This window comes from Paenibacillus medicaginis, from assembly GCF_042138635.1.
GTDB lineage: Bacteria > Bacillota > Bacilli > Paenibacillales > Paenibacillaceae > Paenibacillus > Paenibacillus medicaginis.
This window is the reverse complement of the sequence record NZ_JBHIRY010000002.1, coordinates 230687-330275: the sequence shown is the minus strand read 5'-3', so window position 1 is coordinate 330275 and position 99589 is coordinate 230687. Positions and strand designations below refer to the sequence as shown.

General features: G+C 52.3%; 100 protein-coding genes and 1 pseudogene. 18 read left to right on the top strand and 83 right to left on the bottom strand.

All coding sequences use genetic code 11. The features are described 5' to 3' along the window. Positions 1-599 precede the first annotated feature (599 nt). The 3 genes from ACE5LO_RS04110 (at position 600) to ACE5LO_RS04100 (ending at position 1840) form a co-directional block, all read left to right on the top strand. Positions 600-1274: a tyrosine-type recombinase/integrase gene (locus ACE5LO_RS04110; RefSeq protein ID WP_375518775.1), complete on the top strand. Its 675-nt coding sequence runs from the start codon at positions 600-602 to the stop codon at positions 1272-1274. Positions 1275-1328: 54 nt separating this feature from the next. Continuing rightward, entirely contained in the window at positions 1329-1598 is a 270-nt protein-coding gene (locus ACE5LO_RS04105) for an ArdC-like ssDNA-binding domain-containing protein (protein ID WP_375518774.1), read from the top strand. A 116-nt stretch (positions 1599-1714) separates the two neighbouring features. After that, positions 1715-1840 carry a winged helix-turn-helix domain-containing protein gene (locus ACE5LO_RS04100; protein ID WP_375518795.1) on the top strand — a complete coding sequence of 42 codons (126 nt, stop codon included), beginning with the start codon at positions 1715-1717 and terminating at the stop codon, positions 1838-1840. Positions 1841-1926: 86 nt separating this feature from the next. Here the strand turns inward: ACE5LO_RS04100 and ACE5LO_RS04095 are convergent, their stop codons facing one another. The 6 genes from ACE5LO_RS04095 to ACE5LO_RS04070 form a co-directional block, all read right to left on the bottom strand. Continuing rightward, a complete protein-coding gene (locus ACE5LO_RS04095; RefSeq protein ID WP_375518794.1) occupies positions 1927-2112 on the bottom strand; it encodes a Spo0E family sporulation regulatory protein-aspartic acid phosphatase in 186 nt (61 codons plus the stop codon). A 378-nt stretch (positions 2113-2490) separates the two neighbouring features. Then, a complete protein-coding gene (locus ACE5LO_RS04090; protein ID WP_375518773.1) occupies positions 2491-3867 on the bottom strand; it encodes a transcriptional regulator in 1377 nt (458 codons plus the stop codon). Between the two features lie 225 nt (positions 3868-4092). Continuing rightward, positions 4093-4848, bottom strand: a complete 756-nt coding sequence (gene sigF, locus ACE5LO_RS04085) for an RNA polymerase sporulation sigma factor SigF (protein WP_375518772.1) — start codon at positions 4846-4848, stop codon at positions 4093-4095. Positions 4849-4863: 15 nt separating this feature from the next. Further along, a complete protein-coding gene (gene spoIIAB / locus ACE5LO_RS04080; RefSeq protein WP_375518771.1) occupies positions 4864-5319 on the bottom strand; it encodes an anti-sigma F factor in 456 nt (151 codons plus the stop codon). Beyond that, the gene (gene spoIIAA / locus ACE5LO_RS04075; RefSeq protein ID WP_375518770.1) at positions 5316-5669 is read right to left on the bottom strand and encodes an anti-sigma F factor antagonist; all 354 of its coding nucleotides are present in this window, start codon (positions 5667-5669) and stop codon (positions 5316-5318) included. The genes spoIIAB and spoIIAA overlap by 4 nt, the downstream gene beginning before the upstream one ends. A 128-nt stretch (positions 5670-5797) precedes the next feature. Beyond that, positions 5798-6973: a D-alanyl-D-alanine carboxypeptidase family protein gene (locus tag ACE5LO_RS04070; RefSeq protein ID WP_375518769.1), complete on the bottom strand. Its 1176-nt coding sequence runs from the start codon at positions 6971-6973 to the stop codon at positions 5798-5800. 413 nt (positions 6974-7386) lie between these two features. Between ACE5LO_RS04070 and ACE5LO_RS04065 the strand changes: the two genes are divergently transcribed. Next, positions 7387-11277 (top strand): alpha-helical endospore appendage domain-containing protein, encoded by a 3891-nt coding sequence (locus ACE5LO_RS04065; protein ID WP_375518768.1) that lies wholly within the window; start codon positions 7387-7389, stop codon positions 11275-11277. A 303-nt stretch (positions 11278-11580) separates the two neighbouring features. Here ACE5LO_RS04065 and gmd read toward each other — a convergent pair whose 3' ends face one another. From gmd to ACE5LO_RS04020, 9 genes are all read right to left on the bottom strand, one after another. Beyond that, entirely contained in the window at positions 11581-12603 is a 1023-nt protein-coding gene (gene gmd, locus ACE5LO_RS04060) for a GDP-mannose 4,6-dehydratase (protein WP_375518767.1), read from the bottom strand. A 301-nt stretch (positions 12604-12904) separates the two neighbouring features. Beyond that, positions 12905-13729, bottom strand: a complete 825-nt coding sequence (locus tag ACE5LO_RS04055; RefSeq protein ID WP_375518766.1) for a purine-nucleoside phosphorylase — start codon at positions 13727-13729, stop codon at positions 12905-12907. A gap of 22 nt (positions 13730-13751) precedes the next feature. After that, the gene (gene deoB, locus ACE5LO_RS04050; protein ID WP_375518765.1) at positions 13752-14945 is read right to left on the bottom strand and encodes a phosphopentomutase; all 1194 of its coding nucleotides are present in this window, start codon (positions 14943-14945) and stop codon (positions 13752-13754) included. Beyond that, positions 14938-15900, bottom strand: a complete 963-nt coding sequence (gene xerD / locus ACE5LO_RS04045; RefSeq protein WP_375518764.1) for a site-specific tyrosine recombinase XerD — start codon at positions 15898-15900, stop codon at positions 14938-14940. The genes deoB and xerD overlap by 8 nt, the downstream gene beginning before the upstream one ends. An 89-nt stretch (positions 15901-15989) precedes the next feature. Continuing rightward, the gene (locus ACE5LO_RS04040) at positions 15990-16226 is read right to left on the bottom strand and encodes a DUF4227 family protein (protein ID WP_375518763.1); all 237 of its coding nucleotides are present in this window, start codon (positions 16224-16226) and stop codon (positions 15990-15992) included. Between the two features lie 165 nt (positions 16227-16391). Beyond that, positions 16392-16856, bottom strand: a complete 465-nt coding sequence (fur, locus tag ACE5LO_RS04035) for a ferric iron uptake transcriptional regulator (protein WP_375356524.1) — start codon at positions 16854-16856, stop codon at positions 16392-16394. 99 nt (positions 16857-16955) lie between these two features. Continuing rightward, positions 16956-17603, bottom strand: coding sequence for a stage II sporulation protein M (spoIIM, locus tag ACE5LO_RS04030; protein ID WP_375518762.1), 648 nt, complete (start codon positions 17601-17603; stop codon positions 16956-16958). An 83-nt stretch (positions 17604-17686) separates the two neighbouring features. Continuing rightward, positions 17687-18919, bottom strand: coding sequence for an endonuclease Q family protein (locus ACE5LO_RS04025; protein WP_375518761.1), 1233 nt, complete (start codon positions 18917-18919; stop codon positions 17687-17689). Beyond that, positions 18919-19488 carry an NUDIX domain-containing protein gene (locus ACE5LO_RS04020; protein WP_375518760.1) on the bottom strand — a complete coding sequence of 190 codons (570 nt, stop codon included), beginning with the start codon at positions 19486-19488 and terminating at the stop codon, positions 18919-18921. Before ACE5LO_RS04020 ends, ACE5LO_RS04025 begins: the two co-directional genes overlap by 1 nt. Before the next feature lie 108 nt (positions 19489-19596). On the opposite strand from ACE5LO_RS04020, the gene ACE5LO_RS04015 reads away from it, so the two are divergent. Beyond that, entirely contained in the window at positions 19597-19740 is a 144-nt protein-coding gene (locus ACE5LO_RS04015) for a Z-ring formation inhibitor MciZ (RefSeq protein WP_375518759.1), read from the top strand. A 92-nt stretch (positions 19741-19832) separates the two neighbouring features. Here ACE5LO_RS04015 and ACE5LO_RS04010 read toward each other — a convergent pair whose 3' ends face one another. Further along, positions 19833-20969 (bottom strand): tripeptidase T, encoded by a 1137-nt coding sequence (locus ACE5LO_RS04010; protein ID WP_375518793.1) that lies wholly within the window; start codon positions 20967-20969, stop codon positions 19833-19835. Positions 20970-21058: 89 nt separating this feature from the next. Between ACE5LO_RS04010 and prli42 the strand changes: the two genes are divergently transcribed. Next, positions 21059-21163, top strand: coding sequence for a stressosome-associated protein Prli42 (gene prli42, locus ACE5LO_RS04005; protein WP_375518758.1), 105 nt, complete (start codon positions 21059-21061; stop codon positions 21161-21163). 52 nt (positions 21164-21215) lie between these two features. Here the strand turns inward: prli42 and lipB are convergent, their stop codons facing one another. The 6 genes from lipB to ACE5LO_RS03975 all read right to left on the bottom strand — a co-directional run bounded on the left by lipB (position 21216) and on the right by ACE5LO_RS03975 (position 27241). Then, positions 21216-21902: a lipoyl(octanoyl) transferase LipB gene (gene lipB / locus ACE5LO_RS04000; protein WP_375518757.1), complete on the bottom strand. Its 687-nt coding sequence runs from the start codon at positions 21900-21902 to the stop codon at positions 21216-21218. 44 nt (positions 21903-21946) lie between these two features. After that, a complete protein-coding gene (locus ACE5LO_RS03995; protein WP_375518756.1) occupies positions 21947-23320 on the bottom strand; it encodes a dihydrolipoamide acetyltransferase family protein in 1374 nt (457 codons plus the stop codon). Between the two features lie 25 nt (positions 23321-23345). Beyond that, entirely contained in the window at positions 23346-24332 is a 987-nt protein-coding gene (locus ACE5LO_RS03990; protein ID WP_375518755.1) for an alpha-ketoacid dehydrogenase subunit beta, read from the bottom strand. A gap of 3 nt (positions 24333-24335) precedes the next feature. Then, positions 24336-25364, bottom strand: coding sequence for a thiamine pyrophosphate-dependent dehydrogenase E1 component subunit alpha (locus tag ACE5LO_RS03985; RefSeq protein WP_375518754.1), 1029 nt, complete (start codon positions 25362-25364; stop codon positions 24336-24338). Between the two features lie 118 nt (positions 25365-25482). Beyond that, positions 25483-26904 carry a dihydrolipoyl dehydrogenase gene (lpdA, locus tag ACE5LO_RS03980; protein WP_375518753.1) on the bottom strand — a complete coding sequence of 474 codons (1422 nt, stop codon included), beginning with the start codon at positions 26902-26904 and terminating at the stop codon, positions 25483-25485. Between the two features lie 127 nt (positions 26905-27031). Further along, on the bottom strand, positions 27032-27241 hold the full coding sequence (locus ACE5LO_RS03975) for a hypothetical protein (RefSeq protein WP_375356543.1): 210 nt from the start codon (positions 27239-27241) through the stop codon (positions 27032-27034). A 176-nt stretch (positions 27242-27417) separates the two neighbouring features. Here ACE5LO_RS03975 and ACE5LO_RS03970 point away from each other — a divergent pair, with 176 nt between their 5' ends. Both ACE5LO_RS03970 and ACE5LO_RS03965 read left to right on the top strand, forming a co-directional pair. Next, positions 27418-28014: a thymidine kinase gene (locus tag ACE5LO_RS03970; protein WP_375518752.1), complete on the top strand. Its 597-nt coding sequence runs from the start codon at positions 27418-27420 to the stop codon at positions 28012-28014. 394 nt (positions 28015-28408) lie between these two features. Next, on the top strand, positions 28409-29185 hold the full coding sequence (locus ACE5LO_RS03965) for a sporulation protein (RefSeq protein ID WP_375518751.1): 777 nt from the start codon (positions 28409-28411) through the stop codon (positions 29183-29185). 42 nt (positions 29186-29227) lie between these two features. Here ACE5LO_RS03965 and ACE5LO_RS03960 read toward each other — a convergent pair whose 3' ends face one another. The 27 genes from ACE5LO_RS03960 to ACE5LO_RS03830 all read right to left on the bottom strand — a co-directional run bounded on the left by ACE5LO_RS03960 (position 29228) and on the right by ACE5LO_RS03830 (position 51380). Further along, on the bottom strand, positions 29228-29518 hold the full coding sequence (locus ACE5LO_RS03960; RefSeq protein ID WP_375518750.1) for a hypothetical protein: 291 nt from the start codon (positions 29516-29518) through the stop codon (positions 29228-29230). Positions 29519-29609: 91 nt separating this feature from the next. Beyond that, positions 29610-30413, bottom strand: coding sequence for a sporulation transcription factor Spo0A (spo0A, locus tag ACE5LO_RS03955; protein WP_375518749.1), 804 nt, complete (start codon positions 30411-30413; stop codon positions 29610-29612). A gap of 257 nt (positions 30414-30670) precedes the next feature. Beyond that, positions 30671-31888 carry a SpoIVB peptidase gene (gene spoIVB, locus ACE5LO_RS03950; protein WP_375518748.1) on the bottom strand — a complete coding sequence of 406 codons (1218 nt, stop codon included), beginning with the start codon at positions 31886-31888 and terminating at the stop codon, positions 30671-30673. Between the two features lie 105 nt (positions 31889-31993). Next, a complete protein-coding gene (gene recN, locus ACE5LO_RS03945) occupies positions 31994-33730 on the bottom strand; it encodes a DNA repair protein RecN (protein ID WP_375518747.1) in 1737 nt (578 codons plus the stop codon). Positions 33731-33764: 34 nt separating this feature from the next. After that, the gene (gene ahrC, locus ACE5LO_RS03940) at positions 33765-34214 is read right to left on the bottom strand and encodes a transcriptional regulator AhrC/ArgR (protein WP_375356553.1); all 450 of its coding nucleotides are present in this window, start codon (positions 34212-34214) and stop codon (positions 33765-33767) included. Positions 34215-34234: 20 nt separating this feature from the next. Further along, positions 34235-34702 (bottom strand): hypothetical protein, encoded by a 468-nt coding sequence (locus ACE5LO_RS03935; protein WP_375518746.1) that lies wholly within the window; start codon positions 34700-34702, stop codon positions 34235-34237. 181 nt (positions 34703-34883) lie between these two features. After that, positions 34884-35720, bottom strand: coding sequence for a TlyA family RNA methyltransferase (locus ACE5LO_RS03930; protein WP_375518745.1), 837 nt, complete (start codon positions 35718-35720; stop codon positions 34884-34886). 15 nt (positions 35721-35735) lie between these two features. Beyond that, positions 35736-37634: a 1-deoxy-D-xylulose-5-phosphate synthase gene (dxs, locus tag ACE5LO_RS03925; protein WP_375518792.1), complete on the bottom strand. Its 1899-nt coding sequence runs from the start codon at positions 37632-37634 to the stop codon at positions 35736-35738. A 129-nt stretch (positions 37635-37763) separates the two neighbouring features. After that, entirely contained in the window at positions 37764-38639 is an 876-nt protein-coding gene (locus ACE5LO_RS03920) for a polyprenyl synthetase family protein (protein ID WP_375518791.1), read from the bottom strand. Between the two features lie 26 nt (positions 38640-38665). Next, positions 38666-38923, bottom strand: a complete 258-nt coding sequence (gene xseB / locus ACE5LO_RS03915) for an exodeoxyribonuclease VII small subunit (RefSeq protein ID WP_375518744.1) — start codon at positions 38921-38923, stop codon at positions 38666-38668. Then, positions 38913-40277, bottom strand: a complete 1365-nt coding sequence (gene xseA / locus ACE5LO_RS03910; protein ID WP_375518743.1) for an exodeoxyribonuclease VII large subunit — start codon at positions 40275-40277, stop codon at positions 38913-38915. The genes xseB and xseA overlap by 11 nt, the downstream gene beginning before the upstream one ends. 11 nt (positions 40278-40288) lie before the next feature. Continuing rightward, positions 40289-41146, bottom strand: a complete 858-nt coding sequence (gene folD / locus ACE5LO_RS03905) for a bifunctional methylenetetrahydrofolate dehydrogenase/methenyltetrahydrofolate cyclohydrolase FolD (RefSeq protein WP_375356559.1) — start codon at positions 41144-41146, stop codon at positions 40289-40291. 44 nt (positions 41147-41190) lie between these two features. After that, positions 41191-41643, bottom strand: a complete 453-nt coding sequence (gene nusB, locus ACE5LO_RS03900; protein ID WP_375518742.1) for a transcription antitermination factor NusB — start codon at positions 41641-41643, stop codon at positions 41191-41193. A 163-nt stretch (positions 41644-41806) separates the two neighbouring features. Then, positions 41807-42043: a DUF2273 domain-containing protein gene (locus tag ACE5LO_RS03895; protein ID WP_375356562.1), complete on the bottom strand. Its 237-nt coding sequence runs from the start codon at positions 42041-42043 to the stop codon at positions 41807-41809. 14 nt (positions 42044-42057) lie between these two features. Beyond that, complete coding sequence (gene amaP, locus ACE5LO_RS03890) at positions 42058-42597, bottom strand: alkaline shock response membrane anchor protein AmaP (RefSeq protein ID WP_375518741.1); 540 nt, start codon at positions 42595-42597, stop codon at positions 42058-42060. 71 nt (positions 42598-42668) lie between these two features. After that, positions 42669-43079, bottom strand: coding sequence for an Asp23/Gls24 family envelope stress response protein (locus tag ACE5LO_RS03885; protein ID WP_375518740.1), 411 nt, complete (start codon positions 43077-43079; stop codon positions 42669-42671). Between the two features lie 113 nt (positions 43080-43192). Next, complete coding sequence (gene accC / locus ACE5LO_RS03880; RefSeq protein WP_375518739.1) at positions 43193-44536, bottom strand: acetyl-CoA carboxylase biotin carboxylase subunit; 1344 nt, start codon at positions 44534-44536, stop codon at positions 43193-43195. Between the two features lie 50 nt (positions 44537-44586). Continuing rightward, the gene (accB, locus tag ACE5LO_RS03875) at positions 44587-45078 is read right to left on the bottom strand and encodes an acetyl-CoA carboxylase biotin carboxyl carrier protein (RefSeq protein WP_375518738.1); all 492 of its coding nucleotides are present in this window, start codon (positions 45076-45078) and stop codon (positions 44587-44589) included. A 259-nt stretch (positions 45079-45337) separates the two neighbouring features. Continuing rightward, positions 45338-46195, bottom strand: coding sequence for a SpoIIIAH-like family protein (locus tag ACE5LO_RS03870; protein WP_375518737.1), 858 nt, complete (start codon positions 46193-46195; stop codon positions 45338-45340). A gap of 28 nt (positions 46196-46223) precedes the next feature. Beyond that, positions 46224-46859 (bottom strand): stage III sporulation protein AG, encoded by a 636-nt coding sequence (gene spoIIIAG / locus ACE5LO_RS03865; RefSeq protein ID WP_375518736.1) that lies wholly within the window; start codon positions 46857-46859, stop codon positions 46224-46226. 25 nt (positions 46860-46884) lie between these two features. Then, entirely contained in the window at positions 46885-47616 is a 732-nt protein-coding gene (gene spoIIIAF, locus ACE5LO_RS03860) for a stage III sporulation protein AF (protein WP_375518735.1), read from the bottom strand. Between the two features lie 96 nt (positions 47617-47712). Next, on the bottom strand, positions 47713-48894 hold the full coding sequence (gene spoIIIAE / locus ACE5LO_RS03855) for a stage III sporulation protein AE (protein ID WP_375518734.1): 1182 nt from the start codon (positions 48892-48894) through the stop codon (positions 47713-47715). Positions 48895-48906: 12 nt separating this feature from the next. Continuing rightward, positions 48907-49296, bottom strand: coding sequence for a stage III sporulation protein AD (gene spoIIIAD, locus ACE5LO_RS03850; protein WP_375518733.1), 390 nt, complete (start codon positions 49294-49296; stop codon positions 48907-48909). Positions 49297-49305: 9 nt separating this feature from the next. Then, positions 49306-49509, bottom strand: coding sequence for a stage III sporulation protein AC (gene spoIIIAC, locus ACE5LO_RS03845; RefSeq protein WP_375356573.1), 204 nt, complete (start codon positions 49507-49509; stop codon positions 49306-49308). 12 nt (positions 49510-49521) lie between these two features. Further along, positions 49522-50040 (bottom strand): stage III sporulation protein SpoIIIAB, encoded by a 519-nt coding sequence (spoIIIAB, locus tag ACE5LO_RS03840; protein WP_375518732.1) that lies wholly within the window; start codon positions 50038-50040, stop codon positions 49522-49524. Beyond that, positions 50034-51020: a stage III sporulation protein AA gene (gene spoIIIAA, locus ACE5LO_RS03835; RefSeq protein ID WP_375518790.1), complete on the bottom strand. Its 987-nt coding sequence runs from the start codon at positions 51018-51020 to the stop codon at positions 50034-50036. The genes spoIIIAB and spoIIIAA overlap by 7 nt, the downstream gene beginning before the upstream one ends. A gap of 96 nt (positions 51021-51116) precedes the next feature. Then, a complete protein-coding gene (locus ACE5LO_RS03830) occupies positions 51117-51380 on the bottom strand; it encodes a YqhV family protein (RefSeq protein WP_375356577.1) in 264 nt (87 codons plus the stop codon). A 154-nt stretch (positions 51381-51534) separates the two neighbouring features. Here ACE5LO_RS03830 and comA point away from each other — a divergent pair, with 154 nt between their 5' ends. From comA to ACE5LO_RS03815, 3 genes are all read left to right on the top strand, one after another. Next, on the top strand, positions 51535-52365 hold the full coding sequence (gene comA, locus ACE5LO_RS03825; RefSeq protein ID WP_375518731.1) for a phosphosulfolactate synthase: 831 nt from the start codon (positions 51535-51537) through the stop codon (positions 52363-52365). Between the two features lie 17 nt (positions 52366-52382). Next, positions 52383-53117 carry a 2-phosphosulfolactate phosphatase gene (locus ACE5LO_RS03820; RefSeq protein WP_375518730.1) on the top strand — a complete coding sequence of 245 codons (735 nt, stop codon included), beginning with the start codon at positions 52383-52385 and terminating at the stop codon, positions 53115-53117. Positions 53118-53189: 72 nt separating this feature from the next. After that, positions 53190-53654, top strand: a complete 465-nt coding sequence (locus tag ACE5LO_RS03815; protein ID WP_375518729.1) for a DUF441 domain-containing protein — start codon at positions 53190-53192, stop codon at positions 53652-53654. Between the two features lie 4 nt (positions 53655-53658). On the opposite strand, the gene ACE5LO_RS03810 is transcribed toward ACE5LO_RS03815, so the two are convergent. From ACE5LO_RS03810 to ACE5LO_RS03795, 4 genes are all read right to left on the bottom strand, one after another. Beyond that, entirely contained in the window at positions 53659-54912 is a 1254-nt protein-coding gene (locus ACE5LO_RS03810) for an aspartate kinase (protein WP_375518728.1), read from the bottom strand. 191 nt (positions 54913-55103) lie between these two features. Then, positions 55104-55661 carry an elongation factor P gene (gene efp / locus ACE5LO_RS03805; RefSeq protein WP_375356582.1) on the bottom strand — a complete coding sequence of 186 codons (558 nt, stop codon included), beginning with the start codon at positions 55659-55661 and terminating at the stop codon, positions 55104-55106. Positions 55662-55729: 68 nt separating this feature from the next. Next, positions 55730-56794, bottom strand: a complete 1065-nt coding sequence (locus ACE5LO_RS03800; RefSeq protein WP_375518727.1) for a M24 family metallopeptidase — start codon at positions 56792-56794, stop codon at positions 55730-55732. Between the two features lie 94 nt (positions 56795-56888). Beyond that, on the bottom strand, positions 56889-57395 hold the full coding sequence (locus ACE5LO_RS03795; RefSeq protein ID WP_375518726.1) for a YqhR family membrane protein: 507 nt from the start codon (positions 57393-57395) through the stop codon (positions 56889-56891). A gap of 253 nt (positions 57396-57648) precedes the next feature. Here ACE5LO_RS03795 and ACE5LO_RS03790 point away from each other — a divergent pair, with 253 nt between their 5' ends. Continuing rightward, the gene (locus ACE5LO_RS03790; protein WP_375518725.1) at positions 57649-58641 is read left to right on the top strand and encodes a DUF1385 domain-containing protein; all 993 of its coding nucleotides are present in this window, start codon (positions 57649-57651) and stop codon (positions 58639-58641) included. 7 nt (positions 58642-58648) lie between these two features. After that, on the top strand, positions 58649-58969 hold the full coding sequence (locus ACE5LO_RS03785; protein WP_375518724.1) for a hypothetical protein: 321 nt from the start codon (positions 58649-58651) through the stop codon (positions 58967-58969). Between the two features lie 85 nt (positions 58970-59054). On the opposite strand, the gene ACE5LO_RS03780 is transcribed toward ACE5LO_RS03785, so the two are convergent. From ACE5LO_RS03780 to adhE, 15 genes are all read right to left on the bottom strand, one after another. After that, on the bottom strand, positions 59055-60011 hold the full coding sequence (locus tag ACE5LO_RS03780) for a patatin-like phospholipase family protein (protein ID WP_375518723.1): 957 nt from the start codon (positions 60009-60011) through the stop codon (positions 59055-59057). Positions 60012-60091: 80 nt separating this feature from the next. Continuing rightward, complete coding sequence (locus tag ACE5LO_RS03775) at positions 60092-61681, bottom strand: family 10 glycosylhydrolase (RefSeq protein ID WP_375518722.1); 1590 nt, start codon at positions 61679-61681, stop codon at positions 60092-60094. A 151-nt stretch (positions 61682-61832) separates the two neighbouring features. After that, positions 61833-62258, bottom strand: coding sequence for a transcriptional regulator MntR (gene mntR / locus ACE5LO_RS03770; RefSeq protein WP_375518721.1), 426 nt, complete (start codon positions 62256-62258; stop codon positions 61833-61835). Between the two features lie 219 nt (positions 62259-62477). Beyond that, positions 62478-63185 (bottom strand): cytochrome c biogenesis CcdA family protein, encoded by a 708-nt coding sequence (locus tag ACE5LO_RS03765; protein WP_375518789.1) that lies wholly within the window; start codon positions 63183-63185, stop codon positions 62478-62480. Positions 63186-63251: 66 nt separating this feature from the next. Next, positions 63252-65261: a methionine--tRNA ligase gene (metG, locus tag ACE5LO_RS03760; RefSeq protein ID WP_375518720.1), complete on the bottom strand. Its 2010-nt coding sequence runs from the start codon at positions 65259-65261 to the stop codon at positions 63252-63254. Positions 65262-65839: 578 nt separating this feature from the next. After that, entirely contained in the window at positions 65840-66133 is a 294-nt protein-coding gene (gene yidD, locus ACE5LO_RS03755) for a membrane protein insertion efficiency factor YidD (protein WP_375518719.1), read from the bottom strand. A gap of 127 nt (positions 66134-66260) precedes the next feature. Further along, positions 66261-68501: a copper amine oxidase N-terminal domain-containing protein gene (locus tag ACE5LO_RS03750; RefSeq protein ID WP_375518718.1), complete on the bottom strand. Its 2241-nt coding sequence runs from the start codon at positions 68499-68501 to the stop codon at positions 66261-66263. 169 nt (positions 68502-68670) lie between these two features. Beyond that, the gene (locus ACE5LO_RS03745; RefSeq protein WP_375518717.1) at positions 68671-69945 is read right to left on the bottom strand and encodes a response regulator transcription factor; all 1275 of its coding nucleotides are present in this window, start codon (positions 69943-69945) and stop codon (positions 68671-68673) included. A 15-nt stretch (positions 69946-69960) separates the two neighbouring features. Continuing rightward, the gene (locus ACE5LO_RS03740; protein ID WP_375518716.1) at positions 69961-71769 is read right to left on the bottom strand and encodes a cache domain-containing sensor histidine kinase; all 1809 of its coding nucleotides are present in this window, start codon (positions 71767-71769) and stop codon (positions 69961-69963) included. A gap of 38 nt (positions 71770-71807) precedes the next feature. Continuing rightward, positions 71808-72638 carry a carbohydrate ABC transporter permease gene (locus tag ACE5LO_RS03735; RefSeq protein WP_375518715.1) on the bottom strand — a complete coding sequence of 277 codons (831 nt, stop codon included), beginning with the start codon at positions 72636-72638 and terminating at the stop codon, positions 71808-71810. Beyond that, the gene (locus tag ACE5LO_RS03730) at positions 72638-73522 is read right to left on the bottom strand and encodes a carbohydrate ABC transporter permease (protein ID WP_375518714.1); all 885 of its coding nucleotides are present in this window, start codon (positions 73520-73522) and stop codon (positions 72638-72640) included. The genes ACE5LO_RS03735 and ACE5LO_RS03730 overlap by 1 nt, the downstream gene beginning before the upstream one ends. Positions 73523-73536: 14 nt before the next feature. Beyond that, entirely contained in the window at positions 73537-74895 is a 1359-nt protein-coding gene (locus ACE5LO_RS03725; RefSeq protein ID WP_375518713.1) for an extracellular solute-binding protein, read from the bottom strand. A 303-nt stretch (positions 74896-75198) separates the two neighbouring features. Continuing rightward, positions 75199-75954, bottom strand: a complete 756-nt coding sequence (gene pflA, locus ACE5LO_RS03720) for a pyruvate formate-lyase-activating protein (RefSeq protein WP_375518712.1) — start codon at positions 75952-75954, stop codon at positions 75199-75201. Positions 75955-76015: 61 nt separating this feature from the next. Further along, the gene (gene pflB / locus ACE5LO_RS03715) at positions 76016-78277 is read right to left on the bottom strand and encodes a formate C-acetyltransferase (RefSeq protein WP_375518711.1); all 2262 of its coding nucleotides are present in this window, start codon (positions 78275-78277) and stop codon (positions 76016-76018) included. Positions 78278-78458: 181 nt separating this feature from the next. Next, positions 78459-81080 carry a bifunctional acetaldehyde-CoA/alcohol dehydrogenase gene (gene adhE, locus ACE5LO_RS03710; protein WP_375518710.1) on the bottom strand — a complete coding sequence of 874 codons (2622 nt, stop codon included), beginning with the start codon at positions 81078-81080 and terminating at the stop codon, positions 78459-78461. A 270-nt stretch (positions 81081-81350) separates the two neighbouring features. Between adhE and ACE5LO_RS03705 the strand changes: the two genes are divergently transcribed. Together ACE5LO_RS03705 and ACE5LO_RS03700 are read left to right on the top strand one after the other, a co-directional pair. Continuing rightward, positions 81351-82067: a Crp/Fnr family transcriptional regulator gene (locus ACE5LO_RS03705; RefSeq protein WP_375518709.1), complete on the top strand. Its 717-nt coding sequence runs from the start codon at positions 81351-81353 to the stop codon at positions 82065-82067. 247 nt (positions 82068-82314) lie between these two features. Further along, entirely contained in the window at positions 82315-82710 is a 396-nt protein-coding gene (locus tag ACE5LO_RS03700; protein ID WP_375518708.1) for a hypothetical protein, read from the top strand. A 94-nt stretch (positions 82711-82804) separates the two neighbouring features. Here ACE5LO_RS03700 and ACE5LO_RS03695 read toward each other — a convergent pair. The 9 genes and pseudogenes from ACE5LO_RS03695 to ACE5LO_RS03655 all read right to left on the bottom strand — a co-directional run. Then, positions 82805-82906 (bottom strand): annotated as a pseudogene (locus tag ACE5LO_RS03695) (nitrite transporter NirC); the annotation flags it as partial. Then, positions 82907-83233, bottom strand: a complete 327-nt coding sequence (gene nirD, locus ACE5LO_RS03690) for a nitrite reductase small subunit NirD (RefSeq protein ID WP_375518707.1) — start codon at positions 83231-83233, stop codon at positions 82907-82909. Between the two features lie 40 nt (positions 83234-83273). Next, complete coding sequence (nirB, locus tag ACE5LO_RS03685) at positions 83274-85700, bottom strand: nitrite reductase large subunit NirB (RefSeq protein ID WP_375518706.1); 2427 nt, start codon at positions 85698-85700, stop codon at positions 83274-83276. A 174-nt stretch (positions 85701-85874) separates the two neighbouring features. Next, positions 85875-86192: a winged helix-turn-helix transcriptional regulator gene (locus ACE5LO_RS03680; RefSeq protein ID WP_375518705.1), complete on the bottom strand. Its 318-nt coding sequence runs from the start codon at positions 86190-86192 to the stop codon at positions 85875-85877. Between the two features lie 176 nt (positions 86193-86368). Then, the gene (locus tag ACE5LO_RS03675; protein WP_375518704.1) at positions 86369-87097 is read right to left on the bottom strand and encodes a ThuA domain-containing protein; all 729 of its coding nucleotides are present in this window, start codon (positions 87095-87097) and stop codon (positions 86369-86371) included. A gap of 43 nt (positions 87098-87140) precedes the next feature. Next, on the bottom strand, positions 87141-88109 hold the full coding sequence (locus ACE5LO_RS03670; protein WP_375518703.1) for a sugar phosphate isomerase/epimerase family protein: 969 nt from the start codon (positions 88107-88109) through the stop codon (positions 87141-87143). Between the two features lie 63 nt (positions 88110-88172). Next, entirely contained in the window at positions 88173-89255 is a 1083-nt protein-coding gene (locus ACE5LO_RS03665) for a Gfo/Idh/MocA family protein (RefSeq protein ID WP_375518702.1), read from the bottom strand. Continuing rightward, the gene (locus ACE5LO_RS03660) at positions 89248-90015 is read right to left on the bottom strand and encodes a sugar phosphate isomerase/epimerase family protein (RefSeq protein ID WP_375518701.1); all 768 of its coding nucleotides are present in this window, start codon (positions 90013-90015) and stop codon (positions 89248-89250) included. The genes ACE5LO_RS03665 and ACE5LO_RS03660 overlap by 8 nt, the downstream gene beginning before the upstream one ends. 21 nt (positions 90016-90036) lie before the next feature. Further along, positions 90037-91146 carry a Gfo/Idh/MocA family protein gene (locus ACE5LO_RS03655; RefSeq protein ID WP_375518700.1) on the bottom strand — a complete coding sequence of 370 codons (1110 nt, stop codon included), beginning with the start codon at positions 91144-91146 and terminating at the stop codon, positions 90037-90039. A 191-nt stretch (positions 91147-91337) separates the two neighbouring features. Between ACE5LO_RS03655 and ACE5LO_RS03650 the strand changes: the two genes are divergently transcribed. Further along, on the top strand, positions 91338-92156 hold the full coding sequence (locus tag ACE5LO_RS03650) for a helix-turn-helix domain-containing protein (protein ID WP_375518699.1): 819 nt from the start codon (positions 91338-91340) through the stop codon (positions 92154-92156). An 88-nt stretch (positions 92157-92244) separates the two neighbouring features. On the opposite strand, the gene yxiS is transcribed toward ACE5LO_RS03650, so the two are convergent. The 3 genes from yxiS to ACE5LO_RS03635 all read right to left on the bottom strand — a co-directional run bounded on the left by yxiS (position 92245) and on the right by ACE5LO_RS03635 (position 94427). Then, positions 92245-92562, bottom strand: a complete 318-nt coding sequence (gene yxiS / locus ACE5LO_RS03645) for a protein YxiS (protein ID WP_375518698.1) — start codon at positions 92560-92562, stop codon at positions 92245-92247. 46 nt (positions 92563-92608) lie between these two features. After that, positions 92609-93541, bottom strand: coding sequence for a Gfo/Idh/MocA family protein (locus ACE5LO_RS03640; RefSeq protein WP_375518697.1), 933 nt, complete (start codon positions 93539-93541; stop codon positions 92609-92611). Between the two features lie 184 nt (positions 93542-93725). Further along, the gene (locus ACE5LO_RS03635) at positions 93726-94427 is read right to left on the bottom strand and encodes a TerC family protein (RefSeq protein WP_375518788.1); all 702 of its coding nucleotides are present in this window, start codon (positions 94425-94427) and stop codon (positions 93726-93728) included. Between the two features lie 375 nt (positions 94428-94802). Between ACE5LO_RS03635 and ACE5LO_RS03630 the strand changes: the two genes are divergently transcribed. Together ACE5LO_RS03630 and msrA are read left to right on the top strand one after the other, a co-directional pair. Beyond that, positions 94803-95411, top strand: coding sequence for a TVP38/TMEM64 family protein (locus ACE5LO_RS03630; RefSeq protein WP_375518696.1), 609 nt, complete (start codon positions 94803-94805; stop codon positions 95409-95411). A 125-nt stretch (positions 95412-95536) separates the two neighbouring features. Then, positions 95537-96535, top strand: a complete 999-nt coding sequence (gene msrA / locus ACE5LO_RS03625; RefSeq protein ID WP_375518695.1) for a peptide-methionine (S)-S-oxide reductase MsrA — start codon at positions 95537-95539, stop codon at positions 96533-96535. 469 nt (positions 96536-97004) lie between these two features. Here the strand turns inward: msrA and ACE5LO_RS03620 are convergent, their stop codons facing one another. The 3 genes from ACE5LO_RS03620 to ACE5LO_RS03610 all read right to left on the bottom strand — a co-directional run bounded on the left by ACE5LO_RS03620 (position 97005) and on the right by ACE5LO_RS03610 (position 98894). Next, the gene (locus ACE5LO_RS03620) at positions 97005-97526 is read right to left on the bottom strand and encodes a lipid II flippase family protein (protein ID WP_375518787.1); all 522 of its coding nucleotides are present in this window, start codon (positions 97524-97526) and stop codon (positions 97005-97007) included. 59 nt (positions 97527-97585) lie between these two features. Next, positions 97586-97792: a lipid II flippase family protein gene (locus ACE5LO_RS03615; protein WP_375518786.1), complete on the bottom strand. Its 207-nt coding sequence runs from the start codon at positions 97790-97792 to the stop codon at positions 97586-97588. 469 nt (positions 97793-98261) lie between these two features. Further along, positions 98262-98894: an RNA-guided endonuclease TnpB family protein gene (locus ACE5LO_RS03610; protein ID WP_375518785.1), complete on the bottom strand. Its 633-nt coding sequence runs from the start codon at positions 98892-98894 to the stop codon at positions 98262-98264. Between the last annotated feature and the right edge of the window lie 695 nt (positions 98895-99589).

The following is a 99589-nucleotide window of genomic DNA, read 5'->3' as shown; positions in this document are numbered from 1 at the left end:
TCGACTACGGCACTTTAAAGGGTAAAGTTACCGGGTGGATTTGAACCACCTAGATGGTGCGACTGTGAGGCGCACAAGAAATCGCGAATCTGTACAGAACGCTGTCTTCAGGAATTGGGTCCGACCCAGCCGCTGCATACAGCGGCACCGCGGGCTACTGGGTTGGTAAAGTACGACCAAAAGGCGCCTGGGATTACAAGACAGTCCCCGGATATACACCTTATAACAAATTATGGACAGCTCGTGTGAAGAACGGCACCGAGTTTCGCACTTCCGAATGGTTTGGCAATTATAACTATGGTTTTACAGGAAAAGAGCTGTTCTCTCTAAGCATGCTGTTCGCCGGTGGCGATGGAGCAGGAATTCTTTTCGGAAATGGGCCTGACAATGAGGAAGACAAAGCTTCAATTAGACAAGGATACAATGAATCTCCCTGAATAACAGAATAGACATTTGATAAAAGCAACAGCTCCCCTATTTTTATGAGGAACTGTTGCTTTTTAATGCTAATTGAAAGGAGTTAATAAGCAGATCGGCTTTCATTCAATAAATCATGACTATAAAAACTCGTAACAGGAAAAATTTGGAGGGTTACATCTATGAACGTGGTTCCATTTCCCGCCAAGTCCGACATCCAAAAATGGGTTGGAGGATACCATGATCAGCTGCAGGGGAAATCTGATAAGACGGTCGAGGCATATGTTCGCGCGGTCCGGCAGTTTGTGGAGTGGTTGGCGGACAAGCCTGGGGGCGCAGTCGGCTTTCGCCCGGAGTTGTTTACCCAGACGGCTGTGGCCACGTATCTGCAGGAGATGGAGGAGCTGCGGCTGAGTGTCAGTCATCGGAGCCGGGTCAAAAGCGCCCTGAGTGGTTTTGCAGATTGGCTCATTGATGAGGAGCTGCTGGCAAAGAACCCAACGCGGGACGTGGATATCCCGCCGCAACCGCTGCTGGCGCCAAGGGTGCTGACGCCGGATCAGCGATATATCCTAAAAAATCTGGTGGAGCGTGATGGCACGACACGCAGCGAAGCGCTGTTTGCGCTTGGCTACTGGGCAGGCTGTCGTGTATCCTGGCTGCGGATGGAGGACACCCAGATCGGTCCCAAAGTGGGGGCGCTGCGGGTCGGCTACAAAGGGAACAAGCAACGTGAAATTGACATTTTGAATGAAGTTAGGCGGCCGCTGTATGACTACATTCACGGCGAGCGGGCCAGGAGCCCTTTTTGGCCAGCAGCCCCTATGTCTTCGTTTCGCAGCGGGGTGAACGTCTAACCGAGCCGGGCATTCATCACTGGTTCCGGACACTGAAACGGGCCGCGACCAAGGATGAATGAGATCCACGAGATTTATGAAATCATCACCGGGCGCATTATCGAGGAGCTGAAAAAGGGGGTACGTCCTTGGGTAAAACCTTGGAAGCCGGGCTTTGAAGCGATGAATTGGGTGTCAGGGCGTGCGTATAGAGGCATCAACGTTTTCCTGACGGATCCTGGCGGGGAATATGCAACCCTCAAGCAGGTGAAGGACGCGGGAGGCAGGGTGAAGCCGGAAGAGTTTAAAAAATTATACGGTTCTGGTGTTTTACAAGGATTATGAAAAGGAGAACGAGGACTTTGCTCTGATTGCATCCGGCTTCTAAAAGATTCAGCTCCCCAATCCATCAACCCTGAAAAACCAACTCGTGAATTACCCACCAAATCTAAGAGAAGGAGCTGTCCACCCTTCTGGAACAACATCCCCGGATGAGCCAAAGCGAAATTGCAGCCATGATGGATTTATCACCAGGCCGTATATCCCAATTAAAAAAGTTTATGAATAATGAACAATTGATGCCTTAAAACTATTTTACCTGGGATTCCACATAAACTGATAAAATAAAAGGGCGAGGGAACCTGGGAAAAGTTTCTCGCCCAAAGTCGATTGTTCAAGCAATCGGCTTTTTTATTTTCTCTTTTCCTAACCTGTTATACTGATTGATCAACTCATCCAGTCGCATGGATTGCTCAAGTACTCTTGGATGCCCCAGTCCATGCTTCTGCACCTGCAAATGCAATCTTTTCCGCGCCCGCTCAATGCGGATTTGAAGTACTACCTTGTAATTGCTTATCATTGGCTTCAACCCTCCCCTCCTTATGTGGTATTTTAGGTTTTTATGTCAAATAATTGCATAAGGCAGAAATAGTAAATCCCGAGTCATTGTCTACCTTCTTTTCTCACTTCCCCGTTCATTCCGGATGAGCTGCAGCTCATCTCTCCTGAGTTCATCCCCTAATTGCCCTGACCTTTCCATGCTGAACAGGCTTGGTTGAAACCAAGCCCAGGTTGCAACCCTGCCCGAAAAAAACTACTCTTCCGATGCAAGCTCCGGAAACGCAAAAAAAGACCTTCCGCAAGGAAAGTCTTTTAAAAATACTGAGTATGGAAAAATTAGCCTCCGCCCACCCCATGCCCCATTGTAGTTATAACCGTCGTAACAACTCCAATAAAACTACTCGTAACCAAGGATAACCAAATGCCTATTTTTCTCATTGATCCGATTCACCTCACCTGACAGCAATTTGAAATCCTGCTTTTCTTCCTTACTCGCCCATTCCCGGTACATTTCAAATCGTGTCAAACCGTTAAGAATATTCTTGATACTGTTGATTCTAACAGCTAATCGCAAACCTTCGAGTATGAAACTTATTGCATTACCATGCCCCCTCTTGAAACGATATACACCTAAATCGCTAAAAAATTGGGCGAGCTTTTCCTTCACCACAGAATTGTTATACGGACCATACCTTCCCTCCGCCTCAATAGAAGGAATATACGCCGAAAAGCGCTCCAATATGCGGTCGATATCAAAATCAAAACGGTTAGCCGCTTTGACCATGAAGCCCAACGCTATAAAGATTTCATCGGGCCGGGAAGCAACAAAATCGGCGTATTCGCCTAACGCCTCAGCTTCACCAGATAGTACCCGGTACAAATATCTATTGGCCGTTCCCCATTCAGCAAATTGGTGAATATGTCGGTGTGCTTCTTCGTCATCCTCACGTACCCACAATTCTCCTTGTGCGTATTTAGAAACATAACTTAAAGCTCCATCGAAATCCTCGTATTCTTCACAGATAAAGGACCGGATAAGCCACCCATACAAAATATAGAAATAGAATGGCCGTTTTGCTGTTCGTTCTGTTGAACGCCGTTCATACTGAGTGGTAGCGACTCGTAGCATTTCTACCGCAAGTTCATCTACCTTTTTCCACTTGTGAGCGGTTACCATAACATCAATCAGTTCTTTCAGTGCATCGAGCTGATCCGCTTCATCCAAACGGCTCACATACGGCTCAAAGAAAATAGCTGACCTTAAATTCTCTTCGATATCATTTCCCAGCGAAAGCTCAAACAGCCGATAACGGCAAGTGGTTAACCGTTCCGAATGCTGGAATCTTTCCGCTTCGCTTACCTGAGTATAAATTATCTCTGCAGCTTGTCCATGATTAGAAGCGAATAAGGCTTCCGCTACCTCAAACAAATCTGAGGTGTACGACAGATCCTCCAGTAATCTATGCACGATCCGCTCGATCAAATCAAGCCGGTTCAGTTCTGCACAGCGAATAATAAAGGGACGAATCCGCCTCATGCTCGTGGTAAAAGCAAAGCATTCTTCAACATAGGACTCAAACAAAAAATCTTCAGGTAAATTCATAGCTGATGTAATTGACTCTAGTTGTCGGATTGAAATAGGCTTATTGCCTTGTAGAATCCGACTTAACGAACCGGCATTCACATCAGACATACTTGAAAATTGAGTGAAAGTTAGATTATGTTTACGTATGTATGTACTGAGTGTTTCACGAATTGTATTGTCTGATTTCAAATCAGACTCACCCCCCTATACTACACAAACAAAAACCAAAATTTAGTGTTAATCTATAGATTATAGTATACACCAAATTGAACAGCGGTCAACAGCAATATACGTCAAATTTGGACACTAAAAGCGAAAAATGTGATAGGCTAATCTAAAAAAGACATGTGCACACCCGGGGCAAGCCGTGTGTGCACATGTCCGGAAATATATTTTTTTTTTTGCGGCACTCTGTTACTGGGCGATCTGATCCTTGATGGACTGCAGTATTTTTTTCTCGAGGCGCGATACCTGCACCTGTGATATGCCAAGCCTGCTGGCTACCTCGGACTGGGTCTGATCCCGGAAGTACCGAAGATAGACGATGAGCCGTTCCCGTTCAGTCAGCCCTCCGATCGCTTCATTCAGTGCAAGCTTGTCAAACCACCGTTCCTGGGACTCGTCCGCAATCTGGTCCATAAGCGTAATGGGGTCGCCGTCGTTTTCAAAGACGGTTTCATGAATAGATGTAGGCTGTTTGTTGGCTTCCTGGGCGAAAACGACATCCTCCGGCGACACCCCAAGCTCTTCGGCAACCTCCTTGATGGTTGGCAGACGATTCAGCTGCTTGGAGAGCTCGTCCCTTTTTTTGCGGACTTTGTTGGCCATTTCCTTCAGAGACCGGCTTACCTTCAGCGTTCCGTCATCCCTGAGAAAGCGCTGAATTTCGCCAATGATCATAGGCACGGCATAGGTTGAAAATTTGACATCATAGCTGAGGTCAAATTTGTCCACCGATTTCAAGAGGCCGATACATCCGATCTGAAACAAATCCTCCGGCTCATACCCGCGGTTCATGAAACGCTGCACCACAGACCATACCAGCCGGATGTTGCTGTTCACCAGCTTGTCACGGGCACTGTTGTCGCCTGACTGGCTTAAGGCAATCAGTTTTTTGACTTCCCCATCATCCAGATAAGTGTTAGTACCGCGCTTGATTTCAGCATTCATAGGCCCAACCCCTACCTAATTATATAAAGCTTTCTTGGATTCAATCCTCTTCTTCATCCGAATGACCGTTCCCCCATTCAGCTCGCTGGTCACCTCAAACTCATCCATAAAGTTTTCCATGATGGTAAAGCCCATGCCAGACCGCTCCAGCTCCGGCTTGGAGGTGTACAGCGGCTGCTGCGCAAGCTCCAGGTCCTCAATTCCCTGACCCGAATCCTCAATCACCAGCGTGACTGCATCCCCGTCGATGATCGCCCTGATTGTTACCGTGCCTGCGGGATCATTATTGTATCCGTGGATAATGCAATTGGTTACGGCCTCGGAGACGACCGTTTTCAGATCACTCAGCTCATCCATGGTAGGATCGAGCTGTGAAATAAAAGCCGCCACCGCTACGCGCGCAAAGGATTCATTTTCCGACTTGGCCGCAAACTGCAGTGTCATAAAATTGCTCCCAGCCGTTTCTGTCATGACACGACCTCCATTCCCGAGAGAGCAACCTCTTCGTTCTCGTAACAAGTCATGATTTTGAACAGTCCTGACATTTCAAGCAGCCTGTATACAGCAGGAGTCGCATCACATACCGCCATTTTTCCGTTTTTTTGCTTAAGGAGCTTATAGCGTCCAAGAATAACGCCCAGCCCTGAGCTGTCCATGAACTGCAAATCTTTAAAATTCAGAACAAGATGCTCGCACTGCCGGCGTATAATCGCCTCATCCAGTTGTGCCCGCACCTGATCTGAAGTATGATGATCCAGCTCACCGGCCAGTCTCGCAATCAGAACTCCCCGCTGAAACTCCATCTCTACTTTCAGCCTCATGTTTGCTTCACTCTCCTCCCTGACTTGGACAAGGATTTCTACGAGCCAATGGCAGAATCCTGCCCTGCGACAAAACTAGAAAAAAACTGTGCCCAATCTACAAAAGTGTCCTCCGTGGGCGATCTATGTCAGGAAAACAGTTTGGAGGTAGTGCGTTTAAACAGTCTCCACCAGCCTGCCTTGTCCACAGCGACCGGAGATTGCAGTTCGAATTCCTTCAGCTTGACATTATTTTGATAAACAATCAGCTTGCCAACTACTTCCCCTTTTTTGAGCGGTGCTTTGATCCCGCTGTTCAGCTTGACTTCGTGACGCATCTCCTCTTGACGGGCGCCCTTTTTGACGAGAACGCTGTAAGGCTGTTCCGCTTTTATCGTAAGCTCCGGAACAACCCCTTTTTCAATGTTCAGCTTGCCGATCACGTCACCCTGGTTATACAACGATTTCATGGCATATTGGGAAAACGCATAATCAAACATGGAGGCGATCTCACTGTTGCGGGTTTTGGTGTTGGGCTCCCCGAGCACCACCGCCACAACGCGCATTCCATCACGCACGGCGGTGGCGGAAAGGCAGAATTTCGCTTCAGACGTATAGCCTGTTTTCAAACCGTCGGCTCCTGTATAAAAACGGACCAGCTTGTTGGTATTGACCAGCCAGAACGGTTTTTCGCTGCTTTTGCGCAAATAGTCCTGATACGATCCGGTATATTTCGTAATCTGCGGATATTGCAGCAGCTCGCGGCTCATTAAAGCAATGTCATGTGCAGAGGAATAATGATCCTTGGCCGGCAGACCGTTGCAGTTGGCAAAATGGGTATCCTTCATGCCGAGCTCCTTGGCTTTGTCATTCATCAAACGCACAAATGCCTGCTCTGACCCCGCGATCTTCTCCGCCATCGCTACGGAAGCATCATTGCCGGAAGCCATGGCGATACCCTTGAGCATTTCCTCAACGCTCATTTCCTCGCCCGGCTCCAGGAAGATCTGCGACCCGCCCATGGAAGCCGCATATTCACTGGCCCGGACCTGATCCGTCAGTTTCAGTTTCCCATTCTCCAGCGCTTCCATCGTAAGCAGCATCGTCATGATTTTCGTGATGCTCGCCGGAGGCAGCTTGTCATGGCTGTTTTTCTCGTAAACAATTGTGCCGGTGTAGGCATCCATCAGGATGGCAGAGCCGGATTGAGGCGCCAGGGATACATCGGCTTGCTGTACGGCTCCTTTCTCTTCGGCAGAAGCTGGCGGCAGCAGACCGGCGCTGATGCAGAATGCGAGCAATAAAGATAGACTGATTTTCTTCATGTTCGGTACCTCCCTACTAACATTGCGGAAGAACCGCCGATTGTCGGAATCGGACGGCGTCTGCCGTATACTGCTATCCATTGTCGTCAATCGTCCAGAAAATTATTCCAGACAAACGGGAATGTGCACAAAAAAAGCGTCCGGACCATCAAGCAAGCACTGCAAAATCTATGTAGCATGGACAAATGCCGACACTTTTATAAATAAGCGAGAATAGATTAGTATATGGAACTTTTATAGTAAAAAAACGCCTATCGATGTACATTCATAGAATACAACCCCCGCCAGCTCCCCTCAAAAATCATACATTCTTTAATCTTGAGGCTGTCTTGAACGATATGAGTTCATAAGATTCCTCATTAATCATGGGGAATTCTATCTTAGTGAAAAAGGAGATGAAGGAGGACACGCAAATGTCGCAATCCAATCTTCCTAATATAACCCCGGTTATATCCGTCACCAGAGATGATGCTATTAACCTGCTGTTATCTTCCATAGCTCTCGAAGAGCTTGGCTTAAGCCATATCCTTAATGCGGAAGGAGAAAAAATACAGTATGTGCTTGGCACATTGCCAGGCATAAGCGGGCTGTCTCCTACAGTGAGCGAGCTTTTGTCTGTCAATGATAGTGTCAGCAACGTGCTGAAGGAAGCAACTAAAAAAGAGTTGGTCCTACAGAACAAGCTGGAAAATATTTTGTCCCAGGTTCCAGGAGAGTTCCTGTTTTATGTAAATGGACCAAACGGTTCAGCTACGGTGAGAGATGGGGAAAGTATTAACTTTTTTTCCGATACGCTGCAAATCGAGGTCACGAAAGGATCGGCAAATGTCCGTATAGAAGCGCCAATATCGGCGACGGGGGCCACAGGCAGCACTGGCGCGACGGGGGGCACCGGGGCGACCGGAGCTACGGGCGGGACTGGCGCGACGGGAGTCATGGGTGATACTGGACCGACCGGGGCTACGGGCGACATCGGACCGACCGGAACCACGGGTGACACTGGCGCGACGGGAGCTACGGGCGATACCGGGGCCACGGGTGGCACTGGCGCGACGGGAGCCACGGGCGACACCGGAGCGACCGGGGCCACGGGCGACACTGGCGCGACGGGATCCACAGGCGACACTGGACCTACCGGAGCCACGGGCGATACCGGACCTACCGGAGCCACGGGCGATGCCGGGGCGACTGGAGTCACGGGAGACACTGGCACGACGGGAGACACGGGCGCAACCGGGGCTACAGGCGATACCGGCGCGACGGGAGTCACGGGCGACACTGGAGTCACGGGCGACACTGGTGCTACTGGAGCCACGGGTGACATCGGCGCGACGGGAGCCACAGGCGACACTGGCACGACGGGAGCCACGGGCGCAACCGGGGCTACAGGCGATACCGGACCTACCGGAGCTACGGGCGACACCGGCGCGACTGGAGCTACGGGCGACACTGGTGCTACTGGAGCCACGGGCGACACTGGCACGACCGGAGCTACGGGCGACACTGGTGCTACTGGAGCCACGGGCGACACTGGCGCGACGGGAGCCACGGGCGGCACTGGCTCGACGGGAGCCACGGGCGGCACCGGAGCGACCGGGGCCACGGGTGTCACTGGCGCGACGGGAGCCACGGGTGACGCGGGCACGACCGGTGCTACGGGCGATACCGGCGCGACGGGATCCACCGGAGTCACGGGCGATACCGGCGCAACCGGAGCCACGGGCGATGCCGGGGCGACTGGAGCCACGGGCGACACCGGCGATACTGGAGCCACAGGCGAAACCGGACCTACCGGAGCTACGGGCGACACTGGCGCTACTGGAGCTACCGGAGCCACGGGCGACACCGGCGATACTGGAGCCACAGGCGAAACCGGACCTACCGGAGCTACGGGCGACACCGGTACTACTGGAGCCACGGGCGACACGGGCGATACTGGCGCCACGGGCGACACCGGCGCAACCGGCGCGACGGGCGGAACTGGAGCAACCGGGGCTACGGGAGCTACGGGTGCCACAGGCGCGACGGGTGCCACAGGCGACACCGGACCTACCGGAGCTACGGGCGACACTGGTGCTACTGGAGCCACGGGCGACACTGGCGCGACCGGAGCCACGGGCGACATCGGCGCTACGGGAGCTACGGGTGACACTGGCGCGACCGGGACCACAGGTGACACGGGCGCGACCGGAGCCACGGGCGATACCGGGGCTACAGGCGATACCGGCGCTACGGGAGTCACGGGCGGCACCGGATCGACCGGGGCCACGGGCGACACTGGCACGACGGGAGCCACGGGCGATACCGGCGCTACGGGAGTCACGGGCGACACTGGTGCTACTGGAGCCACAGGCGACACCGGCACGACGGGAGCCACGGGCGATACCGGGGCGACCGGAGCTACGGGCGATACTGGCACGACCGGAGCCACGGGCGACACTGGTGCTACTGGAGCCACGGGCGACACTGGAACGACCGGAGCCACGGGCGACACCGGAACGACCGGGGCCACGGGCGATACCGGGGCGACCGGGGCCACTGGTGATACCGGCGCGACCGGGGCCACAGGTGACACTGGCGCAACGGGAGCTACGGGCGACACCGGCGCGACCGGAGCTACGGGTGTCACCGGTGCTACCGGAGCCACGGGTGTCACTGGCCCGACCGGGGCCACAGGTGACACCGGACCTACCGGAGCCACGGGCGACACCGGTACTACTGGAGCAACCGGCGATACCGGCACGACCGGAGCCACGGGCGACACCGGCGCTACTGGAGCCACGGGCGACACGGGCGCTACTGGCGCCACGGGCGACACCGGCGCAACCGGCGCGACGGGCGGAACTGGAGCAACCGGGGCTACGGGAGCTATGGGTGCCACAGGCGCGACCGGGACCACAGGTGACACTGGCGCAACGGGTGCCACGGGCGACACCGGCGCGACCGGAGCTACGGGTGTCACTGGCGCGACCGGGACTACAGGTGACACCGGACCTACCGGAGCCACTGGCGCAACCGGGGCTACAGGCGATACCGGCGCTACGGGAGTCACGGGCGACACTGGTGCTACGGGAGCTACGGGTGACATCGGCGCTACGGGAGCCACAGGCGACACCGGACCTACTGGAGCCACAGGCGATACCGGGGCGACCGGAGCTACGGGCGATACTGGCACGACCGGAGCCACGGGCGATACCGGCGCTACGGGTGTCACCGGCGCGACGGGAGCCACGGGCGACACTGGCACGACCGGAGTCACGGGCGACACTGGTGCCACTGGAGCCACGGGTGACACTGGTGCTACTGGAGCCACGGGTGACATCGGCGCTACGGGAGCTACGGGTGACACTGGCGCGACCGGGGCCACTGGTGATACCGGCGCAACCGGGGCGACGGGCGGAACTGGAGCAACCGGGGCCACGGGCGACACCGGGGCGACCGGAGCTACAGGCGAAACCGGACCTACCGGAGCTACGGGCGACACTGGCGCTACTGGAGCCACAGGCGACACTGGCACGACGGGAGCCACGGGCGATACCGGCGCTACGGGAGTCACGGGCGGCACCGGATCGACCGGGGCCACGGGCGACACCGGCACTACTGGAGCCACGGGCGATACCGGGGCGACCGGAGCTACGGGCGATACCGGCGCGACCGGAGCCACCGGAACGACCGGGGCCACGGGAGCCACCGGGACAACTGGAGCCACAGGCGCTACTGGCGCGACCGGAGCCACCGGAACGACCGGGGCCACGGGCGCCACAGGCACTACCGGAGCCACGGGAGCCACCGGGGCCACAGGTGCGACTGGACCTTTAGTGGCAGCAAATGGTTTCTCGGCTTTTGTAGGCTCTATTACTGGAGTAACTACAGACACTCAAATCAGCGGTTTTACAGTGACCAGCCCATATTACACCACTACTGGATTTAATCCTGCCTCAGGAACATTCACCGTTCCTCAAACTGGAAGATACACTATTGAAGCAACTATTAATTATTCAACTACTGCCGCCATAACTCTGTCCATTGGCGCGGGAATTAATCCGACATTTGTCGTAAGAAGGACATCACCTTCAACAACGGATTTAGTAGCCGGTCTTTTCCCTGTATTAAATATCAACGTAACTTTGCTTACACTTCGGGCTGTACTGGGAAGTGGTACTGTAACACTGACCGGAGATGTCGCGCTGAATCAGAATGATATACTTGGGTTGTTCTATGTTTCTTCGGGGCTTAGCATCGGGTTGAATCTCGGGGGCAGCACATCTGCAGGGATTGTTTGGTCCATTCATCAGATTACCTGACTTTATTAGCATCAAAGTTGAAACGGCGGTTAATCCGCCGTTTCTTTCGTTAAGATTATCGAATTATCATCATCAACCACTTTGAAGGAGGCCGCCTGGGGTAACTATTCTTTGCTCCGAGTGGTTCGGAATCGGCCGCGGCACCATTTTGAAGGGAGAATTCACGGGCAGCTTGTACCCAATATGCTGAAATTCAATCCTGATCTGAAAAGCGGTCATACACTTCCCTGCGCAAGGGCAAAAACGGCGTATCCCCCCGGGATCAAGATGATTAACCGGGTGAAACGCCGTCTGCTTGTTTTATTATGCCTCGAGTTTCGTATTTTGCAAACTGCTAATGGCCACTGCTTTTTCCAGTTTGCTGTTGACCATCGCTTTTTGCAGATCGCTATCCACCATCATTTTGACCAGTTCTTCAAAGTCTACCTCCAGATTCCAGCCCAGTTTTTTCCGAGCCTTGGAGTTGTCTCCCAGCAATAGGTCCACTTCCGCCGGACGAACAAATCGCGGGTCAATGACCACATGATCTTCCCAGTTCAACCCCACATGACGAAAAGCAATTTCAACAAGCTCCTGAACGGTATGGGTTTCGCCTGTTGAAATGACATAATCATCAGGTTGATCTTGCTGCAGCATCAGCCACATCGCTTTAACATAATCTCCCGCAAATCCCCAATCGCGTTTGGCATCCAGGTTGCCCATACGCAATTCATGCTGCAATCCCAGCTTGATTTTGGCAACCGCGTCCGTCACCTTGCGTGTAACGAATTCAATGCCGCGGCGCGGAGACTCGTGGTTGAACAGGATTCCAGAGCAAGCGTACATGTCATAGCTTTCCCGATAATTCACCGTAATCCAGTGCCCGTAAACCTTGGCCACGCCATACGGACTTCGCGGATAGAAGGGAGTTGATTCCCTTTGCGGCGTTTCGACGACTTTTCCGAACATCTCACTACTGGAAGCTTGATAAAAGCGGGACTCCGGTCTGGCTGTGCGAATAGCCTCCAGCATGTTGGTTACGCCGATGGCCGTTGTTTGCCCCGTTAAAACCGGCTGGGCCCATGAGGTTCCCACAAATGATTGTGCGGCGAGATTATATACTTCATCCGGTTTGGATTTTTTGACGGCCTCGATGAGCGAACCCTGATCCTGCAGGTCCCCTTCTACAAGCTCAATCTCATGTTTGATATGCTCAATGTTTTCCATCATGGGGGTGCTGGTTCTACGGCGCAGGCCGAATACTTTATATCCCTTTTCAAGCAAAAGCTCCGCCAGATACGATCCGTCCTGCCCCGTGATCCCTGTAATCAGGGCGTTTTTAGCCATGTTCATCATCTCTCCAATCCGAGTTATGAAAAATACCTGATACGACTAGTAACGTATTCACAAGCGGAAAAAATGGTGAAACGGCAGGTACGGGCTATTCCGGAATGTCGGAAACATTTCACGTTCCTGGGCATAACCTGTTAAAGATAACAGACTTAGAACAATGTACCCGCTACCTTTTCATCTCCGAGAGCAGCACAAAAAAAGCCGCTAATCTTAGCGGCCTGGCTTACAAACACAGTATTCACATTTCAGTGCTCACCTCAGAAAGTCACTGTCTTATCCTTAATCTAAGACTTTATTACATGCTCGGAATAACCCCAAGCACCAGCTTCAAAAACTGGTCGCGCACCTGCTCCGCTGTCTCCATTACTTCGCTGTGCGAAAGCGGCTGATCCAAAATGCCTGCAGCCATATTCGTGATACAGGAGAAGCCGAGCACTTCGAGTCCTGCGTGACGGGCTACAATAACCTCCGACACTGTGGACATACCGACGGCATCCGCACCCAGCGTACGCAGCATCACGATCTCGGCCGGTGTCTCATAAGTAGGCCCCAGTAAGCCTGCATAGACGCCTTCTCGAAGCTGCAGGCCTTGTCCTTCCGCTACCTCCCTGGCAATGGAGCGCAATCGTTTGCTGTACGCCTCCGTCATATCAGGAAAACGCACCCCAAGCGCATTATCATTCGGACCGACCAGCGGACTTCTGCCGGTCAGGTTCAGGTGATCGGTAATGAGCATCAAATCACCCGCTGCAAAAGAAGTATTCACTCCACCAGCGGCATTCGTAACAAGCAGGCTTTTGACGCCAAGCTCCTTCATCACGCGCACTGGAAAAGCGGTCACTTCAGGGCCGTAGCCTTCATACATATGGAAACGTCCCTTCATCATCACGACCGGACGTCCCTTGACAGTGCCCAGCAGCAGCTCTCCCTCATGTCCTTCCACTGTAGATACGGGGAAATGCGGGATATCCTGATAAGGAATGCTGATCCCCTCTTCGATGAGGTCTGCCAACACCCCAAGCCCTGATCCGAGGATCAAGCCGATCTCAGGGACCATTTTGGTTTTCGTGCGGATGTAGGCTGCCGCCCTCTGGATCATTCCCAGACTGATTGTATTCATGTTCTTCTCTCCTGACATATCGTTATTTCAGCAAATTCAAAAAGCTTTTTCCATGCAGCGGCGCCTGCACACCGAAATTCTCCGCTATGGTGGCGCCAAGATCCGCATAGGTGTCCCGCACACCTATGCTCGCAGGGGTCTGCAACGACGGGCTGTAAATCAGGACAGGTACATATTCCCTCGTATGATCCGTTCCACTGTGCACAGGGTCATTTCCATGATCCGCCGATAGAATCAGCAGATCTTCAGGACCGATGTTGGCCATAAGGTCAGGAAGGGCGTTATCGAACACCTCAAGCGCCCGGGCGTAGCCTTCAGGATCACGCCGATGCCCATACAGGGAATCAAAATCGACGAGGTTGGTGAACAACAGGCCGTTAAACTCCCTTCCCAGCTGCTCCAACGTCACTTCGATCCCATGCTCATTGCTCTTGGTCGGATAGGATTCCGTTACTCCTTCGCCGTCGAAAATATCATTGATTTTCCCCACGGCAATCACGTCATGGCTAGCATTAGCCAGCATATTCATTACTGTGTGCTCCGGAGGTTTGACCGCATAATCATGGCGGTTCGGTGTTCGCTTGAAGCTGCCAGGCTGCCCGACATAGGGGCGGGCAATAACCCGGCCCACGGAATGCTCCGGTGCCATCGTCAGCCGGCGAGCGATTTTGCAGGCTTCATAAAGCTCTTCCAACGGAATGATATCTTCATGGGCGGCAATTTGGAAAACACTGTCGGCGGACGTATACACGATCCACGCCCCTGTCTTCATCTGCTCTTCACCGTATTCATCCAGCACCACGGTTCCTGAAGCCGGCTTATTGCACAGCACCTTCCGTCCGGTCTGCTTTTCAAATTCGTTGATCAGATCAGCCGGGAAGCCTTCCGGATAAGTATTGAAAGGAGTATTGATCTTCAGCCCCATAAGCTCCCAGTGCCCTGTCATCGTATCCTTGCCGACAGACACCTCATTCATTTTGCCATAATAGCCCGCAGGCTGGTCCACCGGCTGCAAGTGAGGCAGCTCGGCAATATTGCCCAGCCCGAGCTTTTGCATATTTGGCAGCTTTGTTTGCGGCACCTGCTCCAGAATATGGCCCAGCGTATGGGCCCCTTCATCGCCGAATTTGGCGGCATCCGGCAGTTCGCCAATGCCCACGCTGTCCAGGACGATAAAGGCAATGCGTTTGAAGCGATGTGAAGAATGTTCAGTCATAACTATTGTCACTCCTCGGCTGTGGTAAATTGGTCATTTCCAAGGTGGCTCTACTGCCGGCCCTGGGATGAAAATTTTCGTATACTTCTTTCATGCTTTTCTTCGGCGAACCGAGATACATTCTCGCTGCCGAGATTTCCGAATGGCCCAGCATCTCCTGCACGGACCGGAAATCCGCGCCATTCTCCAGCAGATGAGCTGCAAAGGAATGCCGCAGCGTATGCGGCGTAATATCCGTACGAATCCCTGCTTCGGCGCCGTACTTCTTCAACAGCTTCCAAAAGCCCTGGCGGCTCAGACGCTTCCCCGAGCTGTTCAGAAACAGAGCTTCCTCCTGCATGATAGAACCCCGGGCTCTGAGCAAAAGCTCCCGATATTCGCTGATATACAGCTTTAACCATTCTGCGGCCTGTACACTCATGGGAACGACACGCTCTTTGCCTCCCGCCCCATGACAGTGTACAAACCTCATATCTGTACGTACATCCTCTACATTCAAGGTTACCAGCTCCGACACTCTCATCCCTGCCGCATACAGCAGTTCAAGCATGGCCTTGTCACGCATGCCCGCAGGGGTCGACGTATCCGGCGCTTCCAGCAGCCTGTCCATCTCTTCTTGCGTCAATATGGAAGGAGGCCTCTTCTCCTGTTTGGGCAGCTCCAGCAGCAGGGAAGGGTCCTGGGAAGCCTTGCCTTCACGGATCAGGTAATGAAAAAAGGAGCGAATTGCGATCATGCAGCGTGTGATCGTCGCCGGCGCCTTGTTCAACTCCTGCAAATGCCCCGTATAGATGACCAGATGTGTCCGTTTGACGTCATCCGGCACTATCACATGCTGAGCAGCCGCAAATTCGGCAAACTGTTCAACATCACGCCGGTAAGCTTCCAGTGTACTTGGTGATAATCCCTTCTCGTCTTCCAAATAGCGGATAAAGGGCGTTATATAATGCTTCATAAGAGCAACTCGCTCCTTTGTCTTCCGTATTTGGGCAGAAGCCCATCTTACAACATTCTACGCGGTGCAAATGTTATCCTGCCCCGCCGTCACTCTCCATACCAGTAAAATAAGCGCAAGCGCTGCCAGAGCCCCCTCTCCTGCTGCTCATCAGTAATGGAGGTTCCTGCCACCTTTACCGCGTTGCCTTCGGGAATTTTATAATGCTGGATAGGCGTTGTCCAGGAAGACAGCCGTTCAAGCGCGGAATACAGTAAAAAAGTCAATATACAGAACAGGACGATAAAACGGATAAATCTCCAGCCTTTTCTCAGGGAGAAGATCACGCTGCCACTTCCTTTCCCGTTAAAGGTCATATACAGATCATTGTCATTGTATGACAGGCTGTCCCCAACTATGTAACACCGGAGGATCCGGCACCAAAAAAGCCCTCTCCGCACAAATACGCGGGGAGAGCTTGTGTATTCTAATCCATTCAGAACTGCAGGGATTCAATCCTCCTGCTGCTTCTGGTCATTCTTGGCCTTGCAGCGGTAGCAAATGCCTTGGAAATCAAGCCGGTGATCCAGCACGGTAAAATCAAATTCCCTCTCCAGGCGTTCCTCCAGAGGGCCAAGCCAATCTTCCCTGATTTCATCCATGCTTCCGCACTGAACACAAATTAAATGATGATGATGGTGCTTGGAGGTATCGCCCCGCAAATCATAACGGGCAACTCCATCACCAAAATTGATCTTCTCCACAACGTGCAGTTCGCTCAGCAGTTCAAGGGTACGGTATACGGTTGCCAGACCGATTTCAGGAGCTTTTTCTTTCACGAGCATGAAAACATCTTCCGCACTCAGATGGTCTTCTTCATTCTCCAGCAAAACTCTTACGGTGGCTTCCCGCTGAGGCGTCAACTTATAGCCCTGGGACTGCAGCTGCTGCTTTATTTTGTCGATCCGAGCTTCCATGTTATCCCTCCCCCTTAGGGTTCTCTGCGCACTGCCCCATTTTCACTTCTATCATTATAGGGGGAATTCTCAAATAAAGTCAAACATTTTGCACCAGGCTCAAACCGCTCCTGCAGACGTCAGCAGCGGCGTTACCCATCGCATCATGACTGGTGTGACCCAGGTCTCAAACGATGCGCTTCCCAGCAGAAGCAGCATCAGCACGGCTGTTAATCCGGCGTAGGACACAAACGGCTTGACAAATCCGGAAGGACGGCGTGTAAGCAGCATCCGATCCTTGATCATTTGTATCGAAAAAGTCATGGCAGCCACACTGCACACAAGCAGCACCGGGATCACCACAACATTGTGGGGGGCAACGGAAACGAGGGCAAACAGCAGTCCTCTCCAGGAATACTGCCCAACCACGAACCCGACCGAGAAGCCGATCAGCACACCTTTCAGAAAATTCAGCACCAAAATACCGGGCAGGCCAATGACCGATAGGCCGCATATCCATATCAATGCCGCCCATTTTAGATGAAGCGATGCAATTTCCCAAAACTTCGTTAACGTGGGATCGGCCGCGCCACCATCCTGACCGACCGATACAAAAAAGTTGTTCAGATACCGCCCCAGCTCCTGCTGCTGCTCCAGCGTCAGCGCATTGACCATCAACGCCCCAAAAACAACCCCGACCAGAAACAATACACCAAGAAATACATATAGTGGCATGCGGTGAACAAGTGTATGGCGTAAAAGCTGCATCGGCAAGTCGGCCTCCTTCATTAGCATGTTCCTATCCTATGAAGAAGACCTTGCGCCTATGACAGCATGTACGAAGTCTGCTGCTAGTCTTGGAGCCGGGCTACTTTGTGCGATTCTCCGTTCCTGTCAATCTTGCCGTAGGTCCCCCCGCCTCCGGCAATCAGCTGCAGCCGTCCTTCTCTTGCCATAACGATAGACCGTGCCAGTTCCGTGCCGACCTCAGCGGCTATCGCTTCCTCATCCGCTTGATGAAGAATATTCATTTCCGTGCCGAATCGTTCAAGCAGCCGCTTTAGCTTGGCCTTGCCCAAACCCGGAATAAACTCCAGCGGCACCTGGTAAATATAAGGCGGCCTATGCTCAGATATGCAGGGCCTAGCCCGGTCGGCAATATCCAGAATACGGTCTAACACCCCGCGTACCAGCTTCTCATGCCCGCACGCCGGGCAGCGGTCAGCAGCAATCTCCTGCTCGTCAAGAATCGTGCCGCAACCCGTGCAGAAGGAGCGGTGATACTTGCCGAGGCGAGGGTTCAATCCATAGTTGCCGGCCACTTTTCTGCCACCGTTGCGCTCCAGTGCCTGCCGCAGCTCGGCAAAATTCGGAGCTTTCAGCAGCAGCTCGTTATATTCCCGTCCAATTTTGCCCAGAGAGTGGGCATCGGAATTCGTAAGAAAGCTGAAGCTGTCAAGCTCGGAAATATAACCCGCCATTTCCGAATCCGCACTCAGACCGAGTTCGACGGCGCTGATTTTGCCAAGATCCAGCAGCTCGTCCATGCGTCTCGCGGAGCTGCCGTAGATCCCTTTATGAGGCGTAAATACATGGGCAGGGATCATGATGCCTCCCCGCCCGTAAATTTCGGCCTGCAGCTCCCGCGGTGGAGCATAAAGTCTCTGGGAGCTCAAATTGACATTTTTCATATGTCTGCCCATCCATCCGCTGAAGTCTGTCATGGTGTCCAAATCCGGAAAATAGGCCAGCACATGCGCCTCAGGCCGGGTTCCTTCCCGAATCTCGATTTCTGATCCCAGCAGAATGACCGTACTCTTGTACGCTATGCCCCCGCCTTCAATTTCGGTCATGCTGCCATCACCCAGATGGCGCTTGATATCCTCCTGCACATTGGGCGCATGGCAGTCAATGACGCCCGTCAGATGGATTCCCTTCCGTTCCGAGGCCTCCCTGGCAATATTGGCAAAGGTTAAATTCCTGCTGCCGCTGATTTTGACCGGAGCACCATTCTCCGCCTGCCCGATGTGAATATGCAGATCCGCATAATACTTATGCAGTGGTGTCTGTAGCCGATCCGTCATCAGAAGCTCCCGGTAAACTGCTGAAGATACCAGGCATAGACCGCCATAATCGTTTTCGCATCACTGATTCTACCTTCACGAATCCAGGCGTAGGCCTCTTCCAGCGTCAGCTCAGACAGCTCCAGAAACTCATCGGCGTCCGGGTTCATTTCGCCGGCTTCCAGTTCCTCGGCCACATACAAATGAATGATTTCATCGGCAAAACCGGGTGATGTATAAAACGACTGCAGCAGCTTGAGAGATTTGGCGGTATAACCTGTCTCCTCCTGAAGCTCGCGCGCAGCCGCTGCCATCGGGTCTTCTCCCGCTTCAAGCTTGCCAGCCGGGATTTCCACCTCACAGCGTCCAAGCGGCTGTCGGTATTGATCCACCAGCAGCAATTTGCCGTTGTGGATGGCCAATACCGCGACAGCGCCCGGGTGCCGGACAACCTCCCTCGTTCCCGTGCTGCCGTCCGGCAGACGGACCGTATCCACCTGCAGGGAAATCACTTTCCCTGTAAATATCGAATTCGTTGTGAGTGTTGTTTCCTCCAAAGCTGGATTGGAATAAGGTTTGCTGGTGCTCATGTGCTGCCTCCTCATGGCCGAGCCTGATTTAGGACCGGGTATAGTTTGTCTCTTTAATACATAGGCTGTAAATAATTCATGCCTGTGGGCAAAAGGGAGAGATTCATGATGAAAAGCTACCGAACAGACAACGCGCTCTGCATCACAGGAAAGGCTTGGCAGGTTCAACTTCTGCTCCGGCAATGGCTGAAGGACAATAAGTCCGGGGCGAAGATGATTGACCTGATCCAGCGCCACAGCAAACAGGCCTGACGGCTGGAACGCCGCTGCAGGCCCGGACGGGCAAGAAAAACTTCCGCTAAATGCAGTCTGGCTTCTGTGAAGGTACGTCGATAAACGTTTTCTTATGCTGGTGGAGATTCGGCAGCCTCACGAATGATTGCTACAACGACTTCGGCCAGTTTTACCAGGTCCTCAGCCTTGATTCGCTCCTGTGTAGTATGGATCTGCTCATAGCCAACCGCAAGATTTACCGTAGGAATGCCGAAGCCGTTAAAAATATTCGCGTCCGAGCCGCCTCCCGAAGTGAAGGTAGGGCTCGCCAGTCCCAATTTGCCGATTGCACGCTGCGCAAATTTGACGACATCATCCTGCTCCGAAAAGCTGAACCCGGGATACACAATCTCGCTGCGGAATTCAGCCTGGGCGCCGAACTCCCGGGATGTCGTCTCCAACGCATCGCGCATTTGCTGAACCTGATGATCCACCTTTTCATGAACAATGCTGCGGGCTTCCGCAAAAATCTGCACAAAATCGCACACGATATTGGTTGGACCACCGCCTTCAAATCTGCCGATATTGGCTGTCGTTTCCTTGTCGATGCGTCCAAGCTTCATGGCGCTGATGGCCTTTGAGGCTACCTGTATCGCACTGATGCCATCTTCCGGATTTACGCCGGCATGCGCGGATTTACCCGTAATTTTCATTTCAACTTTAGCCTGGGTTGGGGCAGACACACAGATCGAGCCAACAGCTCCATTGGAATCGAGGGCATAGCCGAAATCCGCATCCATATCGTCCGGATTCATGGCTCTTGCCCCTGCCAGACTGGATTCCTCTCCGACCGTAATGACAAACTGCACCTGGCCGTGCGGAATGCCCTGTTCCTTGACAGCACGGATCGCCTCCAGCATCGCCGCAATCCCCGCTTTGTCATCCGCTCCCAGAATCGTCGTTCCATCACTGCGGATCCAGCCGTCATCGTCAAGCTGCGGTTTGATGCTTTTGCCGGGAGTCACCGTATCCATGTGTGAAGTGAAATAGATTTTCGGGGCTTGCTCCGCTCCTTCCGCCTCCCACGTAATAATCAGGTTGCCCGCCCCATGCCCGGAACGGTCCTGCGAATCATCTTCCTTGACCGTTAAGCCAAGCGAGCCGAACTTCTCTTTCAGCACCCTGGATATTTCCTGTTCATGTCTTGTTTCGCTGTCTACCTGCACAAGCTCCATAAATTCCTTGATTAGCCGGTCCTTTGTGATCATCAAAACTTTCATCTCCCTCTGGATTGCGATACAATAAAGACACACACTTTGTTTCTTACAAACTAATTTTCATTATAAAGGAGTTCCCCATGCAGCACAAAAAATGGTTCCGCATTTTTATTTACATCATGCTTATTGCAATGATTGGCTCAACCCTGCTGTTCGCTCTTGAACCGCTTTTGTATAATCAGTAAAAACCTATGAACGGTCATTAAAATAGGCCGGCCATCATGGACCGGCCTCGCTCTATTCTTTTAACACAGTTTCATAATCAAAAAGCTCCGCAAAAAAAGGAATAATCCCCTTTGCCACCTGCTCCATCGCAAATGACTGCCCTGTGCAGTCTTCCAATGAGGTGACCCCATATTCCTGGATGCCGCACGGAATAATTCCGTTAAAGCCTTCATTCTGAATGCCTGACTTGATATTAAAAGCGAAGCCATGGCTGGTGATAAAGCCTTTGCGGTGCCGGCATCTGTTAAACTTCACGCCAATGGCCGCAATTTTGGATTCGCCAACCCACACCCCGGTATATTCAGGTTTGCGGCTGCCTTCAATGCCGAAGCTTGCGAGATAATTGATAATCACCTGCTCCAGGCTGCGCAAATATCCATGCAAGTCAAGACCCTTGCCATGTCCCAACATCAACAGCGGATAACCGACAAGCTGACCGGGACCGTGATACGTAATGTCCCCGCCCCGGTCGATTTGAAACACGGTGATTCCGCGCTGCTCAAGCTCCTCTGGGCTAAGCAGCAAATGCTCCGGATGGCGCTGCGAGCCAATAGTATATGTAGGGGGATGCTGGAGCAGCAGAAGGGCTTCCCGCCGCTCCCCTGCATCCAGCTGGCCCACAATTTCCTTTTGCAAATCCCATGCTTCGGCATAAGGTATCATCGGTGTGTACGACACGTCGAGTAATCGTCTGTTCACAACCTGCTCTCTCCCTCCAGCCGGCTTTCGCAGCCGGCATAGAATCAGTAAAGCTTGGTGTCAAGCGAATAGCCTTCCAGATTTTCCTTCACTCGCTGCAGAAATCTTCCGCAGATGACTCCGTCCAGAATCCGGTGATCAAGCGACAGACACAGATTAGCCATTGAACGGACGGCAATCATGTCATTAATAACGACAGGCCGCTTCACAATCGATTCGAACGTGAGGATGGCTGCCTGCGGGTAATTGATGATCGGATAGGACAAAATAGAACCGAAGGAGCCGGTATTGTTGACCGTAAAGGTACCGCCCTGCATATCGTCCAGCTTCAGCTTGCCTTCACGCGTTTTACGGGCAAGATCATCGATCTCGCGGGCCAGCCCGGCGATGTTCTTCTGATCCGCCTTCTGGATGACAGGCGTCATGACGGAATCCTCCGTCCCTACGGCCAGGGAAATATTAATGTCCCGCTTCACCACAATTTTGTCTACAGCCCAGAAGGAATTCATGATCGGATAGTCCTTGATCGCATTGACCACCGCTTTAAGCAGGAAAGCCAAATAAGTTATATTGATTCCTTCCTTGCGTTTGAACTCATCCTTGATTTTGTTGCGGAGCATGACCAGATTGGTCACGTCCACCTCAATCATCGTCCACGCATGCGGAATTTCCGTCACACTCTGCCGCATATTGCGGGCGATTGTGTTGCGGATTGGCGTGACATCAATATAATATTCCGAACGTCCTGAAGCATCTCCCTCCACTTCAATGGCAGGTATCTTTGGAGACTCCGTCAGATGAATGCCGCTGTTCCGGACAGGCGGAATACTTTGCGCAGGAACAGCCAGAGGTTCAGACGTTTTGCTGCCCACAGATCTGCTGGAGAAAGGGGACGCGACGGCCTGTACGGCTTGCTGGCTTCCTGTAGATACGGCGGCAGATCCGCCAGCCGCAACATACGCCAGAACGTCCTTGCGGGTGATACGCCCGCCAAGCCCAGTGCCCGGCACACGGCTTAAATCAACCTGATGCTGTGCTGCAAGTGTCTGTACAGCCGGTGAATAACGGCCACGCATGGATTGATCCCCCTGGGGCTGGCCCACAGCAGGCACTTCTGCTCCGGCCGCGGAAGCCGGGACATCCTCCGGCCGACTGACCTCTGCAGCCGTTTGTATACGACAGATCAGTTCGCCTACGGCAACTGTCTGTCCTTCCTGTACAAGCAGATCGCCCATAACCCCATCTACCGTTGAAGGGATTTCGGCATTTACTTTATCGGTAATGACCTCGCAGATCGGTTCGAACTGTTCCACGCTCTCCCCGGGCTGCTTGAGCCACTTGGCAATGGTTGCAGAAACGAGCGATTCCGCAAGCTGAGGCATGGCGACATCTGTCCATTGCGTATTATTCTGTGTCATGGGTTCAACTCCTTGGCGTCGCAGCTTAATACAGGGCTAGCTGACGCATGGCTTCTTTCACTTTGTCTTTGCTGAGCATAAAGAATTTCTCCATTGGAGGACTGATCGGCATGGCCGGCACATCCGGACCGCACAGGCGGGCAATCGGCGCATCCAGCTCAAACAGGCACTCCTCGCTGATGATTGCGGATACCTCCGCACCGATGCCGCCAGTTTTATTGTCTTCATGCACAATCAGTACCTTGCCGGTCCGGCGGGCGGCGGCAATGATCGCCTCCCTGTCCAGCGGCTGCAGTGTCCGCAAATCGAGCACATGGGTGGCAATGCCTTCCTCACGCTCCAGCTCCTCGGCGGCCTGCATGACAAAATGCAGCGGCTGGCTGTAGCCGATCACAGTGATATCGTCGCCCTCGCGCAGCAGATTGGCCTTGCCGATGGGAACAATGTAATCGTCTTCCGGCACCTCACCCTTGAGCAGCTTGTAGCTCTTCTTATTCTCAAAATACAGCACCGGATCAGGATCACGGATCGCTGCCTTCAGCAGTCCCTTGGCATCGTATGGAGAATACGGAGCCACAATCTTGAGACCAGGTGTTCCGAAAAAGATCGATTCAGGGCACTGGGAGTGATACAACCCGCCGAAAATACCGCCGCCGATCGGAGCGCGGATCACGACCGGACAGCTCCAGTCATTGTTGGAGCGATAGCGGATTTTCGCCGCTTCACTGATGATCTGGTTGGTCGCCGGCAGCATAAAATCGGAATACTGCATCTCCGCAATCGGCTTCATGCCGCACATGGCCGCACCGATTGCCACACCCGCGATGGCGGATTCCGCCAGCGGCGTATCCATGACCCGCATCTCGCCGAATTGCTCCATGAGCCCTTTGGTGGTGGTAAAGACGCCACCCTTGACACCCACATCCTCACCCAGCACGAACACCGTGTCATCCTGCTCCATTTCTTCCTTCATCGCCAAACGAATGGCATCGATATATTCCATAACCGCCATATCTTATTGCTCCTCCCCGCTGCTGTCCGCATACACGTGCAGAAGTGTATCCTCCGGCCGAGGAAACGGCGCCTTATCCGCATATTCTATGGCGTCCTTCATCACCTGAAGCAGCTCAGTCTTCAGCTCCTGATCCCGCTGCTCATCCCAGATGCCGGAATCGATCATATACGTCTTCATCCGCAGTAGTCCATCCTTCTTCCAATGCTCGTCTACTTCCTCCTTCGTACGGTAAGCAAGGTCATTGTCGGAAGTAGAATGCGGGGACAGCCGATACATCATCGCTTCAATCAACGTTGGACCTTCGCCGCGAACCGCGCGTTCGCGCGCTTCCTTCACGGCGGCGTACACGGCAAGCGCGTCGTTGCCGTCTACCCGTATCCCGGGAAAACCATAACCGAGGGCACGGTCGCTTACCTTTCCGCTCAATTGCTTGTGCACAGGAACGGAAATAGCATACTGATTGTTCTCGCACATCATGATGACAGGCAGCTTGTGCACTCCTGCAAAGTTGCAGCCTTCATGAAAATCGCCCTGATTGCTCGACCCTTCCCCGAAGGTAACAAAAGAAACGATGCTCTTCTTCCGCATCTTCGCAGCCAGCGCTACGCCGACGGCATGCGGCACCTGTGTTGTCACGGGACTTGAGCCTGTAACGATCCTCAGCTTTTTGCTGCCGAAATGCCCCGGCATCTGGCGGCCGCCGCTGTTCGGATCCTCTGCCTTTGCAAAGGCAGACAGCATCAGCTCGCGCGGAGTCATGCCGACAGACAGCACAAAACCGTAATCACGGTAATAAGGCAGAAAATAATCGTTATCCCTGTCCAGGGCAAACGCTGCACCAACCTGGGCCGCCTCCTGCCCGATCCCGGATACGTGAAAATTAATTTTGCCGGCACGCTGGAGCAGCATATTCCGCTCATCAAACGTTCTTGCCAGCAGCATATATCTGTACATTTCTATGACCTGGTCATTGCTCAGACCCAGTTCCTCATGCCTGAGCTGCGCGTCGATATCACTTTTTGCGTTCATCGAGGCACCTCCTTGTTATAAAGCCATATCTTATTATACCATCTCGTCTTAAAACCTGGTACTAAAACTTGGCTTAACCTTATTAAAACATTTTCATACCGAAAAGGAAAGCCGACTATTAGATTCCGATCGCTTTTCCGTCTACTGCCAGCATCGCTTCGCCCAAAATTTCCGACAAGGTTGGATGTGGAAAAGCAAGCTGGCCTACTTCCCATGGGGTTGCGTCGAGCAATTGAGCCAAAGCCGCCTCACTGATCAGGTCGGTGACATGCGTGCCGATCATATGAACCCCGAGAATATCATTCGTCTTCCGGTCCGCAACCACCTTCACAAAACCGTCTCTGCTGCCATACACGAGCGATTTGCCGATCGCCTGAAAAGGAAATTTGCCGATTTTCACCTCAACCCCCCGTGTTTTCGCCTCTTGCTCGGTCAAACCGACACTGGCTGCCTCCGGTCTTGTATAAATACAGCGCGGGATCTGATGAGCAGGCAGCGCGTGCACCTCCTCGCCGCAAATATGATTTACAGCCGCGATCCCTTCATGGCTGGCGGCATGTGCAAGCTGAACGCCGCCGATGCAGTCGCCAATGGCGTAGATATGAGGTTCAACCGTCTGATAATGGGCATTAACTGCTATGACCCCGTTTTCAACCCGGATATCCGTATTCTCCAGTCCGATATTTTCCACATTAGCCTGCCTGCCCACAGATAAAAGCAACTGTGAAGCGCTGAGCGTGCTCGCTTCGCCGCCCCGGCGCACATCGATTTGGATTCCTTCCTCATCCTTGCTCAGGCTTTCCGACATCACCTGGGACCCGGTCAGAATCTTCACGCCTCTTTTTGCCAGCAGCTTCTGCAGCTCGCGGGAAATCTCCTCATCCTCCAGCGGGAGCAGCCTGTCCGCCGTCTCCACTACGGTCACTTCCACGCCAAAGTCGTTCAGCATGGAGGCCCACTCCACGCCAATCACACCGCCCCCGACAATGATGATGGAAGCAGGGAGCTTGTCCAGCAGAAGCGCCTCGTCGCTCGTTAAAATAAATTTACCGTCAGGCTCAAGACCCGGAATATGCCTTGGCCGGGACCCTGTCGCAATAATCAGATGGGCAGGCACGACCGTCTCCATTTCCCCATCTTCCAGCTCGACGGCAACCGCACCGCTTTTCGGCGAGAAAATAGACGGCCCTATAACCCTCCCTGTTCCGTGCAGAACCTTGATTTTATTTTTGCGCATCAAATACTGGACACCCTGGTGAAGCTGCTCTACGACCTGTTCCTTCCGTTCCTGCACCTTTGGAAACAGCAGCCTGGTCCCGGTCGTCTCAACACCATAGGATTCGCTTTCCTTGACCGTTGCATACACTTCGGCGCTTCTAAGCAATGATTTGCTGGGAATGCAACCACGGTGCAAGCAGGTGCCTCCCAATTTGTCGCGCTCAATGATGACTACATCCTTGCCCAACTGGGCAGCCCGGATTGCGGCCACATAACCTCCCGTTCCTCCGCCCAGTATCGCTATATCACATGTGATTGACATATTAACCTCCACTATCGCTGCATGATTATTTTAAGTCTATTTTACTCTCTTTGAACGGCATTACAAATAAACCGGCAGCCCAGCTGAACTCCGGCCCGTTCTTGATCCAAGCGCCCGAACTGGCAGCTTATTCGTAAAGCGCATCCTTCAGTTTACTGGACATGCGCGGTGTCTTCGATGAACTGCGAAGGGACCGGCGGAGAGCAGCATTTCGCTGCTCCAGCATTTCCAGTTGTTCCAGCATGTCATTGACCAGCGCTTCCGTCTCGGAGCTTAGCAGACCGAGCCGTGCCAATTCGGCCTTTCTATGCTTGAAACGGGAGTTGACATCTTCCATCCGGATTCCTCATTTCTGCTGTATAATCCCGTCATTCTACAGTAACAGACTTGGCGGCTGCGGGCAATGAAACAGCTGCGTATGCTGTCAAAATTCAAGCATTTGTCTCTGGTCTGTCTCCCTTAACCTATGGTACTCTATAGTGGCGTTTTCTTTAAAGAAAGAGGGGAATTGCTTTGTCCACAGGGCGTATTACTGTAATTACTGGTCCAATGTTCAGTGAAAAATCAGGGGAGCTCATCCGCCGCTGTCAAAAATTAATGAAATACGGCCGCCGCAAGGTGGTCGCCTATAAACCTGCCGAGGACAACCGTTTTGCCAAGGACGAGATCGTCAGCCGCATCGGATACCGTCTTCCCGCCATATCCATTCCACGAAGGCTGACGGAAGAGACCGTAGCCAAAATCATGGAGCAGACCCGTGACGCGGACGTTGTCGCTTTTGATGAAGTGCAATTTTTCAATCGACCGATCATGAACCTGGTTCAGGAGCTTGCTTATAACGGAAAGCATGTCATTGTTGACGGCTTGAATATGGATTATCGTGGGGAGGAATTCGGATATATCGGAGGACTGCTCGCCATGGCTGACGATATTGAAAAGCTAAGCGCCTTCTGTGCCGTTTGCGGTAGTGCCGAAGGCAACTTTACACAGAGAATCATTAATGGGCAACCGGTAAAAGTAGGCCCGATCGTTATGATCGGAGATTCGGAAGCTTATGAGCCGCGCTGCCGGCGCTGTTTTGTGCCACCTCACAAGGTGGATTGCAATTAAAAAGCCCCTGCGGGGCTTTTTTTAGATTACAGAGGTAGTTCAAAAAGTCATCTTTTGATCACGAAGGAAGTCAGGAAGCGGACTCGACATCGAATCTTGAATTCAGCCGGGCCTAAGTGGATGCTTCCGAAGCATGTTTCCTGCGGAAACATTTCAGGTGCTCACGTACCCCACGTACGCTCCGCTCCTCAGTCCCTAGCTTCATCCAACTCAAGCGTTTTGAAAAAACGCACTTCGGAAGCATAGGCTTCGGTGCTGAAAACCTGACTTTTTGAACTCGCACTGAAAGTAAAAGTTCGTCAATAATTTTTTTATTTAGTCATTGTGACGGAAACTTTGCCGCTCTTCCCACGTATACTCCTGTGTCATACATATCTTTTAGGAGGTACTTACCATGTCTTTTTTTAACAAAATGCTTGCAAGTGTAGGAATCGGGGCTGCGGAAATAGACACACATCTTGAAAAAGCCTCTTATCACCCGGGCGAGGAAATTCGGGGAATGGTACATATCAGGGGTGGCAATGTCGAGCAGAAAGTAGATCATATCTATATCAAAGTCATGACTGAGTATATGAGGGAGCATGATGATAAAAAGGTCCGGGAGACGTACACCATCGTCAAATATCATGTGGCTGACCATCTGCTCGTCCGGAAGGGAGAGAAGCTGCAAATTCCGTTCTCCTTCCCGCTTCCGCTGGAAACGCCGCTGACGCTGTCGCGCCAGCCTGTCTGGATTCATACCGGTCTTGATATTGATAGTGCCATTGATCCTAACGACCGCGACTATATCGAGGTCACGCCGCACCCTTATGCCACCGTCGTATTACAGGCTGCCCAGGAGCTCGGATTCCGATTCAAGGAGGCTACCTGTGAATATCATCCACGGCTTGGACGTGGTGTTCCGTTTGTGCAGGAAATAGAATTTTACCCTGGCCGGGAATTTTCCAGCAGGGTGGAAGAGCTCGAATTTATTTTCAATCTTGAGCGTGACGGCATTCATGTGCTGGTTGAGGTTGACCGCCGCGGCAGAGGTTTTTCCGGCTGGCTTGAACGGTCATTTGAAATGGATGAGCGTACAGCGTGGATGAGTCTGAGCCGGTCGGATCTGCAGAAAGGAAACAGATATGTTGCGGATGTGCTTGGGGAACTGATCTACAGACAAGCCCGTTAACATATTTTAACCCCGCCATTCATGATGGTGGGGTTTGTGTTTCTACAGCGGCAGCATATCCCTGCCTTCCGCTTTAGGCTTGCAGTGCTTGCAGACACCCTTGACGATCCCATTGTCGCCTGCGTAGAAGGTCAACAGCTCTTCTTTGCCGCAGAAGCTGCATTTCTGCGCGGAAGGTTTGTTCGTGCTCCCTTTACGCCGGAAAGGGACTACATTATCTCCTGAATGACGGGGAGCCTGCCTTTTTTTGCTGCGCCTTCTACTCAGACGAAGTATAGTGAATAAGATAGTTCCGACAGCCACGGCCCCGGCAACAACCCACAGATACACCATATGTTATCCCCCTCTGCCTAGTTATGATAACAAACAAACCCAATAAATCGGTGATTTATTGGGCCAGTTTCCAGGTATATCACTTGTTTGGCTACGATACTTTATGCTCGATCCGCAGCTTGTCGGCAACCATCGCAATGAATTCGCTGTTGGTTGGCTTTGACTTGCTGATATTGATCGTATAACCAAAGAGGTGACTGATGCTGTCAATATTACCGCGGGTCCATGCCACTTCAATCGCATGGCGGATGGCGCGCTCGACGCGTGATGGAGTGGTTTTAAATTTCTCGGCGATCGCCGGATATAGCGTCTTGGTGATGGCCCCTAATATTTCGATGTTGTTATATACCATAGTGATGGCTTCGCGCAGATATTGGTAACCTTTAATATGTGCCGGAACACCGATCTCATGAATGATGGAAGTAATGCTGGCATCCAGATTTTTCACCTTCCCCATCGGGACAACATTCGATCTTGCCATGGACATACCGGCCGAAGTACTGCTGACCGTCTGCACACCCACCAATTGGCGAATACGGTTGGCCAGTACCTCCATATCGAATGGCTTGAGAATATAGTAAGAGGCTCCCAGTTGTACCGCGCGTTGAGTAATGTTCTCCTGACCGAAAGCGGTGAGCATAATAATTTTCGGTTGTGCAGGCAAATTCATTTCACGCAGCCGCTCAAGTACGCCCAGACCGTCAAGATGCGGCATAATGATATCCAGAATCAATACATCGGGGATTTTATGAGCAGTGGAAATACGTTGAAGAACCTCTTCGCCGTTGTAGGAGATTCCAACAACCTCCATATCCTCCTGCTCTGATATATATTCAGCGAGTAAATTTGTAAATTCACGGTTATCATCTGCCAACAGCACTTCAATTTTTTGCAATGGACTTCCTCCTTTAAAATGAGCTGCATAGTTTTTGATATGGCAATTTCTTCTCTCGGAAGTATATAATTTCGACACACTGAATTCAATTCCTTCTGTCGAAAAATATTTTTATTTATTTTTTTTATCCTTTCCTTTATAATTTAAATTTTCTGATTTTTTTCAACTTTGTTAGCTAATATTCTGCTTGATTCAGCACAATACTCCACAAACCGACACCATCATAGCGCAATAAATACAAAAAAATCTTAAGGCCGTCAACCGGCCTTAAGATCAGAAGCTTTGCTCTGTTTGTGATGAATTATCCCCGCATCCTTCAGCATCCATTCAATAAAACAGCCATACCCTGACTGCGGATCGTTCACAAAAACATGTGTGACCGCTCCGATGAGCTTGCCGTTCTGAATGATCGGACTTCCGCTCATCCCTTGCACAATTCCACCGGTTTTATCGATCAGGCGGGGATCAACTATGCGGATAACGAGCCCTTTCGTTGCCGGGGCACTTTGATGGGACACATGCATAATACGCGCTTTAAAACGCTGGACCGATTGGCCGTCAACCACGGTTAATATTTCTGCCGGTCCTTCTTTAACTTCCTCAGCCCATGCAACGGGGATCGGTTTCGTGTATATGCTGTGTTCAGGAAGATCGGTCATTTTACCGAAAATTCCAAATTTCGTATTGCTTTCAATGCTGCCCAGAACTTTATGATTTTTTGTAAACTGGGCACGTTTTTCCCCAGGTTCGCCATTCTGGCTTTTGGAGATGGAAGTAACGTTGGATTGGACAATATGTCCGTTGCCAACGACAATAGGGGTTTGTGTATTCATGTCCGTAATAACGTGGCCAAGTGCCCCGTAAACGCCATGCTGCGGTGCATAAAAGGTCAATGTTCCAACCCCTGCTGCCGAATCGCGGATATACAATCCAAGCCTCCACGCCTTGTCCTCGCGGTCAAATGCCGGAGTCAGCCTGGTATGAATGGTCTGCTTTCCCCTCATAAGGGTGATCTTTAACGGTTTACCCTCTTTTCCCGCTCGTTCTACAGCCTCCGTAACAAGTGACAAATTATCGGGAACAAGGCCGTTAATGTGTGTAATACGGTCCCCAAGCCTGATTCCTGCCGCCTCTCCGGGCGACAAACGGGTCTCCCCGTCTTGCACCACAAGGTGGTGACCTACGACAAGGATCCCCGCTGATTTCACCTTTACGCCAATCGTTTGGCCGCCGGGAATGACTTGAATTTCCGGAACAGAATGAACTCCTGACCGGTTGGCAAGCAAAGAAGATAAAGACGGACTGCGCTGAACCAGCTTATTCAGCTGAAAAATGGAGCCCTTATAATTCCCAAGGGAGTCACCATGACTCTCCGGCTCCGCCGCTGCGTGCCGGACAAACATAAAAATACTTCCCATACAAAGAAAGAAGACAAGCAAAAGACCGGGCAGTTTGTTCCTGGAGTTCAATTTCAATGGCTGTCACGCTCCCTTTGCTTCTTTCGCTTGACGAGTAAAGGTCGTCGCCAATTGCGTACCTATAAGGTAACCCTGCCCCCAGGCTTTTATTACTGTCAATCATTACTCTACCCGATGTCCTTCTTTCTTTTGCGCCTGTGCCAAATTCAGCATTTCCTGTGCATGATGCAGCGTTTTTTGCGTAATTTCCACACCGCCCAGCATCCTTGCCAATTCCTTCACCCTGCCCTCATCCGTTAATTCCTCCACCTGTGTCATGGTGCGGCCATCCTGTACGGATTTCTCGATGAGATACTGGCTGTCAGCCATGCAGGCCACCTGCGGAAGATGGGTAATCGAAAAAACCTGGCAGACAGAAGACAGCCTGTACAGCTTCTCGGCAATGGACTGCGCCGCCCGTCCGCTGACCCCGGTATCCACTTCATCAAAAATGAGCACCGGAATTTGATCATGACGGGCGAAAATGCTTTTGAGCGCCAGCATGACACGGGAGATTTCGCCTCCGGACGCGATTTTGCCCAGCGGGCGCAACGGCTCTCCCGGGTTGGCGGAAATTAAAAATTCGGCATTGTCAATGCCCTGCTTGGTTGGCCGGATTTTACGCCCATTCCATTCATAACCACGCGCGTCTTCCAGCGGGTCAATCTTCACCCGCAGAGAGGTTCGCCCCATTTGCAACTCATTGAGCTCCCTTTCCACCTGTACAGCCAGATCCTCCGCACATTGCTTGCGTGCGGCAGACAGCTCGTCAGCCGTCGCGAGCAGCTCGGCAAGCAGCTTGTCACGCTGGGCGGTGAGCTTCTCCAGACGCTCATCCTTGTTTTCCAGCTTATCCGTTTCATGCTCAATTTTTTGGGAGTATTCCAGGATTTGCTCGACACTGTCTCCGTATTTACGGCGCAAACCGGCAATCAAGGCGAGACGCTGCTCGACCTCCTGAAGGCGCTCCGGATTAAATTCAATCTGTTCCCTGTAGGATCGAAGCTGAAAAACCGCATCCTCCAGCTGGTAATATGCGGATTGAATCTGCTCCGTGATGGGCTGCAGCTGTTTGCTGTCATAATGGGAAATGTCCTCCAGCATGGCAGCTGCACTGCTTACGGCATCCAGCCCCTGCTGGCTTTGCAGCAGCTCATATGCCCCGGCGACGGCATCCATCATTTTCTCACTGTGGGATAGTTTGACCCGTTCTTCCGCTAATAATTCATCCTCGCCAGGCTGCAGCCTGGCAGAAGCAATCTCCTCAAGCTGAAAGCGATACATATCAAGCATTTGATACGATTTCTGGCTTGATTCCTGCAGCTCTCTCAGTTCCTTCTCGGCTTTGACAAACGCGCCGTATCTTTCTCGGTAGCGAGCTTTTACAGGTCCAATCATGCTGTCACCATAGGTATCCAGCAACGACAGATGCCGGTCGGTCCGCAGCAGATTCTGCGGTTCATGCTGTCCGTGGATGTTGACGATGTGCTCGCCGACTTCACGCAGCATGCTTAGGTTTACCAGTTGACCATTAATTCTTGAGGTGCTCTTGCCGCTTGAAGCCAGCTCTCTGCGAATCAGCAGATGCTCATCCGCATTTCCCTGAATGCCCAGCTTGGCAAGCACCTCCCACACCGGGTGTCCGGCGGGAAGCTCGAAGAGCGCTTCCATCTCGGCCTTGTCGCAGCCGTAACGCACCAGATCCGCCGCTCCTCTGCCACCCGAGATCAGCACAAGAGCGTCGATGATAATGGATTTCCCTGCCCCTGTTTCCCCTGTCAACACATGAAAGCCCTGGTGGAAGTGTACATCCACCGCTTCAACCACTGCCAGATTTCTTATCGATAGTGAAACCAGCACCGCTGCTACACCTCCAACATCTTACGGTAATTCATCAGGATATATAGGACATAATCTGTTTCACGACGTCCGTGCTGTTCTCATGGGTGCGGCAAATGATCAGGATGGTATCATCACCGCTGATGGTGCCCATGATTTCCGGCCATTCGATGCTGTCCAGCAGAGCCGCTATGGAATTCGCTGTCCCGGGCAGACATTTCATGACAATAAGGTTGCCCGTGCTGTCAATCTGCAAAAAGTTATCCACCAGTGCGCGCTTTAATTTGTGAACCGGATTGTAGCGCTGATCGCTCGGCAGTGAATATTTATATCTTCCATCATCCATAGGCACCTTGATTAAGAGCAGTTCCTTAATGTCTCTCGATACAGTTGCCTGCGTCACCTGAAAACCCGCTTCGCGCAATGATTCCACCAGTTCATCCTGGGTTTCTATATCTTGATGGGTAATAATTTCCCTGATTTTGATATGCCTTTGACCTTTCATAACATCCTCCTGTAAATTGGTTAATCATGATTCCATTCCTCTGCAGCCAGTACGATCCGCCGGACTGCCCCTTCCTCCATGTCCACATAGAGAACTCCCGCAATCTCGGGATAAAGCAGCAGCAGAGGCAAAAATTTGTCTCTGATTGCTGTCCCGCTCCACTCTATCGGCTTGCTGCGCCGCGAGGTCTTGACGACATAGACGCCTTCATCCCGCTCTGCTATGTAATCAATATATAAACCGCTGTTAATAGTCTCACCGTTGACGTCAAATGCAAGGGGAACCCGCAGCCGTCCACCAATAACTTCATAGCCGTTCTCTTCCAGTATAGCCGAGGCGGGTCCTTCTTCGATCTCCTCATTCAGCGAAATCGCATAAAGCCTGGGATGCTCCGGCTTGCGCAGCCAGGAACGGAACGCGTATAATGCCCAAATGGCCAAAACAGCACCAAGCGCCGCAACCAAAAACGTATCATACCGTGTATCCATCCAGATCCCCGCCTTTATTGGTCTGACATTCATTTGTTATTTCGTGATCGGCCGCAAAAACTCCTTTACTCTTCTCTTTACATTATAGGCGAACGTGAGTTCGTTAATCAATCTCTGCTCCGCATTTTCGAAAAAAAAGGTTCCCATAGTTCTTGTGAAGAACTTATGAGAACCTCTTGCCCTATCTGCTACCAAACGTCTGTCCCGCCTCTGCAACGATACGGTCGATGAGCGACTCCAGGTTGTGTTCCATCCCTTCATCAGGCAAAGCCGGATCTTGCAGCCGAAAATAGGCCAGAAATTCAATATTGCCCTCGCCTCCCGTAATGGGCGAAAAGGTCAACCCCTTCAAAGAAAGTCCAAGCTCCCTGGCAAAAGAAAGCACCGTGTGCAGCACCTCTTTATGTGTCGCGGGTTCCCTGACAACTCCTGATTTCCCGACTTTCTCCCGCCCGGCTTCAAACTGCGGCTTGATCAGAGCGGCAATGTCAGCCGGACGCTGCAGCAGCGCGATCAGCGGAGGCAGGATGATGCGCAGCGAAATGAACGACACGTCAATGCTTGCAAAATCTGGCGCCGGCCCTTTCAGATCCTCCGGGGTCATATAGCGAAAATTCGTGCGTTCCATCACGCAGACTCTTTCATCATTACGGAGCGACCAATCGAGCTGATTGTAGCCGACATCGATCGCATACACATAGGCTGCTCCATGCTGCAGCGCGCAGTCTGTAAATCCTCCGGTGGAAGAGCCGATATCGAGCATCGTGCGGTCCCGCATATTCAGACCGAATTCCCGGATCGCCTTCTCCAGCTTCAGCCCCCCACGGCTGACATAGGGGTGCACGGCTCCTTTTACCTTCAGCTGACTGCTGCGGGGAACCTTCATTCCCGCCTTTTCAATCCGTTCACTGTCCGCGAGCACCAGGCCGGCCATAATGGCCGCCTTGGCCTTCTCCCGGCTTTCGTAAAATCCCTGCTCCACAAGCAGCACATCAATTCTTTCTTTCGGATCAGACATGTTGTTCTCCTATCTCTATACCGACTGGCCGTAGCCGAATGCAGGTTGGGCAGCCATCCGGCGCAGCTCGGCGGCAACCGCTTCAGCAGTCAATCCAACCTGTGCCCGCTGCTCCTTAATGGAGCCGTGCTCCACAAAAATATCAGGAATGCCCATCAAATGGACATGCATATCATGTACACCTTCGCGGGCGTAAAATTCAAGTATCGCACTGCCAAGGCTGCCCGCCTCGGACGCTTCCTCCAGCACAACCAGCTTTACCTGCTGCTCGGCAAGCTCGCGCAGCATTTCCTCATCCAGCGGTTTGAGAAACCGTGCATTGATGACTCCCACCTGAATTCCCTCACGCTTCATCACATCAGCAGCCTCGCTTGCTGCCTGAAGCATCGGGCCGCAAGCGATGACTGCATACTGTTCACCCTTGCGAAGATACTCCCACTTTCCGATAGGAATGACTTGCAGTTCCTCATCTAGCGGAACTCCCGGTACATTGACTCGCGGATAGCGGTAAGCAATCGGACCGTCGTTATATTCAAGCGCCGTTTTCATCATATGACGGAGTTCGTTTTCGTCCTTGGGCATCATCATGACCAGGTTCGGGATATGTCTCATAAATGCGACGTCAAACACACCATGATGCGTCTCACCGTCAGCGCCCACAAATCCGGCCCGATCGATGGCAAACATCACGTTGGCGTTATGTCGGCAAATATCGTGTACAATCTGATCGTAGGCCCGTTGCATGAAAGTCGAATATACCGCATAGAGCGGCTTCATCCCTTCCATGGCCAGAGCCGCACACATCGTGGCCGCATGCTGCTCCGCAATGCCGACGTCAATCATCCGGTCCGGAAACTCCTTGCTGAACGGAACAAGTCCGGAACCGCCCGGCATCGCCGGGGTCACTGCAACAATCCGCCCGTCCCCACGGGCCAGCTCAATCAGGGTCTGCCCGAATACATCCGTATACATCGGGTTTCCTACGGCCTTCAGCACCTGGCCGGATTCAATTTTGTACGGGGAGATGCCATGCCATTTATGAGAATCTGCCTCTGCCGGCTTGTATCCCTTGCCCTTCGTGGTAATCACATGCACCATGACCGGTCCATTAACATTGTCCGCCTGATGGAACGTTTCGATCAGTGTTGACAAATCGTGGCCGTCAACCGGCCCCAAATACGTAAAGCCCAACTCTTCAAACAATACGCCGGGCACCATCATATATTTCAGACTGTCCTTCATCCGCCCCGCCGATTTCGCCAGCTTGCCGCCGATGGCCGGAATTTTCTTCAGCATCTGCTCCAGTTCATCCTTGGCACGCAGATAATGACGGTCGGAACGGATTTTGCTCAAATAATTATGCAAGGCCCCCACGTTGGGGGCGATCGACATTTCATTGTCGTTCAGGATGACCATCAGCTTCTTGCCCTCATGGCCGATATGGTTAAGCGCTTCGAAAGCCATACCGCCCGTCAAAGCGCCGTCCCCGATCAGGGCGATGACCTTGTTGTCTTCCCCTTTCAGATCCCGTGCCAAGGCCATGCCCATAGCCGCCGACAGGGAGGTGCTGCTGTGGCCGGCTTCCCAGACGTCATGCTCGCTTTCGCTGCGCTTGACGAACCCGCACAGGCCGTCCTTCTGGCGCAGCGTGTCGAACCTTTCCATTCTTCCCGTCAATATTTTATGAACATAAGCCTGATGGCCTACATCGAAAATCATTTTATCCTCAGGGCTGTTATAACAATAATGCAGGGCGACCGTGAGCTCAACCACTCCCAGGTTCGATGCCAAGTGCCCCCCTGTTGCCGAGAGCTTCTCAATCAGAAATTTGCGGATTTCTTCGGACAGAGAAGCCATCTCATCAACAGATAATGTTTTCAAGTCGCTTGGTTGCTTTATTCGTGGAAGCAGCACGCGAATCTCCCCGCTTTCCTTCAAGTAATGAACAATTGAAGCTGCAAATCTGCCTGACCTTAATTGTAATAACATTCATTATATCACAGATCGGGTTAGGCAAAAAACAACATGCCTTCGACAGTCAAGTCAGTGATCTCTTTTCATCAGGTAGTCAGCGATCTCCATCAAGCGCGCAGGATCGGGAATGGCGGTGTCAACAAGCGCCTGCTTGGCGGACTGTGTAAGCCTCTCAACCTCCCGCAAGGAAGCGTCCATTCCTACAAAATAGGGATACGTCACCTTCTGCTGCTGCACATCGCTCTGCGTCGCCTTGCCCAGCTTGGCTTCATCGCCGACAAGATCGAGAATATCATCCTGTATCTGAAAAGCCAGGCCCAGATCCCTTCCGAAACGGCGCAGCCCTTCAAGCTGCTCCACAGACGCTCCCCCGATACGCCCACCGGCCAGCAGAGAGAAAATGATCAAATCGCCTGTTTTATGCAGATGAATGAACTCGAGCTCCTGCAGCTGCGTGATTCCCTGCTCCCCGGCCATATCCGCTGCCTGGCCGCCGACCATTCCGCGCGCTCCGGCCATTTCAGCCAAATCCTCAACAATGGACAGCAGCCGCTCGGCTGGAACAGCATGGCGCCGGCCTGCCTGTACAATGCTGTAGAACGCATGCGTCAGCAACGCGTCCCCTGCCAGAATGGCCGTAGCTTCACCGTACACCTTGTGATTCGTCGGCTTGCCCCGCCGGTAATCATCATCATCCATGGCAGGAAGGTCATCATGGATCAGCGAATAGGTATGCACGATCTCCACCGCACAAGCAATCGGCATCGCTGCCGGTCTGCTGCCGCCAAACGCTTCGGCTGCCGCGATCACCAGCAGCGGGCGCAGCCGTTTGCCGCCGGCCATCAACGAGTAGTACATCGAGGCCCTGAGCGTTTCCGGAACCTCCCAATGCCCTGGAATAATGCGGGACAGCTCCCCCGACACTTCCGCAGCCGTGCTTTCCATGTATTCCTTGAAGCCTGACCTGCTGCTCAAGCACGTTCACCGCCACTTTCTTCAAAATCGGTCCCGAACGGCTTCGTCCGGGTTTCACCGTCTTCCTCCACGATCATTTCAATTTTGCGCTCCACCTGCTCCAGCTTCCGGCCGCACAGCTGTGACAGCTTCATACCGCGCTGGAACAGATCTATCGCCTGTTCGAGCGGAACATCCCCATGCTCCAGCTGTCCGACGATATCCTCAAGGGCCGCCATCGCTTCTTCAAAAGTCAGTTCTGTCTCATTCGCCATACTGCTTGTCGACCTCCTTCATTCCCCACACCTGACAGTCCAGCTGCCCGTCGCTCATTTTGACTTTGATTAAATCCCCGGGCTGAACGTCCCGAAGCGATTTGATAAGCCGTGCCTCCTGCTCGTCGTATACCAGACTGTAACCTCTGGCCATCACCTTCAAGGGGCTGAGCGCATCCAGCTGGCGCACCGTGGAGGCCAGCTGCTGCCTGCTGCTCTTGAGCATCCTGCCCGCCGCCGACAGCATTCGGCGCTCCGACTGCTGCAAGTCGCGCCTTGACGCCCGCACCTGCTCCCGCGGATTAAAGCGCTCAAGCGCATGCAGGAGCCGCGCGTTCTGCTCCTGATGCAGGCGCGTGCGGCTCGCTGCGGCCCGCTTCAGCCTGTCGCGCAGCATGTCCAGGCGCTCGGCATGCTGCAGCATGCGGCGCCTGGGATGAACCAGCACCGGCGAGCGCTGCAGCCTGGTCAGCCGCTCCCGTTCGGCAGCGACACGCTGCTTCAGCGCATTCCGCAGCCGCAGCTCGCGTTGCCGGACCTGGTCGGTAAGCTCGAACAAATGCGGCACCGCCAGCTCGGCAGCAGCGGTCGGTGTAGCGGCCCGTAAATCGGCCGTAAAGTCGGCAATGGTAAAGTCCGTCTCATGGCCAACGGCCGAAATGACCGGAATCGCGGATGAATAAATCGCACGGGCTACAATTTCTTCGTTAAAGGCCCAGAGCTCCTCCAGCGATCCACCTCCCCGCCCGACAATAAGCACATCCGCCTCCATCATCTCGTTCAGCTTGGCAATCGCTTTTACAATCGAAGCGGCAGCCCCTTTCCCCTGCACCAGCACCGGGTACAAAAGCACCCGCGCCTGCGGGTAGCGGCGCTGCAGTGTTGTTATAATATCGCGGACGGCTGCGCCGGTCGGGGACGTGACCACTCCGATTGTCCGCGGAAACCGCGGCAGCGCGCGTTTGCGCTCTATAGCGAACAATCCTTCCGCCTCAAGCCTTTGCTTGAGCTGCTCGTAGGCGAGATAGAGGCTCCCTATCCCGTCGGGCTGCATATGGGTGGCGTAAAATTGATACTGCCCGTCCCGTTCATAGACCGATATGTTACCACGCGCGATCACGCGCGAGCCCTCCTTCGGCACAAAGGGCAGGCGCTGGTTATGTGAAGCGAACATAATCGATTTGATGCGGCTGCTCTCGTCCTTCAAGGTGAAATACATATGTCCGCTTGAATGATGGGTAAAATTTGAAATTTCACCGCGAATCCACACATCGGACAGTATCCGGTCGGATTCCAGCTTCATGCGGATATATCTGTTCAATTCCTTAATTGAATATATTTTTTGCTCCGCCATGGCAGGCCGCCTTATTTCAAGCCGCGAGAGCGTTTGGCCGCGATCAGCGTATTTTTCATCAGCATTGTAATCGTCATCGGCCCGACGCCGCCAGGCACTGGTGTAATCGGCCCGGAAACTTCCTGTACGCTGGCAAAGTCAACATCGCCTGCCAGCTTGCCGTTGTCCAAACGGTTCATGCCAACATCAATAACGACAGCTCCAGGTTTGACGTAGCTGGCATCAATGAAATTGGCGCGGCCGATGGCTACAACAAGAATATCCGCTTGTCTGCACAGCTCGGCCATGTTGCTTGTACGGGAATGACACATCGTCACGGTTGCATTTTCACGCTGCAGGAGAAGAGAAACAGGCTTTCCAACAATATTGCTTCGGCCGATGACAACGGCATGCTTGCCGGCCATCTCTAGGCCTGTCCGCTTGATCAGCTCAATCACCCCTGCAGGTGTACACGGCAGCAGGCTGTCGTCCCCGATGACCAGATTGCCTACATTGACCGGATGAAAGCCGTCGACATCTTTATGTACAGCGATGGCGTCGATTACCGCCTTTTCCTCAATATGTCCGGGAAGCGGCAGCTGCACAAGAATGCCATGAATAGACTCCTGCCGGTTCAATCGGTCCACCAGTGCAAGCAGCTCCTCCTGCCCCGTATCCGCAGACAGACGGTGCACCTCGGAATAAAAGCCGAGATCATGGCAGGCCTTTTCCTTGTTTCTGACATAAACCTGGGAAGCAGGATCTTCCCCTACGAGAACAACCGCCAGGCCCGGCACCAGGCCCTGCGCTTTCAGCTCCTCTACTTCCTTTCTGATATCCGCGCGGATTTCCTGAGAAACTTGTGTACCACTAATCAACGGTGCTGCCATGTTCACACTCTCCCTCAACTCACTTAATAATTAGCCGCTCTATTTTAGACAAAACGGGATTTCAACTGCTCCAAATCCTGAATCAAACGCCCGAGAACGCCGTTAACGAATTTGCCGGACTCCTCGGTGCCGAAATGCTTGGACAGCTCAATCGCTTCATTGACGGCCACCTTGCCCGGAATGTCTTCACGGAAAATCATTTCATACGCTGCGAGGCGCAGAATCTGGCGGTCCACCCTGGATAATCTGCTAACCTGCCAGCCTTTCAAATAATCGGTGAGCAGGGTGTCGATGGCAGACCGCTGCTCCCAGGTTCCTGCAACCATATTGAGCACATATTGTCGCAGAGCGGCCTCGTCCTTCACGACGACCTCTGCTTCATTGTCCTCGGCCGCTTCCTGCAGCAGCATATCCACCGCTTCCTCCGCCTTCACCTCATTCATTTCCATATGGTACATGCTTTGTACCGCCAGTTCTCTTGCCAAACGTCTTTTCATGCATGCCTCCTACACTCTCACATAATCATCACAGTCAGACAGATTTTATCTTGCTGAAAACTCATACATTCCATAATCTAAAAAAAACCCGGTGAACGCAACTCCAAAACAACGGACGTAGACAAGCTGCGGCTCTGATTTTGGAGAATGCGTATCACGGGGTTCATTTAAAGGGCCGCTTGCGGTTGAAGATCCAGTCCCCGAGCTTTTTGAGTGGCTCAAAAACATCGAGTTTGGCATCAAACCTTTTACCCAGCGTGTATCCGATGAACACCAACAATGCAAAGATCAACATATCCAGTAAACCTGATACTAAATATACAATACCCAGGCAGATACCGCCCGCAATCCCCAAAATCCGTCCCTTGTACTCCAGCCATATTTCATTCCAGGTAGGCATTCTTAAAACCACCTCTATTCCACACGGCTCTTAAAGGCCGGTGACGCAGTGACATTTGCGATATACACCGACACGTTGGACACCGGAATGCCGGTAATTTCCTCCAAATGGTCATGAACAGCCTTCTGCATATCCGAGGTCAGTCCAGGAATGGAGGTGTCGCCCTCAACCACTGCGCGGATCGTAATATCCAGTCCTGATTCCGTTACCTTGACGCGTGATTTTAAATCGTTAACTCCGCGGAACCTGGAGACCGCTTTGAGACACAGGTTCTCAATCGTCTCGACGGAGATCTGGATATCCCCATATTCCGTACGCTGATCAATGGTCGGCTGGCTTTGCCGGCCGCGGCGGAAGGAAACAAAAATAAACCGGAGGCTGAGCAGAAACCAAATAATAGCGACCGTCAGCGCGATCGCCCACAGCCTCCTCCCATCCATGTTATCCAGCTGAGGCGGGAGAACGCCGCTCAGAAGGAGGATGGCAATAACGGATGCAATTCCGATACTCAAGCTGTATATAAACAGCAAAAGTCTATCCACAATTTTAGTCACGAACTGCACAGCCTCCTTGAAATTAGAGTAAACCCTCGACCCAAAGGTCGGGGGTTGTACGCAGAAAGATTTTATTTAACGCGGCCGGTAAGATCATTCTCTTCCGGAGTACGTTCTGCGTTCTTGAACTGGACGTCATGAATATGGACGTTCACTTCCACCACACTCAGACCGGTCATGTTCTCAATGGAACGTTTGACGTTATGCTGAATCAGGGAGGCCACCTCAGGCAGACGGTTGCCATATTCAATAATGACAGATACATCCACAGCCGCCTCGCGCTGGCCTACTTCCACCTTAACACCCTTGGACAGGTTCTTGCGTCCGAGCAGCTCGGCAAAGCCGCCTGCAAAACCGCCGCTCATGCCCGCGACCCCTTTGACCTCTACCGTAGCCAGGCCAGCAATGACTTCGATGACTTCAGGAGCAATCTGAATCTCACCAATTTCCGTTCTTTCAAATTCCGTTGGCATTGTACCCATAATTTACACACCTTTCGGTTAGCTAGGATCGTTGTAAGTCTGTAGACACAAGCGTACTTTAATCCATACTATATCATTTGGAAAACATGATGACAAACCTTTGCAGCAGGCGCTCAGACTTCATTTTCTTCAAGGAATTTAATATCAAAATTACCGTTAATGAACGTCGGATGCTCCAAAAGCCGCTGATGAAAGGAAATTGTCGTCGGAATGCCTTCGACAGCAAACTCCGAGAGCGCCCGCTTCATTTTGGCGATGGCGTCGTCGCGCGTCTGTCCCCATACGATCAGCTTGGCAATCATCGAATCGTAATAAGGCGGAATGCTGTACCCGGGATAAGCGGCGCTGTCCACCCGTACTCCCGGCCCGCCGGGAGGCAGATAAAAGCCGATTTTGCCTGGCGCCGGCATGAAGTTGCGGGCAGGGTCCTCCGCATTGATACGGCATTCGATGGACCAGCCGTTAATGACAACGTCCTCCTGCTTGAACGACAGCTCGTTGCCTTCGGCCACCGAGATCATCTCTTTGATCAGGTCCACTCCAGTGATCATTTCGGTCACGGGATGCTCTACCTGAATCCGGGTATTCATTTCCATGAAATAAAAGGAGTTGTCCGGACTCAGCAAAAATTCAAGCGTTCCCGCTCCCGAATACTGTACGGCCTTGGCCGCACGCACTGCCGCTTCGCCCATCTGCTGGCGGACCCCTTCAGACAAAATCGGGCAGGGCGCTTCCTCAACAAGCTTTTGTCGGCGGCGCTGCACAGAGCAATCCCGTTCGCCCAGGTGGGCAACATTGCCATGCTTGTCGGCAATGACCTGGATTTCGACATGCTTCATGCCTGTCAAATACTTTTCAAGATACACACCCGCATTGCCAAACGCCTTCTGCGCCTCCTGCTGCGCGGTCGTGATCTGCTGGATGAGCATCTCCTCGTTCTCTGCGATGCGGATGCCTTTGCCGCCGCCACCGGCTGTCGCTTTAATAATGATCGGATAGCCGATGTCACGGGCGATCATAACCGCTTCCTCCAGATTTTCCACCAGACCGTCGGAGCCAGGAATGACCGGTACGCCGGCATCCTTCATCGTCTGCTTTGCAACAGCCTTGTCTCCCATCTTCGTAATCGCTTCAGGAGAAGGACCGATAAAGGTAATATTGCAGGATGCGCAGATTTCGGCGAAGTCCGCATTCTCGGCCAAAAATCCGTAGCCAGGGTGAATGGCATCACATTCGGTCAGCGTAGCCACGCTCATGATGTTCGTGAAATTCAGATAACTGTCCTTGGACAAAGTCGGTCCGATGCAGTACGCTTCATCGGCAAGCTTCACATGAAGAGAGTCCTTGTCGGCTTCCGAATAGACCGCTACCGTCGAAATGTTCATTTCCCTGCATGCCCGGATGATGCGGACCGCTATTTCTCCACGGTTGGCAATTAATATTTTATGAAATTTCATGATTATTTATCCTCCTTAGAGAAGCAGCCGTACCAGACTGTGCAAACAGCTTACTCCGGCTTGACCAGGAACAGTGGCTGGCCGTACTCCACAAGCTGGCCGTTCTCCGCCAGAACTTCAACGATTTCACCTTTGACCTCGGCTTCCAACTCGTTCATCAGCTTCATCGCCTCAATGATGCAGACCGTCGTTTTCTCCCCGACCTTGTCGCCTGCGCTAACATATGGCGCCGCGTCCGGAGATGACGATCTGTAAAAAGTCCCTACCATAGGAGACACAATTTTATGTAAGTTGGACGCAGGTTCTGCCGCTTGCTCTGCCGCAGCGGTTCCGGCCTGCGGCTGCACTGCAGAACTGGACACGATCGCCTGTGGAGCCGCCGCATAGACAGGTGCCGCTGCCGGCGCCTGAACCGTTACAATCTCGCTCTTGCCTGGCTTGCGGATCATCAGACGTGCGCCTTCATTCTCAATCTCCAATTCCTGAACGGACGTTTCATCCACCAGCTTGATCAATTCCTTAATCTCGCTTAATTTAAACATCGCAATTATTCACTCCTTCAGCATTATGCCGGTTGCAGCGCATCTTCGCTCATGCCTGCCGATTATACAGAACCGGGTGCGCTGCCGCATGCTCTGCCCGCATCTGTGGCTTGGACAGCCTGACAGCTTTTTGTATTATATCACAATCGACTGAAATAGAAAGAGCGCGGAAAGCAAAATAAAAGATACCGATCAGCTGTCATCGGTATCTTTTATTTTTAACTGTGTATGGCGCATCCCGGTCAGGAGAGTGTGCCTGTTACTCGGACACATACTGAACTTTGATTTTGTCCTGAGTTACATTAAGCTCCTTCATGACTTTATCCACGATGCTTACAGCCTGCTTGGCATCCATTTTATCACTCAGCACAACCACTTTGTATACATCGTTATCCTCTTCCTTGACGACTGCGCTGGCAAACTGCTGCTCCAGTTCTTCCTCGAGGCCTGTAATTTTCGCCTGTTTGTCTTCAAGCGCCGTCAGCTCCTTCTGTGCCGCGACCGCTTCCGTGGAGGACTTGTCATTTATAGCTGCCATCAGCTCTTCCTGCTTTTTCTGATTGTTCACTTCGCGCTCGAGCAGATAACCGTCAATAACTGCAGCGGCCGTCTCTTTCGCTTCCGGTCCTGCTTGCTGCCCTGCCTTAACCTCTTCCAGCACCTGTTCGTCTGTCTTGGCCACTTCCGTCTGTTGTCCAGCGGACTTGGAAGAACCTTCCGTTCCAGTCGCAGCGGTTTGACCCTCTGTTCCCTTGGAAGCCTCTCCTTCTGTCGCTGCCTGCTCTGTTCCGGAAGCCGTATCATTCGATGCTGTATCATTGGATGCTGTATCGTTGGATTCTGAATCGTTTGAGGTTGTATTGCCGGATGCTGTTTGACCCGATGCTTCTTGACCGGATGCCGCATCTCCACCCTCCGTAACAACCTCATTGATTGTCAGCTCATCAGAGCCCCCGGTTCCGGGTGTTGCAGCTGTCCCGCCATCCATAACCTGTGTGCTGTCCGCAACCGGATCGGTGGCTGTGCCGGTGTCTTCCGTAAACAAGTAGTAGGCTGAAAGCACAACCATCAAGCTCAGCATGGAAACCAGCCAAATCGTTTGTCTTTTATTATTCATTCCAATACCCTCCTGCCTTTTCTTGTAATTACTGCTGCTTGCGCGGGACGACCGAGATGCGAGAGGAAGGGACGTTGAGCCCTTTTTGCACCGCATCCGTGATCAGCTGTTTGACCACCTGATTCTCCGCCCCCTTGGCGACAACAAGAACGCCTCTGACCTTCGGCTTGATTTTCTTCGTTATAATCGGTGTATTTCCTCCGCTGTTCTCATAAGTCACGATTTCACCATCCCGGGTAAACTGGGTTGTATGACGCTTGCCGCCGCTGGCGTCCGTCTCCTCCGTCTCCTCCTGGGTGTCCTTCGTGTTGCGCTGCACTACAATCTCCTCGGTTGAATCCACTGTTACCATGACATCTACCGCGCCTACACCGACAATTTGCTCCAGCATCGTCTTCATATTATCCTCAAATGTCTTCTCAACCTGATCGAAGGAACCGGCCTCCTCCGCAGCTGGTTCCAGCACCGGGCTGGTGTCTCCCGCCGGCGGCTCGCGCCCGACATTTTCGGGATCGATTTCCCTGACATTCACGAAGGAATTGAACAGCATGATCGCGACCCCGACCAGCCCCAGGATCAGCAGCCAGCGGAACGTGTTGAAGCGCTTCTGCCCACCTGGCCCCCCGCCGATCCAGCGCTCCCATATTTCCTTCCATTTCCCCAAGTCCTCATCACCTCCCATAACATGGTCATACTGCGTCCTCCGGGATCAGCACCTGAATCTTATCCCTGCCGATTCCCCATTCCTGATGAATCAGCTCTGCAATCTCCTCCGCTTTCCCGTCTGCCCCTGCCTGCTTCGTTTGCGGAACTGCTGCCTCTCCGCCTGTTGCTTCCACATCCTGCCCGATCCGGACTTCGATTTCCGTCTCCGGGACGGTCTGGACGGTGACAGGCTCAATGCTTTCAACTGCCTCTTCCCCATTCGCGGGTTTCCCCGGATCGTCAGCTGCAATTGGACCGGCCAGTTTTACTTTGACCGAGGCAATGCTTGTGCCCGTGCTCATTTCGCCTGCCGCCTGCTTATCCTGCGCAAACGCAACCTCCACCACCTGCACTCTTTCCCCTGTCTCCTGTTCGATCTGTCCCTTCATCTGCCGTGATACCTCGCCTGCTGCATATTGCATCGCAGTCTGCTCCTGCTTCCTCTGCATTTGCTGTCCCTGGGCCAGGATTCGTTCAAGACTCTGCTGCTGCCCGCTTTCAGTCCGTTCCTGGGCCAGGAAAGCCTGGCGCAGTTCAGCAGCCGGATTGCCGCGGAGCAGCTGTGCGATCGGGGAGATCAAAGTGAGCAGAATCAGCAGGCTCAGGACAAGCCGCACGTACCTCTCCATGGAGCGGCTGGGCAGAATTAAATCTACGAACGCGGCCAGCAGCACAATCATGACCAGATGCCTTAACCATTCGCCTAACCACGACATGACCGTTTTCCCCTTTTCCTTCCGCCATAACCTTTCCCGGCTTGAGCTTCAGCGCTCCTCTTCCAGGCTTGCGGCTTTTCCCTGCATACATTTTCCTCACCTCATCATAATGGTCATATTTCCAGCAGCCAGCATGATGGTGATCGCCAAGAAAGACATCAGCCCCACGGCGGCCACCGCTCCGAACACAAACAGCATGCTTTTCCCGACCGCCTGCAGGCAACTGACAATGGGTGTATCGCCAAGGGGCTGCATGATGGCTGCGGTCACATTGTAGATCAGTGCCAGCGTCAGTATTTTCAAAGCCGGAAAGGCGCACAAAAACAAAATGATGATGACTCCCGCCAAACCAATCGCATTTTTGACGAGCAGCGACGCGGAAATCACCGTATCTGCAGCGTCGGCGAGCGCCCGGCCTACCACCGGCACAAAATTGTTGGCGACGAACTTGGCGGAACGCAGGGTCATCCCGTCGGTCACCGATGAGGTCCAGCCCTGTACGGAGATTACCCCGAGGAATACGGTAAGCAACGTTCCCAGCAGACCTGCGGCAATGTTGCGGAGCAGATCCGCCAGTTGGGTAAGCTTGTATTTGTCGGATAAGGAGCTGACCAGATGCAGCAGTGCCGAGAAAAACAGCAGCGGAAACACGACGGTATGAATTATCGTGCTGATCGTATGAATCATGAATACAATCAGCGGATGTGTAACCGATACAGTCACCACATTGCCCATGGAGGCGAGCAGTGTGAAGAGCAGGGGCAGCATGGCCAGCATAAAATCGGTCATGCTGTCGATGGCGTTTTTGGCATATTGGATCGCTACACTGAAGCTGTTGATGGCAATGATGATAATGACCATGTAACACAGCGCATAGGCGACTTTGCTCACCTGGTTTTTCTCGAACGCCGTCTGCAGCGTTTCCATCACCATACTGAGAATGCTCAGCATGACAATAGTCACGAGCAGCTTGGCGTTAATGAGGATTTCATTCCAGAGAAACCCCCCGAGCGCAGCCATGACGCCCTGCATGCTGAACCCTTCTCCGCCCGGCAGCAGCATATCCATGAAGGAGGGCATCTTCTGCTGTGGAAAAAAGCCCCCGTATTGCTTCATAAGCCCGTCCCAGTACTGCTCCACCTCATCCTTTGGAAGCTCCTCGGCCTGCTGCCTGATCCAATCATTCGCCGGAGTTTCCGCCAGGATGATGCCCGCCGATGCGAACCAGAAGCAAATCAGCAGAATCCATACATTTTTCCGGCTCGGCATTACGCTCATTGCGCTCACCCTTTATGCAGGCATCAGCTTTAATATCGTTTCAATGATGATGCCGATAATCGGCAGGGCCAGCACCATGATCAGCACCTTTCCCGCCATTTCTATTTTGGTTGCAATACTTTCCTGGCCGGCATCCCTGACAATCTGTGCTCCGAATTCGGCGATATAAGCGATGCCGATGATTTTGAGCACGGTTTTGAAATAGATCATGTCCATTCCCGAGGAGCGTGCCAGCCGTTCCAGCATACTGACGACCGAATCTATTTTTCCGATCAGCATCAGGAAGATCAGAATGCCGGCACCTGCCGCAATGAGAAAAGCGAACAGCGGCTTTTGCTCCTTCACGACCAGAATCAGCACCGTGGCGATCAACCCGAAGCCAACAACCTGAATGATCTCCATATGTCTCACCTACTGGAACAGAAAAATCGATTTGATTTCCTGCAGGAGATTATCAAGCAGACGAACCACCATAAACAAAACGACAACAAAACCGATGAGAGTGACCCAATGCGCCATATCTTCCTTGCCCATTTGCTTCAGGACAGTGTGAATCATGGCAATGATGATCCCGATCCCCGCAATTTGAAAGATCGCGTTCACTTCTAAATTCATGCAAGCACCCCGCTAATAGATCAGTATGACGATCAGTGCTCCGATCAGAAGGCCAAGGCTTCTGCTCATTTTTTCATATCTGGCCTGATCTGCCAGTGCGGACGCTTCTTCGTGCTTTAGCTGCTGGGCTGCCAGCTCAATATGGCGCATCTGATCCGCACGGTCACTTGTCCCGAGACTGTATGCCAGCTGCATCATCGTGTCCTGCTCGGGTGCCTTCATCGCCGTGTGCCGCCAGGCCCTTTCAATCGCCTCATGCAGGCTTTCTCTCGCCGTCATGCCGGACGGGGGCAGCATGGATGCCGCCGCCTGCTTGAACATGGTCCTGAGCGGTTCTCTTAAAGGCTCGCCCGTTTGGGACAGGGCATCAGGCAGCGGTGTCACACCGTAAGAGATTTCAGTTGCAAGGCGCTGCAGCGCAAGGATCAGTTCCCTGATCTGCCGCGGCCTGTCTGCAAATTGCCTGGCCTTCAGCCATCCACCCACAGTCGCCGCCAGCAGAATCATCATGGCGCCGATCAGCTTCAGCATCCGCTGCTCCCCCCTTTGCCCGTGATGGTTAAAGCCAGCATCCGCTGCTTGGCATCGGCCGCGCGAAAGGAGATATGCGAGCCCTTGCGTTCAAGCAGAATGTACCGCTCAAACAGCGCCTGTCCTGCCAGTGCCTGGAACGCGGGTCTCCTTGACAGTTCGGACAAATCCCTGCCATGGGCGGAAGCGATGACGCTGATGCCGGCATGGAGCGCCTCCTGGATCGCCTCTGCGTCCTCGCTGCGACCGATTTCATCCACAACGATGACCTCGGGTGACATCGAACGAATCATCATCATCATGCCTTCAGCCTTCGGGCAGGCGTCCATGACGTCAGTTCGGGGGCCGACATCAAAGCCCGGAACTCCCTTATAGCTGCCGGCAATTTCAGAGCGCTCATCGATAATGCACACCTTCACCCCGCCGGGCGCATAACGCCTGCCCCCCGTCCCTGAGCTGAGCTGTCTTGCCAAATCGCGCAGCAGCGTCGTTTTGCCATGCTGGGGCGGAGACAGCACCAGCGTGTGCAGCACCCGGCCGGACCTTTCGTCAAGCACATATGGGAGCACCGGATCCGCTATGCCAGGGACGGCACGCGCAATTCTGACATTGAATCCGCTGATGTCCCGCAAATGCTCAACCTTGCCGCCGCTCAGCACCGCCCGGCCAGCTAGTCCGATCCGGTGTCCCCCGGGAATGGTAATGAAGCCTTTACGCAGCTCTTCTTCCATCGTGTACAGGGAGTGGTTGCTGATCAAATCAAGCAGACGGCTCGTATCCTCCTTGTCCGGCCGGTATGCTTCCCCAGGCTGCAGTGTCATTCTGCCACCGCGGGTCAGGAAGTGATGATCGCCACCAGCGTTGATTTCCAGCGGTCTATTCTCTCTGATCCGGACTTCTTCGAGGCGGTCGAACACGGTCTGCGGAAGTTTCCGGAGCATGCTTCTCACCGGTTCGGGAAAAAGATCCAACCAATCCATTGCCATTACGACCCCTCCGCTGTTGTGGTTATGATCCAGTCTGATCTTATGACAAGTCTATGCTTGGACCGGTAGAATATGACGCTCGCGTTTCTATCATTTTTTCAAAATACCAAACATGAGGCAGGCGACACCGCAGCCGATCCATATCAGCTTGTCCCATGATAGCTTGTCCGCCATTCCCACGAGACCAATCGTCGTTGTCGCAAGCAGTACCAGCGGCCCCACCATAGCCAGTCCTGTGTTGACTACCAGCGCCTTCTCAACCTGATTCAACCTCAGCATAATTAACGCCGCAGCAATTTCCAGACAGCCCGACAACAGGCGAATCATCCCCATCCCGGCTACGAACTTGTCCAATACCGCTCCCTCCCTCCGCAAACTGAACACGCACTAATAGATAAATATGCAAGAGTGTGAGAAATTAGTTCTCGCCGATTAGGCACCGGGCCCAATCCTCTGGCATATATTGACCCATGAAAAACAGGGATATAATTACAAGGAGGCTTTACCGATGAGAGAAGCTCAATCGGACCGCTGGCATCCGGCACTCCAGGACCCTGCGGGAGGCAGAACTGGCACAGCCGGCGGCACCGGAAAAACCATGGTTATGGACAAAGGGCTCGGACCCAGCGCTTTCAGTGACCTGCTGCACATGTCCGCACCTTATATCGATATGATTAAACTGGGCTTCGGCACTGCGGTCCTGACTCCGGACGATATTCTGCTGTCCAAAATTGACCATGCCAAAAGCCGGGGCATCCTCATAATGACCGGGGGCACCTTTTTGGAAACTGCCTTGGCGTTAGGTTTGCAGAACGAATTTCTGGCCCAGCTCCGGCAGCTCGGATTCAATGGTCTGGAAATATCAGATGGCAGCTTTCCCATGACACGCAAGATGCGGTCCGAACTGATTCTGCGCGGACAGGATATGGGATTCACTGTTATTACGGAGTATGGCAAAAAGCTGGGTGGCCAGCCGCTGACCATAGGACACTTTGTGGAGACGGCAACCATCGATCTTGAGCTCGGAGCCGAACTGGTCATCATTGAAGGACGGGAATCAGGAAGTGGCGCAGGCGTCTATAACGAGGATGGAAGCTTGAAGGAGCAGGATTTCAGGAGCATTCTGCAGTCCATGCCTTTACCCGACAAGGTCATGTGGGAAGCTCCCCGCAAAGAACAGCAGGTTTTTCTGCTGCAGACGCTGGGCCCCAATGTTCACCTGGGCAACATTTCCTTTCAGGACGCGACTGCGCTGGAGGCGCTGCGGAGGGGGCTGCGCGGAGACACCGCCTGCTGGGTGGCGAACCCGACTGCTGATATGGAAGGCAAGCTTAATTGACATGAGGGGGCCTCTGAATGCGCATTGATGTTATCGGAAGTGTCAATGAGGTTATAGCAGAAGAAGCAGCCAACAAATGTGTGGTGGTGATCGATGTGCTGCGGGCGACCAGCACCATCGTCACCGCACTCGCGAATGGAGCAGACTGTGTGGTGCCTGTCGAGACGGTCCCCCAGGCCAGACAATGGAAACAGCCGGATGTGTGGCTTGGCGGGGAAAGGTACTGCCGCAAAATAGCAGGCTTTGATGCAGGCAATTCGCCGGAAGAATATACCTGCCAGGCCGTACGGGGGAAGCGGGTTGTGCTGACAACCTCCAACGGGACGCGCGCTTTTTTTAAGGCCCATCGTGCCGCATGCATTCTCGCTGGTTCATTCCTTAATTTAAGCGCCTGCGCCGAAGCGGTAAAGTCGATCGGCCGCAACACCATGATCATCTGTGCAGGCAGTAAGGACCGGTTTGCATTGGAAGACGGATTATGCGCTGGCTGCATGATTGAGGAGCTTCACAAAACGCTCGGAGAAGATCTGGAGCTGAATGATTTCGGCAAGATGCTTCAATTTGCTTCCCGTCACATCAAGACCGAGCTGGTTCAACTGATTCAGGACTGCAGCGGTAGCCAGCGTCTGAGACAGCTCGGCTTTGATCAAGACATTGCATACTGCACACGCGTGGATCTGTATTCCGTCGTGCCGGCGCTGGACCAGGATCATATCATTCGCCCGCTCACTGCAGCGAGGTTCGCTTCCTAGCTTGTTCTAAACTTCAGAAACGGTGACATACACTGATAACATGACAGATATGGACTGGAGTGTCGCCGCTTTATGAACGGAGAAATCATCCTTGTCATCCTTATTGTCGTCGGCTTGATCGGCCGTTCACCCATTATTACGACCGCCGCCTGCCTGCTGCTTGTCATGAAGCTTGTTCACCTGGAAAGATATCTGCCTTCCATGGAGCGCAGAGGTCTGGAGTTTGGCCTTCTTTTTCTGACCATCGGTGTGCTCGTGCCTTTTGCGCAGGAGAAAGTAGATCTCCGTGACATTACAAATACGCTGACGACCTGGCCGGGCATTGTGGCATTGGCAGGCGGGGCGATTGCCACTTACATGAACGGGAAAGGTCTTGCGATGTTAAAAATAGACCCACAAATGATTGTGGGTCTTGTACTCGGTTCTATTCTGGGCATTGTATTTCTGCGCGGCATTCCTGTCGGGCCTTTGATGGCGGCGGGAATTACCGCTTTTTTGCTGAAAGTGACCCAGTGGATTGCGGACAAGCTGTCTTGACCGCTTACCGGCGGTCCTGTGGCCCTCCGACAAACACCTGCTCTTCCGTGTCCAGATTGTATGCGGTATGCAGCGCTTTGACGACGTCCTGCAGTTTGCCTGCTTCAATGACACAGGATACCTTGATTTCCGATGTGCTTACCATCTTGATGCTGATGCCAAGCTTGGACAGAACTTCGAACATTTGCGCCGCCACACCGGGATGGCTGACCATGCCTGCGCCGACAATAGACACCTTCACCAGATCATCCTCAGTGCTGACCTCCCTGTAAGGAATAACCTCCCGAATTCCTTCCAGGACGCTGACCGCCCGCTGCTGATCCGACAAAGCCACCGTAAAGGAGAAATCCGCCTTACCGTCTTGCACTCCGCTTTGCACGATAATATCGACGTCAATTTTAGCTTCCGCCAGCGCACCGAAGACCGTCGCCAGCACACCGGGAACATCCGCTACCCCCAGAATGCTGATTCTGGCCACATTTTTATCGTATGCAATGCCGCTTACAACTACACCCTGCTCCATAACTGCTTCCTCCTTCACAAGCGTTCCTTCATTATAATTAAAGCTGGATCGTACAATCAGCCGCACATTGTTATGCTTGGCATACTCCACAGCGCGGGGATGAAGCACCGCCGCACCGAGATTGGCAAGCTCCAGCATTTCATCATAAGAGATTTCCTTCAGCTTGCGCGCACATTTGACGATACGCGGATCGGTTGAATAAACGCCGTCCACATCCGTATAAATCTCGCAGGCATCCGCCTTGATCGCAGCGGCCAGAGCAACAGCCGTCGTATCGGAGCCCCCTCTGCCAAGGGTCGTAATCTCACCGTCCTCCGATATGCCCTGGAAGCCAGCCACAATCACGATTTTTTGCTCTTCCAGTGCCTTCAGCACGCGATCCGGACGAATGTCGATAATTCTGGCTTTGCCATGCTCGGCCTCAGTCAGAAATCCGGCCTGCCAGCCTGTAAATGAAACAGCGGAACGGCCGAACTGATGAATCGCCATGGACAGCATGGCAATGGATATTTGTTCACCTGTCGTCATGAGCATATCCATCTCACGGGCAGGCGGCTGATCATTCAGAAGCTTGGCCTGATCTATCAAATCATCTGTCGTATCTCCCATCGCAGACACGACAACCACACACTGGTGCCCTTCGTCCTGCTTCTCAACGATGCGCTTGGCAACACGCTTCATTCGCTCCGTATCCCCTACAGAACTGCCTCCAAACTTCATGACATACAAAGACAAGCTTATTCACTCCCTCAAACTGAACATATGTAGCGCAATCAGGTCGCTTTGCCCACCATAAAGCCTCATATGAGCGGACACAACTTTAATACAGTATAATACGAAGTACTTTGTTGTTCCAATATTTTTGTGATTGCAAAAAATCCCCTGCACCACAAGGGCAGAGGATTTGGGGCTCCAGGGTTACCGGATTAGGCGCGGGACATGTACTTGCCGTCACGTGTGTCGATCAACAGTACATCATCCTGGTTGATGAACAATGGAACCTGAACATTCAGACCGGTTTCCATCTTGGCATTCTTTGTAGCGCCTGTAGCCGTATTGCCTTTAATGCCTGGCTCGGTTTCAGCCACTTTCAGCTCAACACTTGTTGGCAGGTTAATGCCGAGAATCTCGCCGTTGTAGCTGATAATATTCACATTCATGTTTTCTTTCAGGAAGTTCAGCTCCCATTCCAGTTGCTTGCTGGTCAGGGTAAACTGGTCATAGGTTTGGTTATCCATAAACGTATGCTCATCGCTGCTGGCATACAGATAGGACACGCCGCGGTTCTCGATTTGGGCACGCCCGATCGTTTCGCCTGCACGGAAGGTACGCTCTACAGTGTTGCCATTGCGCAGGTTTTTCAGCTTGGAACGTACAAATGCCGCACCTTTACCAGGCTTAACATGCTGAAAATCAAGAACTGTGAAGATATCGCCGTCTACCTCAACGGTCAGGCCTGTTTTAAAATCGTTAACGTTAATCAAAGAATAACCCCTCCTACAGGATCAGTAAAATAAATCCGCACGCAATAAAGTCGTACAGAGATGCAGCTTTAAACGACCGTAAACTGCTTGGCCGATTTCGTCAAAACCCGTATACCGTCAGCCGTGATCACAATATCATCCTCGATCCGCACACCGCCAAGTCCAGGCAAGTAAATTCCCGGCTCGACCGTAACTACCATCCCGGGCACAAGCACATCGTCACTCAGCTTGGACAGTCGCGGAGATTCATGAACCTCCATCCCCAAACCATGGCCGGTGCTGTGGCCGAACTGATCGCCGTAACCATACTTGCTGATGATATCCCGGGCGAGCGCATCGGCTTCGCGTCCGGTCATTCCTGCTTTGATATGTTCCAGAGTATGAAGCTGAGCCTCCAGTACAATATCATAGATTTCCTTTAATTGCGGCTGAAGATTGCCGGTTGCTACCGTACGGGTCAGGTCAGAGCAATAGCCATCCAGCAATGCACCAAAATCAAAGGTGATAAGCTCATTCTCCCGAATGACTTTGTCGCTTGCACGACCATGCGGCATGGCCGAGCGTTCGCCCGAGGCAACAATGGTGTCGAACGAAGAAGATGCCGCCCCATGCTTGCGCATGAAAAATTCAAGTTCAAGGTCCAGCTCCCGTTCCGTAACCCCTGGTTTGATAAGCGGCAGAATGTGTGCGAACGCTGCATCTGCCAAATCGGCCGCACGCTGCATCACTTCAATCTCGCCTTCATCCTTGATCATGCGAAGCTTCTCGATGATGCCGGAAACCGGGACAAGCTTAACCGGCTCCAACTGCCCTGCATAGGTTCCATGGGTCCCGAATGTCACTTGATCCTGCTCAAAGCCCAACTCGCTAATTTGTTCGGATTGGAGCAGCTCCTTCACCGTATCCATGACCTGCGCAGCATGCTCTATTACAGTAAATCCCTTCGCTTGCTCGGAAGCCTGGGTCATATAACGGAAATCCGTCAGGAAAAAGCCCCCTGTTTCTGTAATAAGCACATAACCGGCCGAGCCTGTAAATCCTGTCAAATAGCGGCGGTTTACAGAGCTTGTGACCAGCATGGCACGCAAGTTCCGCTCTTCCATTGCCTGACGCAGTTTCAATACTCTCTCCATCGGCCAGTCCTCTCTTTCACCTTCAAGAAATCACCAAATGCTATTTTAACACAAGCTGCGGCCGCTTGAGAAGTTTTTAGTTGCACCTGTCAGCTTACACTGCGTGCTCACGCAGCCGCTCATCCGTAAATTCAAACGCAACCGTATAACCGATAAAAAGCCCCCACAGCAAAAAAACGCAAAATTCGGAAACCAAGGTATCCCATGTAAGCTTTGTAACCGGTGGGAACATTCCCAGCCGCGGTCCGGCCCACACAAACAGCACCGTCCACCATACTGCACCGAAAATGAGACCAGGGTAGGGTCCTTTTAGCTTCCGCAGCAAAGCAGTATAAAGGAACGTTGCAATCATGGAGAACACGATAAAAAAAAGCAGGCCTGTCAAGTGTCCGACAGTGCTCTTCATGAACGAATGCTTGAAAAAGGGCTCCGCAAGAAAACCGGGAAGAACGACGGTAAAGTGCAGAATATAAAAAAGCCAGCGCACCAATCCCCAGATTAATCCGGCAAAAAAGCCGAGCTGAAGAGAAAACCGGAGCGGTGAAGTTAGCCCTTGTCCCGTCGGATGCGCACTGCGATCTCTTTTTGTTATCGAGCTCATACCGAATCTCCTCCGCGTTCTGTGGCTTAAGAAAATCGTATCTGTGTTTCTAGTATGTACAATCCGCGGCAGCTTCATTAGGAAATGTCGTCACCTGTCACAACTAGCAATCGTCTGCAAAATTCGATACAATATAAGGGATCAAATTTAATCTGACAGAAGGGCTGCCCTGCAACACTTTTTGCAGTATACACATTAATTAATTCAGGGAACATAGGCAAAATGATATTCCCGGAAACGGAAGGTGAACCGGTTGTCTCAAGCATCCAAGCCCGTCAGTTATGGTGGCCAGGCGGTTATAGAAGGCGTGATGTTCGGCGGCAAGCGGGTCAATGTCACGGCCGTCCGCCGCAAGAACGGTGACATAACTTTTCTGGAGGTGACCCGCCGGGACAGTCCGCTGGTCAGCAAGCTCCGCAGAGTTCCGCTGCTGCGCGGAATTGTCAGCATTATTGATGCCAGTGCCAAAGGCACGAAGCATCTGAACTATTCGGCTGACGCCTACGCTGAAGATGAGATGGACCCGGAAGAACGGGCCGCGCAGCAAGAGAAGGAAGATTCCAAATGGAGTCTGAGCATGATCATCGGTGTTGCCGCCATCGGAATTCTGTCGTTCCTGTTCGGCAAACTGGTATTGACGCTTGTACCTGTCGTTGTAGAGGATTTTCTGTTTGGCAGTCTGTTCACCAGTCAAATCGGGCATAACCTGGCCGAAGGCGTGATCAAGCTGATCCTGCTGCTCACCTATCTGTGGGGAATTTCCCAGACCCCCATGATCAAGAGGCTGTTCCAGTATCACGGAGCAGAGCATAAAGTGATAAGCGCCTATGAGGCAGGTGTCGAGCTGACGCCAGAGAACGTACAGAAATTCAGCCGGCTTCATTACCGGTGCGGCAGCAGCTTTATCATGCTTACCGTCATCATCGGCGTCATTGTATATTCTTTGTTCACTTATGAAAATATATGGGAACGTATGGGGCAACGCATCGTCCTGCTCCCGGTTGTACTGGGCCTCTCCTTCGAGTTTCTCAAGCTGACGAATTCGCTTCGTGAAGTCCCGGTATTGCGTTACTTGGGTTATCCGGGTTTGTGGCTTCAGCTTCTTACGACAAAAGAACCGAACAATGATCAAGTGGAGGTCTCCATCGCTTCTTTCCAACGGATGCTTTCCCTTGACGCCGAGCTGGAGAAAGCCCCTGTAGAGGAAAGGTTGAGCAGCCCGTCTCTTGATCCTGTGAAAGGATGAGATAAATATGAGCAAACAGGCATTCGTATTTTGGGGGTTCATCGCGCTGGCCATTGTGGGAACGGCAGTCTCCATTATCCGCGGGGATTACAGGATGCTGAGCGTGCTCCTCATCCCGCTCATCGTCTTCGGCATCGTGCTGCTGTTGTATAAATTCCCTCCTGGTCGGGGCACCAAGACCCCAAAAATCAAACCTTCCGCAAAAACGATGGCCAAAGCGGCCGGAGGCCGCAAGCCGACAGCAGCCAAGAAGCGCAAGGAATATCCCTTCTATGTGATCGAAGGCCAGAAAGGGAAAAATAATGACGATGTGCCCAAGTATCACTAACACGGCACAAACATAGCAAGCACCTGACCGTTTCCTAAACGGTCAGGTGCTTTTTTTTGCTGCTGGTTCACACAAAAATCCGCTCTTACGGAAGCTTCAGTTTTTTGAACTGCAGCTGATAAGAAGTGATGCTCCAATTGCGAAAGAAGTCATTGCCCGCCTGCAGACCTGAAGCGTACAGCATCTCGCTCTGCTCGGGAGTGATGTCGAATTGGGTCGTCCGTACGCCGTGCGTAGGGATTTTCACCGTACGAAAGCGGTTCTCCTGCTCGATATAACGCTCATCATGCGCCGAGAGCATCGTATCAATAATGGCCTGCAGCATGCTGAGCGGTCCGCGGATAAATGAGGTTTTGGTGTCGTTTTTTCCGACCATTTGAAAGCCTACCGTCGGAATGGCTTCGGCCGTCTTTGCCCGCTCCTGATCAAACAGCCACAAGGGCAGATTGCTTAACATGGCTCCGTCCACAATAAAAACAAACTGTCCGGCAAAGGGCTTGCCCCTGGCCTTTTTGGCATTCAGGCGCAGCATCACCGGATCGAAAAAATAAGGAATGCTTGTACTCATACGAACCGCTCTGGCTACCTCGAATGAAGACGGTTCCACATTAAAACGCTCCATATCGTCCGGCAGCACCATAATACGCCCGTTGGTAATATCGGAGGCTACTAAACGAAGCTTGCCTGGAGCAAGGTCGCCAAAGCGCCGGATTCCCTTCGCTTTTAACAGCCCTCTAACCCACTGTTCCAGAGCCTCCCCCGAATAAAGCCCTTTCTTTAGCCAGATCCGGGCGGCAGGTCCAACCCATTTTGCGTTAAAAAGAGGGGAACGGTGCAGCAGCCTGACAAAAGGAGTCGTTTCAATAACCTCCTTCATCTCCTGCGCCGTGTAACCCGCCGCAACCAGAGAAGCTACGATGGCCCCAGAGGATGTTCCTGCCACCCGGTTAAATTCGACTCCGTTTTGTTCAGCCGCATTCACAGCGCCGGCCAGGGATATGCCTTTCATTCCACCGCCTTGAAACACCGCATTAATCAGCATATGAATAACCCCCGTTCTCTCCGCAGCAGTTGACAATCGCTACACTGCTTATGTATGAGCACGGGGGCCAGTTTATGACCTTATTCGTTATAATAAGACTGTAAAAGCGTAATAAGTCCGAGCGGGTTTTTCCGCAAATACTGTGCACTGAAGAAAATATCGCCTTTAACCCCGGAATAATTCTCATTCCATTTTAACTGGTCAATAATCTGCTGCGCGGTCTGCCAGCCCTGTTCCGAGGTTCCGAGCTTGTATGGGGCATGACCGACATAGAGCTTGACGTTCGTTCCCTCTACCTCGTCGGACCACCAGGAAACGAGCTTATCATAGGCGGCCGCAGAAAAACCGATGCTCCAGTAAATTTGCGGAGCGACATAGTCCACCCAGTCTTCCTTGATCCATGTACGGACATCAGCATAAGTTGTACCATAGGCCGTAACCCCTGCGCGTGTGTCGGAGCCTGTCGGATCATCCGCTTTGTTGCGCCATACCCCGAACGGGCTGATGCCGAATTGCGAGTCCGGTTTGGCCGCATGAATCGCTGCTCCAAGCTCCTTGACGAAACGGTTGATGTTATCCCTGCGCCAGTCCCCCTTATTCAGACCACTGTCGTTATAAGAGGCATAAGTGGAGTCATCATTAAAGGTCCCGCTGTAAGGATAAAAGTAGTCGTCCAGGTGCACGCCGTCGATATCATACTGGTTCACAACCTCCATGATATCATCGATAACCTGCTCTCTTGCGGCAGGGATGCCCGGGTTGATATAAAGCTGAGACCCATTGTTCACAATCCAGTCAGGATGCTGAACCGCAACATGGTTAGCCGCAAGCCCTGCCGTACTGGCGGTTGTGCTCGCTCTGAACGGGTTGAACCATGCGTGAAATTCCATTCCCCGTTTATGTGCCTCCTCAATCATAAAAGCAAGGGGATCATAACCCGGCGATTTTCCCTGTACACCGGTCAAATATTTGCTCCAAGGCACCGTATCGGACGGATAGGTCGCATCCGCACTTGCCCTTACCTGAACGAAAACAGCGTTGATTCCCATACCGGCGAGATCATCCAGCAGGCTGGTAAATTCCTGCTGCTGCGCAGCCATGCTGTTCTTTGTCGAAGGCCAGTCCCCATTTACAGTGGACACCCAGGCCCCTCTCATGGACTCGGAAGCGCCAACCTCCGTCCCGGTTTCATTCTGCTCCCCGGAAGCAGGAACGTTAACGTTTGCTCCGCTTGACAGGGTTATCGTCCTTGCTGCGGCATCCCAGTTCACTTTCAGCCCCAATTCTTCCCCTATAAAACGAAGGGGCACCATAGCTCTTCCATATTTCATTTCCACAGCACTGTCCAGCGGCACGTTCGCTCCGTCAACGATGGCCGAGCCGGAGCCGGCAGTCATGGACAGCACTTTGCTATTGCCGGTGATGGTTACCGTGGATGTGGGTTGCGACCACCCCACCTGTGCGCCCAGTCCCTGGCTGATCACTCGCAAAGGAACCATGGTGACATTGTCAGCCTGCTTTATGTACGGCGATACGTCTGAATCCAGCTTCGCTCCATCCAGATAGATTGTGATGTCCCTGGCCGGGGTCGCCAGCACCCGCCATGACTCTGTCTGCAAGGTCAGCACCACCAGCAAACCGACGATAAACCATTTCAAAAAACGCTTCATGCTCGAAAACCTCCAAAAGCTTGTCTTGTCCCTTTTTCACGCTATGTATATGCAGCGCTCTCTATTTATATAATGGATAGACGTAATTTGCCAAAGGATGTTGCGCCAGCAGCAAAATAAAAAGCATCTGCCCCTGCGGACGGATACCCGTTTAAGATTCTTCAGCCGTTTCTTTCTGAAGGTCGCGCAGCTGCTGCAGCCTGGTCGCATCCTGTTCAAAAAACTCGACCAGCGTTTCAATGCAAGTGATGGAATCCCAGCTTAAATGATGCTCAATGCCCTCCACATCCTGGTAAATATGCTCTTCACTGACCCCGATCATGCCGAGAAACTGTTCAAGGAGATGATGGCGATCCACCAGACGCTTGCCGACCTTTTTTCCTTTCGGGGTAAGGATCAGCCCCCGGTATTTCTCATACACCAGGTAATCGTCCTTGTCCAATTTTTGAATCATTTTGGTGACTGATGAAGGGTGGACCTCAAGTCCTTCCGCAATATCCGATACACGGGCATAGCCCTTCTCATCAATGAGCTTGTAAATCCTTTCCAGATAATCCTCCATGCTAGGCGTTGGCATCTGCTTCCCTCATTTCTATTATTCCAACCATCGCTTGTCCGCCGTATGACTGCTTAAATAATGATACATGTTCTCATTACCTATTGGCAAGTCCTGCCCCTTTACCCCTTGTATGCCCACGTTTGCCGGGATTCATGCGGCGAACTAAACAGCAAAACGCTCTGCGCGAGCTGATCGCAGAGCGTTTGTTCGTGCATTTTCCAAAAGCTCAAATTGTTATTACATAAGCCATTCAGGGTTAAAGCGCTGCAGGAACAAGGAGAGCCTGCTCCAGTGATCCGTCAGCAGCAGCATGCCGGTGGCAAGCAGCATCAATCCGCCAAGCTTCATCAGCACCGAGCTGTAGCGGGCCTGGGGCCGGATTTTCCCGGCGTAGAAAGCAAGAATAAAGAACGGTAGCGCGAAGCCGGCCGCATAACCTGTGACGAGCAGAAACCATGTGCTGTGCTCAACCGCAGCCAGGGCGATAATCGCCGTCAGCATGGGACCGATGCAAGGGGACCAGCCGGCCGCAAACCCAATCCCGACTGCAAAGGATCTTATATAACCGGCCGGCCTGCGGGCTGTGGACAAGCGATAATCCTTCATTAAAGGCAGGGGTCTCAGCCAGCCGAGTGCAACAAGACCCATGGTCATCATCAGAAGGGCCGAAATCAGGCGCAGCCCGTCCTTGTGCATGTAAAACCAGGACCCGAGCAGACCGGCCCCTGCTCCAAGCGAATAAAAAACAGCCGAGAATCCCATGACAAAAGCCAGGGTATGCGTAATCGTACGAACACGATGCTCGTGGGATGCCACCTTCTGCACAGGTGTAAAGTTCAGCCCTGTAAGATAAGACAGATAAGCAGGGTACAAGGGAAGACTGCAGGGAGACGCAAATGACACAAGCCCTGCCGCAAAAGCTACGCCGATATGGATATCCAGAATGTTCACCCCGCTTGTATACTCACTTAATGTGAGCATACGCTCCCCTGCCGCTGAATATGAGAGATATTACTTCACAATCGCACCGTTAGGCATGCTGTCAGGCACGGTTGCAAGCGTGAGCTGATCGCCCTGGGAGGCGGCAAGGATCATGCCTTGCGACAGCTCTCCGCGCAGCTTCACAGGCTTCAGATTGGTGACGCAAATTACCTTCCGGCCTACCATCTCCTCTGGCGTGTAGAACTTCGCAATGCCCGAGACGACCTGACGTTGCTCGTAACCGAGATCAAGCTGCAGCTTGAGCAGCTTGTCAGCCTTTTTGACCGGCTCGCAAGCAATGACCTGGGCTACACGCAGCTCCACCTTGGCGAAATCCTCGATCCCGATCTCTTCCTTGCTCTCCGGCGCTTCCACCGGAGCGGCAGCGGCTGGTACTGGCGCTTCGGTGGAAGCAGGCTTGGCGCCTCCTGTCATGGCCTCCACGATAAATGCAACCTCCTGCTCGGCGTCCAGACGCGGGAAGATCGGATCTCCTTTATGCAACTGTGTGCCTTCGGGAATAAGTCCGAACTGCTTGCCGCTGTCCCATGTAGTAAGCGCCCCTTCCGTCAACCCGAGCTGCTCCCGGATTTTGTGCGGCGCGCGGGTGAGGTACGGCTGCAGCAAAATGGACGCAATGCGCAGGCTTTCCACCAGGTGGTACATAACGGAAGCCAGCTCGCGACGCTTGCCTTCATCCTTGGCCAGAGCCCATGGCTGTGTTTCGTCAATGTATTTATTGCTGCGGCTGATGAACTGTCCAATCGCTGTCAGGGCGACGGAAAACTCCATCTTTTCCATTGCCTCTTCAACCTTGGCATAAGTCGATCCAGCCATCTTCTCAAGGGCCGTGTCAAACTCCGTAACGCCCTGCTCATAAGCCGGCACCTTGCCACCAAAATATTTGTCAACCATCGCAACGGTACGGTTTAGCAGATTGCCCAGATCATTGGCCAGATCAGAGTTGATCCGCTCTACGAAGCTCTCCGGCGTGAACGTTCCGTCCGCACCGAACGGCACCTCGCGCAGCAGATAATAACGCAGCTCATCCAAGCCGTAACGGTTGATCAGGGTCACCGGATCAACGACATTGCCTTTGGACTTGGACATTTTGCCATCCTTCATCAGCAGCCAGCCATGCGCGAACACTTTTTTCGGCAACGGCAGATCGAGTGCCATCAGCATGATCGGCCAGTAAATCGTATGGAAGCGGACGATTTCCTTGCCGACAATGTGCACATTGGCAGGCCAGAATTTGTCATACAGCTCCGTATTGGACGATCCGTAGCCGAGGGCGGTAATGTAGTTGGACAAGGCATCGATCCACACATAAACTACATGCTTCGGATCTCCTTTTACCTTAACGCCCCAGTCAAATGTCGTCCGGGATACGGCCAGATCCTCCAGCCCAGGCTTGATGAAATTGTTGATCATTTCCTTTTTACGGGATTCCGGCTGGATAAAGTCCGGATTTTCTTCATAGAATTGCAGCAGACGGTCTGCATATTTGCTCATACGGAAGAAGTAGCACTCCTCCTTCACCAGCTCTACGGAATGCCCGCTGTCCGGGCTTTTGCCGCCGATCACGTTGTCGGCTTCGTCCTTGATCACATCGACAAGCTGGGTTTCCGTGTAATACGTTTCGTCCGGAATGCTGTACCAGCCCTCGTATTCACCCTTATAGATATCCCCCTGCTTGAGCAGACGGTCAAAAATGTCCTGTACGACCGTTTTGTGCCGCTCTTCTGTCGTGCGGATAAAATCGTCATTGGAGATGTCCAGCTTTTTCCACAAATCCTGGATGCCTGCCACGATATGATCCACGAACTGCTGCGGGGTTTTGCCGGCTGCCGCCGCTTTTTGCTCGATTTTTTGCCCATGCTCATCCGTGCCTGTCAAATAGCGGACCTCATACCCGCGCAGTCTTTTGTATCTGGCCATGGCATCACCAGCGACCGTAGTGTAAGCATGCCCGATATGCAGCTTGTCGCTCGGATAATAAATAGGCGTCGTAATATAAAACGTGTTCTCATTCGCCATACTTTTCCCTCCTGCAGTTTTGTTCAATTTCGGTTTTCCAGTCTCGGGATACAGGGCTGCAAAGCAGTGAGCCGACAAAAAAGACCCCCGCCCCTTATGGGGCGAGAGTCTACTCACGCGTTACCACCCAATGTTCTCCGCTTCCTCGCAGAAGACGGACTCCACCGGTCCATTCAGACCGTCCATTAACGCTGGAACACGCTACTTGCTTACGCCGGCAAAAAAATGCGGTCGCTTGCAAGCAGTTCCTCCAGGACCATCTTCGGACAGCCCCCCAGACCGGTTTGCAGCTGCCCCGGCTCTCTGTACTGGACGGTGTGTCTTACTTATCCCTTCACTGGAAAATCATATTAGAGGTTGTTCAAAAAATCATCTTTTGATCACGAAGTAAGTCAAGAAGCGAACTCGACATCGAATCTTGAATTCAGCCGGGCCTTCCGGTGCTCACGTACTCCAAGTACGCTCCGCTCCTCAGTCCCTGGCTTCATCCAACCTTCTCGGTGCTAAAAACCTGACTTTTTGAACCGCACTATTACTCAAAATATAGCGAAGCGATGATGCTCTGTCAAGTTTAGCCCTTATTCCTGGGGAGAAGGCCCGCCTTGCTTGCTGCTCCCCTCTTTGCCGTTTGCCACGGTCGGCGGCACGGGATCATAACCGCCGGGATGAAACGGATGGCATTTGCCAATACGTTTTGCAGCCAGCCAAGAGCCGCGGACTGGGCCGTGCACCTCGATCGCCTCCAGCGCATACGCCGAGCATGTCGGATAAAAACGGCAGGTCGGGGGCTTTAACGGAGAAATGACACGCCGGTAGAAATGGATCGGTCCCTGCACCAGCCTGCGGGCCAATATTCTTTTTCCGTCCGCCATAACCTTCCTCCTCTGCGTTCCATGCAAGAAAAGCGCCCCGGGCCGGATTCACTTGTGAACCCCTACCCGGAACGCCTTTACAAGCCTGTAAAAAGTGACTTTTTAACGGTGGATGCTTGCTGATTGTTTATTGTTGCTTGTATTCAGGCAGCGGCTGGATCAGCAGATTAACAGGCAGATTGCTGCCAGCGGCTGCAGTAAAGTGAATTTCAACGCTTTCGGCCATATGTCCGGTACGGTACAGAACGCTGTTTTCATTCGGCGCCTTTACTCCACTATTGTTAGCGACGGCTATAATTTGATTATTAACCATGGCATAACCGGAATACAAGCCTCCGCGCGGATTGAACGTAATCAGGGAGTATGGCGCAACATTGGTCAGTCTGATTTTGTACAATACCCCGAAGTTGCCGGCGTTGGAGGCCGCAGAGCCGTCAATGCCGTCCGTTCCGATCAGGTTCGGATCCACATTGTTGTCTCCGATGACGATGCGCTGCGCTTTTCTTCCAACCTCTTCCGTGTACTCGATCGAACGGTCGGCATTCATATACGTACCACGGTTATGGATACCGTCCTTGTCAAGCTTCGGCAGCGTCTGGAACGCCACCAACGGATCGGCAGACTCTTCAACCATAATTACAGTATATTGCACCGGCTGGTCCGAATTCAAATCCGACAGCAGGGAAATGACCTCATCAGGCTTCATTTTGATCGCACTCAGATCCGGCAAAATCACTCTGCTTTCGCCCGGATTCAGCACCGTAGTGGAGCGTTTGGTGCCGTCGGTCAGGGACTGCAGATAACGCATCGTCCCTAGCTTGCCCGCAGCGGTGGCAAACGGGCTAGGTCCCCCGAAACCGGATGCTTCCACGTTAATGGTGGCAGGGAGCATGTTGTTATTCGTGGCCACCACGTACATTTTCACATTGCGGCCCGTTTCATTGACATAATGGGCCAGAATCCGCTGGCTGCCTGTGCCAACCTCCTGATAAACGATTCCGTCCTGGAACACCCGCTCCGGACTGTTCGCCCGGATCAGCAAGCGTGGTCCGGAAGTCGCGTTAGCCGGCACAGTTTCCATTTGTGGCACTTCACTGCCGTCAAATTCATACAAATCACCATACGGCGTGAACAGCTTGTTGAAGTCGTCTTCTTCATACAAGGTTTCGTTCTTAATCGTAATGGTCTGCGTATAAGTGCTTGTCAGCCCCATCTGGTCCGTTACAGTCAGGGAGATTTCCTTCTCCCCAGGCTCGAAGAAGGCAAGCTTGTTGTTCACCCATTCACGCTTCTGAATACGGTTCTCATCATCCGTACTCAGATCGGTATAGGTGATTTTCTCACCCATCATATATTCCTTTTTGTCTGTCGTAAACATGGCGACAGGCGGCTGGTTCTGCGGTCTGACCGTGATGGTCTGCGAGTAAGGATCACTCCACTGGCCGGAGGAGTCCTGAACGGAATAGGTAATCGTATAAGTACCCGGCTCCTGGAACACATCCTGGCGTCCTTCCCAGCGCTCGTTAACAATCGGCAGCCCTCTTGGAGAAGAGGATTGGGTCAGGTATGTAACCTGAGTCTGTGTAGCATAAATATCTGTGCTCGGTTTGGTCGTAAATGAAGCGACAGGCTTTGAGACCAGATCGAGAATAACCGTTTTATTGACATTATCCACCGTGTAAGGAATGTTCAAAGCCTGGGTAATCGATGTCAAAGGAACCATGAATACGTTTTTCTGCTGGAAGGCCGGCCCCTTCATTTGTTTAGGCTCACCGTTGACAGTGTAAACCTTGCTGTCCGTTTTGAAACGAAGAACCTGTGCTCCCTGGGTAATGACCGTTTCCTTGGTGGCAGTATCATAGTAAAATTGCAGTCCAACACGGTTAACGAGCGAGCGAATGGCAACATAGGAAACGCCATCCTTTACAGTCATCGGCTGGGTGGCCGTATAAACCTGTCCGTCCTGCACCATTTTGGCGCTGTTCATGTACAGAATAAGCTGATTGGCTGAAGCAGGAATATACACATCGTCCGTAACGCTGGTATTACCCGGTGCATCTTCCGTATTCTGTCCCCCATCCTCAACAGAATCTGTAGAATCTGTAGAATCTGTAGAATCTGTAACATCTGTAGAATCCGTGGTATCTGTCTCTTCTGAAGTCAGAGCATTCTCATCAGCGCTGTCATCGATGCTCCCGGTTACGTCAGCCACATCGGTTGCTTCTGCTTCAGCACCTTCATTCGTTGCGTTTACCTGCTGATCACTGATCTCGGATGCTCCTGTAACCGGTGCTGCGGCTGCCGGCATAACCACCGCGGCCTGGGATACGGCCAGTGCAGTGAGCATCGTCCATTTCTTAAGATTCATTCTCTGTCTCCTTCTATTACCAAATTCTTGGCTTCCCCGTAAAAAGTCATACTATTAGACGCTGGTGTTTGTAAAAAGTTGCTGTGAATTTTGCCGAAAAAGTAAAAAGAGGAACTTCTGTGGAGAAAGTTCCCGATCCTCGAAATGCAAAAGAATGGCAGCCGACGCATCATCCTGTCGCATGCACACCGGCACGCAGCCGGTCACGGTACTCCGATGGCGTCAGCCCGAAATGCTTGTGAAACACTTTGGTGAAGTATCTTCGTTCCCGGTAGCCCACAGCCGAGCAAATCGCTGTAATGCTGTAACTCGTTCCCGCGAGCAGCGCTTGGGCGGCAGCCAGCCGTTCCCGGGTTACATACTCCAGGAAGGTCATGCCGCAGCGGGTTTTAAACAGATAGCAAAAATAGCTGCCGCTAATGCCGATGTATTCCGCCAGCTCCTCCACCGACAGGTCCGAAGCCAGATGGGCGGCAATATATTGCTTGGCCGTCTCAATCGCATCCCCATTTTGGCGGCCTCCGCCATATTCTTCGCCGGTCAGCAGACACAGCCGCCCCCCCGGCTGCAGCTGAACATGCCTGGAAGCATGGTATACCGCAGCCAGATCCAAAATCTGCAGAGGTCCCGGATGTGCGAGTAGCCGGCCTTCCATCCCTGAATCGGCACAAATGCTGGCGAACTGCTCGGCAATTTCCTGCAAGCCTGCAGGCTCTGACAGCAATTCTTTCTGTAAGACGCTCTCTATCGCCACGCACCATTCCCCTTCCCGTACCTGGAACACGAACGGGCTTACAAAACAAGTCTGCAAGATGGCCTCCAGTCGTTCCGACATCTGCCTGTTCCATTCTCTTTTGCGGTCAACGTTCCACTGCCGGGTCTGATCAAAGTACATGCAGGCTTCCGCCACGAAAAGCGCGTACGGCTCCCCTTCCTCCGCCAGAGAAATAGGTGGGGAAGACGTGCTCCAGGCTTCTCCTGTAAGCACCTCCCTGATCCGGTTCCGCTTGACCCAGAATCCGATTTCCTGATTTCTCGCCTGCAGCTCGGACTCTTTTTGCTTGCGCAGGGTTAACTCGGCGGCAAGTGATTTCAGCACATCTTCAAGCATGCCATAATCTATAGGCTTGGTGATATATTCTCTCACCCCATACTTGAGGGCCGTTCTGGCATATTCAAACTCCTGGTAGCCTGTCAGCAGAAGGACTTCACTGTCAATCCCCCGCTCGCGCAGCTCGGCGATGAAGGTCAGCCCATCCATGACCGGCATGCGGATATCGCAAAGGATCAAATCAGGCTTGTTTTGTTCCGCCAACCGCAGTGCGTCCCTCCCATTGCCGGCCGTGCCGGAGATTTCAATGCCCATGTCGTGCCAGGGCAAAATGCTCTCCAGATTATCAAGCACAGGTCTTTCGTCATCCACCAGTAGTGCTGTTACCATCATGCTTCCTCCCTCCGCTTAGCCATACTTCGGTATTTTACAGCGTATGACGGTTCCTGAGTCTTTATGGGAACAAATGAAAATCCCGTAATCGAGCCCATATTGAATCCGGATTCTGTCGGCAACATTGCGTACCCCCAGACCCCGCTGTTCGCCAAACCACCGGCTGCCAGCTGCCGAATCATCCTGTTCCCTGATCATATATTGGAACGTCTCAAGCACTTCGGGAGAGATACCGGACCCGTTATCTGCAGCTTCAAGAATGATGTCCCCCTGCTCTTCCCACACGGCAATGTGCAGCACTCCGCCGCTCGTTCTGCCTTCAAAGCCATGCTGGATCGCGTTCTCCACCAAAGGCTGCAGCGTTAGCTTCAGCACCAGACAGGCTCTGAGCTCCTCCGGTATGGAAATCTCGTACGTGAACAAACCGGAGAACCGGTATTGTTGAATTTCAAGATAGCTCCGCAGATGGCTGATTTCCTCAGCCAGCGTAATTTCCTCCCTCTCCTGAATGCTGGTGCGCAGCATGCCAGCCAGGCGGATGACCATCTCACTGACCTTGCGCCCCTCTCCCCTGACCGCCAGGCCATTGATGGATTCCAGCGTGTTAAACAGGAAGTGGGGCTTGATTTGCGCCTGCAGCACACGCAGCTCCGCCCGTGCTTTCTGCTCCTGCTCGGAGCTGATTTTGGCAAACAAAATGCCAATTCTGTCCATCAAGGAATTAAAGCCCTCCCCGAGAACACGCAGTTCAGCCTCTTTTCCGGGTTTGACCCGTGCACTTAAATCCCCTTCCTCCACCCTGCCCATAAACCGGACCAGAACGGCGATATAACCGGTGATGCGGTTCATGAACAGCATGTTGAACAGGACGGCGGCGGCAAGACAGACAACCATGAAAATAATGAACCAAAAGGCGTACACAGAGGATTCGGCAGTGAGGGAGCTCCATGGCGTCACAGATATGAGACTCCATGGGTAGTCTTTGAGATGATAGATGGAAATCATGCTTTGATCCCCCTGAAAGGGAGTTCTGTAGCTTTCATATCCGCTGCCGTAACGGAAAGGATGCTCCATAAGGTCAGACATGTTTTTCCCGCTGTTAAGCCCTGTCTGATCATATACGATCAAACCCTTGTTATTAGCAAGCATGAACGTCGTGTTCCCTGTCGGCTCATTCAGCCGAAGATTGCGGAAAATCCGGTCAAACTGCCAGTTTTTGATCTGCACCACTAATATGCCGATGTTCCGGAAATGCTTCAGCTCCTTGACTAACCGGATCTGGGTGAATACCGGCTCGGAGCCGGTGAGCTCGGGATATTCATAGGGAGCGATCCAGACCGGATTCCCGTTCCTGGCCATGACCTCCTGATATAAGGGATGCTTCTTGAAGCTTTCAAACGGAAGCGCTGTAAAGTCTTCTTTCGTAAAAATGGACACCATCCCGGAGGACATCCCGTTCCCACGCAAATTATAGAGGTAGGCATAGCTGATATCCGGATAGTTGTACAGCAGGTTTCTGAAGCTGCGCTGACTGTCATTAAGCGTCAGTTGACCGTCGGTATTCAGGTTCTGCTTTTCCGGATCATCGGCGTACAGCGCCATATGAAACACCGCAGTCGCAATCCCGTTATCCGTTACCTTGTTCATTTCCTCAAAAACGCCGGTCAGGCTGTAGCTGATGGCCTTCAGCGCATACTCGGCCTGCTCGCTGTATCTGCGCGCCGCCGCATCCGACGAAACCCACAAGGTCAGCGCACCCAGCAGGCACATAGGTGCGATGATAAGCACGATAAAAGCGGCAAAAAGCTTCATGCGCAGCGTCATGGCGTCCCTCCTTGCGGATCAGGCGTGCGAAAGCGGGGTTATCCTTTGACACTACCTGCTGTCAGGCCTTCCATAATTCGTTTTTGCAGCACGGCATACATCAGCAGCACAGGCAGAATGCTGTAAACGATGCCAGCCGACATTTGGGCATAATTCATCTGGTATTGGTCTCTGAACTGGACCATACCAACAGGCAGGGTACGCAGCTTGTCGGTCGACAAAAAATAATTGGCGAGTAAAAATTCATTCCAGTTGCCGAGGAAGTTCACGATAAATACAGTGACCATGGCGGGTACCGTTAGAGGCATTACAATTCTAGCAAAAATTCCCGGAGCCCTCAACCCATCCATGACCGCAGCTTCCTCCACTTCCGAGGCCAGCGAACGCATGAACGCCGCCAGCACAATGACCGTAAATGGAATCGCATTCGCAATATACGGAATAATGAGGGCCCAATGGGTATCGAGAACGCCCAGCCTGCGGACGAGCAGGTAGATCGGAAGCAATAAAGAGTTATTGGGAATGAGCATGCCGATAAGAGCAAGGCCAAACACGGCACTGCCAACTCTCGGATAGCGCATCCGGGTCACCGCGAAGGACAGCATGGAGCCGATCAGAATGGACACCGCCGCGCTCAGTGCGGAAATATACAGGCTGTTCAGGAAATAAACGCTAATCTTCGCCTTGACCCATACCTCCACATAATTGGACAAGACAAATTGATTCGGGATGCCAAAAGGATTCAACGCAATCGCGTTATTGTCCGTTTTCACAGAAGAGAAAAGAACGAACAGGAACGGAAACAGAATCACCAGCAAATACAGCATCAGCAGCGTGTGCGGCAGCCAAAGCGTTCTCGCCCTTTTCATCAGAATTCAACCCTTTCACTGCGCCTTGCAAAAATCATGTGGTACAGGACCGTCAATACAAGCGTAATGGCAAAAATCAGCACAGCCACCGTGTTGCCATAGCCGTATTTAAAATTGGTGATTGCATATTTGATCATATAAGTAGCCAGTACGTCCGTGGAGCCGGCCGGACCGCCTTTGGTCATGACGATGACGATATCCGCCGCCTTCATCGCCCCAGCGATCGAAAGCATCACAACGACCGAGATGATGGGACGGATCAGGGGCAGAATGACATGGACGGACTGCTGAATACGGCTGGCTCCATCAATGGCTGCGGCCTCCCCCAGCTCCCTGGGAACAGCAAGGATGGCCGCCAGCACCATCACGATATAAAATCCGGTCCACTGCCACGCGTTCGTAATCAAAATGGACAGCATCGCGTACTTTTCGTCAGACAGCCAAAATACGGGGCCGATGCCGAGCAGATCAAGCAGCCGGTTCATCAGGCCGATATTCGGTTCATAGATGAAGCCCCACAGAATGCCGATCACGGCCGTCGACATAATCGAGGGCAAAAATACGGCCGTTTTATACAGTCCCTGCAGCCGTCTGACGTTTGCGATCAGCAGGGAAAACACGATAATCAGCGGCACCTGAATGCCGATGGAAAAAACGATGAACCAGAGGTTGTTCAGGGCCGAGCGCCAGAAGCGCTCATCCCCCAGCGCCTTGATATAATTTCCCGCTCCGATCCACTTCGGATGGGCCGAAACCCCGTTCCAGCTCGTAAAGCTGTAATAGATCGAACTGAAAATCGGATAAATGAAAAACATGAAAATAAGCAGCACAGCCGGAAAAATGAATGCAATATATACTGCGGGATTGCGCATCGCCTTGTTCATCTGTGCCTCCCCGCTTACTGCACTGCGGCATTTGCTTCATCCTGCACCTTCTGGATTTGCTCTGCCGCCTGCTCAGGGGTGGTCTGGCCACCGATCAGCTTTTGAATCTGAATATTGCTGATTTCTGTCGTCACGTCCGCTTGCACGAGCGAGTCGAACGCCGGGAAGGACGATTGTGCTGTATTTAATACCGCGACAATTTCTTTCATGAGGCCGTCGGTAATATTTTCTTTCAATACGGACTCATCCAGCTTCATCGAAGGCAGAACTCCGTCCTCCACAAGCCCGCGGAGCTGAATCTGCTCATTGAACATATGCTTGATGAACGACTTGACAGCCTCCAGCTTGCGCGGATCTTCTGCAACGGAGGCTGAAAAACCGTATCCGTTATTCACATCCCGCATCAGTGCCGTCTGATCTCCGGTGCCCCCTTCAACAGGCGGCATATTGAAAAATCCGACCTTGCCGATCATGCCTTCACCGGACTGCCCTTCCTTGAATACGGAGGATTTCCAGGTCCCGTCATACATGAGAATGGCTTCGCCGCTCGTAAATTGAGTGGTATATTCCGCATACTCAAAGCCAAGCTCTCCCTGTTTAAAATATCCTTTGTTCACCCACTCCTGGTGCTTGGCGAACGCTTCAACAACTTTGGGGTCCGTCCATTTCGCTTCACCTGTCGCAAACTTGGCCGTGATGTCCGGCCCGGCATAACGGGACCAGAGATGATTGGTCAGCATCAGCGGAACCCAGCCTGCCTTCGAGGCCCCTGCCATCGGCACTTTGCCGTCAGCCTTGATGTCGGCCAGCAGCTGCTCCAATTCCGCAAACGTCTGCGGTGGCTTCAACCCTTTTTCCTCGAAATAAGCTTTATTGTAAAAGAATCCTTCACCGGAGCCTCCGAGGGGCAGTCCGTATACTTTTCCCTCATAGGTAAACGGCTCCAGGGAGGTAAAGCTGTCACGGATGCCAAGCTCCTCCAGAATCGGGGTCAGGTCAAGCAGCATGCTCTCCTGTGCGTATACCTTGGAATCCGGACTGCCAAACAGGTCAAAAATATCCGGGGGATTGCCGGCAGCCATCTCACCGCGCAGCTTTTCCTTACGGTTGACATCGGAATCCACTCCGTCCAGCGTAAACGTTAACCCAGGCACATCCGCCTCCACCTGTTTGACTGCATCCTCCAGAATCGCGAGCCGCCGCTGCTTGTCTGCGCCCACCTGGGTATGGCGGATGGTCATTTCAAACGGCTCGTTCGAGTCCGTTGCCCCGCTGCTTTCCGTACCTTTCGGTTCCGTGCCTGCTCCGCTACAGCCGGCCAACAGCCCGGCGAGCAGCAGCCCTGTGAGCAGCCCTTTTATTCCTTTGCTCATCCCTCAATGACCTCCTTGTTCTATGTCTGTTCCATTACAAGACCCATTATAGAAAAGGCAATGTGACATCGTAAGGATAACAATTCTTGGATTGAGGGATAAATTCCTTCACTCCCCTTAGCCTGTCTAGCAAATTCATCATGTCAGGCATGCATCAGTCGTATGTTTTTACTGGAAAAACAAAAAAATGCAGCCTCCGGATGCTTCCGGAAGCTGCGTTTGAAAATACGGAGTTCAGCATGGCATTCGCTGCTGCGTCCTCCTTATATCGTATCAATTAATGATTGCTTGCTCCTGCCCAATCTACCGGCATGCCGCCGGGTGCTGCACTTGCGCCTCCTCGCGCCCTTGCGCAATCAGCCTGTAAGCCCGCTCTATCTCCTCTTCCGTCGGAGTCGGCACTCCTTCCAGCGGATAGGCTTTGCCCAGCGCCTGCCATTTATAGATGCCCATCTGATGATAGGGCAGAATCTCGAACTTCTCAACCCCGTTCAATGTGCCAATGAACCGTCCCAGGTTGAGCAGATCCTGCTCCTCATTGTGGATGCCGGGCACATAGACGTGGCGTATCCATATTTTCCGTCCATGCTCGGACAGCCATTGTGCCGTATGCAGTGTACGTTCATTGGATTTGCCGGTCAGCTTGATATGCTTCTCATCATGGATATGCTTCAGATCGAGCAGCACCAGGTCGGTGTGCTCCAGCAACTCGTGAATCCGTTCCGGATCATTGAAGCCGTTGCTGTCCAGAGTGGTATGCAGCCCCCAGCGCCGTTTGACCTCCTTGAACAGTTCAGCAACAAAATGCCACTGTAGGGTAGGCTCTCCGCCGGATACCGTCAGCCCGCCTCCCGAGTTTCGATAATAGGACAAATACGGCTCAATCTCAGCCAAAATGTCCTCTACCGTCGCTTCACGGCCACCATCCAGCGCCCAGGTATCCGGGTTATGACAGTACTGACACTTCAAATGACATCCCTGCATAAAAAGCACAAAGCGGATGCCTGGACCGTCAACCGTCCCGAAAGTTTCGAGTGAATGAATATGTCCTTTGACCATGCTGCCTCTTCCTTTCTTTCCGCATCCGCTGTGCGTGTATTTTTCCTTGCCCTCCGTCTGCTTACATCGTACCGTGGAAGGTCCGGTTGATGACATCGAGCTGCTGCTCGCGTGTCAGCTTGACGAAGTTGACCGCATAACCCGATACGCGGATGGTGAGCTGTGGATAGTTTTCCGGATGCTCCATCGCATCCATCAGCTGTGCCCGGTCAAACACGTTGACGTTCAGATGGTGGGCATTGCTGCCGAAGTAGCCGTCCATCATGGATACCAGATTATTTTTACGGATCTCCTCTTCTTTACCCAGTGCTTTCGGCACGATGGAGAACGTATTGGAGATTCCGTCCAGGCTGTGTTCGTACGGCAGTTTGGCTACCGAGCTGAGCGAAGCGAGCGCACCTTTTTTGTCGCGTCCGTGCATTGGGTTAGCGCCGGGTGCAAACGGCTCGCCCGCTTTGCGTCCGTCAGGCGTCGTTCCCGTCTTTTTACCATATACCACATTGGAGGTAATCGTCAGTACAGATTGCGTAGGAGTCGCATCACGGTAAGCTTTATGCTTGCGAATCATGCCCATAAAGCTTTCAACCAGCCCTACAGCGAGGCTGTCGACACGGTCGTCATTGTTGCCGTAGCAAGGGAACTCCCCTTCAATCTCGAAATCGACGGCAATACCCTGCTCGTTGCGGACCGGTTTCACCTTCGCGTATTTGATGGCACTCAGGGAATCGGCGGCTACGGACAGACCGGCGATGCCGCAGGCCATTGTGCGAAGGATGTCGCGGTCGTGCAGGGCCATTTCAATCCGTTCGTAGCTGTATTTATCATGCATATAGTGAATCACATTCAAGGTATTCATGTACAATTTTGCCAGCCATTCCATCATCGGCTTGAAGCGTTTCATCACTTCCTCATAATCAAGCACCTCGGAGGTGATGGCCGGGAATTCCGGTCCGACCTGAGCCCCGGATTTTTCGTCCCTGCCGCCGTTAATGGCGTACAGGAGCGCTTTGGCCAGGTTGGCGCGGGCACCGAAGAACTGCATCTGCTTGCCGATTTTCATGGCGGATACACAGCAGGCAATACCATAATCGTCGCCATAAATCGGGCGCATCAGATCATCGTTTTCGTACTGGATGGAGCTCGTTTCAATCGATACCTTGGCGCAATATTTCTTGAACGACTCAGGAAGCTGCTCAGACCATAATACTGTCAGGTTTGGTTCAGGAGCCGGCCCCAGGTTATACAGGGTATGCAGGAAGCGGAAGCTGTTTTGGGTGACACGGGTTTCTCCGTTAACGGACATGCCGCCGATGGATTCTGTTACCCACGTAGGGTCACCGCTGAACAACTGATTGTAGTCCGGTGTCCGCAGGAATTTGACGATCCGCAGCTTCATGACAAAATGGTCTACAAGCTCTTGCGCCTGCTCTTCGTTCAAGGTTCCTTCAGCCAGATCGCGCTGTACATAAATGTCCAGGAAGGAAGATACACGTCCCAGGGACATTGCGGCTCCGTTTTGCTCCTTGATAGCTGCCAGATAACCAAAGTACAGCCACTGGAAAGCTTCCTTCGCATTCACTGCAGACTTGGAAATGTCACAGCCGTGCTCTGCCGCCATCTGCTTCAGCTCGTTCAGCGCCCGGATCTGCTCGGACACCTCCTCACGCAGTCGGATGATTTCCTCACTCATGGCATCTACTTCAAGGCTTTTCAACTGCTCTTGTTTATCTTGAATCAGGAAATCCACACCATACAGCGCCACCCTGCGGTAGTCTCCAATAATACGTCCCCGTCCATACGCATCCGGCAGACCTGTAATAATACCAGCCTTACGGGCTGCTCTCATCTCATCCGTATAGGCATCAAACACGCCCTGATTATGCGTTTTGCGGATATTCGTAAATATATCTATGATATTTTGCGGAACTTCAAAACCGTACGCCTTGCAGGCATCAATCATCATCCGTATGCCGCCGAACGGCTGCAGGGAACGTTTGAACGGGGCATCTGTCTGCACACCGACGATTTGTTCTTTGTCCTTATCAATGTAACCCGGTCTGTGGGAGGTAATGGTTGAGGGGGTGTCCACATCGACATCCAGCACACCGCCGTTCGCCAGCTCCTGCTTGGTCAGATCGGAAATAATCGCCCATAGCGCCGTCGTATTGGAGGTCGGGCCAACGAGAAACTCTTCATTGCCATGATATGGAGTAATGTTCAGCTCAATAAAATGGTTGACATTAACTTCCCGGCTCCATTTGCCATTTTTAAACCCGCGCCATCCGGATTGCTGTTCCTGTACTTCTCTCTCAATCACCGACATGTCTATCCCTCCATGATTTTGTTCAGGATCTCTTTACATTTCCATTGTAAAATAATGAAGCTTGTTCTTATGTGATAAAAATCACAATATAAGTGATTTTTATCACATAGTCTATTTTTGCCCATTTGCAGCCCAGGCCCTCCTTCATTGGGAGAGCCTGGTTGCTTGAGATCAGCTGTTATTATTGGTCAAATCGCCCATAGAAAGCGTTGCGGTACACTTCGGCCAGTTCGCTGACCAGCGGTAGCTTCGGATTGGCAGTGGTGCACTGATCCTCAAACGCACGGTCTGCCAGATAGTCGACACGTGATTCGAAATCTTTCGGGTCAAAGCCAAGCTGCTGGAACGACTCTTCGATGCTCAATGTTTTGTTGAGCTTGCGGATGGCGTCGATCAGGCTGTTTACCCCTTCTTCCGTCGTCTGTGCAGGCAGACCGAGAATGCGGGCAATTTCCGCATAGCGCTCATCCGCCACAAAATGCGAATACTTAGGGAACGACGCGAATTTCGTAGGCTTTTTGGCATTGTAACGAATGACATGCGGCATCAGAATCGCGTTGGTACGACCATGTGCAGTATGGTACTGTCCGCCCCATTTATGCGCAAGGCTGTGATTGATGCCCAGGAAAGCATTGGCGAACGCCATACCGGCCAGTGTTGAAGCATTATGCATCTTTTCACGGGCCAGCTTGTCACCCGTTAATGCCGATTGCTCAAGATACTGGAATACCAGTTGAATCGCCTTGATCGCCAGACCGTCCGTATAGTCATTCGCCATAACCGATACATAAGCTTCAATCGCATGGGTCAGCACATCCATGCCAGTATCAGCAACAGCGGTTTTAGGCAGGGAATATACGAATTCAGGGTCAATGATCGCCACGTCCGGAGTCAGCTCATAGTCTGCCAGCGGATATTTGGTGTTGCCCAGCTTTTTGTCCGTAATCACCGCGAATGATGTAACCTCCGAGCCAGTACCCGATGTGGTCGGAATGGCTACGAATTGCGCCTTCTGGCCAAGACGTGGATATTTGTAAATCCGTTTGCGGATATCCATGAATTTCTGCTTCAGATTGTTGAAGTCGGTATCCGGATATTCATAGAAGAGCCACATGCCTTTGGCCGCGTCCATCGGCGAACCGCCGCCGAGTGCGATAATGCAGTCCGGCTGGAAGCGGGCCATCATTTCCGTGCCGCGCTCCACCGTTGTTGTCGATGGGTCCGGTTCTACCTCGGAGAACACTTCGATGGCTACCGGCGTCTGACGCTGGCGCAGGAAATGTGTTACCCGGTCAACATAACCGAGCTTCACCATCATCGGGTCGGTAACGATCGCCACCCGTGAAATGTCAGGCATTTTGGCAAGATACTGTGTCGAGTTTTTCTCAAAATAAATTTTGGAAGGCACCTTGAACCATTGCATATTCACCGTACGTTTCGCCACCCTTTTCACGTTGATCAGATTTACGGCGGATACGTTGGACGCGGTCGAGTTCCGCCCGTACGATCCACAACCCAGCGTCAGGGACGGCAGATTCGTGTTATAGATATCCCCGATGGCGCCGTGGGTCGAAGGCGAGTTGACAATGATGCGGCCGGTTTGCAGACGGTTCGCAAATTTCTGAATCACTTCTTCATTATGGGAGTGGATGGCCGAAGAGTGGCCCATACCTCCGAATTCAACGACCTGCGCCGCACGCTCAATCCCCTGCTCCGCATTTTTTACTTTATAACAGGCCAGCACCGGGCTTAGCTTTTCCGCAGACAGCGGATATTTCGGCCCTACGCCTTCCAGCTCGGCCACGATAATTTTCGTGCCCTCTGGCACGGTAATGCCGCATATTTCAGCGATTTTCATAGCAGACTGGCCGACGATAGCCGGATTAACAGCACATTTTTCCACATTCATCGCACCGCTGGTCAGCTTGGCAGCTTCTTCCTTATTGACGAAGTAGCAGCCGTTGGCGGTCATCAGCTTTTTCACCTGCTCATAAATGGCTTCTTCTATAATAACGGCTTGCTCTGATGCGCAGATCATACCGTTGTCGAACGATTTCGAGAGGATGAGGTCTGTTACGGCCTGTTTGATGTCGGCGGACTTTTCGATGAAGCAGGGCACGTTGCCTGGACCAACGCCAAGCGCCGGCTTGCCGCAGCTATAAGCCGCTTTGACCATGCCTGATCCGCCGGTTGCCAGAATGAGCGCCACATCAGGATGATTCATCAGAGCATTCGTTTTATCCATGGTCGGAGCTTCAATCCACTGAATGCAGTTTTCCGGCGCGCCATGCTTGACAGCCGCTTCGAGCAAAATTCTGGCCGCTTCCTTGCTGCATTCCTGGGCGGAAGGGTGGAAACCGAAAATGATCGGGTTGCGGGTCTTGATGGAGATCAGCGCTTTAAACATCGTTGTGGATGTCGGATTCGTAACCGGAGTTATCCCCATAATAATGCCGACCGGTTCGGCAATTTTCTGAAAGCTGTCAAAATCGTTATCTTCGATAATACCTACCGTTTTGTTATATTTAATGTTGTGGTAGATATATTCGGTAGCGAAGATGTTCTTCGTAATTTTATCCTCATACACACCACGTCCGGTTTCTTCAACAGCTTTTTTCGCCAAGTACATATGCTTATCCAAGCCTGCAAGCGCCATCGCCTGCACAATTTCGTCGATTTGTTCCTGGGTCATATCCATGAACGCCTTTTGTGCAGCATTCGCCTTGTCAATCAATGTCTGGATATACTGCTCTGCCGTCTGCTGTGTTTCCGCCGCTTTGGCTGCCTCATTTTTTACGGCCATTCCCCTCATCCTCCCTGTATTTGTTTCGTTTCTCTTTACGGTTTGATCGTATCACAGCCGATATTTCAATTATGTGATTTTTTTCACAAATTAATTCAATTTTGATTTTTATTTTAGTGAAAACAATCACAAAGTTTGGAATTTCGCCACTTTTCGCCTCCTTGATGGCCCCAAAAATCACCGCCCCGGGTATATAATTAATTTTGAAATACGAAAGTTGCAAATACACAGATTTGTGAAACAGAGACATTAACAAAGGGGAAATGGAAGATGAGAAACCCTGAAATGGTCATCGAACACAGAGGCAATACCGTCTGCTTCTCTCCAGGAAGCTTCAATCAACTGCTCGCGGTCATGAAGGACCGGCATATTCCCGAAGGCGCTCATCTGTTTTGGGAAGGAGACACGTCGGACAAAATCTTTTACCTGAAGCAAGGCCGTGTCAAAGTTACAAAAACGACGGACGAAGGCAAAGAACTCATTCTCTATATGTATCAGACGGGCGACCTGATCGGACAGGCGGACCCTTTCTTCGGCACGAAACACAGCTTTTCCGCCGAGGTTCTGGAAGACAGTGACGTTGGTGTGATCGATCATCATGATCTGGAGCTTCTCATTTGCCAGCACTGCGACTTTGCCATTGACTTCATGAGATGGATGGGGTCGCATCACCGGATTACGCAAACCAAATTCCGCGACCTTATGCTGTATGGCAAGCCAGGCGCCCTGTGCTCCACCCTGATCCGCCTGTACAACACTTATGGGGAGCCTCATGGCGAGCATGTAGTGATCAACAAAAAAATTACCCACACCGACCTGTCCAATATGATCGGAGCTACGCGTGAGAGCGTAAACCGTATGCTGAGCGATCTGCGAAAAAAAGGGGCCGTCGAATATGACGGGGGCATGATCGTCATCACAAATCTCGAAATGCTGCAAGGAATCTGCCACTGCGAGCTTTGTCCAAAAGAAATCTGCCGGATTTAATGCGTTTAGCCATAATAAGATCATCATAAATATGAGAGATGCCCTTACAGTCTAGCAGATTGAAGGAGCATCTCTTTTTTTCTAAAAAACTAGGAATATTTCATAGACGAGGAGCATAAACTATTGCAGGAGAGAGAAATAAACAGAGAAACTAGTGTTAATATCCTATTTTTTTCATAGATATAGTCTTTAAGTCATAGTATTATATTACTACATATTATCAGATTCGGAAAAAGGGGTGACTGATATGAAGCTGCAAGTTTCCAACTGCCCAAACTGCGGATCAGTCTATCAAAACAATCTAAGAGAGCTCTGCTCTGCGTGCTCTGCCCAAATGGACCGGCAGCTCGACCTCTGCTTCGATCATTTGTGGCGTCATCCCGCCGCTACTGTCGAGGAAGTGTGCGCAGCAGCAGGTGTATCGCTCCCCCTCATGACCGTGTGGGTGAAGAACGGCAAATTCCCCAGTGTATACAAAAACCTGTCTTATCCCTGTGAATCATGCCAGCAGCCGGTTCATACAGGCCGTTTGTGCCCATCCTGCAGCGGAATGTTCAGCGAAGCGGCCAGACAGCTTGAAGCCCACCTGCCGAGCCGGTTTCATTCAGGCACGTATAAAGTGGCAGGACGTGCGAGAATCTGAACATGCAAAACCAATACAAAAAAGAGGAAAGTCCCCGCCATTATCATTGGGACATTCCTCTTTTAAGCCAAACTATTCATTCTTCCAAGCCCAGCTATCCATTCTTCTTGATAGATGAAATAAACCAGTAAGCCATCCCCACAAAGATTCCTCCGCCAACGATATTTCCCAGCGTCACGGGAACCATATCATTGATTTATTGCGGTATGGAAAGGACAATCTGACCGTCCCGCAGCTGCACAGGATAAGTCTGCACCTTTCCATGGTCTGGAGCCTGCACTTCGCCCGATTCAAGATCAATCTTCCAATCATATAATGGATCATAAATAAAATGGCCTGATACGATAGCCTCTGCAAGCGGCCCTCCCTTTGGGTGCGGGCTGCGGTTATCAACCGCATACACCTGTTCGTCCAAGGTCCGGAAGATGACAATCTCCCGGCCAGAAAGCTGAATAACCCGCCCGATCCGCTGCTGAAACTCCGCTATGGAGCCAACCGTAACTGTTTGCATGGATGTTTGCATTGAATCTCCTCCCCGTAGATGTGCTCTTGTCTCCTTACACCTATAACACCGGCTCTTTATGCTCAAACAGCAGATCTCGCTTGTGCGGATCACGCAGCAGCTTCTTCCAGGGGTCTTCAACCTGGGCAAGGGCGAGCTCGATGCGTTCCATGAGGGCTTTCCGGTTCGAACTATCTTCCACAACCTGGGCCCGGACGGTGTCAAGCCCCATCCGCTCCACCCATTCGGAGGTGCGTTCCAAATAATTGGCCGTCTCACGATACAGCTGCATGACGGCGCCGCAGATTTCCACCAGTTCATCGTCGGACTTTACCTTGCAGAGCGAATCGGCTAGCCGGGCCTTGATCCCCCCATTGCCGCCGATAAAGATTTCCCAGCCCCCGTCATTGCCGACGATCCCGATATCCTTGGTGCAGGACTCGGCACAGTTGCGCGGGCAGCCGTTGACGGCAAGCTTCAGCTTCGCCGGGAAATCAAGGCGCTCAAACTTACGCTCCAGCAGCGCGCCCATACTCATGGAGTCCTGTGTTCCAAACCGGCAAAACTGGGAGCCGACACAGGTTTTCACCGTACGCAACGATTTAGCGTATGCATAACCGGAAGGCATATCCAGCTCCGTCCATACCTTGGGCAGGTCCTCCTTTTTCACGCCGATCAGGTCCAGCCGTTGACCGCCTGTTACCTTGACGACCTTGACATCATATTTTAACGATACATCCGCAATCCGCTTTAGCTCTTCCGGCGTAGTTACACCGCCATACATGCGGGGAACGACCGTGAATGTCCCGTCCTTCTGAATATTGGCGCTCATGCGCTCATTGACAAAGCGGGATTCCGCTTCATCCTCATACGTATCAGGATAAATCATGCCGAGGTAATAGTTCAGGGCAGGCCGGCATTTGGAGCAGCCTTCCGGCTGGGACCAGCCCAGCACATGCATTACTTCCCGGACAGTCTGCAGCCCCTTCGCTTTGATCTCCGCCACAATTTCATCCCGGCCCATCGCTGTACAGCCGCAAATCCCTTTTTTGGCCGCAGCCGCAAAGCCGTCCCCAAGCACATATTTGAGAATATCCTCCACGACCGGCTTGCAGCCGCCGCATGAACGGGTGGCTCCGGTACAAGCTTTAATCTCATCCACAGTAGTCAAACCCTGCTCCGTAATCACCTGCACAATCGCCTGTTTGGTCACCCCGTTGCAGCCGCATACGATTTCATCGTCGGCCATCGTTTCCACCGAAGCCGTCTTCGCCCCACCCCCACAGCAGCCGGTTCCCATAATGGAACCGTAGATCTCATCATTCATCTCGGCCTGCTGCCGCACCAGCTTCTGCAGATTCGCGGATTCGCTCACATCTCCGAACAGCACGGCGCCGACGATTTGATTGCCGCGCAGCAGCACCTTTTTATAGGTCCGCTTCCAGTCGTCTTTTGCCGAAATGACCGTATGCTCGTCTGTATCCATAAATTCTCCCGCCGAAAAGACATCCACACCCGAAATTTTCAGCTTGGTCGCCATAACAGAGCCCTCATATGGCTTCGTATCCACTCCGCACAAGCGCTTGGCCAGTACGAGGCCCTGCTCGAACAGCGGCGCTACGAGACCATAACACACACCTCTATGTTCGACACACTCGCCTACGGCGTATACGTCAGGCAGAGAGGTCTGCATGTAATCGTCCACAACAATGCCTCGGTTGACCTTCATCCCGCTGCCGGCAGCTACTGCCGTATTCGGCTGAATACCCACTGCCATAACCACAAAATCCGCATCCAGACGACTGCCATCCTTAAACAGCAGGCCGTTTACCCGCTGCTCGCCTGTTATTTCCACAGTCTGCTTGCCCATGGCAAACTTGATGCCCTGACGTTCCAGTTCGGCTTGCAGCATAGCTGAAGCTTGGTGATCCAGCTGCCGCTCCATCAGGTCCTCCATCAAATGCACGACCGTTACATCCATGCCCAGACTGACAAGCCCCTTCGCCGCCTCCAGACCAAGCAGCCCCCCGCCGATGACGGCGGCCTTGCGGTAAGAGGAGGCAGCTTCCCTCATCCGTTGACAGTCCGCGATATCCCTGAAACCGGCAACACCATCCTTGTCAATGCCGGGGATGGGCAGCATAAACGGCTTCGAGCCTGTGGCAATAATCAGCTTGTCATACGGGATTTCCAGCCCCGACCCTGTATGAACCTTGCGGGCCTCAGTGTCGATCCTCGTCACCGTCGTCCCTGTATGAAGCTGTATGCCATGCTGCTCATACCAGCTCCAATCGTTCAAGACAATATCTTCAACAGTCTTCGTGCCTTCAAGAACATAGGAAAGCATGATCCGGTTATAGTTCGGATGCGGCTCACTGCCAATAACCTGAATATCATAACGACCGCCAAGCTTAATCATTTGCTCCAGCATTCCAATGCCTGCCATTCCATTGCCGACGACAACCAGCTTCTCCCGTGTCCTACTCACGTGAACGCCTCCCCTGAAGCGATGCTGCTTCTAAGCTTTGTATCTAACATCGCTTGTAATCTCGTTAAGGCAAGTATAACGAAAGGATTAAATTTTATTTGTGATTAAAATCACAAATAAAAACAAAAAAGAGCCTCAGCAGGCTCTCCGTTCTGTTGCGCTATTTCATTCAGATTATTCTACCCATTCTTCTGCCCAGAATTGGATTTGCTCCATAACCGGGCGAAGTGCGCAACCTTTGGGTGTCAGCTCATACTCAATACGTACCGGAGTTTCCGGATAAACATGCCGTATCAGGATGCCCTCGCTCTCTAAATCCTTCATCCGTTCCGACAGCATCTTGTCGCTCATGGACGGAATCCGATTGGAGATATCCTTGAACCTTTTCGGTCCGCTCATTAAGGACTGGATGATAAGCCCGTTCCACCGTTTTCCCAAAAAAGAAAATGCCGTTTCAAACCTCGGACACATTCCTTGCTGTTGATCCTCCATTATTTTCACCTCTTTGCAAGTCCGTATCATATACTTTCATTTTGTTAGTATATATCATGTTAGCATATTTTATGTGCAATTAAAAGGAGTTGCGAGCATTTTCGCCGTTACTCACAAATCTGCATAGAAAAAAACAGGCGGGGCCCCTGGGGCTCCGCCATAATATGTTCCGTTGTTTAGACCAGAATTTCTTTGAAAGGACGCACCGGCTCGGACTTCCCAAACACGGGCTGTGCGTTGTGCGCCGGATATGCCCATTTTACTGCGTTGGAGATCACTTTCAGAACTTCCGGCTTGTAGTACGTTGGATACGTTTCATGGCCGGGACGGAAGTAGAAGATCTTGCCGCTTCCCCGGCGGAATGTACAGCCGCTGCGAAATACCTCTCCGCCCTCGAAGTTGCTTACAAACACCAGCTCATCCGGAGTTGGAATATCGAAAAATTCACCGTACATTTCTTCCTGGTCCAGCACGATTTTGGAATCAATTCCTTCTGCAATCGGATGGGACGGATTCACACACCAGATGATTTCCTGCTCTCCCGCTTCCCTCCATTTCAGGTCGCAGCTGGTTCCCATCAATGCCTTGAACGGTTTGGAGAAATGCCCCGAATGCAGGACGATGAATCCCATGCCTTGCTGGACACGCTGAACGACCTTGGCTGTAATTTCATCACTGACACGGTCATGGGCCATATGCCCCCACCAGATCAGCACATCCGTCGTATTCAGCACCTCGTCAGTCAGCCCGTGCTCAGGTTCGTCAAGCGTGGCCGTCCGGATGGCAAAGCTCTCACCAGCCAGCCCGTCGGCAATCGCCTTGTGCAGTCCGTCCGGATATACCGCTTTAACTTCATCGTGAATTTTTTCATGCACATATTCGTTCCAGATGGTGACGTTGATCATAAGCTTGTTCCCCCTAATTGTTTAAACCCACTCGCTTACTTACTCAAACCCACCACATATCTCCCAAAGGCTCATCCATGATGATGGGCTGGAGATTTTGGACAGCTTTTGTAAAGCCCTCTTCAATCGACATTAAACCGTCTTCATGCTCAATACTTACTACATAATCATAACCGACCAGCCGCAGTGCGCTTAAAATATCAGCCCAAGTCTTCATATCATGACCGTATCCTACGGTCCGGAACTGCCAGGCACGGTCGAGCATTTTCGTATAGTCCTGCATATCTGTCAAACCGTATTTATTTACATTAATCGGATCAATCGTCGTATCCTTGGCATGGAAATGGTGAATGGCGTTTTCACGGCCCAAAATGTGCACCGCCTGCACCGGATCGATTCCCTGCCACCACATATGGCTCGGATCCAGGTTGGCACCGATCACTTCACCTGCAGCCTCACGCAGACGCAGCAGAGTTGCCGGCGTATGCACCGAGAAGCCGCCGTGCAGCTCAAGGCCAATTTTCACGTTGTGGTCGGCCGCAAATTTGCCTGTTTCCGTCCAATAAGGGATAACCTTGTTCTCCCACTGCCATTTCAGAATTTCCTGATAATCATTCGGCCATGGAGCCACCGGCCAGTTGGGATACTTGGCATCCTCATGGTCTCCCGGACAGCCGGAGAAGGTGTTGACAACAGGCACCCCCAGCTTCTCCGCCAGCAGTACGGAATTGATAAAATCCTCGTGGTCCGCCTGTGCCGGTTTCTTCTGCGGATGCAGCGGGTTGCCGTGGCAGCTCAATGCGCTGATGATCAGTCCGCGGGATTCCACTGCCTGCTTGAAGTTTTGGAGCGCCGTTTCATTTTCCAGCAGCTCAGCAGGGCTGCAGTGCTTGTTGCCCGGATTGCCGCCCGTGCCGATCTCGACGGCCTTTACTCCTCTGGAGACCACAAAATCAAGCGCCTCCTCAAGCGATCTGTCACCGAACAATACCATAAATACTCCGAGCTTCATGCCTTACTCCTCCTTGTACATATTCCGGTATATGCTGCTTCATTTGTAACAAACAGGCCTGCATTACTCAAAGTACACGGCTTTTCCTGTCCGGGCCGACTCGTAAATGGCCTCGAGAATTTCCGTAACGACAAGCGCCTGCTCCGGTTTCACCAGCGGTTCAGTATCGTTTTGCACGGCTTCCAGCCACAAGCGGGCCTCACGGTCGGCATCCGTCTCCTTTTCACCGGAGTAGAACGCCACTCCTCCTGCTCCAAGATCGATCATGGTTTCGTACAGTCTGCTGTTCTTCTCGCCGTTAATGCGCAGCCCATCCTTCATATCCGCTCCGCCTTCTGTACCACAGAGCAGCGACTTGGCTTCGCCAAACTCGGATACGTTGAGCGCCCAGCTGGATTCCAGCACGATAGTTGCTCCATTCTCCATTGTAATGAAACCAAAGGCGGAATCCTCAACCTTGAACTGCTCCGGATCCCACGGACCAAAAGCGTTAGCCGCGTTTTGACGCTGCCCGAGCTTGTGGAACGTGGAGCCCATAACGCTCTTCGGTTTGTAATTGTCCATCAGCCACAGCGTCAGATCAAGCGCATGGGTGCCGATATCAATCAGCGGTCCGCCGCCCTGCTTCTCTTCATCCAGAAATACGCCCCAGGTAGGCACCGCACGGCGGCGGAGAGCGATGGCTTTGCCGTAGTAGATTTCACCCAAATCGCCGTTTTCAACCATTTCCTTCAAATACAGGCTGTCGTCACGGTACCGGTTTTGATAGGCAATGGACAGCTTTTTGCCCGTCCGCTTGGCCGCCTCCAGCATTTCGCGGGCCTGTGCGGTCGTTTTGGCCATCGGCTTTTCACACATGACATGATTGCCTGCTTCAAGCGCTGCGACTGTAATTTCGGAATGGGAATCATTCGGCGTGCAGACATGGACTACGTCAAAACCGCCATCCTTCAGCATTTCATTATAATCGTCATACACCTTGGCGCCTTCGGCGCCGTATTGGGCGGCGGCCTCCTCGGCCCGCTCTTTAATAATGTCACAGAATGCGATCATTTCCGCGTTTGCTTGTTTAGACAAGCTTGGCATATGTTTGCCGTTTGCGATGCCTCCGCATCCGACAATTGCGATTTTTACTGTATTAGACATTTAATTGCCCTCCCTGATTAGCGTATTCCTTAATCCATTGTATGCTTGTTTCGATGCTTTGAATTGGAGGATTGGCGCAGAAATCCTGCTCCACAACAATCCATTCTACGTCTGCTCCGACCGCCGCATCCGCGATGGCGGACAGATTGACCTCACCCTTGCCCAACTCTACGGTAACGGCTTTGCCGTCTCCGTCTCTGCTCATATCCTTCAGATGAACAAGCGGCAAACGTCCGGTGTAGCTTTCTATATATTCAACGGGATCATATCCTCCGTAATGTACCCAGCAGGTGTCCATCTCCACTTGAAGAAGATCAGCCGGCACACTCTCAAACATGGCGTCGAAAACAGGCTTGTCGTCCAGCTTCTCCGTCAGTTCGAAATCATGGTTATGGTAGCAGAGTACGAGGCCCGCTTCTTTGACAGCAGTCCCGATTTTGGCAAGGTTGTCGAAAACATCCTCCCACTGCCTTTGCTCTTCAGTCAGGTAAGGGACGACCAAATATTTGTTGCCGATGGCCTTGTGATAAGCAATTTCCTCATCCAGATGATCCACCAGCCTTTGATAACCGACATGTGTCCCAATGACCTCAAGCCCCAATTCATCAAGCAGAGCCTTGACTTCCTCCGCGCTGCGGCCGAAAAAGTCATGAAACTCCACTCCCTGGTAGCCGAGCGCGGCTACCTGACGGATCGTTCCTTCAAAATCCTGTTCAAGCTGATCCCTTACTGTGTACAGCTGCAAGCCTACTTTTGCCATTGTCTGCATCCTCCCGCATCGTTATGATTGTTCCTCAGGCATTACTTCTGTTCCGTAGTACAGCTCTTCATCGGGCTCGTAAGCGCTCTCCAGAACGATATGCTTGCCCTCCATAGATGAACGCTGGAACGCGTGCATAGCTTCGAGTACATGGTAACCCAGTTCCGCGCTGGCGCGATGGGGCCGGCCTGCCCGCATGGCCGTGATCATCTCGCCCGCTCCCAGCCCCCGCTCATTACTTGAGCATTCGAACAGGGGTTCAACGGTCTGCCACTCTTCCTCGCCAAATTTCCGCAATCTGACCTCGCCATTGAATTCATTAGGGTCAGGAACGCTAAGCGTCCCCTCGGTACCATATATTTCAATCCGCGGGAGATCTGAAGCTCCCCGGATGTCGAAACTCGTAATCATGGTTGCGATAGCTCCATTCACAAAATCCAGCGTGCCGGACAGATGCGTTGGCGTCTGCACCTGCAGCGATGTCCCGCTCTTCGGTCCGCTATGAATCTTGCGGTCCGGAATCTGGATGCCGGCCGATGCGCTGATGCGCCGGATCGGGCCCAGCAAATTAACGAGTGCGGTCAAATAATAAGGCCCCATATCGAACATCGGACCGCCGCCGGATGCATAGAAAAACTCCGGATCATGATGCCACCATTCCGGACCGCTGCCCATGAAGAAGGCAGTCGCGGCAATCGGTTGGCCGATCAGGCCTTCCTTGATCGCATATCTTGCCGTCTGAATGCCGGCTCCCAGGAAGGTATCGGGTGCACAGCCCACTCTGAGCCCTTTCTCACTTGCCAGACCGACGACCTTCTTCCCATCCTCCAGCGATACCGCAAGCGGCTTTTCACTGTATACATGCTTGCCGGCCTCCAGAACCGCCAGATCGGTCAATGCATGACTGCCGGGAACCGTCAGGTTGAACACCAATTCGATTTCCTCGCTGTGAATGAGTTCATCTACTGTGTATACGCTTCCAATGCCAAATTGATTCGCCCTTTCCTCTGCGCGATCTGCCAGCAAGTCAGCTACCGCTACGACTTCGATCAAAGGGCTGTTCTTGAGGTTCGCCAGATACACGGCACTGATATTACCGCAGCCGATAATACCTGCCTTAACTTTCTCCACGATACACTCACTCCTTAAGCTGCGATTAGAAACAGGTTCAATCTAGTTGTTATAGTATTCCTAATCCGCTTCAATTAAAATGAATAATATGATTAAAACATGAACAATCTGGTCAATATTTAAAAAACTTTTATACTGGTTCAGACGTTGATATGATTGTAGAACATTTTTATTCTTAAGGAGACGTAGCTATGTCCGTCATTGAACCGTGCCAGGTTTTGGCCGCAGGGTTCTCTTTTCACCGCAAGCCCTTTTATCAAAATCAGCCGGAAGGAATCAAAAATTATCTGTTCCGCCTGCAGACGGACGGAAGATGCCAGGCCCGCATCGGCGGCGAAATGGTAAAAATCGAGCCTGGGGATCTGCTGCTATGTAATCCGACCGAGCCTTACGCATTGAAAATCGACTCCGAGCTCAATCCTATGGGCGAACAAACAATCGAAAGCGGCGATTACCATATTTTTTTTGCGGGAGCGTGGGTGGATGAATGGTGGGGCCGTCACAAGCGGCCGACCAAAATCAAAGTGCAGCTTACAGAGTCGCTGCTCGGATTATTCCGCCAGATCGTGATGGAGCAGCGCCGCATCTCCAACCCGTACCCTGAAATTTCGGAATATTATATGAAAATACTTTGCCTGGAAATTGACAGGCTGCTGGCCGAGCACCCGGCATCGTCCCACCAAAGCTATCTCGCTTACCGGATCAAGAACTATATTGAAGAGAACGCCTCATCCGCCTTCAAGCTTGAGGATGTCGCCGCCCATATCGGCATCAGCGTATCACGCGCCGTTCACCTTTTCAAGGAAACGTTCGGAACGAGCATCATGCAGTATACGCTCGACGTCCGGCTCAACATGGCGCGGGAGCGCATCATTTTCAGTCCCATGTCGCTGGAGCAGGCGGCCGAATCCTCCGGGTTCGCCAACTATACGTATTTTCACCGCGTATTCCGCTCCCGGTTCAGGATGTCGCCCAAAGAGTTCCGCAGCATTCACAGAGAGCATCTCTGATAGTATTCATATGTCGTTATAACAAAGCGTATGACGGCCTGTCCCATTCGGTGCAGTAACCTCATACGCTTTATTTTATCGGCTGGCCCTATCTTTTCTTGGACCTTTCCTGGATTCGTTCCGAGACGGCTATCGCAAGATCATCATTTCCGAACATGGACAGCACACCAAGCACCGTATCATCCGGGATCGGCCCCGCTTCTTCCTTTGGTACCGTCAACTCCAGCACCCGCAGCAGCCGCTCGTTCTGCTCCTGCTCCGGATATGCCTGCCTGTACAGCTCTTGCGGGTCCAATCCTTCATTGACACACCACTGGGCAAATACAAGGATCATCATATCCTCTTCCTGTCTATAACTTTCGACCACCATGTCCTCCACCGATTGTGGACGGTTCTTATCGCTCATCTGCTTCTCTCCCTGCTGATCTGTATATTTACCTAATTTTCCCAATTTATCCAAGCAACCGTTCGGCCAACTCATGCGATTCCATAACCTGTCCGGCGCTGATGCTGCATTGCTCCGGTGTAGTGATGTTGTGCAGAAAATGGTCAACCGCGCCCGCAAAACCGCGCCGCTGCACAATCGTATCCCAGCTGCCAAAGCCGACTGCCTGCGGCTGTCGTCCTTTCTCGTACAGCACGGACTGCTCCATCTGCGTCACCTCTGCCGACCGGCCACTGCCGTGCAGTTCCACTCTTTCAAAATCAACGCCAGCCTGTCTCTCCATACTGAACGTTCCCGAAGCTTTTCCCAGCTTCAGCGTGCCGAACGCACGGGTCATGCGCCCTTCACTGTCCTGATCCACGCTTGTCTGCAGCAGTTCATAGCTATCCCTGCCCAGCCAAAGCATGAGATCCAGCATATGAATCAAGTCATCATACACCGTTTCCCGTGCCGGCCGCTGCTGCAGCCCCGTACGGTGCTTTACCACAGAGCAGTGAGTGAAGCCGCCGGCTTCCTCAAGCCACGACTTGGCCTGAACATATTGCGGGGCAAAACGGCGGTTAAAACCCACGGCCAGCAGAACTCCCTGCGCTTCTGCAAAAGCGGCCATTTCCGTTGCCTCCCGCAAATGATAAGAGAGCGGTTTGTCCACATATACGGCCTTTCCTTGTTCAATGCACTCCATGACCATATCGTAGTGGGCTTCCGTCGCGCTGTGAATAAATACGGCGTCCGGCTCCCAGTTCAATAGCTCCTTCAAATCCGTCGTTCCTTGCCGGAACCGGTATTTTTGCAGCATCTGCCGCACTGGCTCAGGAGACCGGCTCTGTATGCCCACGACTTCCACGCCATCATAGGCCGACAGCAAAGGCAGATACACCTTGCGGGCAATATCACCCAGTCCGGCGATCGCTATTTTAATTTTCTCCATCTCGCTCATCCCTGCTTTCCATTTCTCCTTTAGCGCCTCGGCTTTCTACATTACAGTGTACCGCCTGCAGGGTCTGAGGGCAATTCCTCCGGAAGATGCGTGTTTTGCCGGGCAACTTTTCCGCAAAAAGACGGCTCCAGATCGGAACCGTCTTAAGGCTGTGCATGCTTCATTTTTTGGAAATAGACCTGATTTATTCGTACATTTTGACTTGCTGCGGATGGGCAGCGGCCTGCTTTTCCTTCTTCTTTTTCACCTGCCAGCCCAGCAGCACTACCGCCGCCACAACGATCAGTTCAAAGCCGTATTTCAATACAGGATTAAGGAACCAAGCGTGAATCATTGGCTCAGCCACAATCATTTTGGCTGCAGTATAGGCGAGTACCGCGGCTCCAATCGCAATGACCATCGGAAAACGGTCCGTCAGCTTCAGAATGATCGTGCTTCCCCATACCATAATTGGAATGGAAATGGCCAGACCGAGGATAACAAGGAGCATGTCGCCATGAGCGGCGCCTGCCACCGCAAGCACGTTGTCCAGTCCCATCATGGCATCTGCAATGATAATAGTACGAATCGCAGCCCACAACTGGTTGCCTGCCGAGATTTCATGCTTTTTATCCTCCACCAGCAGCTTATAAGCGATCCAGACAAGCAGCAGCCCCCCAATTAAACGAAGCCCCGGGATCATGAGCAAATACGTAACCAGCAGAGTTGCAATTACACGGATGACGACGGCTCCGACAGTCCCCCAAAAAATGACCTTCTTCTGGTCCTCTTTCTGTACATTCCGTGCTGCCAGTCCGATGACAATGGCATTGTCCCCCGCAAGCACGAGATCGATAACAACGATTGACAGCAGCGCCATCCAAAACTCCACTCCAAAAAAGTCCATCATGTTTCCCCACTTTCTCTATTTATTTTGGTATAATTGACATAGTTGCCCGCATTCATGCACAAAAAGCGCCCATTCCTTTTCAATCCGGAACGGCGCTTTCCTGATTTAGGCACCAAAAAAGACCTTTACCCGAATTGAAAAAGAAATCAGGCAAAGGTCTCGCTACAACGCAGGCGTTGCCAATAAAGCCGGGGAAACGATCCCGTAATGACGACTTTACCGCTTAGAGCTACTCCCCTTTGGGAACTATTCTTATTAATGGCAAGTATAGCATACATTTTCAAAGAAGTGAACATAAAAATGTTCAGAATGGGACTTCCCTTTATGAACGGGGGTTCCGGTACGCTGTAGTCCTGCCTGAAAGGTTACTCGATGAAAAAATGGATTATCATTGCAGCCTATGTTTCGCTGTTCGGCTTCGCGTTTATGTACAGATATGATTTGCTGGAATGGACGCGGCAGCACGACTCCCTTCCCGTGCTTTTAGGTCTGGCATTCGGATTCGCGCTCATTCCCTTTGTCCCGTACAAACTGGTCATTACAACCGCGGCCTACCTCATAGGGGCATGGCAGGCTGCCGCCATATGCTGGGCAGGCACGACGCTCGCAGCGGCAGCCGTTTACTGGGCTGCTTCTCTTTTCCGTGAGCAGGGCAGAGCTTATCTGGAACGCGTCCCTGCCCTGCATTCTTTTACGGTGGCGATGGAGCGCCGTCCATTCGCCGCCGTGCTGGCCGCCCGCCTGCTGCCTGTCATTCCGCAGGCGGCCGTTAATGTCTATGCAGGCGTAGCAGGCTTCCCGTTCCCGACTTTTATGCTTGCAACAGGCATCGGCAAACTGCCCGGCATTTTCATATATGCTTATGCCGGCAGCCTGCTGACAGACAGGCCGCTGGCTGGCGTGCTGCTGTTCACCGTGTATACGGCGCTTGCGGGGGCTGTTTTATGGCTAAGCCGGCTCAAGGCCAGTACTGGCCGTTAACGAACTGAACGTTATGAGCTTTTGGCCTCCCCAGTTGGCCTCCGCAACAAAGTAGATTATAATTTAATTGCAAGCGATTGAAACCTTACGAAAATAAAGACATCCTAATTGAATGGAGTGATGATATGGACAGCATCAAAAATCCGCAGCAGACCGAGCTCGCTACCTTTGCAGGAGGATGCTTCTGGTGCATGGTTTCCCCCTTTGAGGAGCTTCCTGGCATCAAGAAGGTACGTTCCGGCTACACAGGTGGACATAAAGAAAATCCTACTTATGAAGAAGTCTGCTCGGACACCACTGGTCACGTGGAGGCTGTGCAAATTACGTTTGATCCGCAGCTCTTCCCGTATGAGAAGCTGCTGGAGCTGTTTTGGCAGCAAATCGACCCGACTGATGCGGGCGGGCAGTTCCATGACCGTGGCGAATCCTATAAAACCGCCATCTTTTACCATAGCGAGGAGCAGCGCGTGAAAGCCGAAGCCTCCAAAGAAGCGTTGGACAAGAGCGGACGCTTCGACAAGCCGGTCGTCACCCCGATCCTGCCGGCTTCCGTTTTCTACGAGGCCGAGGAATATCATCAAGATTATCACAAGAAAAACCCCGGCCATTATAAACGGTACCGCAAAGGCTCCGGACGCGAAGATTTCATCGAACGCCACTGGTCCGGCAATTTCGATAAATCCGACCTGATATCGCGGCTCACACCCCTCCAGTACGAGGTAACGCAAAATAATGCGACCGAGCGGCCGTTCCAGAACGAGTTCTGGGATCATAATGAGGATGGCATTTACGTTGACATCGTCTCCGGTGAACCGCTGTTCAGCTCGCGCGACAAGTACGATGCAGGCTGCGGCTGGCCCAGCTTCACCCGCCCGCTTCGCAGCTACAGCATTAAGGAGAAGACCGACCTGAGCCATCTCATGATCCGCACCGAGGTGCGCAGCCGTGAGGCCGATTCGCATCTGGGGCACGTGTTTGACGACGGGCCGGGACCTGACGGGCTGCGCTACTGCATCAATTCCGCCGCTCTACGCTTTGTGCCAAAGGAGGATATGGAGAAGAACGGGTACAGCGAGTATGCCTACCTGTTTGAGGACGGTCAGGAGGAACAAGTGTCTCGGTAATAAAGCATCTTCTATCGACGTACATTCACAGAAGACCGACCGCGTTTAGCGGAAGTTCTTCTTGCGATGATAGGATTGTTCAGCTCCGCTGAAAACTTATAAATTCTATAATATTTCAAAAAAGGTCGAGAATGGGAACAAGTTTCCCTGGTTCTCGACCTTTCTCCATCTTGCCTGCGCATGCCATGTGCAGGCGCTCCGGACAGGAAAGCTCCTATTCCTGTAAAATCCAGTTTTTTTCGCTTCTTCCGGACAGAGATGCCGTTATCTGCACATTTTCCCGCCTGTTCTCCTCATATTTTGCCGAATAAAGTCCGTAGGGTCCGAAACCTTGATAAAAAGCAGCTTCCTTTCATAAATAACGCCTCCCCAGTCCGCAAAACCACCCAGAACAGACAATGCTCTTGAAGAAAAGAACGAGTGTTGGTGGAATTCCGACCAGCGTACTCGCTCTGTTAAATCCAAAAAATTATCCGATAATCCAACCGATCCAGTACGCGAACGGCACCAGCAACAGTTGGGCCAGCAGTGTGCCTCCCAGCCGGGACAGCAGCATCCAGCCGTAAATGCGGCTCATACCTTCCAGTCGCAGATCCCCTCTCACTGCACGCTCCGACAGGAGCGCCAGCCGCGGATCAATCAGCAGCGTCAGCAGAATGGTGGCGCCGCCGTTGATCAGCCCGGAAGACATCGACATGGAGGTCGCATGCTCCGGCCACAAATACGAGGCGTACACAGCCGCCAGAACGCCTACTGTATACACCGCAGTGACGAACAGGTTTAACAGGACAAGCCGCTTCGGAAAGGAACCGCGAAACAGGGTGTGCAGCATGGTGCGGTTAGGCCGCTTGACATAATACCCAATATGTCTCCACCGCGCCTGCTGCACGAGTCGTCTGATCATGCCGCCGACCGATCCGGCAGCTTCCAGATGCACAACGAGCCTTGCCGAAATCCGCACCACAGCTGGAAACAGCAGAATCGCAAGCAGCGTCCCCGCTGTAGCGGCCCCCAGGATGGCATGAAGCTTCCATTCCAGCGGGTCCTGTGCTACCGCCTCGCCTGATCTGCTATGCTGCCCAGCATCGGTCCCTGAATCATATTCGAGGTGCGCGATACAAGCAGCAGCATCCCTGCTACTGTCAATGCCAGTCCGATGCGGCGCGCTCGCAGGCCTCCCAGCCGCAGCGCGTAAGACAAGCTGTCCGCCGTATGGATCACTATTGTGAACAAAAACGTACATGCAAGCACGAGCATCAAATTCCATGCCTCCTCTTTCCGTTTCAATCCTTTACCATTCCACTGTCCGTTGCTTTTACCCTATCGATTATATCCTTTTTTTACCTTGATGTCTTGCCGCTCAGTGGTTCTTGCCACTTCTTCCTCCGTTTGGAGTATCAAGAGAACCTTCACCTTTATTGGCCGTCTCGTCATTTGCTCCTAGCTCCCGTATAACGAATGTGGATGAAACAAGCCAAGGAAGAACGCCGGATGCCGTGCCTACGAGCACCCTGCCTCCCGAAGACCCGGACGCGGCCGACCGCCGAAAAAAGGGGCAACGATCAAGCTGAAGGAGCTATTTACAATGCGTGCCACCGATTTTCAACCCGCCACCGTTCTGCTGTATGGCAAGGAGGAAACGGTTCAATTCCTGTGTCTGGATCTGTCAAACAAATAGGTTGGCTATTGGCTTTCGCTGCCAGCAGCGGAAATCTAACGGGGTGGTTCAGTAGCTTTCATCCACCTGTTTCACGCTTGTTCCATGGGCTTCAAGCTTGTATTCGAGTTGTTTCCGGATCTTGCCGAAGCTCCAATTGGATAACTTTTGCGTAACGGTTTTTCTTTTCTTCTTTTTCGTATGGCGTTGCACGCCTTCCACCTTGCCAATCACGACTTCCTTGACGTCATGTTCCGTACACCACTGCACAAATTGCTTGGTTGTTTTATGAATCACATCCTGGAGTTGGCGTTCGCTTTTGCTGAGGATGTAGGTTTTGGCTTTCTTGTACTTTTTCCATTGCCGGCTGCCTTTCTGGCATTTGCTCATCCGTTTCTGAATTTCGGTCAGCTTCTTGTTGCGAAGCCGAGGAATGCTTCTGGCTTTTCTTCCCGTGATGATAATCGACTGGTTTGTGGTAGTCGTTGCCGCGATCGAGTGGATTTCTCCCAAATCCACACCTGCAACCTCGCTGCCCTCGTTGACTTTGGCCACTTTCCCATCCTCATAGCAAAGAGAAACCATGAGTTTTCGGTCATACACCAGTTCGATTTCTTTGATCTCGACATCAGGCAAGTCAGCCACGACGATCTGAATCGGTTGCTGGCGCTTTCCGTTCTGGATGCCTAAGCTTAACTGGATCGTGTTGCCCTCGATTTTGAACGATTGGTCTACCCATTTCGTGTTGAAAACCTTCTTTTTTGTAGGGGTATTTGGTCTTCAGACCTTGCTTTTTCGCTTGCCTTGCGCTCTCACGGGCAAACAAATATTTATGACAAACGGCCTGTACAGACTGGGAGATTTGATACAAAGGATGAGATGGTAGTTTAGAGCGAACGCTGAATGATTATTTGGGCCCAATTTCATCTACACACCAACCTTGGGGGGCGGGTAGAGGCGAATTGATACGTGATTTGCACGAGGGGTCACCATCTTAACGAGAACATATATTCCCATCATACCACACAAACATTCGACTAGGAAAGCACGAGCTTTATACAATAGACAAGTGCATTTAGGCTTCGCCTAACCGAGATTCATCCCCTACTCAAAGTTTTGTGCGCGCTGCTTCCTGAATAAGCTTCGAACAAAACTCGCTTCGGAAGCATAGGCTCAGAGGAAGGGGACTTCTCACGGAAACATGTTAAATTTAAATAGAAAAAGAAAAAAGCCGGAATTCGATAAGAAATCCGGCGATAAATAAAGCTTGCCCCAATCCAGTATAGGAGTAGTACCAGCGAAGTGATACCACCCGCAAAGTAGATGTGATTAAATGGGGAATTTATTGATAACTACGTTGTACTCCTGCTGAGCATCGGTGACTGCCAGTGTTGAAT

Bases quoted from the DNA above. Each gene is read 5' to 3' on its own strand.
- ACE5LO_RS04110 (WP_375518775.1), top strand. From the start codon at position 600: ATGAACGTGGTTCCATTTCCCGCCAAGTCCGACATCCAAAAATGGGTT.
- ACE5LO_RS04105 (WP_375518774.1), top strand. From the start codon at position 1,329: ATGAATGAGATCCACGAGATTTATGAAATCATCACCGGGCGCATTATC.
- ACE5LO_RS04095 (WP_375518794.1), bottom strand. From the start codon at position 2,112: ATGATAAGCAATTACAAGGTAGTACTTCAAATCCGCATTGAGCGGGCG.
- sigF (WP_375518772.1), bottom strand. From the start codon at position 4,848: ATGAATGCTGAAATCAAGCGCGGTACTAACACTTATCTGGATGATGGG.
- spoIIAB (WP_375518771.1), bottom strand. From the start codon at position 5,319: ATGACAGAAACGGCTGGGAGCAATTTTATGACACTGCAGTTTGCGGCC.
- spoIIAA (WP_375518770.1), bottom strand. From the start codon at position 5,669: ATGAGGCTGAAAGTAGAGATGGAGTTTCAGCGGGGAGTTCTGATTGCG.
- ACE5LO_RS04070 (WP_375518769.1), bottom strand. From the start codon at position 6,973: ATGAAGAAAATCAGTCTATCTTTATTGCTCGCATTCTGCATCAGCGCC.
- ACE5LO_RS04065 (WP_375518768.1), top strand. From the start codon at position 7,387: ATGTCGCAATCCAATCTTCCTAATATAACCCCGGTTATATCCGTCACC.
- gmd (WP_375518767.1), bottom strand. From the start codon at position 12,603: ATGGCTAAAAACGCCCTGATTACAGGGATCACGGGGCAGGACGGATCG.
- ACE5LO_RS04055 (WP_375518766.1), bottom strand. From the start codon at position 13,729: ATGAATACAATCAGTCTGGGAATGATCCAGAGGGCGGCAGCCTACATC.
- deoB (WP_375518765.1), bottom strand. From the start codon at position 14,945: ATGACTGAACATTCTTCACATCGCTTCAAACGCATTGCCTTTATCGTC.
- xerD (WP_375518764.1), bottom strand. From the start codon at position 15,900: ATGAAGCATTATATAACGCCCTTTATCCGCTATTTGGAAGACGAGAAG.
- fur (WP_375356524.1), bottom strand. From the start codon at position 16,856: ATGGAAGCTCGGATCGACAAAATAAAGCAGCAGCTGCAGTCCCAGGGC.
- spoIIM (WP_375518762.1), bottom strand. From the start codon at position 17,603: ATGCAGCTTTTACGCCATACACTTGTTCACCGCATGCCACTATATGTA.
- ACE5LO_RS04025 (WP_375518761.1), bottom strand. From the start codon at position 18,919: ATGACGGATCGGCTACAGACACCACTGCATAAGTATTATGCGGATCTG.
- ACE5LO_RS04020 (WP_375518760.1), bottom strand. From the start codon at position 19,488: ATGAGCACCAGCAAACCTTATTCCAATCCAGCTTTGGAGGAAACAACA.
- ACE5LO_RS04015 (WP_375518759.1), top strand. From the start codon at position 19,597: ATGAAAAGCTACCGAACAGACAACGCGCTCTGCATCACAGGAAAGGCT.
- ACE5LO_RS04010 (WP_375518793.1), bottom strand. From the start codon at position 20,969: ATGATCACAAAGGACCGGCTAATCAAGGAATTTATGGAGCTTGTGCAG.
- prli42 (WP_375518758.1), top strand. From the start codon at position 21,059: ATGCAGCACAAAAAATGGTTCCGCATTTTTATTTACATCATGCTTATT.
- ACE5LO_RS03995 (WP_375518756.1), bottom strand. From the start codon at position 23,320: ATGACACAGAATAATACGCAATGGACAGATGTCGCCATGCCTCAGCTT.
- ACE5LO_RS03990 (WP_375518755.1), bottom strand. From the start codon at position 24,332: ATGGCGGTTATGGAATATATCGATGCCATTCGTTTGGCGATGAAGGAA.
- ACE5LO_RS03985 (WP_375518754.1), bottom strand. From the start codon at position 25,364: ATGAACGCAAAAAGTGATATCGACGCGCAGCTCAGGCATGAGGAACTG.
- lpdA (WP_375518753.1), bottom strand. From the start codon at position 26,904: ATGTCAATCACATGTGATATAGCGATACTGGGCGGAGGAACGGGAGGT.
- ACE5LO_RS03975 (WP_375356543.1), bottom strand. From the start codon at position 27,241: ATGGAAGATGTCAACTCCCGTTTCAAGCATAGAAAGGCCGAATTGGCA.
- ACE5LO_RS03965 (WP_375518751.1), top strand. From the start codon at position 28,409: ATGTCTTTTTTTAACAAAATGCTTGCAAGTGTAGGAATCGGGGCTGCG.
- ACE5LO_RS03960 (WP_375518750.1), bottom strand. From the start codon at position 29,518: ATGGTGTATCTGTGGGTTGTTGCCGGGGCCGTGGCTGTCGGAACTATC.
- ahrC (WP_375356553.1), bottom strand. From the start codon at position 34,214: ATGAAAGGTCAAAGGCATATCAAAATCAGGGAAATTATTACCCATCAA.
- ACE5LO_RS03935 (WP_375518746.1), bottom strand. From the start codon at position 34,702: ATGGATACACGGTATGATACGTTTTTGGTTGCGGCGCTTGGTGCTGTT.
- ACE5LO_RS03930 (WP_375518745.1), bottom strand. From the start codon at position 35,720: ATGTCTGATCCGAAAGAAAGAATTGATGTGCTGCTTGTGGAGCAGGGA.
- ACE5LO_RS03920 (WP_375518791.1), bottom strand. From the start codon at position 38,639: ATGGAAAGCACGGCTGCGGAAGTGTCGGGGGAGCTGTCCCGCATTATT.
- xseB (WP_375518744.1), bottom strand. From the start codon at position 38,923: ATGGCGAATGAGACAGAACTGACTTTTGAAGAAGCGATGGCGGCCCTT.
- xseA (WP_375518743.1), bottom strand. From the start codon at position 40,277: ATGGCGGAGCAAAAAATATATTCAATTAAGGAATTGAACAGATATATC.
- folD (WP_375356559.1), bottom strand. From the start codon at position 41,146: ATGGCAGCACCGTTGATTAGTGGTACACAAGTTTCTCAGGAAATCCGC.
- nusB (WP_375518742.1), bottom strand. From the start codon at position 41,643: ATGAAAAGACGTTTGGCAAGAGAACTGGCGGTACAAAGCATGTACCAT.
- ACE5LO_RS03895 (WP_375356562.1), bottom strand. From the start codon at position 42,043: ATGCCTACCTGGAATGAAATATGGCTGGAGTACAAGGGACGGATTTTG.
- ACE5LO_RS03885 (WP_375518740.1), bottom strand. From the start codon at position 43,079: ATGGGTACAATGCCAACGGAATTTGAAAGAACGGAAATTGGTGAGATT.
- accC (WP_375518739.1), bottom strand. From the start codon at position 44,536: ATGAAATTTCATAAAATATTAATTGCCAACCGTGGAGAAATAGCGGTC.
- accB (WP_375518738.1), bottom strand. From the start codon at position 45,078: ATGTTTAAATTAAGCGAGATTAAGGAATTGATCAAGCTGGTGGATGAA.
- ACE5LO_RS03870 (WP_375518737.1), bottom strand. From the start codon at position 46,195: ATGAATAATAAAAGACAAACGATTTGGCTGGTTTCCATGCTGAGCTTG.
- spoIIIAF (WP_375518735.1), bottom strand. From the start codon at position 47,616: ATGTCGTGGTTAGGCGAATGGTTAAGGCATCTGGTCATGATTGTGCTG.
- spoIIIAE (WP_375518734.1), bottom strand. From the start codon at position 48,894: ATGAGCGTAATGCCGAGCCGGAAAAATGTATGGATTCTGCTGATTTGC.
- spoIIIAD (WP_375518733.1), bottom strand. From the start codon at position 49,296: ATGGAGATCATTCAGGTTGTTGGCTTCGGGTTGATCGCCACGGTGCTG.
- spoIIIAC (WP_375356573.1), bottom strand. From the start codon at position 49,509: ATGAATTTAGAAGTGAACGCGATCTTTCAAATTGCGGGGATCGGGATC.
- spoIIIAB (WP_375518732.1), bottom strand. From the start codon at position 50,040: ATGCTGAAGCTGATCGGCGCCATGATGATTCTGCTGGCGGCGACTGTG.
- spoIIIAA (WP_375518790.1), bottom strand. From the start codon at position 51,020: ATGGATTGGTTGGATCTTTTTCCCGAACCGGTGAGAAGCATGCTCCGG.
- comA (WP_375518731.1), top strand. From the start codon at position 51,535: ATGAGAGAAGCTCAATCGGACCGCTGGCATCCGGCACTCCAGGACCCT.
- ACE5LO_RS03820 (WP_375518730.1), top strand. From the start codon at position 52,383: ATGCGCATTGATGTTATCGGAAGTGTCAATGAGGTTATAGCAGAAGAA.
- ACE5LO_RS03815 (WP_375518729.1), top strand. From the start codon at position 53,190: ATGAACGGAGAAATCATCCTTGTCATCCTTATTGTCGTCGGCTTGATC.
- ACE5LO_RS03800 (WP_375518727.1), bottom strand. From the start codon at position 56,794: ATGGAGAGAGTATTGAAACTGCGTCAGGCAATGGAAGAGCGGAACTTG.
- ACE5LO_RS03795 (WP_375518726.1), bottom strand. From the start codon at position 57,395: ATGAGCTCGATAACAAAAAGAGATCGCAGTGCGCATCCGACGGGACAA.
- ACE5LO_RS03785 (WP_375518724.1), top strand. From the start codon at position 58,649: ATGAGCAAACAGGCATTCGTATTTTGGGGGTTCATCGCGCTGGCCATT.
- ACE5LO_RS03780 (WP_375518723.1), bottom strand. From the start codon at position 60,011: ATGCTGATTAATGCGGTGTTTCAAGGCGGTGGAATGAAAGGCATATCC.
- ACE5LO_RS03775 (WP_375518722.1), bottom strand. From the start codon at position 61,681: ATGAAGCGTTTTTTGAAATGGTTTATCGTCGGTTTGCTGGTGGTGCTG.
- mntR (WP_375518721.1), bottom strand. From the start codon at position 62,258: ATGCCAACGCCTAGCATGGAGGATTATCTGGAAAGGATTTACAAGCTC.
- metG (WP_375518720.1), bottom strand. From the start codon at position 65,261: ATGGCGAATGAGAACACGTTTTATATTACGACGCCTATTTATTATCCG.
- yidD (WP_375518719.1), bottom strand. From the start codon at position 66,133: ATGGCGGACGGAAAAAGAATATTGGCCCGCAGGCTGGTGCAGGGACCG.
- ACE5LO_RS03750 (WP_375518718.1), bottom strand. From the start codon at position 68,501: ATGAATCTTAAGAAATGGACGATGCTCACTGCACTGGCCGTATCCCAG.
- ACE5LO_RS03745 (WP_375518717.1), bottom strand. From the start codon at position 69,945: ATGATGGTAACAGCACTACTGGTGGATGACGAAAGACCTGTGCTTGAT.
- ACE5LO_RS03740 (WP_375518716.1), bottom strand. From the start codon at position 71,769: ATGACGCTGCGCATGAAGCTTTTTGCCGCTTTTATCGTGCTTATCATC.
- ACE5LO_RS03735 (WP_375518715.1), bottom strand. From the start codon at position 72,638: ATGAAAAGGGCGAGAACGCTTTGGCTGCCGCACACGCTGCTGATGCTG.
- ACE5LO_RS03730 (WP_375518714.1), bottom strand. From the start codon at position 73,522: ATGAACAAGGCGATGCGCAATCCCGCAGTATATATTGCATTCATTTTT.
- ACE5LO_RS03725 (WP_375518713.1), bottom strand. From the start codon at position 74,895: ATGAGCAAAGGAATAAAAGGGCTGCTCACAGGGCTGCTGCTCGCCGGG.
- pflA (WP_375518712.1), bottom strand. From the start codon at position 75,954: ATGGTCAAAGGACATATTCATTCACTCGAAACTTTCGGGACGGTTGAC.
- pflB (WP_375518711.1), bottom strand. From the start codon at position 78,277: ATGTCGGTGATTGAGAGAGAAGTACAGGAACAGCAATCCGGATGGCGC.
- adhE (WP_375518710.1), bottom strand. From the start codon at position 81,080: ATGGCCGTAAAAAATGAGGCAGCCAAAGCGGCGGAAACACAGCAGACG.
- ACE5LO_RS03705 (WP_375518709.1), top strand. From the start codon at position 81,351: ATGAGAAACCCTGAAATGGTCATCGAACACAGAGGCAATACCGTCTGC.
- ACE5LO_RS03700 (WP_375518708.1), top strand. From the start codon at position 82,315: ATGAAGCTGCAAGTTTCCAACTGCCCAAACTGCGGATCAGTCTATCAA.
- nirD (WP_375518707.1), bottom strand. From the start codon at position 83,233: ATGCAAACATCCATGCAAACAGTTACGGTTGGCTCCATAGCGGAGTTT.
- ACE5LO_RS03680 (WP_375518705.1), bottom strand. From the start codon at position 86,192: ATGGAGGATCAACAGCAAGGAATGTGTCCGAGGTTTGAAACGGCATTT.
- ACE5LO_RS03675 (WP_375518704.1), bottom strand. From the start codon at position 87,097: ATGATCAACGTCACCATCTGGAACGAATATGTGCATGAAAAAATTCAC.
- ACE5LO_RS03670 (WP_375518703.1), bottom strand. From the start codon at position 88,109: ATGAAGCTCGGAGTATTTATGGTATTGTTCGGTGACAGATCGCTTGAG.
- ACE5LO_RS03665 (WP_375518702.1), bottom strand. From the start codon at position 89,255: ATGTCTAATACAGTAAAAATCGCAATTGTCGGATGCGGAGGCATCGCA.
- ACE5LO_RS03660 (WP_375518701.1), bottom strand. From the start codon at position 90,015: ATGGCAAAAGTAGGCTTGCAGCTGTACACAGTAAGGGATCAGCTTGAA.
- ACE5LO_RS03650 (WP_375518699.1), top strand. From the start codon at position 91,338: ATGTCCGTCATTGAACCGTGCCAGGTTTTGGCCGCAGGGTTCTCTTTT.
- yxiS (WP_375518698.1), bottom strand. From the start codon at position 92,562: ATGAGCGATAAGAACCGTCCACAATCGGTGGAGGACATGGTGGTCGAA.
- ACE5LO_RS03640 (WP_375518697.1), bottom strand. From the start codon at position 93,541: ATGAGCGAGATGGAGAAAATTAAAATAGCGATCGCCGGACTGGGTGAT.
- ACE5LO_RS03635 (WP_375518788.1), bottom strand. From the start codon at position 94,427: ATGGACTTTTTTGGAGTGGAGTTTTGGATGGCGCTGCTGTCAATCGTT.
- ACE5LO_RS03630 (WP_375518696.1), top strand. From the start codon at position 94,803: ATGAAAAAATGGATTATCATTGCAGCCTATGTTTCGCTGTTCGGCTTC.
- msrA (WP_375518695.1), top strand. From the start codon at position 95,537: ATGGACAGCATCAAAAATCCGCAGCAGACCGAGCTCGCTACCTTTGCA.
- ACE5LO_RS03615 (WP_375518786.1), bottom strand. From the start codon at position 97,792: ATGCTCGTGCTTGCATGTACGTTTTTGTTCACAATAGTGATCCATACG.